This window comes from Marinobacter bryozoorum, from assembly GCF_023156245.1.
Lineage (GTDB): Bacteria > Pseudomonadota > Gammaproteobacteria > Pseudomonadales > Oleiphilaceae > Marinobacter > Marinobacter bryozoorum.
Map to the genome: position 1 here is coordinate 1 of NZ_JAKZAH010000014.1, position 99,153 is coordinate 99,153.

At 60.9% G+C, this 99,153-nt stretch carries 85 protein-coding genes and 1 pseudogene; 63 read left to right on the forward strand and 23 right to left on the reverse strand.

The features are described from left to right. Nucleotides 1–226: 226 nt before the first annotated feature. Both MLC59_RS09550 and epmB read right to left on the reverse strand, forming a co-directional pair. Complete coding sequence (locus MLC59_RS09550; RefSeq protein ID WP_248233737.1) at nt 227–2,056, reverse strand: GTPase; 1,830 nt, start codon at nt 2,054–2,056, stop codon at nt 227–229. 174 nt (nt 2,057–2,230) lie between these two features. Beyond that, nucleotides 2,231–3,310, reverse strand: coding sequence for an EF-P beta-lysylation protein EpmB (epmB, locus tag MLC59_RS09555; RefSeq protein ID WP_248233739.1), 1,080 nt, complete (start codon nt 3,308–3,310; stop codon nt 2,231–2,233). A 45-nt stretch (nt 3,311–3,355) separates the two neighbouring features. Between epmB and efp the strand changes: the two genes are divergently transcribed. Beyond that, entirely contained in the window at nt 3,356–3,928 is a 573-nt protein-coding gene (efp, locus tag MLC59_RS09560) for an elongation factor P (RefSeq protein ID WP_248233741.1), read from the forward strand. Nucleotides 3,929–3,941: 13 nt separating this feature from the next. Further along, nucleotides 3,942–4,943 (forward strand): EF-P lysine aminoacylase EpmA, encoded by a 1,002-nt coding sequence (gene epmA / locus MLC59_RS09565; RefSeq protein ID WP_248233743.1) that lies wholly within the window; start codon nt 3,942–3,944, stop codon nt 4,941–4,943. Here the strand turns inward: epmA and asd are convergent. Continuing rightward, nucleotides 4,906–5,799 carry an archaetidylserine decarboxylase gene (asd, locus tag MLC59_RS09570; protein WP_248233745.1) on the reverse strand — a complete coding sequence of 298 codons (894 nt, stop codon included), beginning with the start codon at nt 5,797–5,799 and terminating at the stop codon, nt 4,906–4,908. The two genes, epmA and asd, sit on opposite strands and share 38 nt — an antisense overlap. Nucleotides 5,800–5,986: 187 nt before the next feature. Between asd and motA the strand changes: the two genes are divergently transcribed. Beyond that, nucleotides 5,987–6,838, forward strand: a complete 852-nt coding sequence (motA, locus tag MLC59_RS09575) for a flagellar motor stator protein MotA (RefSeq protein WP_248233748.1) — start codon at nt 5,987–5,989, stop codon at nt 6,836–6,838. A gap of 36 nt (nt 6,839–6,874) precedes the next feature. Continuing rightward, nucleotides 6,875–7,834 carry a flagellar motor protein MotB gene (motB, locus tag MLC59_RS09580; protein WP_248233750.1) on the forward strand — a complete coding sequence of 320 codons (960 nt, stop codon included), beginning with the start codon at nt 6,875–6,877 and terminating at the stop codon, nt 7,832–7,834. A gap of 39 nt (nt 7,835–7,873) precedes the next feature. On the opposite strand, the gene rsgA is transcribed toward motB, so the two are convergent. Further along, nucleotides 7,874–8,926 (reverse strand): small ribosomal subunit biogenesis GTPase RsgA, encoded by a 1,053-nt coding sequence (rsgA, locus tag MLC59_RS09585; RefSeq protein WP_248233752.1) that lies wholly within the window; start codon nt 8,924–8,926, stop codon nt 7,874–7,876. An 86-nt stretch (nt 8,927–9,012) separates the two neighbouring features. On the opposite strand from rsgA, the gene orn reads away from it, so the two are divergent. The 4 genes from orn to ung all read left to right on the forward strand — a co-directional run bounded on the left by orn (nt 9,013) and on the right by ung (nt 13,366). Next, nucleotides 9,013–9,567, forward strand: coding sequence for an oligoribonuclease (gene orn / locus MLC59_RS09590; RefSeq protein ID WP_248233754.1), 555 nt, complete (start codon nt 9,013–9,015; stop codon nt 9,565–9,567). A 369-nt stretch (nt 9,568–9,936) separates the two neighbouring features. After that, nucleotides 9,937–11,032, forward strand: a protein-coding gene (prfB, locus tag MLC59_RS09595; RefSeq protein WP_248233756.1) for a peptide chain release factor 2 whose coding sequence is annotated in 2 segments (ribosomal slippage) — nt 9,937–10,008 and nt 10,010–11,032 — 1,095 coding nt in all. Because the reading frame shifts where the segments join, the coding sequence is not laid out codon by codon here. Nucleotides 11,033–11,085: 53 nt separating this feature from the next. Further along, nucleotides 11,086–12,624 (forward strand): lysine--tRNA ligase, encoded by a 1,539-nt coding sequence (gene lysS, locus MLC59_RS09600; protein WP_248233758.1) that lies wholly within the window; start codon nt 11,086–11,088, stop codon nt 12,622–12,624. A gap of 4 nt (nt 12,625–12,628) precedes the next feature. Next, nucleotides 12,629–13,366: a uracil-DNA glycosylase gene (ung, locus tag MLC59_RS09605; protein WP_248233899.1), complete on the forward strand. Its 738-nt coding sequence runs from the start codon at nt 12,629–12,631 to the stop codon at nt 13,364–13,366. Nucleotides 13,367–13,370: 4 nt separating this feature from the next. On the opposite strand, the gene MLC59_RS09610 is transcribed toward ung, so the two are convergent. The 6 genes from MLC59_RS09610 to nadB all read right to left on the reverse strand — a co-directional run bounded on the left by MLC59_RS09610 (nt 13,371) and on the right by nadB (nt 19,465). Continuing rightward, nucleotides 13,371–14,981, reverse strand: a complete 1,611-nt coding sequence (locus MLC59_RS09610) for a methyl-accepting chemotaxis protein (protein WP_248233760.1) — start codon at nt 14,979–14,981, stop codon at nt 13,371–13,373. Between the two features lie 187 nt (nt 14,982–15,168). Beyond that, the gene (locus MLC59_RS09615) at nt 15,169–16,002 is read right to left on the reverse strand and encodes an HDOD domain-containing protein (RefSeq protein ID WP_248233762.1); all 834 of its coding nucleotides are present in this window, start codon (nt 16,000–16,002) and stop codon (nt 15,169–15,171) included. A gap of 81 nt (nt 16,003–16,083) precedes the next feature. Continuing rightward, nucleotides 16,084–17,073, reverse strand: a complete 990-nt coding sequence (ygfZ, locus tag MLC59_RS09620; protein WP_248233763.1) for a CAF17-like 4Fe-4S cluster assembly/insertion protein YgfZ — start codon at nt 17,071–17,073, stop codon at nt 16,084–16,086. Beyond that, complete coding sequence (locus MLC59_RS09625; RefSeq protein ID WP_248233766.1) at nt 17,063–17,569, reverse strand: hypothetical protein; 507 nt, start codon at nt 17,567–17,569, stop codon at nt 17,063–17,065. The genes ygfZ and MLC59_RS09625 overlap by 11 nt, the downstream gene beginning before the upstream one ends. After that, nucleotides 17,553–17,813, reverse strand: a complete 261-nt coding sequence (locus MLC59_RS09630) for an FAD assembly factor SdhE (RefSeq protein ID WP_248233769.1) — start codon at nt 17,811–17,813, stop codon at nt 17,553–17,555. Before MLC59_RS09630 ends, MLC59_RS09625 begins: the two co-directional genes overlap by 17 nt. A 47-nt stretch (nt 17,814–17,860) precedes the next feature. Then, the gene (gene nadB / locus MLC59_RS09635) at nt 17,861–19,465 is read right to left on the reverse strand and encodes an L-aspartate oxidase (protein ID WP_248233771.1); all 1,605 of its coding nucleotides are present in this window, start codon (nt 19,463–19,465) and stop codon (nt 17,861–17,863) included. A gap of 201 nt (nt 19,466–19,666) precedes the next feature. Between nadB and rpoE the strand changes: the two genes are divergently transcribed. The 13 genes from rpoE (at nt 19,667) to pdxJ (ending at nt 33,391) form a co-directional block, all read left to right on the forward strand. Beyond that, entirely contained in the window at nt 19,667–20,278 is a 612-nt protein-coding gene (gene rpoE / locus MLC59_RS09640; RefSeq protein WP_248233773.1) for an RNA polymerase sigma factor RpoE, read from the forward strand. 27 nt (nt 20,279–20,305) lie between these two features. Then, nucleotides 20,306–20,866 carry a sigma-E factor negative regulatory protein gene (locus MLC59_RS09645; protein ID WP_248233775.1) on the forward strand — a complete coding sequence of 187 codons (561 nt, stop codon included), beginning with the start codon at nt 20,306–20,308 and terminating at the stop codon, nt 20,864–20,866. A 155-nt stretch (nt 20,867–21,021) separates the two neighbouring features. Continuing rightward, nucleotides 21,022–22,002 (forward strand): MucB/RseB C-terminal domain-containing protein, encoded by a 981-nt coding sequence (locus tag MLC59_RS09650; RefSeq protein ID WP_345799764.1) that lies wholly within the window; start codon nt 21,022–21,024, stop codon nt 22,000–22,002. A 14-nt stretch (nt 22,003–22,016) separates the two neighbouring features. Beyond that, entirely contained in the window at nt 22,017–22,460 is a 444-nt protein-coding gene (locus MLC59_RS09655) for a SoxR reducing system RseC family protein (protein WP_248233776.1), read from the forward strand. 141 nt (nt 22,461–22,601) lie between these two features. Beyond that, the gene (locus tag MLC59_RS09660; protein WP_248233778.1) at nt 22,602–24,047 is read left to right on the forward strand and encodes a DegQ family serine endoprotease; all 1,446 of its coding nucleotides are present in this window, start codon (nt 22,602–22,604) and stop codon (nt 24,045–24,047) included. A gap of 247 nt (nt 24,048–24,294) precedes the next feature. Further along, complete coding sequence (locus MLC59_RS09665) at nt 24,295–27,021, forward strand: bifunctional diguanylate cyclase/phosphodiesterase (RefSeq protein WP_248233780.1); 2,727 nt, start codon at nt 24,295–24,297, stop codon at nt 27,019–27,021. Nucleotides 27,022–27,225: 204 nt separating this feature from the next. Continuing rightward, nucleotides 27,226–29,028, forward strand: coding sequence for a translation elongation factor 4 (gene lepA, locus MLC59_RS09670; protein WP_248233783.1), 1,803 nt, complete (start codon nt 27,226–27,228; stop codon nt 29,026–29,028). Nucleotides 29,029–29,039: 11 nt separating this feature from the next. Beyond that, nucleotides 29,040–29,858 (forward strand): signal peptidase I, encoded by an 819-nt coding sequence (lepB, locus tag MLC59_RS09675; RefSeq protein WP_248233784.1) that lies wholly within the window; start codon nt 29,040–29,042, stop codon nt 29,856–29,858. Between the two features lie 49 nt (nt 29,859–29,907). Beyond that, the gene (locus tag MLC59_RS09680) at nt 29,908–30,282 is read left to right on the forward strand and encodes a DUF4845 domain-containing protein (RefSeq protein ID WP_248233786.1); all 375 of its coding nucleotides are present in this window, start codon (nt 29,908–29,910) and stop codon (nt 30,280–30,282) included. After that, nucleotides 30,279–30,971: a ribonuclease III gene (gene rnc / locus MLC59_RS09685; RefSeq protein WP_248233788.1), complete on the forward strand. Its 693-nt coding sequence runs from the start codon at nt 30,279–30,281 to the stop codon at nt 30,969–30,971. The genes MLC59_RS09680 and rnc overlap by 4 nt, the downstream gene beginning before the upstream one ends. Beyond that, nucleotides 30,968–31,885 carry a GTPase Era gene (gene era, locus MLC59_RS09690; protein ID WP_248233790.1) on the forward strand — a complete coding sequence of 306 codons (918 nt, stop codon included), beginning with the start codon at nt 30,968–30,970 and terminating at the stop codon, nt 31,883–31,885. Before rnc ends, era begins: the two co-directional genes overlap by 4 nt. A gap of 7 nt (nt 31,886–31,892) precedes the next feature. Then, the gene (gene recO, locus MLC59_RS09695; RefSeq protein WP_248233791.1) at nt 31,893–32,615 is read left to right on the forward strand and encodes a DNA repair protein RecO; all 723 of its coding nucleotides are present in this window, start codon (nt 31,893–31,895) and stop codon (nt 32,613–32,615) included. A 41-nt stretch (nt 32,616–32,656) separates the two neighbouring features. Next, nucleotides 32,657–33,391: a pyridoxine 5'-phosphate synthase gene (gene pdxJ, locus MLC59_RS09700; RefSeq protein ID WP_248233794.1), complete on the forward strand. Its 735-nt coding sequence runs from the start codon at nt 32,657–32,659 to the stop codon at nt 33,389–33,391. Between the two features lie 127 nt (nt 33,392–33,518). On the opposite strand, the gene MLC59_RS09705 is transcribed toward pdxJ, so the two are convergent. Continuing rightward, a complete protein-coding gene (locus tag MLC59_RS09705; protein ID WP_248233797.1) occupies nt 33,519–36,395 on the reverse strand; it encodes an ATP-binding protein in 2,877 nt (958 codons plus the stop codon). A gap of 281 nt (nt 36,396–36,676) precedes the next feature. On the opposite strand from MLC59_RS09705, the gene cysM reads away from it, so the two are divergent. From cysM to MLC59_RS09730, 5 genes are all read left to right on the forward strand, one after another. Then, a complete protein-coding gene (gene cysM / locus MLC59_RS09710; RefSeq protein ID WP_248233800.1) occupies nt 36,677–37,570 on the forward strand; it encodes a cysteine synthase CysM in 894 nt (297 codons plus the stop codon). Between the two features lie 27 nt (nt 37,571–37,597). Next, nucleotides 37,598–38,929 (forward strand): 23S rRNA (uracil(1939)-C(5))-methyltransferase RlmD, encoded by a 1,332-nt coding sequence (gene rlmD, locus MLC59_RS09715; RefSeq protein ID WP_248233802.1) that lies wholly within the window; start codon nt 37,598–37,600, stop codon nt 38,927–38,929. Between the two features lie 59 nt (nt 38,930–38,988). Continuing rightward, nucleotides 38,989–41,226: a GTP diphosphokinase gene (relA, locus tag MLC59_RS09720; protein ID WP_248233804.1), complete on the forward strand. Its 2,238-nt coding sequence runs from the start codon at nt 38,989–38,991 to the stop codon at nt 41,224–41,226. Then, entirely contained in the window at nt 41,223–42,077 is an 855-nt protein-coding gene (mazG, locus tag MLC59_RS09725) for a nucleoside triphosphate pyrophosphohydrolase (protein WP_248233807.1), read from the forward strand. Before relA ends, mazG begins: the two co-directional genes overlap by 4 nt. A gap of 176 nt (nt 42,078–42,253) precedes the next feature. Next, nucleotides 42,254–42,598, forward strand: a complete 345-nt coding sequence (locus tag MLC59_RS09730; RefSeq protein ID WP_248233809.1) for a pilin assembly protein — start codon at nt 42,254–42,256, stop codon at nt 42,596–42,598. Nucleotides 42,599–42,658: 60 nt separating this feature from the next. Here MLC59_RS09730 and MLC59_RS09735 read toward each other — a convergent pair whose 3' ends face one another. Next, entirely contained in the window at nt 42,659–42,886 is a 228-nt protein-coding gene (locus MLC59_RS09735) for a hypothetical protein (RefSeq protein ID WP_248233811.1), read from the reverse strand. Nucleotides 42,887–42,995: 109 nt separating this feature from the next. Here MLC59_RS09735 and ppc point away from each other — a divergent pair, with 109 nt between their 5' ends. The 6 genes from ppc to MLC59_RS09765 all read left to right on the forward strand — a co-directional run bounded on the left by ppc (nt 42,996) and on the right by MLC59_RS09765 (nt 50,171). Continuing rightward, nucleotides 42,996–45,668 carry a phosphoenolpyruvate carboxylase gene (ppc, locus tag MLC59_RS09740; RefSeq protein WP_248233813.1) on the forward strand — a complete coding sequence of 891 codons (2,673 nt, stop codon included), beginning with the start codon at nt 42,996–42,998 and terminating at the stop codon, nt 45,666–45,668. Between the two features lie 189 nt (nt 45,669–45,857). After that, nucleotides 45,858–47,231, forward strand: coding sequence for an HDOD domain-containing protein (locus MLC59_RS09745; protein WP_248233816.1), 1,374 nt, complete (start codon nt 45,858–45,860; stop codon nt 47,229–47,231). A 196-nt stretch (nt 47,232–47,427) separates the two neighbouring features. Then, nucleotides 47,428–48,081, forward strand: a complete 654-nt coding sequence (gene adk, locus MLC59_RS09750; protein WP_248233818.1) for an adenylate kinase — start codon at nt 47,428–47,430, stop codon at nt 48,079–48,081. Nucleotides 48,082–48,148: 67 nt separating this feature from the next. Next, nucleotides 48,149–48,844 (forward strand): tRNA (adenosine(37)-N6)-threonylcarbamoyltransferase complex dimerization subunit type 1 TsaB, encoded by a 696-nt coding sequence (gene tsaB, locus MLC59_RS09755; RefSeq protein ID WP_248233819.1) that lies wholly within the window; start codon nt 48,149–48,151, stop codon nt 48,842–48,844. Between the two features lie 24 nt (nt 48,845–48,868). Further along, nucleotides 48,869–49,240: a UDP pyrophosphate phosphatase gene (locus MLC59_RS09760; RefSeq protein ID WP_248233821.1), complete on the forward strand. Its 372-nt coding sequence runs from the start codon at nt 48,869–48,871 to the stop codon at nt 49,238–49,240. 85 nt (nt 49,241–49,325) lie between these two features. After that, nucleotides 49,326–50,171: a class I SAM-dependent methyltransferase gene (locus tag MLC59_RS09765; protein WP_427901716.1), complete on the forward strand. Its 846-nt coding sequence runs from the start codon at nt 49,326–49,328 to the stop codon at nt 50,169–50,171. Between the two features lie 290 nt (nt 50,172–50,461). On the opposite strand, the gene plsB is transcribed toward MLC59_RS09765, so the two are convergent. Beyond that, nucleotides 50,462–52,933: a glycerol-3-phosphate 1-O-acyltransferase PlsB gene (plsB, locus tag MLC59_RS09770; RefSeq protein ID WP_248233825.1), complete on the reverse strand. Its 2,472-nt coding sequence runs from the start codon at nt 52,931–52,933 to the stop codon at nt 50,462–50,464. A 113-nt stretch (nt 52,934–53,046) separates the two neighbouring features. Between plsB and nudC the strand changes: the two genes are divergently transcribed. The 9 genes from nudC to MLC59_RS09815 all read left to right on the forward strand — a co-directional run bounded on the left by nudC (nt 53,047) and on the right by MLC59_RS09815 (nt 63,414). Continuing rightward, nucleotides 53,047–53,865, forward strand: a complete 819-nt coding sequence (gene nudC, locus MLC59_RS09775) for an NAD(+) diphosphatase (protein ID WP_248233827.1) — start codon at nt 53,047–53,049, stop codon at nt 53,863–53,865. A gap of 8 nt (nt 53,866–53,873) precedes the next feature. Further along, entirely contained in the window at nt 53,874–54,665 is a 792-nt protein-coding gene (gene murI / locus MLC59_RS09780; protein ID WP_248233829.1) for a glutamate racemase, read from the forward strand. A gap of 278 nt (nt 54,666–54,943) precedes the next feature. Then, a complete protein-coding gene (locus MLC59_RS09785; protein WP_248233831.1) occupies nt 54,944–56,488 on the forward strand; it encodes a fatty acyl-CoA reductase in 1,545 nt (514 codons plus the stop codon). 240 nt (nt 56,489–56,728) lie between these two features. Next, nucleotides 56,729–58,675, forward strand: coding sequence for an acetate--CoA ligase (gene acs / locus MLC59_RS09790; protein WP_248233832.1), 1,947 nt, complete (start codon nt 56,729–56,731; stop codon nt 58,673–58,675). A 173-nt stretch (nt 58,676–58,848) separates the two neighbouring features. Then, nucleotides 58,849–59,511, forward strand: a complete 663-nt coding sequence (locus MLC59_RS09795) for a response regulator transcription factor (protein ID WP_248233834.1) — start codon at nt 58,849–58,851, stop codon at nt 59,509–59,511. A 376-nt stretch (nt 59,512–59,887) separates the two neighbouring features. Next, complete coding sequence (locus MLC59_RS09800; protein ID WP_248233837.1) at nt 59,888–60,253, forward strand: histone-like nucleoid-structuring protein, MvaT/MvaU family; 366 nt, start codon at nt 59,888–59,890, stop codon at nt 60,251–60,253. Nucleotides 60,254–60,432: 179 nt separating this feature from the next. Continuing rightward, nucleotides 60,433–61,839, forward strand: a complete 1,407-nt coding sequence (locus tag MLC59_RS09805) for a mannose-1-phosphate guanylyltransferase/mannose-6-phosphate isomerase (protein WP_248233839.1) — start codon at nt 60,433–60,435, stop codon at nt 61,837–61,839. A gap of 230 nt (nt 61,840–62,069) precedes the next feature. Continuing rightward, complete coding sequence (locus tag MLC59_RS09810; RefSeq protein WP_248233840.1) at nt 62,070–63,059, forward strand: hypothetical protein; 990 nt, start codon at nt 62,070–62,072, stop codon at nt 63,057–63,059. Continuing rightward, nucleotides 63,031–63,414: a hypothetical protein gene (locus MLC59_RS09815; RefSeq protein WP_248233843.1), complete on the forward strand. Its 384-nt coding sequence runs from the start codon at nt 63,031–63,033 to the stop codon at nt 63,412–63,414. The genes MLC59_RS09810 and MLC59_RS09815 overlap by 29 nt, the downstream gene beginning before the upstream one ends. A gap of 29 nt (nt 63,415–63,443) precedes the next feature. On the opposite strand, the gene MLC59_RS09820 is transcribed toward MLC59_RS09815, so the two are convergent. After that, entirely contained in the window at nt 63,444–63,680 is a 237-nt protein-coding gene (locus tag MLC59_RS09820; RefSeq protein WP_248233845.1) for a SlyX family protein, read from the reverse strand. 145 nt (nt 63,681–63,825) lie between these two features. Between MLC59_RS09820 and MLC59_RS19930 the strand changes: the two genes are divergently transcribed. After that, nucleotides 63,826–64,386, forward strand: a complete 561-nt coding sequence (locus MLC59_RS19930) for a cold-shock protein (RefSeq protein ID WP_282450929.1) — start codon at nt 63,826–63,828, stop codon at nt 64,384–64,386. Between the two features lie 502 nt (nt 64,387–64,888). Here the strand turns inward: MLC59_RS19930 and dapE are convergent. The 6 genes from dapE to map form a co-directional block, all read right to left on the reverse strand. Continuing rightward, a complete protein-coding gene (dapE, locus tag MLC59_RS09830; RefSeq protein ID WP_248233847.1) occupies nt 64,889–66,019 on the reverse strand; it encodes a succinyl-diaminopimelate desuccinylase in 1,131 nt (376 codons plus the stop codon). A gap of 387 nt (nt 66,020–66,406) precedes the next feature. After that, a complete protein-coding gene (gene dapD, locus MLC59_RS09835) occupies nt 66,407–67,435 on the reverse strand; it encodes a 2,3,4,5-tetrahydropyridine-2,6-dicarboxylate N-succinyltransferase (protein ID WP_248233848.1) in 1,029 nt (342 codons plus the stop codon). A gap of 377 nt (nt 67,436–67,812) precedes the next feature. Then, nucleotides 67,813–68,157, reverse strand: coding sequence for an ArsC family reductase (locus tag MLC59_RS09840; protein ID WP_248233850.1), 345 nt, complete (start codon nt 68,155–68,157; stop codon nt 67,813–67,815). 298 nt (nt 68,158–68,455) lie between these two features. Then, complete coding sequence (gene dapC / locus MLC59_RS09845) at nt 68,456–69,652, reverse strand: succinyldiaminopimelate transaminase (RefSeq protein ID WP_248233852.1); 1,197 nt, start codon at nt 69,650–69,652, stop codon at nt 68,456–68,458. Then, the gene (locus MLC59_RS09850; RefSeq protein WP_248233853.1) at nt 69,649–72,297 is read right to left on the reverse strand and encodes a [protein-PII] uridylyltransferase; all 2,649 of its coding nucleotides are present in this window, start codon (nt 72,295–72,297) and stop codon (nt 69,649–69,651) included. The genes dapC and MLC59_RS09850 overlap by 4 nt, the downstream gene beginning before the upstream one ends. Beyond that, nucleotides 72,298–73,068, reverse strand: a complete 771-nt coding sequence (gene map, locus MLC59_RS09855) for a type I methionyl aminopeptidase (protein WP_248233855.1) — start codon at nt 73,066–73,068, stop codon at nt 72,298–72,300. Between the two features lie 343 nt (nt 73,069–73,411). Here map and rpsB point away from each other — a divergent pair, with 343 nt between their 5' ends. The 15 genes from rpsB to rnhB all read left to right on the forward strand — a co-directional run bounded on the left by rpsB (nt 73,412) and on the right by rnhB (nt 88,309). Beyond that, nucleotides 73,412–74,164 carry a 30S ribosomal protein S2 gene (gene rpsB, locus MLC59_RS09860; RefSeq protein ID WP_248233858.1) on the forward strand — a complete coding sequence of 251 codons (753 nt, stop codon included), beginning with the start codon at nt 73,412–73,414 and terminating at the stop codon, nt 74,162–74,164. 132 nt (nt 74,165–74,296) lie between these two features. Further along, nucleotides 74,297–75,166, forward strand: coding sequence for a translation elongation factor Ts (gene tsf / locus MLC59_RS09865; RefSeq protein WP_248233860.1), 870 nt, complete (start codon nt 74,297–74,299; stop codon nt 75,164–75,166). Nucleotides 75,167–75,370: 204 nt separating this feature from the next. Beyond that, nucleotides 75,371–76,099, forward strand: a complete 729-nt coding sequence (gene pyrH, locus MLC59_RS09870) for a UMP kinase (protein WP_248233862.1) — start codon at nt 75,371–75,373, stop codon at nt 76,097–76,099. Nucleotides 76,100–76,212: 113 nt separating this feature from the next. After that, nucleotides 76,213–76,770, forward strand: a complete 558-nt coding sequence (gene frr, locus MLC59_RS09875) for a ribosome recycling factor (RefSeq protein WP_248233864.1) — start codon at nt 76,213–76,215, stop codon at nt 76,768–76,770. A gap of 38 nt (nt 76,771–76,808) precedes the next feature. Beyond that, nucleotides 76,809–77,582 (forward strand): polyprenyl diphosphate synthase, encoded by a 774-nt coding sequence (gene uppS / locus MLC59_RS09880; RefSeq protein ID WP_248233867.1) that lies wholly within the window; start codon nt 76,809–76,811, stop codon nt 77,580–77,582. Nucleotides 77,583–77,706: 124 nt separating this feature from the next. Then, a complete protein-coding gene (locus MLC59_RS09885; RefSeq protein ID WP_248233868.1) occupies nt 77,707–78,549 on the forward strand; it encodes a phosphatidate cytidylyltransferase in 843 nt (280 codons plus the stop codon). Continuing rightward, a complete protein-coding gene (gene ispC, locus MLC59_RS09890; protein ID WP_248233870.1) occupies nt 78,546–79,757 on the forward strand; it encodes a 1-deoxy-D-xylulose-5-phosphate reductoisomerase in 1,212 nt (403 codons plus the stop codon). Before MLC59_RS09885 ends, ispC begins: the two co-directional genes overlap by 4 nt. Before the next feature lie 33 nt (nt 79,758–79,790). After that, nucleotides 79,791–81,137 (forward strand): RIP metalloprotease RseP, encoded by a 1,347-nt coding sequence (rseP, locus tag MLC59_RS09895; protein WP_248233902.1) that lies wholly within the window; start codon nt 79,791–79,793, stop codon nt 81,135–81,137. Between the two features lie 43 nt (nt 81,138–81,180). Further along, on the forward strand, nt 81,181–83,499 hold the full coding sequence (bamA, locus tag MLC59_RS09900; RefSeq protein ID WP_248233871.1) for an outer membrane protein assembly factor BamA: 2,319 nt from the start codon (nt 81,181–81,183) through the stop codon (nt 83,497–83,499). A 96-nt stretch (nt 83,500–83,595) separates the two neighbouring features. After that, nucleotides 83,596–84,123, forward strand: coding sequence for an OmpH/Skp family outer membrane protein (locus tag MLC59_RS09905; protein ID WP_248233873.1), 528 nt, complete (start codon nt 83,596–83,598; stop codon nt 84,121–84,123). A 1-nt stretch (nt 84,124) separates the two neighbouring features. Continuing rightward, a complete protein-coding gene (gene lpxD / locus MLC59_RS09910; protein ID WP_248233874.1) occupies nt 84,125–85,150 on the forward strand; it encodes a UDP-3-O-(3-hydroxymyristoyl)glucosamine N-acyltransferase in 1,026 nt (341 codons plus the stop codon). Nucleotides 85,151–85,162: 12 nt separating this feature from the next. After that, entirely contained in the window at nt 85,163–85,600 is a 438-nt protein-coding gene (gene fabZ, locus MLC59_RS09915) for a 3-hydroxyacyl-ACP dehydratase FabZ (protein WP_248233875.1), read from the forward strand. Further along, a complete protein-coding gene (gene lpxA / locus MLC59_RS09920; RefSeq protein ID WP_248233877.1) occupies nt 85,600–86,391 on the forward strand; it encodes an acyl-ACP--UDP-N-acetylglucosamine O-acyltransferase in 792 nt (263 codons plus the stop codon). Before fabZ ends, lpxA begins: the two co-directional genes overlap by 1 nt. Before the next feature lie 59 nt (nt 86,392–86,450). Next, the gene (lpxB, locus tag MLC59_RS09925) at nt 86,451–87,611 is read left to right on the forward strand and encodes a lipid-A-disaccharide synthase (RefSeq protein WP_345799767.1); all 1,161 of its coding nucleotides are present in this window, start codon (nt 86,451–86,453) and stop codon (nt 87,609–87,611) included. Further along, a complete protein-coding gene (rnhB, locus tag MLC59_RS09930; protein WP_248233879.1) occupies nt 87,611–88,309 on the forward strand; it encodes a ribonuclease HII in 699 nt (232 codons plus the stop codon). The genes lpxB and rnhB overlap by 1 nt, the downstream gene beginning before the upstream one ends. On the opposite strand, the gene MLC59_RS09935 is transcribed toward rnhB, so the two are convergent. After that, a complete protein-coding gene (locus tag MLC59_RS09935; RefSeq protein ID WP_248233881.1) occupies nt 88,302–88,685 on the reverse strand; it encodes a PilZ domain-containing protein in 384 nt (127 codons plus the stop codon). The genes rnhB and MLC59_RS09935 overlap by 8 nt on opposite strands. 265 nt (nt 88,686–88,950) lie before the next feature. Between MLC59_RS09935 and MLC59_RS09940 the strand changes: the two genes are divergently transcribed. The 5 genes and pseudogenes from MLC59_RS09940 to MLC59_RS09960 all read left to right on the forward strand — a co-directional run. Next, nucleotides 88,951–91,527, forward strand: coding sequence for a bifunctional diguanylate cyclase/phosphodiesterase (locus MLC59_RS09940; protein WP_248233883.1), 2,577 nt, complete (start codon nt 88,951–88,953; stop codon nt 91,525–91,527). A 187-nt stretch (nt 91,528–91,714) separates the two neighbouring features. Beyond that, nucleotides 91,715–92,836: a metallophosphoesterase family protein gene (locus MLC59_RS09945; protein WP_248233885.1), complete on the forward strand. Its 1,122-nt coding sequence runs from the start codon at nt 91,715–91,717 to the stop codon at nt 92,834–92,836. Beyond that, nucleotides 92,833–95,481 carry an AAA family ATPase gene (locus MLC59_RS09950; protein WP_248233888.1) on the forward strand — a complete coding sequence of 883 codons (2,649 nt, stop codon included), beginning with the start codon at nt 92,833–92,835 and terminating at the stop codon, nt 95,479–95,481. The genes MLC59_RS09945 and MLC59_RS09950 overlap by 4 nt, the downstream gene beginning before the upstream one ends. Before the next feature lie 289 nt (nt 95,482–95,770). Next, nucleotides 95,771–96,481: a hypothetical protein gene (locus MLC59_RS09955; RefSeq protein WP_248233897.1), complete on the forward strand. Its 711-nt coding sequence runs from the start codon at nt 95,771–95,773 to the stop codon at nt 96,479–96,481. A gap of 27 nt (nt 96,482–96,508) precedes the next feature. Continuing rightward, nucleotides 96,509–96,685, forward strand: a pseudogene (locus MLC59_RS09960) (LPD1 domain-containing protein); the annotation flags it as partial. 6 nt (nt 96,686–96,691) lie between these two features. Here MLC59_RS09960 and MLC59_RS09965 read toward each other — a convergent pair. Next, nucleotides 96,692–97,957: an acyl-CoA dehydrogenase family protein gene (locus MLC59_RS09965; RefSeq protein ID WP_248233905.1), complete on the reverse strand. Its 1,266-nt coding sequence runs from the start codon at nt 97,955–97,957 to the stop codon at nt 96,692–96,694. 315 nt (nt 97,958–98,272) lie between these two features. Further along, complete coding sequence (locus MLC59_RS09970; RefSeq protein WP_345799765.1) at nt 98,273–98,434, reverse strand: hypothetical protein; 162 nt, start codon at nt 98,432–98,434, stop codon at nt 98,273–98,275. On the opposite strand from MLC59_RS09970, the gene MLC59_RS09975 reads away from it, so the two are divergent. Further along, on the forward strand, nt 98,401–99,090 hold the full coding sequence (locus MLC59_RS09975) for a transposase (protein ID WP_345799766.1): 690 nt from the start codon (nt 98,401–98,403) through the stop codon (nt 99,088–99,090). The genes MLC59_RS09970 and MLC59_RS09975 overlap by 34 nt on opposite strands. The last annotated feature ends 63 nt before the right edge of the window (nt 99,091–99,153 follow it).

Genomic DNA, 99,153 nt, shown 5'->3' on the forward strand with positions numbered 1-99,153 from the left:
TTCTCATCGGATTCTCCGGTGCTGAAGAATTTTTACGTATTATGCCAGAAGGTGGCTCCTGCCGCGCAGACTCCTAGGTCCTGGTCCACGTTGACAGGCCCTGAGTTTCGTGGGCCTTGCAATAACCCTGAATGATGCAGGGGATAACCTGCAATAACAAGCCTCGGCTGGTCATAGCGGGAGCTGGCGCGCAGTTTTGCATGCCAGGAAGGAACGGCCCGGCTGGTCAGAGGTCAGGCCAGAGGGAGTCGAAGTCGCTATCGCTGGCCCCGGGGGAGACTTGGCGGATGCCAGGGCCAGGGTCCGGCTCATCCGGACGCTTGTAGAGTCGCAGCTCAAACTGGCTGATACTGCCGGTTGCGGCGATTTTGCGCCCCAGCAGCCCCTGGGTCTGGGTATCCTGGTGCATCAGGGTGATGCGGCTGCCACTCTGGAAGGGCAGCGTGGGAGTTACCAGGTTTTCCGGCAGGTGGGCGCCGGGAATCTCCGGCAGCAGCAGCCCCCGCAGGAACTCACTGCTGTTACCGGTTTTCTGGATCAGCTGGACACCGCAGGGCGTTGCCCCGGGCGCGATCACTTCAATGCCGATGCGGGTGCCCTCGCCACGGTTCTGGCGCAGCCAGCGTACCAGCGCAATACTCCAGGGGTGGTTGCGATGCTCTCGTACCCCCAGGATTTCTCCCGCCTGCAGGGTTGGCGGCATATCGGCGCTCCAGACCACGCAATAGCCCCCGGGGCTGGTATTGACCACCCGGGTCCGGTAAGACCGTGGCTGGTTGCGGGGTTGGGGGTTGTCGCTCTCGACGCCGGCTTTCTGGTAATTGATCGGGGTGTCGGCGTGTGGCCGGATCCGTTCATCGGATATGCCGGCATCGAAGGCGTCGGACCAGGCGTCCTTGCGTACCGGTTTCATGAAACGGTTGTTTCTTTCCGGTTTGCCTGCAACGGCGCTGTCCATGACGAATTCGGCAAAGGGTTTCTGCCCGGCGAGGAAATAATGCACGGCGGTCAGGCCAGCACAGATCTCCAGCTGGCCATCTGCTTCAAGGCGGTTGAAGTTGCGTTGGGTCAGCAGCGCCAGGGCCTGTCCCAGGTGGTTGAGCAATGACTCGCTGATCCGGGGCGTCAGCGGCAGGTCGCTTGCCGGCGGGGCGGACTTGCCGCCGGCCTGCCTGGCCGTTGCGGGCTGTGGCGGCTGGCTGAGATGCTCCTGGATCTGTTCCGCGAGGGCGCCGGTATCGAACCCCCACCAGTGCTCGCTGTCAGCCGCTGGTGCCAGTGAGCGGTAGCAGGGCGGTTTGTCGCTGTCTGTATCCACCAGGAAGACAGCTGACGTGGCAAGGCCTGGCGCACACTGGACCCGGGGCGCCCAGAGCTCAAGCAGTTCGCTGACCTGTTCCAGTTCACTCTGGCGCAGTTGATTGGCGCGGGCACAGCCCAGCAATAAGGTATGACAATAGGCGTCCGCAATGCTGGACTCGGGCCTCTGGGGGCGCTGGCTGTCCTGTACCCGCTGCTCATGCAGGTTGTGGTGGCGGGCGAACCGGTACAGCTGATGGCTCTCATGCCAGCTACCGGCCGGGCTTGCCGTGTACAGCTGGAACGCCCGCAGGGTGGTTGCGCCTATCTCGGTCAGTGCCCGGTGGCAGCATTGGGCCAGGGGCTTGCGTTGCCGGTCGATGGTGCCGGCGTCGAGCATTTCCATAATGGTCAGCTTGTAGCCGGAGGCCAGGTGAAGCTGCAATGCCTGGGACAGGTTGGCGATCTTGCGCTGTTTTTCGGGCAGGGCAATGGCCATGCCCAGGTAATGGCGTGATAGCTCGGTACAGACGAAGCGAATCCGCGGCCGGATCAGCTCAAGGAACTGCAACCGCTGGGCCGGCGGGCAGAACAGCTGGTTCAGTTCGATGATGGCGTGGTAGAGCTGGCGGGACAGTTCGCCCAGGTTCGCCATGGGCAGGTGTTCCACCCAGTACCGGAACGCTTTCGGTGTCGCTTCGCAAAACGACAGGTGGGCGATCCTCGGTTCGGGGACGGTCAGGTCGGGTTTCTGCATTGGCTTACCGGTGGTACCTGTCGTTCATGCTGCGAATCCTCTCTGCAGGCCAGCAGACTATCAAAGTGATCGTGCCCGGATGAAATTTGATGGAATTACAAATTGTTATAGAAAATCCGGGTAACTTTAAAATAGCAAAAACCCGGTGGAAAGCCAGAACACCGTTAAATGACATTATTTCACAGTTGCCTGGCCCTGCCCGGTCCCGGCGCCCTCCATGCCAACATCCAGCAATGTCTTGCCGGGACGCTCGGGTACTTCCCTTACCAGTCGTGGCACCAGGTAGCCCGGTAGCCTGGCCTGCAGTTCACGTACCAGTATCCTGGCCTCATCGTCACTGACATCAAAGTGGTGGGCGCCGGCGACCGGGTCGAAGGCGTGGAGATAGTAGGGCAATACCCCGGCCTCAAAAAGGCTCTCGCTCAGCTGCGACAGGGTATCGGTATCGTCATTCACTCCCCGGAGCACAACGCTCTGGTTGAGCAGCGTCACACCGGCGTCCCTGAGCTTCGCCAGGGCGTGGCGAACGGTATCGTCGATTTCCCGCGGGTGATTCACGTGGATAACCAGGACCAGGCTCAATGGGCACTCGCTGATCCATTCCAGCAGGGCATCATCCACCCGCTGTGGAATAACAATGGGCAGCCGGCTGTGGATACGCAACCGGGTGAGGGAGGGCACAGTTGCAAGCGCACGGGCCCAGGCAGCCAGCAGGCGGTCGTTTACGGCAAGGGGGTCGCCGCCGCTGAGAATGACTTCATTGATTTCCGGGCTGGCCTTGAGGGTGGCAATCACCTGGTCCCGCTGTTCCGGCGCCAGCCGGTGGTCCGGGTAGGGGAAGTGGCGGCGGAAACAGTAACGGCAGTTAATCGCGCACTGCCCGGTGACCATCAGCAGTGCCCGGCTCCGGTATTTTCGGATCAGTCCCGGGGCGGGGATGGCGTCGCTCTCCCGTAGGGGGTCGCGCACGTAGCCAGGCTGTTCCTCGCTTTCGGCGGCCAGTGGGAGAACCTGTCGCAACAAGGGGTCGTCCGGATCGCCAGGGCGTATGCGGCTCAGCCAGGGTTCTGGCACCCGGACCGGGAACGCCTGGTGCCCGGTCTGGGCACCCTGCCCAAGTCGCAAATGGTCCAGCCCCAGGCGGCGCAGCAGCTCTTCGGGACTGGTGACCGAGCGGGCCAGCAGGCTTTGCCAGGTGGGCGGGGTGTTCTCCGGGGTGTGGGCTTCTATACGGGCGGCGGTTCGCTGTATCATAGCGGACTTTCACATTCCAACAGCGTCATTTCAGGTGAGTGTTTCATGGCTTCTTATTCTACCAACGAATTCCGCGGCGGTCTTAAGGTTTTGCTGGACGGCGACCCCTGCGTCATTCTCGAGAACGAGTTCGTCAAGCCCGGTAAGGGCCAGGCGTTCAACCGCGTCAAACTTCGTAACCTGATGTCCAACCGGGTCTGGGAGCGCACCTTCAAGTCCGGCGAAAGCCTGGAGGCCGCTGACGTCCTCGACCAGGACATGGAATACCTGTACACAGACGGTGAGTTCTGGCACTTCATGAAAACCGACGGCTCCTTCGAGCAGTTCCCGGCTGACGCCAAGGCCGTCGGTGACACCCTGAAGTGGCTCAAGGAGCAGGATGTTTACACCGTTACCCTGTACAACGGTACGCCGCTGTCGGTAACCCCGCCCAACTTTGTTGAGCTGGAAGTGGTGGAAACCGATCCGGGCATGAAGGGCGATACCGCGCAGGGTGGCTCCAAGCCAGCAACCCTGTCCACCGGGGCGGTGGTACAGGTACCGCTGTTCATTTCTATCGGTGAAGTACTGAAGGTCGATACTCGCACCGGTGAGTACGTCAACCGGGTCAAAACCTGACCCGGGGTTGATTATGGGTACGGACCAGCCGCTGCCAGGTGCAGCGCCGTCCTGGCAACCCACTGCTACCCGGCAGGCCCTTGAAAGCCGCGCACGCCAGTTGGACTGGGTGCGCGGCTTTTTTGCGCAACGGGGCGTGCTGGAGGTAGAAACCCCGGTGCTGGGGCAGTGTGGTGTCACTGACGTAAATATAGATTCTATTGGTGCCAGCCCCCGGCCCGTGGCTGGCTGGCCCCACCCGAAAGGGTGGCTGCAGTCATCACCGGAATATCACATGAAGCGCCTGCTGGCCGCCGGCAGTGGCAGCATCTACCAGGTCAGCCGGGTATTCCGGGATGGTGAGCGTGGGCGGCGCCATAATCCGGAGTTCTCCCTGCTGGAATGGTATCGCCCTGGCTGGGACGACGAGCAGCTCATGGGTGAGGTGGCAGACCTGGTTTGCGGCTGGCTGAAAACCCCCGAGCCTGAACGGGTTTCCTACCGCCAACTGGTGCAGCAGCATGGGGGCGTGGATCCCATGACTGCCAGTATCGTCGAGCTTCGACAGGCCTGCTACCCCCTCACCGGGGACCCGGGAATGGTCGACCAGCTCGACCGGGACAGCTGTCTCGACCTGGTGATGAGCTTCCGGGTCGAGCCTGCCCTGGGTTATGACCGGCCCGTCTTTGTTACCCATTATCCCGCCAGTCAGGCGGCCCTGGCTCGCACCAGTGAGGAAGATGGCCATCCGGTCGCCCATCGCTTTGAGCTGTACGTCCGGGGTGTCGAGCTATGCAATGGCTACTGGGAGCTGACCGACGCTGGCGAGCAGCGTCGCCGGTTTGAAGCAGACAACGCCCGCCGCCGGGAGCTGGGAAGGCCCGAAATGCCGCTGGATCAACGGTTGCTGGCGGCGCTGGAGTCCGGGCTGCCGGAATGTGCCGGTGTCGCCCTCGGGCTGGACCGGCTGCTGATGCTCAAGTGCGGCGTGGACGATATCAGCGAGGTTCTGGCGTTTCCGGCGGAGCGGTCGTGACCTTGCCAAAGGCTTGGCCCAGGCGCACCTTCTCTCCCGGCTGAAGGCTTTCCTGCCAGCGGGTTGCCCCTTTCGGGAACACCAGGATGACAGTGGAGCCGAGCCGGAACCGACCCATTTCGTCGCCGCGCTCGTACCGGATACCCGGGGACTGGTGACGATAGTCCGACGTGGTCACTGCTCGCCTGGCGCCACCAGGTGCCACGACCCCGCCCCAGCGGGTTTCCACGCTGCCGACGATCATGGCTCCAACCAGCACCATGGCCATGGGGCCGGCGTCGGTGTCGAACAGGGTCACTACCCGCTCGTTACGGGCAAACAGTTCCGGCACCGCCTCGGCGGTGACCGGGTTGACGGAGAACAGCCGGCCCGGTACATAAGCCATCTCCTGGAGCTTCCCCGTTAATGGCATATGAATGCGATGATAGTCATGGGGTGCCAGGTAAAGGGTGGCAAACTCACCGCCTTGGAACGGCTTTGCCCGGTCCGGGTCGCCACCGAGCAATTCGGTCAGACTGAACGATTGCCCCTTGGCCTGGAAGACCCGGTCATCGCCGACCTGGCCGACCTGGCTGATGGTGCCGTCTACGGGGCTGATCACCGTCTCGCTGCCGCCCGCAAGTGGCCGCAGGCCGGGTTTTAGCTCGCGGGTGAAGAAGGCGTTGAAGGTGGGGTAGCTGGCCGGGTTTTCGTCTGCCGCTTCGCTCATGTTTACGCCATAGCGGCCGATAAACCAGCGTATAACAGCGGTCAGAATGCCAGTCGGTGGCTGGCTGTCGGCCAGTTTTCCGGCAAGGCGGGAAATCAGTATTTGCGGCAGGGCGTATTGCGCCAGGACAAAAAGCCGGTCAAGCATAGGTCAGGGGGCCTTCGATCATCGGGCGCGTGAGTCTAGCAAATCCCGGCTTATTGGTAGAAATCATTTATTGGTTCTCCGGTTACAAAATGTCATTGCTATCATGACTGGCTAACGAATAACCTTCCAGTCTGCTCCCGGGCAGTGTCGGACACGTCTCAAATAACAGGCAGATGGTCAGGAATACATGGGTCTTATAATCGGTAGTATCATCGTTCTGGTCTGTGTGCTGGCAGGCTATGTACTTCACGGCGGCAACCTGATGGTGTTGTGGCAGCCAACAGAGGTGCTGATTATTGGCGGTGCGGCGGTTGGCTCCTTTATCATTGCCAACCCGTTCCACACCATCAAGGACGTGTTTGCAGGGGTGATGCGCCTGATTACCGGCTCGCCCTACAACAAGGCCTTCTATATGGATCTGCTGAGCCTGTTGTATGACATCTTCGACAAGTCCCGCAAGCAGGGTGTCATGGCGATCGAGGAAGATATCGACAATCCGGAACAAAGCCAGATCTTTGCCCGCTATCCGGCGGTGATGAAGTCAAAGCACCTTACCGCGTTTGTTACTGACTACCTGCGCATTATCAGTTCCGGCAACATGGCTCCCCATGAACTGGAGGGCCTGATGGACCAGGAGCTGGATACCCGCCAGCACGAACTGGAAGAACCCGCCCATGCGGTCAACAAGATCGCCGACGCCCTGCCGGGCCTGGGTATCGTGGCGGCGGTTCTGGGCATCGTCATCACCATGAATTTCATGACCGAGGGGCCGGAGAAAATTGGCCTGAGTGTCGCCGCCGCCCTGGTGGGTACCTTCCTGGGTATCTGGATGGGCTATGGCTTTGTGGGGCCCACCTCCATTGCCCTGGAGCACCACGCCAAGTACGAGTTGCGTGCCTACGAATGCGCCAAGGCTTCCATCATTGCCACGGTATCCGGCCAGGCGCCACAGATGGCCATTGAATTCGGTCGCAAGGCGTTGCCCAGTGACAAGCGACCGAGCTTCCAGGAGCTCAATGACCATGTCCGTTCCAAGTAATCCCCGGCGGATCACCGGCCTTGCGCAGGAGCTGTAGTGGCTGACGAACCCATTATCGTAAAACGCGTCAAGAAGAAGGCGGCCGCCCACCACGGCGGTTCCTGGAAAGTCGCGTTTGCCGACTTCGCCACCGCCATGATGGCCTTCTTCCTGGTGCTGTGGCTGACCACCAATGCCACGCCGGAGCAAAAACTGGCGGTAGAAGGTTATTTCAAGGATCCTGTCGGTTATACCGAGGGGGGCAGCCAGAACCCCGTGGACCTGGGTGGCAGTGCCGCTGTGGTGGAAGCCAGTGATGCGGACCAGGCCGACAGCACCATCTCGGTGGATGAACAGCGTATCGAGACCCTGGCGGATCAGCTGGAGCAGCGCCAGATGGAAGAGCTGTTCCAGGATCTCAAGGAGCAGATCGAAAGCAGCGATACACTGAGCGAGTTCAAGGATCAGTTGCTGATCGACATCACCGATGAGGGGCTTCGTATCCAGATCGTGGACCGCTCCCAGCGGCCCATGTTTGACAGCGGCAGCGCCCAGCTCAAGAACTATTCCCAGGACATTCTCTATGAGCTTGCCAAGCCCCTGGGTTCGGTAAGCAACAAGCTCTCCATTACCGGTCATACTGACGCCACACCGTTCAGTGGCCGTCCCGGTTACACCAACTGGGAGTTGTCCGCCGACCGGGCCAATACCGCCCGCCGCGCCCTTGTCACCGGTGGCGTCCGGCCCGAACAGATTGGCCGTGTCGTCGGGCTTAGTGATTCGGTGCTGTTCGACAAGGAAAACCCCGTGGCACCCGTCAACCGGCGTATTTCCATCATTGTTCTGAACAAGAAGGCGGCCGGAGAAATCGAGGGCCGGGCAGGGCAGTCCGGGGAGCCGTTGATCGACCTGACCGAGCCTTCAGAAGCCGAGCAGGAAGCCGCACGGGAGCAGCTGGAAAGTGGCGACTGGGCGGAACGGGAAGATCCCATTCGCCCGGACGAACTGAACTGGTAAGTCCGCCGGGACGGCGTGTGACAACGGCGTTGGCTTACCTCAGCTGAGCTTCAGGCCCCTTGCCTGCTGCTCTTCCATGGCTTGCAGGATACGCCGGAAGCTGTGCAGCCGCTCCGGTGTAATGTTGCCACTGGCCACTGCCGCATCCAGCGCGCAGCCTGGCTCGCCCTGATGGCGACAATCCCGGAACCGGCAGTGGCCGATCACCTCCCGGATCTCCCGGAAGCCAAACTCGATTTCTGCAGGCGTCATGTGCCACAGGCCGAATTCCCGGATACCCGGTGAGTCAATCAGGTCACCGCCGCAATCCAGGTGGAACAACCGGGCCGTCGTGGTGGTGTGAGTTCCCTTACCGGTGCTTTCCGACAGCGCGCCTACCTTCAGTTCCCGGTCCGGCACCAGGGTCTGGATAATCGACGACTTGCCCACCCCGGACTGACCTACAAACACGCTGGTCCGGTCCTTTACCAGGTGGGTGATCGCGCCACCATGGTCATCCGGATGGTGAGCGGATGCCTCCACCACCTCATACCCCAGGTTGCGATAACGGTCCAGCATGGCCTCGAGCCGGCCCCGGTTACCCTCGTTCAGCAGGTCGGCCTTGTTCAGTAACAGCACAGCAGGTATTTCCGTGTTCTCCGCTGCCACCAGGTACCGGTCAATGAGGTTGTCGTGGGGTTCGGGCTCCGGTGCGATCACCAGCACGATATGATCAATGTTCGCCGCCACCGGCTTTAGCTGCCCGAAGTTGTCCGGCCGTTGCAGCAGTGAATGCCGCTCCTGCCGGGCCACGATCACCCCGGTATTGTCCGCCCCCTCGCACCAGGTCACCCGGTCGCCGGTCACCAGGCTGTCAATATTGGCCCGAACGAAGCAACGGAACAGCCTGCCCTGGTGCTCCCCCTCCAGGGCCTCCACATCCAGCTGTTGGCCATAATGGGCAATCACCAGGCCGGACTGCTCTGATCCCAGCTCTCCGGATTCCCGCTGGGCCTCGATGGCCTGCTCCCGCTTGCCGGCACGGCGGGTGCGCTCTGCCTGGATCTTCTGGATACGGTGTTGCTGCTGCTTGCTGAGCCGGCGTTTCGCCATGGGAATCCTGATTGTTCTGGAAGTTGGGATGCTTCATCATATCAGACCTTGCCTCACACCCTGTAAAACACTGGAGACACGCTGACATGGCCGAAGAAAGCAACGACCGACTGGTCTGGATCGACCTGGAAATGACCGGCCTGGACCCGGAAAGGGAACGGATCATCGAAATCGCCACCATCGTCACCGACTCCAACCTCAAGGTCATTGCTGAGGGCCCGGTGCTGGCGATCCACCAGAGTGACGAAGTGCTCAACGCCATGGACGAGTGGTGCACCCGCACCCACGGCAACAGTGGCCTGACCCAGCGGGTAAAGGAAAGTCCCATTACCGAATCCGCCGCCGAGGAACAGACCCTGAACTTCCTCGCCCAGCACCTGGAGCCGGGCACCTCGCCGCTGTGTGGCAACAGCATCGGCCAGGACCGCCGCTTCCTGGTCAAATACATGCCCCGGCTGGAAGACTTCTTCCACTACCGCAACCTGGACGTCAGTACCGTCAAGGAACTGGCCCGCCGCTGGCGCCCGGACGTACTGGACAGCGTCCGCAAGAAAGGCTCCCACCTGGCACTGGACGACATCCGGGACTCCATCGCGGAACTGCAGCACTACCGGGAGACGTTTTTTCGATTGGAGAAGTAGATCTGTGCAGAATTAAGGTTAGGTGAACGAGTAGAGTTAGCGTTTCGGGTGTGTGGGGCGGCACGCACAACGTTTCAGCGAGCGGACGGGCAGGTCTTTCCGGGATCGTGCGTAGCCAGGGATGGCGGAGCCCGAGCGTACAGGGATGTATTCACAGCGTATCCCGGAAAGACCTGCCCGGCCGCTTGCCGGTGCAAAGAGTTTAAAGGCCTGCCTGTTTTTTCTTGAGTGCTCGCCTGCTCGCAGGCACCGCTGTTTCAGGCCTGTCCTATATTAAGTCACCTATTATGGTGGCTGAACTAAAAAAGGAATTCCGGTAGAATTCCGCCTCTGTTTTCAGCCATCGACCAACACGAGCAAAAGGGTCCCATGGAAATCAATCCCATTGTTACGAAGATCAAGGAACTTCGTGAGCGCACTGAAGCGCTCAGGGGGTATCTTTGACTACGATCAGCGCAGTGAACGCCTGACCGAAGTCGAACGCGAACTCGAACAACCCACCGTCTGGGACGACCCCGACCGGGCCCAGGCCCTGGGCAAGGAACGCGCCGACCTCGAACTGATCGTACGCACCATCGACAACCTCACCACCGGCCTCGACGACGCCGACAGCCTGCTCGAAATGGCCGCTGAGGAAGAGGACGAAGGCACCGTTGCTGACATCGAGAGCGACCTCGAAAGCCTCGACAACGAGCTCGAAAAACTCGAATTCCGCCGCATGTTCTCCGGTGAAATGGACGCCAACAACGCCTACCTGGACATCCAGGCCGGCTCCGGCGGCACCGAAGCCCAGGACTGGGCCAACATGCTCCTGCGCATGTACCTGCGCTGGGCCGAACGCCGCGGTTTCAAGACCGAGATCGTTGAGCTGCAGGAAGGGGATGTGGCGGGCGTCAAGAGTGCGACCATTCATATCCAGGGTGACCATGCCTACGGCTGGCTGCGCACCGAAACCGGCGTGCACCGCCTGGTACGTAAATCACCGTTTGACTCCGGCAACCGCCGTCACACCTCCTTTTCATCGGTGTTCGTATCACCGGAAGTGGACGACAGCTTCGAGATAGAGATCGACCCATCAGATTTGCGGGTGGACGTATACCGGGCATCCGGTGCTGGTGGTCAGCACGTTAACCGGACCGAATCGGCGGTGCGTCTGACCCACAACCCCACGGGTATCGTGGTGGCCTGCCAGGCGGGTCGCAGTCAGCACCAGAACAAGGCCCAGGCCATGAAGCAGCTCAAGGCCAAGCTGTTCGAGCGCGAGATGCAGGAACGCAACGCCGAGAAGCAGAAGCAGGAGGACGCCAAGTCCGATATCGGCTGGGGCAGCCAGATCCGCTCCTACGTACTGGATGACGGCCGCATCAAAGACCTGCGCACCAAGGTGGAAACCAGCAGTACCCAGAACGTACTGGACGGCGATATCGACAAGTTCATCGAAGCCAGTCTGAAGATGGCGCTTTAACCGGCGTCTTCTGACCGTATTAACCCGGAAACCCCGACCTATTGTGAGCCAACATGACTGATCACAACCCGAACGCCACTCATTCCGAGGACAACAAGCTGATCGCCGAGCGCCGCGCCAAACTGGCCGAACTGCGTGAGGGCGGTAACCCGTTCCCCAATGATTTCCGCCGTGATGCCACCGCCGCGGAGTTGCAGGCGAAATACGGCGACAAATCCAAGGAAGAGCTGGAGTCCATGGACATCAAGGTGGCCATTGCCGGCCGCATGATGCTCGACCGCAAGGCGTTCAAGGTTGTCCAGGACATGACTGGCCGCATACAGGTCTATGCGTCCAAGGACGTGCAGAAAGATACAAAGCACTGGGACCTGGGGGATATCATCGGCGTGCGCGGCACCCTGTCCAAGTCTGGTAAGGGCGACCTCTATGTCAGCATGGATGAGTACGTGCTGCTCACCAAGTCCTTGCGGCCGCTGCCGGAGAAGCATAAGGGCCTGACCGACACCGAGGCCCGCTACCGTCACCGGTATGTGGACCTGATGATGAATGAGGAAAGCCGTCGGGTGTTCCATGCCCGCTCGCAGATCATTAACGTCATGCGCCAGTACTTCGCCGAGCGGGATTTCATGGAAGTGGAAACCCCCATGCTGCAGGTGATCCCCGGTGGTGCCACCGCCAAGCCCTTTGTCACCCACCACAACGCCCTCGGCATCGACATGTACCTGCGCATAGCCCCGGAGCTGTTCCTCAAGCGCCTGGTGGTGGGTGGCTTTGAGCGGGTCTTCGAGATCAACCGCAACTTCCGTAACGAGGGCCTCTCGACCCGGCATAACCCCGAGTTCACCATGGTGGAGTTCTACCAGGCCTACGCGGACTACAACGACCTGATGGACCTCACCGAGGACATGCTGCGAACCATTGCGCAGAAGGTACTGGGAACCACGACGGTTACCAATACCCGCACCCTCGGTGATGGCACCGAAGAAACCATTGAATACGACTTTGGCAAGCCGTTCGAGCGCCTGACCGTGGTGGATGCGATCATTCGCCACAACCCGGATATCACCCGGGAGCAGCTGGCAGATGACAGCCAGGCCCGCCAGGTAGCCCAGGACCTGGGTATCCAGGTCAAGGCCGGCTGGGGGCTCGGCAAGGTGCAGATCGAGATCTTCGAGGCCACAGCCGAGCACCGGCTGATGCAGCCGACGTTCATCACCGAGTATCCGAAGGAAGTGTCACCCCTGGCCCGTTGCAAGGACAGTGACCCGTTTGTGACCGAGCGTTTCGAGTTCTTCGTCGGTGGCCGCGAGATTGCCAACGGCTTCTCCGAGCTCAACGATGCGGAAGACCAGGCCGAGCGCTTCCACGCCCAGGTCGCCGAGAAAGACGCCGGTGACGACGAGGCCATGTTCTTCGACGAAGACTACGTGATGGCGCTGGAATACGGCCTGCCGCCCACGGCGGGTGAGGGCATCGGTATCGACCGGCTGGCCATGCTGCTGACCGATTCCCCGTCCATCCGTGACGTTATCCTGTTCCCGGCCATGCGCCCGGAGCACCGGCATGAGCACAAGCACGACGAGGCCGAGTAACACCATGCATCCCGCCGAGATCCTGGCCCGGGAACTCAAGCCCGGGCGCGGCTGGGACCAGTGGCTGGCGGACGAGTTTCGCCAGCCCTACATGCAGCAACTGGCGGAATTCCTGGCGGCGGAGGAAGCCGCCGGCAAGGTGCTGTTCCCGGAGCGCCGCCATTGTTTCAACGCCCTGAACAGCACTCCTCTGGACCGGGTGAAGGTCGTCATCATCGGCCAGGATCCCTACCACGGCCCGGGCCAGGCCCACGGCCTCTGCTTCTCGGTGCGTCCGGGCGTTGCCGTGCCGCCATCACTGGTCAATATCTTCAAGGAAATCCGCGACGACTTGGGTATCGAGCCCCCGGACCATGGCTGCCTGCAGGCCTGGGCGGAGCAGGGTGTGTTGCTCATCAATGCGGTGCTCACGGTAGAGCAGGGAAATGCCGGCGCCCATCAGGGCAAAGGCTGGGAGCATTTTACCGACAAGGTGATCGAGGCCATCAATGAACACCGGGAAGGCGTGGTGTTCCTGCTCTGGGGCAGCTATGCCCGCAAGAAAGGCCGCATCATCGACCGCAGCCGCCACCTGGTGCTGGAAGGCCCGCACCCGTCACCCCTGAGCGCCTATCGTGGATTCTTCGGTTGCAAGCACTTCTCCAAAGCCAACCAGTGGTTGGAGGAGCATGGGCAAGCGCCTGTCGACTGGTCGCTGCCCACGAAAGACGATCTGCTGGCCCGGTATCGCGCCGGGCGCTGATCAGTCAGATCCGGAACTGGCCCACCAACCCCTGAAGCTCGTCGGAGAGACGCGCCAGCTCGCTGCTGGATTGCTTCGTCTGGTCGGCACCGGTGCTGACCTGGGCCGTGATGTCGTTGATGTTGGTGACATTGCGGTTGATTTCCTCAGCCACGGATGACTGCTCTTCTGCCGCGCTGGCTATGCTGGCGTTCATGTCGCTGATGCGGGCCACGGCATCGGTAATCTGGGTCAGGGCCTGGCGCGCCTCGGCGGCTGCGGTCACACTCTGGCTGGCCTGGTCGCGGCCCTGCTGCATGGTCGTCACGGCACGTGCAGTGCCCTCCTGCAGCCGCTCGATCATGTCGTGGATATCCTGTGTCGACTTCTGGGTGCGCTGGGCAAGGCTGCGAACCTCGTCGGCCACCACGGCAAAGCCGCGTCCCTGCTCGCCGGCCCTGGCGGCTTCGATAGCGGCGTTCAGGGCAAGCAGGTTGGTCTGTTCGGCAATGCCGCGAATAACGTCGAGTACCGTACCGATTTCGTCACTGTCGCGGCTGACGGTTTCCATCACCTCGGCGGCTTTTTCCACGTCGCCGGCCAGGGCTTCAATGCTTTGCTCGGTGTCGCCGACAATGCGGCTACCGGTCGAAGCCTGCTGATTGGCCTCGTTCGCCGCATCAGAGGCGCTCAGGGCATGCTGCGCCACCTCCTGTACTGTCGCCGTCATCTCGTTCATGGCCGTGGCGACCTGCTCGGTCTCCTGCTGCTCGTTATGGACAGCCTTGCTCGACTGTTCGGTAATGACGGCCAGCTCTTCGGCAGCGGCTGCGACCTGGTGGGTTGAGTCGCTTACCTGGCGGACCAGCTGGTGTACCCGCTCGATAAACTGGTTGATGCTGCCGGACATCTGGGCAATTTCATCCTGGCCGCTGACCTCCAGGCGCCGGGTCAGGTCGCCGTCGCCATCGGCCAGGTCTCTGACCATGGCCTGGGTGAAATTGATTTTCTTGAGGACGGTGCCGATGATGACGCCGTTGATGATCAGTGTGGCCAGCACGGCGAGTCCGCCAATAACCAGGCCGGTGGCCCAGGCCTGGCTGACTTCATCCTGTACTTGTTGCCGGGCTTGCACTGTCAGGGCGCGCTCTGCCTCCATGAGCTCTTCCAGGGATATGCGTATGCTTCGCCACGCCGGGTTTTCCGTGTTGGCCAGTATGTCGGCTGCCTGCTCGGCCTGTCCGCTATCGGCCAGTTCGAGTACCTGGCGGCGCGCACCCTGGGTGATGGCCCATTGTTGCTCTATGTCGGCCAATGTACTGCGGGCATCACCGGCTGATGATTGCTTCAGGAAGGCCAGCGCCCCGGTGACCCGCTCGTTGGTTCTCTCCACCACCTTGAAGGGCATCTCCAGGTCCGGGTTGAAGATTTTGTTGCGCGAAGCCACCCCACCCAGCAGACCCTCGCCGTACATAGTGTTGAGGGCATCGATGCGGGCCTGGTTGGTCTCCAGGTAACTGACAAACTCATTGCCCACTTTCTGTACACCGCGCAGGGTAAGCCCGAGGGCTACCAGGATAAGTACGATGGTAAGAGCGATCGAGGCGATCATTCGGGTTTTGATGGACGCGAGCATCCGTTACTTCCTGTGGTTGAAAGGATCTGACCGGGCCGGGGCCAGTTGGTGAGAAAACCTGGTGATGTCCAGTTTGTCGGCGGTCACGGGTGGAACTTGAGAAGGGGGGCGCAAAAACCTGGGGTGAGCAGGCCCCGGACGGGCCCGGATTATCGTTATTCGCGGCCATCCCTGGCCATACGAGGAGTTACTTGAGCAACGCCATCGCCGCTTCCATCTGGGCGTTGAGGTCTTCTTCATCGTTCAGGTTGGCGTTCGGGTCGATACCCAGCCGGTCAAAGGCGCTGATTGTGCCCCAGTCCATGTCGTTTTCTGGCTGGTCGGTGCCAGCGAGCAACTGCAGGTTAGCGACCATGACCAGGTCAGCGTAGTCCGCTGACGCTACCTGGCGCTTGTAGTTCTGGTATTCCAGCGGGACCATCTGGAGATCCTCCGGGAAGTCCCAGCGCCTGAGAATGCTTGCGCCGATCCGTGGGTGCAGTTCGTCGATTACGTTGTCCAGCATGATGCTGCTGACCTGAACATCCTGGTCTTCCACATAGCGCAGAATCGGCAACACACCGATCATGTGGACCAGTCCGGCCAGGGTGGCCTGGTCGGGCTTCAGGCGGGTGTACTGCTGGGCCAGTACATGGCAGATGCCGGCCACTTCGGTGCTGGTCTGCCAGTTGGCACGCAGGCGCTTGTCGATCATGTCGGACGTGGCCTGGAACATCTGCTCCATGGCCAGGCCCATGGCCAGGTTGCTGGTATAGGCCATGCCGAGGCGACTGACCGCCATGTTCAGGTTCTCGATGGCACGGCTGCCGCGGAACAGCGGACTGTTGCAGACCCGGATCAGTCGTGCGGAAAGCGCCGTATCGTTACTGATGACCTTGACCAGGTCCATGATGGACGAGTTTTCGGCCTCGGCAATGTCCCGAACCTGGAGGGCAACCTCCGGCAGGGTGGGCAGGATCAATTTGTCGCTTTCGATAGCCGACAGGATATCGTTGCGAATAGTGTCAACAAAGTTGGACATAGTGCGTTCAGGTCCCTGATCGTTAGGTTAACGTCACAGATCGCTCCGTTATAGCAGATCCGGACGTTTTTTCCTGTCACCTTATGTATCTGACGGCGCTGCTTCACGTTCCGGAACCGCGTAGGGCAGCGGCAGGGGCTGCAGGGGCTGGTCCGAGCCTGGCAGATGCAGGTGACTGTCAGCATCCCCATGGCGCAGCACCACGAGCAGCTGGACGGAACCATCCTCGAACCGCACCGCGCGCACGACCTCGCCGACCGACTTGTCCCCGGACATAACGGGGGATCCGGGTTCGGGAGCGTCAACCGATTCCGCGCCAAGCCGATAAAGGCTTTTCTTCAATTGCCCCAGGAAGTGCATGCGGGCAATCACTTCCTGCCCGGTGTAACACCCTTTCTTGAAATGGATGCCTTCCAGGTGCTGCAGGTTCAGCATCTGGGGGACCCAGGTTTCACGGGTTTCGGGTGTCAGCTCGGGAACCCCGGCCGCGATTTCGCTGGCATCCCATTCCGGTCCAGTGGCCTGGTGCAACTGCCCTATGGCGCCTTGCAGGGCGTCATCCGGTCCGGCCGGCAGCCACAGTTCAAAGCGGGGAATGCCCTCAGCGGTGGCATTGGTACGCACAAGGTAGCCATTGCCCAGCGCCAGGGTACCGTTAACGTCCTCCGGCAGCGGGTGGGTGTCCCCGGCCAGGGTGCTGGCGGCGGCTTCCCCGATCAGGCCAAGCACCTTTGCGCTGTCGAGTCTTTCCATGGAGGTGCCCCGGAACAGCATCAGGTACTTGTTCAGGTGGGCGGCGACGTCGTCTGCCAGGCTTGCCGGCATGGCAAGCAGTATGTCGTCGCCATCCCGGACCAGTCGTGTCAGCAGGTAGGCGCGCCCTTTCGGCGTGCTGGCCGCTGCCCGGGGAGAGTGGCCGTCAACAACGTCAGCCAGGTTCTGGCTCAGCTGACCCTGCAGGAAGTCATCGGTTCCGGGTCCGCTGACCCGGAACATTACCCGGTCTTCCAGCACTATGGCTGCGGGGAGCTCCGGGTTACGGCGGGCGACAGGAGGCGCATCAGTGATCATGGGTGTTGTCTCCGGACCAGGTACGTTTTAATGGGTTCTTGTTAACAGTGGGGGTTGCCGGCGGCGGCATCAACCTTAGCCAGACCCTCAGTTGCCGCAGGGCGTTGGCGGGTGCATTGCCCCTGGGCGCCGGCAACAGGATAACCGGGTAGCGGTGACCGCTGGAAAGTCCGCGCAGGCCCAGCACCGCGTAACGCCCGGCTATGCGGCTGTCGGCGCTCGCCCGTACCTCTTCCTGGTAACCACTGGCCAGTTCCGCAAACAGCCTCTGCCCGCGGGTCGTAAGCCGTACCACGGTGTTGGGTGTAGCCAGTGAGCCGTTCTGGCGCCAGCGGTGTCTGGCCATCACCAGCAAGGCCAGCGGTAAGGGCGCCAGGAACCCGTAGCCATTGACGGTTATCCACAGGGATGCAACGGCCAGGAATACCCAGGGGCCCGCGGCGAGCAGGCCGGTCAGCCCGCAGGGCCTCAGCGGGAGGTCAATCCGGTTGTACACGGTCCAGTATCATTCGGACAATGCGCTTCAGGTCCGGGTCTTCCGGCTCGCTGCGTTGCATGAACCATTCGAACATGTCCGCGTCCTCGCACTGGATCAGCTTGTGGTAGCGCTGCTGGTCTTCTTCCTGCAGCGATGGATAGGCTTCCTCCAGGAAGGGAATCAGCAGCACGTCCAGTTCCAGCATGCCGCGACGGCTGTGCCACCAGAGGCGATTGAACTCGGCTTGGGATTTTTCGGACATTGATTCAGGGCTCGCTTGAGAGTGAGGTGCCGGGGATATGCCGGCACTCAGGGTGATGCTATTCGGTACGTGGTCGGCACCAGTACGGTGTCTTCCGGGTCATTCTGCAGGCCGGGGTAGTCCAGAGTGAAGTGCAGCCCCCGGCTTTCCTTGCGCTGCAAGGCCGCGCAAATGATCAGGTCAGACACGGTGACCAGGTTGCGCAGTTCCAGCAGGTCGTTGGTGACCCGGTAGTTGCTGTAGAACTCGCTGATCTCCCGGGACAGCAGGTCTACGCGGTGCTTGGCCCGCTGCAGCCGCTTGGTGGTGCGGACAATGCCCACATAGTCCCACATGAAGTGGCGGAGTTCATCCCAGTTGTGGGAAATCACCACGTCCTCGTCCGAGTCCCGGACCTGGGATTCGTCCCAGTCAGGGGCTTGCGGCGGGGCAGGGATGTCATCCTCCCGTCGTGCAATATCCGCCGCTGCGGCCCGGCCGTAGACCAGGCACTCCAGCAATGAGTTGCTGGCCATGCGGTTGGCGCCATGGAGCCCCGTAAAGGCCGCCTCGCCCACGGCGTAGAGCTGGTTGATATCGGTACGTGCGCGATCGTCGGTGATAATGCCGCCACAGGTGTAGTGGGCTGCCGGTACCACCGGGATGGGTTCCCGGGTGATATCGATACCGAAGCCAAGGCACTTCTCATAAATGGTGGGGAAGTGCTCGCGGATAAACTCCGCTGGCTTGTGGCTGATGTCCAGGTAAAGGTGGTCAGCACCCAGGCGTTTCATCTCATGGTCGATGGCCCGGGCGACGATGTCCCGGGGTGCCAGCTCGCCCCGGCTGTCGAAGCGGTCCATGAAACGGCTGCCGTCGGGCAGTTTCAGTACGCCGCCTTCACCCCGTACCGCCTCGCTGATCAGGAACGACTTGGCATGGGGGTGGTAAAGGCAGGTGGGGTGGAACTGGTTGAATTCCATGTTGGATACCCGGCAACCGGCCCGCCAGGCCATGGCAATGCCATCCCCTGACGCCCCGTCCGGGTTGGTGGTGTAGCGGTAGGCCTTGCTGGCACCACCGGTGGCGATCACCGTAAAGCGTGCCCGGAACAGCTCCACATGGCTGGTTTCCAGGTTCAGGATATAGGCGCCCACACAGCGGTTGCCGGGAAGGGCAAGCTTGCGGTTGGTAATCAGGTCGACTGCAACCCGGTTGGATAACAGCTCAACGTTTTCCCGGCTGGCAGCCTGCTGGCTCAGGGTGGTGGAGACGGCATTGCCGGTAGCATCCGCTGCGTGGATGATACGCCGGTGGCTGTGGCCGCCTTCCCGGGTCAGGTGCAGTTGCTCGTTTTCATCGCGGGTAAACTGGACGCCGTTATCGATCAGCCAGCGGATGCTCTCGGCGGCGTTCTCCACGGTGTGGCGAACCGCATCTTCATGGCACAGGCCGCCACCGGCACTGAGGGTGTCGTTGATGTGGGCCTCGATGGAGTCATCGCTGTCCAGTACGGCGGCAATGCCACCCTGGGCCCAGAGCGTGGCGCCGCTGGTGATATCGGCCTTGCTGATCACAGCGACCCGCAGGTGGGGTGGCAGGTTCAGGGCGACCGTCAATCCGGCAGCGCCGCTGCCAATTATCAGAACATCGTATTCGTGAGACTGTGGCATGTGATCGTTATCGCGGGCCATAATGTGGCGAGTATTGAACTAAACTTTCTGCCTGCTGTCTATTTGCCCACAACGGAACGGACAGGTTACCCGGTTTCGGGTTGCCCATGCCAACATGTGGAACCAGCGCCTATGATCATGAGCGAACGACGGCAGACAGGTCCAGCGGTCCAGTTAAAGGAGGCACCCGCCGGCCCTACCATGAAACCGGACGCAGAACAGACCCGGCCCACCGCACCGGATGGCCAGACGGACCTGCAACTGGTTCGCAAGGCCCGTCAGGGTGACCGGTCCGCCTTCGACCTGCTGGTGCTCAAGTACCAGTCGAGGGTGGCCTCTATTATCAGCCGGTATATCTACGACAGCCAGGAAGTACAGGACCTGACCCAGGAAACCTTCGTAAAGGCCTACCGGGCCATCGAGCGCTTCCGGGGTGACAGTGCGTTCTACACCTGGCTGTACCGGATCGCTGTGAATACCGCCAAGAACTTCCTTGAGGCTCGCGGACGCCGCCCTCAGGGCGTGGCGGACGTGGCCGATGCGGAAGGCTATGAGGAGGGCGGGCGTCTTCGGGATGTGGCGTCGCCGGAACAGTTCCTGCAGAGGGATCAGTTGCGGGAGGCCCTGGAGAAAGCGATTGGAGCCTTGCCGGAAGAGCTGCGATCAGCCTTCCTGTTACGGGAATACGAAGGGCTTTCCTACGAGGATATCGCACGGATACTGGAGTGCCCCATTGGCACTGTCCGCTCCAGGATTTTCAGGGCCAGGGATGCCATCGACCGCCAGCTCGGACCGATGCTGGGTAACCCATGATCACTGATTATCAACGAGGTACAGGCAATGGATGATCGGCTCAGAGAAACCTTGTCGGCCATGATGGATGACCAGGCCGATGAGCTGGCTGTGCGTCGGGTCCTGTCTCACCACGACCAGCAGGCCGTGCGGGACCAGTGGCAACGCTGGCAGCGTATCCGCGACGTTATCCACGAAGCGCCCCATGGTGAGGCCGGAGTGGACGTGCGGGAGGCGGTCCGGGCCAGCCTGGACCAGTCGGCGGTGGCCGAGGTGGAGCAACGCCAGACAATGCGCCGGCGCCATGCTCCCTGGCGGTGGTCGGCGGTGGCCATGATTGCCCTGGGCGTGGCGATCGGCTTCGGTGCCGGCAGCGGATGGGATGTGATGTCGCAAGGGGCTCCGGAAAACCTGGTTCCGGTACAGGCCCGGGTTCCGGCAGTCACCAGCGGCGCCGTACCTGAGGTGGCCCTGCACGGGCTGGATGACCGGCAGAGGGAGCAGATCAGTCGTTACCTGCTCGAACATGCGCAGAATAACGGAATGGGTGCTGGCCCGGGTGCGCTCGGGTATGCCCGGGTTACCAGTGTGTCAGGTCCGGGCTATTGACCGGCACACCAGAAAGTCTGTCGTTGAACGGTCGCAGTCGACTGTGCGAGTAATACTCACGGGTTGAGGGTGTTTTGTTGATCCGATTGAACGGGGCCTTGCCAACATTGAACAGACCAGTGCCGCGATGGTGCCCCTGTAGCCACGGGTGGACGGTGGCCTGCCTGTTTGCGCTGCTGGCCCTTGCCATGGTGCCCGGGCCGGCTACGGCCCGGGAGACCGCTGAGTCCTGGCTGCTCAAGCTCGGCCCGGCACTGAATATGACCACCTACAGGGGAGTGTTTGTATACTCCCGCGGCGAGCAGGTTAACTCCATGCGGATTGCTCACCGGTATCGTGACGGCCAGGTGGATGAGCGCCTGGTGGTTCAGGACGGCGCCAATGGTGAAATCATCCGCAGGGGAAACCGTGTGGTGTGTGTGCTGCCGGAGTACGGGCGCATCCAGCTGGACCAGGTGATTCCGTCCGGCCCCTTTGCGGAGGCCTTCGCCAGCCAGCAGGTACCTGTCGGTGCCTGGTACCAGCCTGAGTTGCTTGGTGAAGACCGGATTGCTGGCTATCCGGCTGTGGTTATCGGACTGCAACCCCGGGACAAGCATCGTTACGGCTACCGCTTATGGATGGAGAAGGGTACCGGCCTGTTGCTGAAAAGCCACGTGCGCCACAGTGATGATGTGCTGGAGCGGTTCCAGTTCACCATGCTTGAGATCACCGACCAGTTGCCTGACTCGGAATTCGAGGTCAACGCCGGGGTTGAGGTGAAGGACATTACCCCGGAGTTACCCATGTCATTGGAGCCAGGCGGCATGGAGGGCTGGGACCTGGGTTGGCGCCCGGATGGCTTTATGCCGTCGGCGGCGCCCCGGGGTGGTCGCGGCCAGGCCGTCGCCTTCTCGGATGGGCTGGCCACGTTCTCGGTGTTTGTGGAGCCGGCCGGGAACCCGGAAATGCCCCAGGGTGCCTCACGTATCGGGGCTACCACCCTTTACATGCATTACACCGAAGCTGGCGAGACCGGGCAGGAGCGCTTCCTGGTGACTGTGGTGGGCGAAATACCGCCAAAAACGGCCATGCGGGTGGCCCGCTCCGTCACTGTCGATGACCGCAATGCCCTTGTGCGGGCGCTGGCTCACTGATCACAGGACCATCCATGATTCACGAAACCGGTACCGTTATCTCCGTCAGTGGTGACGATGCCTGGGTGCAGACTGTCCGGGAGAGTGCCTGCCAGTCCTGTAAGGCGCGTCACGGCTGTGGCCAGAAGGCCCTCGCCGGGCTTTCCTCTGGCCAGTCACGGCAGATCCGGGTGGCCAACACCCTGCAGGCGAGGCCAGGGGACCAGGTGACCGTTGCCATTGAAGAGTCTGCCTTGCTGAAAGCGTCGTTACTGGTCTATGCCTTGCCGTTGTTGCTGATGGTGCTGGCCACGGCCCTGGCCGGAGTCGCCATGCCCGGGGATGACCGGGTGGCGATCGTTGCCGCCGTGGCGGGGCTGGCCGGTGGCCTCTGGCTGGCAGCAAGGCGGTCCAGGGCCGGGGCTGCTTACTGGCAGCCTGTGATGGGGCGTCTGGTGCCGGAGGTCAGGCAACTCTGACGGTTCGTATCCCGATATTGAAAATGCCCTGGCGGACCACCAGATTCACAATGAATTTCCCTGCCCCTGGCCGGGCGGCAGGGCACCTGGAAAACAACAGACACGGGTTTCGTATAACGGCAAGTCACAGGGAGCACACACATGACAAGACTGTTCCAGCATACCTCTCCAGCTCAGCAAAGGCAGTTGGCCGCCTGGTCCGTACTGCTGGCCTCGCTTTTATCCTTGCTTCTGGTCCGGCCCGCCTGGGCCCAGTCATTACCTGACTTCACTGGCCTGGTGGAAGAAAACTCCGCCGCAGTGGTCAACATCAGCACCGTCACAGAGCCGGATTCGGCAACCCGGCAATCACCGTTCACAGAACGGGAGCTGGAGCAGATGCCCGACTTTTTCCGGCATTTCTTTGGCGGCCCCCAGTCGCCCTTCGGTGGAGGCCAAGCGCAGCCCCGGCGCTCCATGGGGTCGGGGTTTATCGTGTCTGAAGACGGTTATGTGTTGACCAACAACCACGTCATCGAAGGTGCCGATGAAGTGATGGTTCGCCTGAACGACCGTCGGGAACTGCAGGCAAAGGTCGTGGGCACGGATCCCCGGTCCGACATGGCGGTGCTCAAGATAGATGATGACGAGCCGCTCCCCGTGGTCAGGATTGGACGCTCATCGACCCTGAAACCCGGCCAGTGGGTGTTTGCAATCGGATCACCGTTCGGCTTTGATTACACGGTGACCTCTGGCATCGTCAGCGCCACCGGGCGTTCTCTTCCCAGCGAAAACTATGTTCCGTTTATCCAGACGGACGTAGCCATCAATCCGGGTAACTCTGGTGGCCCGCTGTTCAACCTCGATGGTGAAGTCGTAGGCATTAACTCCCAGATCTACACCCGTTCTGGTGGCTTTATGGGCGTATCGTTTGCCATTCCCATCGACGATGCCATGAACGTCTTCCGGCAGCTACGTGACGAGGGCTCCGTGGCCCGTGGCTGGCTGGGCGTGCTGATCCAGGAGGTCAACCGGGACCTGGCGGAGTCCTTTGGTCTGAGTCGTCCCCGTGGCGCCCTGGTAGCCGAGGTGATGCCGGATTCGCCGGCAGCCAAGGCGGGGCTGCAGGCTGGCGATATTGTGCTGGCCTACGAAGGTGAAGACATTGAACGCTCTGCCGACCTGCCGCCGAAAGTCGGTCGCACCCCGGTGGGCGATGAGGCGGAACTGACGGTTCTGCGCGAGGGCAGGGAGCGCACTATCGGGGTGGAAATCGGACGGCTCCCGGAAGAAGAAAGTGCTTCAGCCACCCAGGGCGGCCCCTCTGGTTCAGCCGGTGGCCCCCTGGGCATGCAGGTCGAGCCGCTGCCGGATCAGTTGGCCAACCGGCTGGATATCGCCGGTGGTGTGGTGGTCACCGAGGTTGGACGTGGTCCGGCTTTCCAGGCGGGCATTCGTCGCAATGACGTTATTACCGAGCTGAACCGCCATGCCATTACCACGGTTGACGACTTCCGGGAAGCTGTCAGTAACCTGCCGTCGGACCGGGCCGTTTCGGTTCGCATTATCCGTGAGGGCAGGGCAAGCTACCTGGTGATGAAGCCCTGACACCACTTGGTCCCGGGGGCTGTGACCGCCAACTGTGACCCGGTTGGCGGTCTGCCCATACGCTGCCCGCTATTACGGCGGGTGGCTTTCTGGTATTTTTATCTGTAGGCGAATGCGACACGCGGAGCAATGGGCCGCGTCAGTCGTCGAATTTCTGGCATTTCAGCCATCCCCTGGCCAGACTGGTGGGGTTTGGTTGGCAACACAGTAGCGGCAGGCACGGGCTTTCCAGGGAACGGACTCGGACATGATCGACAAAAAGGATATTACCCTCAGGGAGCTCCTCCGGCCCCGCTACGCCCGCATGGCCTGGCTGGTCCTGGTTATCGCCCTCTGCGCCACTGCGGCCCTGTGGGAACTTTCCCGACGCCTTGTAGAAGACCGCACTGAAAGTCGTTTCAACACCCAGTCACTGCAGCTCAAGACCGCCATTGAAGAGCGCCTGCTTAACTACGAACAGGTGCTGGCGGGCAGTGCCGGCCTGTTTTCCGTGGCAGGGGAGGTGTCACGGGAAGCGTGGCGGACCTATATCGACAAGGTCAATATTGATCGTTATTACCCGGGCATTCAGGGTATCGGCTATAGCCGTCGCATCACGATCGACGAGCTCCATGGCCACCTCCGGGAACTGCAAGCTGAAGGACTGGAAGGGTATGTGGTCCAGCCCCGGGGACTGCGGCCGGAGTTCTACCCCATCGTCTACCTGGAACCGGCCACGGAACGTAACCGCCGGGCCTTTGGCTATGACGCCTACCACGACCCCATTCACCGGCAAGCCATTCAGAGGGCCCGCGATACGGCCAGCCCCGTCGTCACCGGCAAGGTGGTGCTGGTACAGGAGGTGCTCGCCGAGGACCAGGCGGGCTTTCTCATGTACTACCCGGTCTATCACGGTGGCGTGGTGCCCCAGTCCCTGGCGGAGCGGCGCATGTTGCTCAAGGGCTTTGTGTTCAGTGCCTTTCGTACCAACAACCTGCTGGACGGAATTGTCGGGCTGATTTCCCCCTTCCTCGATGTGCGGATCTACGACGGCAGCAATATGGGGCGCGAAACCCTGATGTACGGCTCCAACCTGGGGTCCCTGGATGAGGATTTCAGCTTTGAGAAGACCCAGACGATCAAATACGGTGGTCGTACCTGGCTCATACAGACCCGCTCTACACCGGCGTTTGACTTCCTTGCATCCGACCCGCGCCCGTCCATCGTGCTGGGCTCGGGGATCCTGGTCAGCCTGCTGCTGTTTGCGTTCTCGCTGGCGCTGATCCGTTCCCGCGTACTTGCCCAGATGGGGGCTGGCCGTTATCGCGCTATTACCGAGGGGGCCAGCAATATCACGGTGGTGCTCGACCGTAAGGGCCGGGCCACGTATGTCAGCCCATCGTGTAACACCATTCTGGGCTATGAGCCGGATGAAGTCCTAGGTATGCCCTCTGAAGCCAGGGTGCACCGCGACGACTGGCCCCGGCTTCAGGATGGATTCCGGGAGGCCCTGGGGAGACCGGGCATTCAGATGCCGGTGGTGCGGGCACGTATCCGGGATACGGCCGGTGAGTGGCGTGAGATGGAAGGCTCATTTACCTCGATGCTGGACGTTCCCGGGGTTGAGGGCCTGGTGCTTAGCCTGCGCGACCTCACCCAGCTTCGTGCGGCTCAGTCAGAGTTACACCGGCTGGCCTTCTACGATCCGCTCACCGGGCTCGCCAACCGGCAGTTGTTCCGGGACCGGCTGGCCCACGTGGTCCGGCGCAGCCGTCGCAGCCAGGAGGCCGCCGCACTGATGTTCCTCGACCTGGACGGCTTCAAGCGCATCAACGATACCCTGGGGCATGATGCCGGTGATCAGTTGCTCGGGCATGTTGCCCGATGGCTCACCGGTTGCCTGCGCGAGGAGGACTCGGTGGCTCGTCTGGGGGGCGACGAATTTGTGGTGCTGCTGTCCCGCATCAGCGGGCCGCAGGCGACGGCAAAGGTGGCTGAAACCATCCTGCGGCGGCTGTGTCAGCGGGTGCGACTGAACGAACACGAAGTGGGCATCACCGTGAGTATCGGGGTGACCATGATTCCCCATGACAGCGAAGATCCCGGCGTATTGATGAAATACGCCGACCTCGCCATGTATCGTGCCAAGGAACGGGGGCGCAATAACTATCAGTTCTTCACCCCGGCCATGAACCTGCAGGCCGCCCGCCGGCTGTTGCAGCAGGAAGAGCTGGCCAATGCCCTGAACGAGGACCGGTTCGTTCTGCATTACCAGCCCAAGGTGGACCTCGATGCCCAGCAGGTTGTCGGGGTAGAGGCTTTCCTGCGCTGGCAGCACCCTGAGCGGGGGATCATCTCGGCCCAGCAGTTTATTACCCTGGCAGAAGAGTCCGGCCTGATCATCCGTCTGGGCGAGATGGCTTTGCGACAGGCCTGTATCCAGATCCAGGCCCTTGAGCGCGCCGGCTTCGAGCGCTTGCAGGTGGCGGTGAACCTGTCGGTACGGCAGGCTACCGATCCGGGGTTCCTTGACCTGTTCAGGCGCATCATCACAGAAACCGGTGTTATGCCGGACCGCCTTGAGCTGGAGTTACCGGCGGCCTTGCTGAACGAAGATCCCCGCACCCTGAGGGTGTTACTGAACGCCCTCCATGACACCGGTGCCCGGTTGATACTGGATGACTTTGGCAGTGGCGCCTGTTCACTGGCGGCCTTGCAGCAACTGCCCCTGGATGCCGTCAAGATCGATGACCGCTTTATCCGCGACATTCCCTATAACTCCAATGCCACCGATGTTGCGTCGGCGGTAGTCGCCCTTGCCCGCAAGCTGCGACTGACCGTGGTGGCTGAGGGTGTAGAAACGCCCCATCAGCTGCAGTTCCTGCAACAGGCCGGCTGTGCCCAGTGCCAGGGGAATCTGTTCAGCCACCCGCTGGACGAGGATTCCCTGATCAGTTACCTGGTCAACCAGTACGAGCGGGCGTTAATTCCGTGATCTGTGCGCATAATCCCGCAGCCGCGGGCGGCGAAGGCCGATGGTAATGAGGCCGGACAACCGGTAAAATCCCGCCTTTGCAGGCGCCGGGTAGTTTATTGACAGACCGGCCCTGAAATTCTCCATCGTGAGGGCAGCGCCTTCCAGGTGCCCATGGGTACCTGCTGCCCGGTGAACACGTCTGCTACGGGTAACCATTTGTCTGTGACTGAACTGAGCCGCATTCGTAACTTCTCGATCATCGCCCACATTGACCATGGCAAGTCCACGCTGGCGGACCGGTTTATCCAGGTTTGCGGCGGTCTGACGGACCGCGAGATGGCGGAACAGGTGCTGGACTCCATGGACCTGGAGCGGGAACGGGGCATCACCATCAAGGCCCAGAGCGTCACCCTGAACTACAAGGCGCGGGACGGTATCGAGTACAAGCTTAACTTTATCGATACCCCCGGCCACGTAGACTTCTCCTACGAAGTATCCCGCTCACTCTTCGCCTGTGAGGGCGCGCTGCTGGTGGTGGATGCTGGCCAGGGCGTGGAGGCGCAGTCCGTTGCCAACTGCTATACCGCCATTGAGCAGGGACTCGAGGTGGTGCCGGTACTGAACAAGATGGACCTGCCCCAGGCCGAGCCCGAGCGGGTCGCACAGGAAATCGAAGACATCATCGGTATCGAAGCCCAGGACGCGGTCCGCTGCAGTGCCAAGAGCGGCCTGGGTGTGGAGGATGTGCTGGAAGACCTGATCAAGCGCATACCACCTCCCGAAGGTGACGATAAGGCTCCGTTGCAGGCGCTGATCATTGACTCCTGGTTTGATAACTACCTTGGCGTGGTGTCCCTGGTGCGTATCCGCCAGGGCGTGATGCGCAAGGGCGACAAGATCCAGATCAAGTCCACCGGCAAGGCCTGGAATGCCGACCGGGTGGGCATTTTCACCCCGAAGCTCAAAGACACCGGCGAATTGAGCACCGGCGACGTGGGCTTCGTGGTGGCTGGTATCAAGGATATTCACGGCGCCCCGGTGGGTGACACCATCGTGCACCAGAAGTATGCCGAAGAAACCCCGATGATCCCTGGTTTCAAGAAGGTCAAACCCCAGGTCTACGCCGGCCTGTTCCCGGTCAGTGCCGACGACTACGAAGACTTCCGGGATGCCCTCGAGAAGCTGACCCTCAACGACGCCTCGCTGTTCTACGAACCCGAGAACTCCGATGCCCTGGGCTTCGGCTTCCGCTGTGGTTTCCTGGGCATGCTGCACATGGAAATCATCCAGGAGCGGCTGGAGCGGGAATACGACATTGACCTGATCACCACGGCACCCACGGTTATCTACGAGGTAGTGACCCGCAGTGGCGAGGTGATGGCGGTGGACAATCCCTCCCGCCTGCCGGATATCGGCTCCATCGAGGAAATGCGCGAGCCCATCGTGGAGGCCAATATCCTGGTGCCACAGGAGCACCTGGGTAACGTCATTGCCCTGTGCGAGGAAAAGCGCGGGGTACAGAAGAACATGCTGTTCCTGGCCAACCAGGTTCAGCTTTCCTATGAACTGCCGATGGCAGAGGTAGTGCTGGACTTCTTTGATCGCATCAAGTCTGCCAGCCGGGGCTTTGCTTCACTGGATTACCACTTCGTGCGCTTCCAGCCGGCCAACCTGGTGCGGCTGGATGTGATGATCAACGGCGACCGGGTCGATGCCCTGGCGTTGATCGTGCACCGCGACCAGGCCCATTATCGGGGCCGCGCGCTGATCGAGAAGATGAAGGAGCTTATCCCCCGGCAGATGTTCGATATTGCCATCCAGGCGTCTATCGGCAACCAGGTCATCGCGCGGGTCACCGTCAAGGCACTGCGCAAAAACGTCACCGCCAAGTGTTACGGTGGCGACGTCAGTCGTAAGAAGAAGCTGCTGCAGAAGCAAAAGGAAGGCAAGAAGCGGATGAAGCAGCTGGGTAATGTCGAGGTACCCCAGGAGGCCTTCCTGGCGGTGCTGAAAGTGGATAACTAGGGCTTTACTGAATGGACATCAATTTTCCGCTGATCCTGGTCGTGCTGACCTTTGCCACCGGCATTATCTGGCTGGGGGACAAGCTGTTCCTGCGGCCAAAACGGGAAGCCGCCTGGGAGGCCTCCGGGGGCGCCGCAGTCGCCAGCGGAAGTTCAGCGGACGACGCCGGGGATGACAACGCCAGGCCGCCGGAGCCCTACCTGGTCGATCTGAGTCGTTCCTTCTTCCCGGTACTGGCCATCGTGCTGGTGCTGCGCTCGTTCCTGGTCGAGCCTTTCCAGATTCCCTCCGGGTCCATGCTGCCGACCCTCGAAGTGGGTGATTTCATCCTGGTGAACAAATACGCCTACGGCCTGCGGTTGCCCGTGGCCGGCACCAAGGTCGTCGATATCGGTGACCCCGAGCGGGGCGATGTCATGGTCTTTCGTTACCCTGAAGACGGCACCACCAATTACATCAAGCGCGTGGTGGGCCTGCCAGGGGATCGGATCGGTTACCGCAACAAGGAGCTGTTTGTAAACGGCGAACGGGTGCCAACGCGGTTCGTCGCCAACCTGCCCCCCTATGAAATGCTGGAAGAGCAGCTGGGGGATGTTGAACACCTGGTTTACCGGAACCTGGGCGCCAGGTCCGGCGTGGGGGAGGGTGAATGGATTGTTCCGGATGAGCACTACTTCATGATGGGAGACAACCGGGATAACAGTAATGACAGCCGCTTCTGGGGTATGGTTCCGGATGAGATGGTGGTGGGCAAGGCATTCCTGATCTGGATGCAGTGGCCCTCCATCACCAGCCTGCCCTCGTTTGACCGGGTAGGACTCATCGACTGAGTTTGCGAACGTTTGTCGGCTTACCGCCGCTTACATGAGGTACGTGTGTATGAACCAATACTTCCAACAGCGTGGCGCTTCCACCCTGGGTATCCTGGTTGCGGTGCTGTTCTTTGCCAGCCTGCTGACACTGGTGATCAAACTGGGCCCCGCCTACCTTGATGACTACACTGTTCAGGGAGCCCTTGAAGGCCTCGACGGTGAAGAAGGGCTGTCCAAGATGACACCGGCGGATGTGCGGCGCCTGGTGACCAAGCGCCTGAGCGTCAACAATGTTGACGGCTTCAATGCCAAGGACATCCAGATTGAAAAGGATGGTGATATCGTAATCATCACCCTGGATTACGAAGTCCGCACCCATGTGGTATCCAATGTGGATGCGGTAATCAGTTTCAATCACTTCTACGAGCTGACAGGACAGTGATAAACCAACCCGACCTGGACAGACTGCAACGTCGCATAGGCTACCAGTTCAACGATCCGGAACTGCTCTTGCTGGCGATGACCCATCGCAGCTTCGGTAACCAGAATAACGAGCGGCTGGAGTTCCTTGGTGACTCGCTGGTAAACATGATCATTGCCGAGCACCTGTACCATCACTTCGAGCGGGCCCGGGAAGGGCAGCTGAGTCGCCTGCGGGCGAGGATGGTAAAGGGCGTGACCCTGGCGGAAATCGGCCGTGAGTTCGAACTGGGCCAGTACCTGCGGCTGGGATCGGGTGAAATGAAAAGTGGTGGTTTCCGCCGGGACTCGATCCTGGCCGATGCCGTTGAGTCGATTATCGGTGCCATCTACCTGGACAGCAGTTTCGATACCTGCCGGGAGCGGGTGCTGTCCTGGTTCGACAAGCGCCTGGAGCGCCTGGATATCCAGGATACCCAGAAAGACCCCAAGACCCGCCTGCAGGAATACCTGCAGTCGCGACAATTTCCGCTGCCCCGGTACGATGTGATCTCGGTCGATGGCGAAGCCCATGCCCAGACCTTCCATGTGTCCTGTGCCATGCCTTCACTTGACCGCAAGACCACCGGCGTCGGCAGCAGCCGTCGTATCGCCGAGCAGCAGGCCGCCCGTGCTGCTCTCAGGCAGCTGGGTGTGGAGACCAACGAATGAATGACATTACCCGGCCCGACAACGCCGACAGCCGCTGCGGTTTTGTGGCCATCGTAGGCCGCCCCAATGTAGGCAAGTCCACGCTGCTGAACCATATCCTGGGTCAGAAGCTCAGCATTACCTCCCGCAAGCCCCAGACCACCCGCCACCAGATCCTGGGTATCAAGACCGAGGGACCGGTCCAGGCCATCTACGTGGACACCCCGGGTATGCACGAGGAAGAGCCCCGGGCCCTGAACCGTTACATGAACCGCGCCGCCTCTGCCGCCCTCAAGCACGTGGATGTGGTGGTGTTCGTGGTGGACCGCCATCACTGGACCCCGGCGGACGAGATGGTGCTGAACAAGCTGACTCACCTGACCTGCCCGGTGATCCTGGCGGTGAACAAGGTGGACAAGCTGGAGAAGCGGGAAACCCTGCTGCCGGTACTGGAAGAGCTGGCGGCAAAGCGGGAGTTTGCCGAAATCATCCCCATGTCCGCGTTGAAGGAACAGAACATCGAACCCCTGGAAGAAGCGGTCTCCCGCTTTCTGCCGCAGAGTGTCCACTTCTACCCGGATGACCAGATCACCGACCGCAGCGAGCGCTTCGTGGCTGCCGAGATGGTACGGGAAAAGATTACCCGCCAGCTGGGGGCCGAACTGCCGTATTCAGTGGCAGTGGAAATCGAGGAATTCCGCCACGATGGCAAGACCCTGCACATCTCGGCACTGATCCTCGTTGAGCGGGAAGGGCAGAAGAAGATCGTCATCGGTGACAAGGGGGAGCGACTGCGCCGAATCGGTCAGGAGGCCCGTGCCGATATGGAGCGCATGTTTGACGGCAAGGTCATGTTGCGGCTGTGGGTCAAGGTAAAGCGTGGCTGGGCCGACAGCGACCGGGCCCTGAAAAGCCTGGGTATGCACGACAGCTGAGGGCGTGATGGCAGGGCAGGTACAACAGGAGCCCGCCTATGTGCTGCACCGGCGCCCCTTCCGCGAAACCAGTCTGCTGGTAGACCTGCTGACCCTGAACCACGGCAAGGTCGGTGTGGTGGCACGGGGCGCCAACAGCGCCCGCAGTGCCCTCAAGGCGCAGCTGCAACCCTTCCAGCCCCTGCTGGTGGACTGGACCGGCCGCGCCGATCTCAAGACCCTGACCCATACCGATACCCGCCCGGGCGCTAAGCTCGGCAATGGCACAGCATTGTACAGCGGGTTCTACCTGAACGAACTGTTGCAGAAACTGCTGTCTCCCTTTGACCCGGCCCAGGAGCTGTTTGCGGCGTACATCGAGGCCCTCGATCAACTGGCGTCAGCGGACGGCGACGTGGAACCGGTACTACGCCAGTTTGAAATGGCCCTGGCCGACAGCCTCGGATACGGCTTCACCTGGGATGAGGCCACCGATCTCGGGCAACCGGTCCAGGCCGGCCAGCGCTATTGTTACGATCCCCAGCAGGGCATACTGGCTACCCCGGTGGAGCATACCCGCTTGCGGGGACTGCCTGGCCAGGCACTATTGGCACTGGCCTCAGGCGATCTCCATAACCCCGAAGCCCGGCGGGTCGCAAAACAGGTCATGCGGTCGCTGACCGACTTTTTGTTACAGGGTAAGCCTCTGAACAGTCGTGCCCTTTTTAGCGGGCGTTCAGGCTCGGCCTGATTTCCATCCATCCCCGTATTGATCAACACAGGACGGCAGCCATGAAAGATCGTGTATTGCTCGGAGTCAACGTCGACCACGTGGCCACCCTCAGGCAGGCCCGGGGCACCCGCTTCCCGGACCCGGTCCAGGCGGCCATGGTGGCAGAGGAGGCCGGTGCCGATGGCATCACCATCCATCCCCGGGAAGACCGTCGCCACATCCAGGACCGTGACGTGCTGCTGATGCGCCAGACCCTGAATACCCGCATGAACCTGGAGATGGCGGTCACCGATGCCATGCTCAGTTTCGCCGAGAACGTACGGCCGGAATGCGTGTGCCTGGTGCCGGAAAAGCGGGAGGAACTGACCACAGAGGGCGGCCTGGATGTGGACGGCAACGAGGAACGGGTGGCCCGGGCCTGCGACCGGCTGGCTCGCATCGGAGCGGAGGTTTCCCTGTTCATCGACCCGGACCCGGTTCAGATTGACGCCGCGGTGCGTTGTGGTGCCCCGGTAATCGAGCTCCATACCGGCGAATACGCCGAGGCAGATACGCCAACAGAGCAGGCCCATACCCTTGAAAACCTCAAGCAGGCGGTGGAATACGCCCGGCGCAAGGGACTGGTGGTCAATGCTGGTCATGGGCTGAACTACCACAACACCCTTGCGGTGGCGGCCATTCCCGGCATCAATGAGCTCAATATCGGCCATGCCATCATCGCCCGGGCGGTGTTTACCGGCCTGAAAGAGGCGGTCCGGGATATGCGGGCGATTCTGGACCAGGCTCGCAGTTAGTGCGGTTTGGCCGGTGAAAGCCTGTCAGAATTCGGGAGTGGGGTACAGGAGGGGTAAGCTTTTCTTACGGGAAAAGTACCCCCATGGCCTTGGCCTCTTCACGAAAGCCCCCAGGCTGGAACAAAAGCTAAACAGGATTCACCTCATCACTACGCCGAAACAAAGCCTGCCAGTCCGTCTGATCACCCCAGATATCCAGTCGCTCCATCGCGGCCAGAAGATTATCTCGTAACGACTCCACATCCTCGTTGCGGCGTTTGAGGGCCGTTTCGAACTGCTCCGAGGCCTCCCTCAATTCCGGAACACCGCAATATCGCGTCGCACCGTGCAGTTTGTGCACGCATTCCAGGACCGCATCGTAGTCCTCCGCGGCCCAGCATTGGCGAATGGTGGCCTGGTCCGGTCGCAGTTGCTCCAGCAGCATGCTGAACAACTCCTCGGCCAGGTCTACCTTGCCGGCGGCCAGGCGAATGCTCTCCGCCACATCCACCACCGGCTTCTGCCGCCGTCGGGTAGACGGCCGCAAGGGGCGGCGAGTGTCCCGGAACTGCGCTATGTTGTCCTGGCGCCGGCTGGCCTCGGGAGGCTGGTAGCCAGTGAAGTCCGCCAGGGTATCCATCAGTTGCTGACTGTTGACCGGTTTGGCGAGGTAACCGTCGAAACCTTGCTGCATCAGCCGCTCCTGTTCGTCTGCCAGGGCGTGGGCGGTGAGGGCAATAATGGCGCTGCGGTGGTGGGAGTCATCCAGTCCCCGCAGGCGTGCCGTGGTTTCAACGCCGTCCATGCCGGGCATCTGCAGATCCATGAAAATCAGATCGAAGCCCTGGCTGCGGGCCTTGCTCAGGGCCTCAAAGCCGCTGGCGGCGCCCTCGGCGGGAATGCCGCAATCATTGAGCAGGGTAAGCACCAGTTTCAGGTTGGCTTCGTTGTCGTCCACCGCCATGACCCGGGGCTGGTTCGAAGACTGCCTCGGTGGCGGCAGTGCGGCACCGGGGCGAGCCTGGTCCACTGGTCGTTGGCGGGCATCAATACCGTGTACCAGCATTAACAGCTCATCATACAGGGGCTCACGGCAAACCGGCTTCGTCAGGTGCCCACTGGTCAGGCCGGAGAGCGCCGTATCGTGGGTTTCCAGGGTCGGTGTCAGCAACAGGGTGCGGCAGTCCCGGTCCACTTCCAGCTTGTGGATCAGTTCCCGGTACTGGCTGGAGTTGAGCAGGTTCCGGCTGATGCCAACCATGGCCAGGGCAAAGCCGGACTGGTTCTGCTGGGCTTCTTCGACCCGTTCCAGCAAGTCAGCCGGTGACCCGGCTCGCACTACCTGCATGCCCCAGTCCCGCAGTGTGTGCTCTACCGCCAGGCCACTGGTTTTCTGTTGCTCCAGGTAGATCACCCGCTCCCCTCGCAGGGCATCGTGGGGCAGTGAGGCATCGGTGCGGGTGGACAGTTCCGTCGTCAGGGTGAACCAGAAGGTGGAGCCCTTGCCCAGTTCGCTTTCCAGGCTGATGGTGCCGCCCATCTCTTCCACCAGGCGCTTGGATATGACCAGGCCGAGGCCAGTGCCGCCGTACTGGCGGGCCGTGGAGGCATCTGCCTGGCTGAACGCGTTGAACAGTGACTGCTGCTGGGCCCGGGACAGGCCCACGCCGGAGTCGGTAATACTGATGCGCAGGGTGACCTGGTTGGTTTCCGTGTCCTCGGCTTCCAGGCTCGCCCGCAGCACTACTTCGCCGGTCTGGGTGAACTTGATGGCGTTGTTGACCAGGTTGGTGATCACCTGCTTCACCCGCAGCGGATCCCCCATGATGTTGTCGGGCACGTCGGCGTAGACCAGGTGCACCAGGTCCAGGTTCTTGCTGTGTGCCGCGGGCGCCAGCATTACCATGACCTCCTCGACAATTTCCCTGAGATGGAAGGGCACCCGGTCGAGGATCAGTTTGCCGGCCTCGATCTTCGAGAAATCCAGGATGTCATTGATAATGGTCAGCAGGATTTCCGAGGACTTGCGAATGGTGTTCAGGTGCTCTGCCTGCTGTTTCTGCAACGGGCTTTTCAGCAGCAGTTCGGTGAAGCCGATAATGCCGTTGAGCGGAGTGCGGATTTCGTGGGACATGTTGGCCAGGAATTCCGACTTGATGCGGCTGGCCTCCAGGGCGTCCTTGCGGGCGAAGTCCAGCTCGATGTTCTGGATTTCGATCGTTTCCAGGGTTTCCCGCAGGTCTTCGGTGGCCTGGTCGATGTTCTGCTGCATTTCGGCCTGGGCCTTGCTGAGTTCCTCGGCCATTGCATTGAGGCCGGACTCCAGCTGCTCGAACTCGGGCCCGGCGCCCGTGTGTACCCGGGTATCCAGGTGACCTTCCTTGAGGCGCGCAACCGCGCGGTTGAGTTCGAAGACCGGTTCGGTGAACGATCGGCTAAGGCGCAGCGCAATAGCCAGGCTCAGGAGTACTCCGGCAACGATCATCAGCAGAGAAATGAACAACGCCTTCCAGGTTTCCTTTTCGGTGCGCACATGGGACATTTCCACTGCGGCCCAGCCGATGGGTTCCAGGGTATCCGGCGGTGCGCTGCGGGACTCCAGGTCCAGCAGGTTTTCCAGCATCAGGTCCTGCAGGTACACCGGGGAAATGAATACCGTGTTGCCAGCCGAGGGCCAGTGGGAAACCGCCGTCCGGGGAAATTCCTCGAGCTTTTCAAAGGTGCTGGCGGGACCGGTGTGGAGCAGGCGCTCCTGGCGGGCGTTATAGAAGGTGATGGAGCGAACGTCCTGCTCTTCCAGCAGGGCGTTGGACAGGCTGCTCAACAGGCTGCGGTTGGCGGTGAACATCCCGTATTCGGCGGCTGCTGCCAGTTGCCGGGACAGGGAGTCGCCACGGTCGTCCAGCAACTGGTTGATGTTCTGCACCCAGCTCCAGGTAAAGAAGAGCCCCAGCAATACCGTTGTGATCAGCGTGGGAACCAGGGTGACCAGCAGGACTTTTTTTCGAATACCCCAACGACGCATACGGATTTTCTACCTCTTGCCCGATCCCTGGTTGGCTTCCCTGGTGTGGCCTGGCACTCGAAGCTGGCCTTATAGCCGCCTGGCATGGCCATAGCGGCATCCTCTATTGGGCGAGCCGCCCGGATGCGGGTATGATGCGCATCCTGTGTCCTGAACGGCCTTCCAGTACCTGCTTCAGAAGCGCCATAAGTGTAACATAGGCGTGCAGAAAAGCTGTGAAGGAGTCTTGGATGGCACGGACTCCTGAAGGGCAGCCCATATCGACGAGGAGCGCGAACGCCATGCATTTCCCTACCATCGAGGATTATGTCGGTCATACCCCACTGGTTCGCCTGCAGCGAATGCCCGGCGATACCAGCAACGTTGTCCTGGCCAAGCTGGAAGGCAACAACCCTGCCGGCTCGGTGAAGGACCGGCCAGCCATCAGCATGATCCAGGAGGCGGAAAAGCGCGGCGAAATCCGTCCGGGCGACACCATCATTGAAGCCACCAGCGGCAACACCGGTATCGCCCTGGCGATGGCGGCGGCGATCAAGGGTTACCGCATGAAGCTGATCATGCCGGCCAACATGAGCGAAGAGCGCCGGGCCTCCATGCGAGCCTATGGCGCCGAAATCATTACCGTCAGCAAGGAAGAGGGCATGGAAGGCGCCCGGGACCTGGCGACCCGCATGCAGGAGGAGGGCGAGGGTACCGTGCTGGACCAGTTCGCCAACCCGGATAATCCGCTGGCCCATTACCGCACCACCGGCCCGGAAATCTGGGAGCAGACCAAGGGCAGGGTGACGCACTTTGTCAGCTCCATGGGCACCACCGGCACCATTATGGGTGTGTCCCGCTATCTCAAGGAGCGCAACCCGGATGTGCAGATTATCGGGTTACAGCCGAGGGAAGGTTCTTCCATTCCGGGCATCCGCCGCTGGCCCGAGGAGTACCTGCCCAGAATCTACGATGCCACCCGCGTTGACCAGGTTCTGGACGTAGGCCAGGACGAAGCCGAGGAAACCATGCGGGCGCTGGCCCGTGAAGAAGGTATTTTCTGCGGGGTTTCGTCCGGCGGCTCCATCGCCGCTGCCCTCAAGCTGTCACAGCAGGTTGAAAACGCTGTCATTGTCGCCATTATCTGTGACCGCGGCGACCGCTACCTGTCTACCGGCGTATTTCCCGGCGCCTGATACTTACCGATTTCCAGAGACCTTTATATGAGCCGCAGACGCAGGAAACCTCTGCCGAAAGAGCCATTGCCGTGCACCATTGAAACCCTGAGCCACGACGGCCGGGGCATCGCCCGGGAAGAGGGCAAGACCCGTTTCGTGGACGGCGCGCTGCCCGGTGAGCGGGTAATGGCCAGGATGATCTCCACCCGCAGCAAGTTCGATGAGCTGCGCACCGAAGAAGTGCTGGAGGCGTCACCGGAGCGCGCTACGCCGCCCTGTGAATATGCCGATCTGTGTGGCGGTTGCAGCCTTCAACATATGGCTCCCGACGCCCAGATCCGGTTCAAGGAGAACACCCTGCGGGAGCACTTTGCCCATTTCGGGGGCATTGAGCCGGAGCAGTGGATCGAGCCCATGCGTTCGCCGCCGCTGGGTTACCGGCGCAAGGCGCGCCTTGGGGTGCGCTTCGTCAGCAAGCGGGATTCGGTACTGGTGGGCTTCCGGGAGAAGCGCAACAGCTTCCTGGCAGATATTGACCGTTGCGTGGTGCTCGATCCCCGCATTGGCGAGCGCATCGATGATTTGAGAAAGCTGATTTATCGGATGGAGGCTTTCCAGAACATCGCCCAGGTAGAAGTGGCCTGTGGCGATGACGTGGCCACCATGATCTTCCGTAACATGGTACCCCTGAGTGACGCTGATCGCGCGGCCCTGGTGGCCTTCGGCCAGGCCCATGACTTGCATATCTACCTGCAGCCCAAGGGGCCGGATACCGTGCACCGCATCTGGCCGGAAACCGGCGAGGAGCGGCTCAGCTATCAGCTACCGGAATTTGACCTGACCATGAAGTTCCATCCCATGGACTTCACCCAGGTTAACGCCGACATTAACCAGCGCATGGTACACCGTGCCATCGACTGGCTGGATGTGCAGCCCGGTGACCGGGTGCTGGATTTGTTCTGCGGCCTTGGCAACTTTACCCTGCCACTGGCTCGCAAGGCGGGCCAGGTGGTTGGCGTGGAAGGTGACGATGCCATGGTTGTGCGCGGGCGTGAGAATGCCGAACTTAACGGCCTTTCCAATGTCACGTTCCACGGCGCCAACCTGCAGGGCGACTTCACCGGTGAAAGCTGGGCCACCGAAGGCTTCGACCGGATTCTGATAGATCCGCCGCGGTCGGGTGCCCAGGAAATCTGTGAGCATCTCACAGCGTTTGGCGCAAAGCGCATTGTGTATGTTTCCTGCAACCCGGCCACCCTGGCGCGGGATGCGGGTGTAATTGTCAGTAAGGGGTATCGCCTGGTACAGGCGGGCGTGATGGACATGTTCCCTCACACCACCCACGTGGAATCCATCGCCCTGTTCGAAAAAATCTGAGAGCGAACTGAGCATGGCAAGGGCATGGCCCGGTAAAGGACACTAACGGCAGCAAAAGCATGGTAAAGGTACGGGAAGACTACGCGGTTACCGCAGATGGACAGGTGGATATCGAAGGCTGGGTAAGGCAGATCGAAGCCCAGACCCGCCTTGAGAATCCGGACCAGTTTCGCCGGGCCTGTGAGCTCAGCGCGGAAATCGATCGCCGGGCCGTGGAAGAGGACCGACTGTGGGCACCGGGTGCCAGCAGCTTCCACACCGGTATTGAAATGGCCCAGGTGCTGGTGGAGTTGCACCTGGACCAGGCCAGCTTGGTGGCGGCCATCCTTTACCGTGCCGTGCGCGAAGGCCGTATAGAGCTGGACGAAATCCGGAAGGAATTCGGTGACGAAGTGGCCGGCCTGATCCAGGGTGTGGTGCAGATGGCGGCAATCTCCGCTATCCATCACCCCCTGAAAGGGACCGTACTGGGCCAGACGGAAGGCCAGCTGGATAATGTCCGCAAGATGCTGGTCACCATGATCGACGATGTCCGGGTGGCCCTGATCAAGCTCGCAGAGCGGACCTGTGCCCTGCGGGCCGTCAAGAACGCTGTCTACGAAAAGCGCATGCGGGTCGCCCGGGAAGTCTTCGATATCTACGCGCCCCTGGCCCACCGCCTGGGTATCGGGCATATCAAGTGGGAGCTGGAAGACCTGTCCTTCCGCTACCTGCACGAGACCGCGTACAAGAAGATCGCCCGCCAGCTGGACGAGAAGCGCCTGGACCGGGAAGGCTATATCCAGAAGGTGCTCAAGGACCTGGGCGATGAATTGCGCCGTTCCGGTATCCAGGCGGAACTGGCCGGCCGGGCCAAGCACATCTACAGCATCTGGCGGAAAATGCGCCGCAAGGGCATCGACTTCTCCCAGGTTTATGACGTGCGGGCCGTACGCCTGCTGGTGCCGGAGGTACGGGACTGCTACGGGGCGCTGGGCATCGTCCACAGCCTGTGGCGCCATATTCCCAACGAGTTCGACGACTACATTGCCAACCCCAAGGAGAACGGCTACCAGTCTCTCCACACCGCCGTCATCGGGCCCGAGGGTAAGGTGATGGAGGTGCAGATTCGTACCCACAAGATGCATGAAGAGGCAGAGCTTGGGGTTTGTGCCCACTGGCTCTATAAAGGTACGGATACCGGCAACCGCTCCACCGGCTATGAGGCCAAGATCAACTGGCTGCGTCAGGTGCTGGAATGGCAGGAGGAGCTGGGTGACCTGTCTGGCCTGGCGGATCACCTTACCGGTGATATTGCGTCAGACCGTGTCTATGTCTTTACGCCGGAAGGCCATGTGGTGGACTTGCCCCAGGGCGCCACACCGGTGGACTTTGCCTACCGTGTGCACACGGAGGTGGGGCATGCCTGTCGGGGCGCGCGGGTGAATGGCCGCATCGTACCGTTGACCTACCCGCTGAAAACCGGCGACCAGGTCTATATCCTTACGTCAAACAACCAGGCTCCGAGCCGGGACTGGCTGAACCCCAGCCTGGGTTATATCCAGACCTCCCGTGCCCGCGCCAAGGTCACCCACTGGTTCAAGCAGCAGCACCGGGACCAGAACATTGCCGACGGCCGGGCCATCCTGGAAGACGAATTCAAGCGCTTGTCCCTCTACGACGTGAGCCTGGACGAGCTGGCCCGCAAAGTGAACTATCCGGGCGCCGCGGACATGTTTGCCGCTGTCGGTGCCGGTGACCTGCGTCCTACCCATGTGGCCCACGTGGCCCAGGAGATGCTTGAGCCCCGGGAACAGCAGCTTGACCTGAAACTGCTGGGCAGCCGCAAAGGTCAGTACGAGACCGATTCGGATATCCAGATTCGTGGCGTGGGCAAGCTCAAGACCCAGGTCGCCAAGTGTTGCAAGCCGTTGCCGGGTGACGCCATCGGCGGTTATATCACCGTTGGCCGTGGCGTAACGGTGCACCGCCAGGACTGCCTGACGTTCCTGCACCACAAGGAATTCGAGCCCAACCGCATTATCGAGGTCAGTTGGGGCGGCCGCCCGGAAGCCACCTACCCGGTGGACATCGAGATCGAGGCCTATGACCGCTATTGTCTGCTGCGGGATATTACCCAGGTGCTGACAGCCTCGCGCAGTAATGTGCTGTCCCTGAACACCTTGTCGAATATCGATGAGAACACGGCAACCATGCTGGTCACAGTGGAAATCCGAACCCTGGAACAGCTGGCCCGGCTGCTCGCCCAGATCCGGAACCTGCCCAACATCATTGAGGTGAGGCGCAAGCGATCATGAGCTACACCGTCGACGACCTGAAAACCCTGATGGCCCGGCTGCGGGACCCGGAGACCGGTTGCCCCTGGGATACGAAGCAGACCTTCCGCACCATCGTGCCCCATACCCTGGAGGAAGCCCACGAAGTGGCGGACACCATTGAGCGGGAAGATTACAGGCACCTGAAGGAAGAGCTGGGTGACCTGTTGTTCCAGGTAATCTTCTATGCACAGATGGGCCAGGAGCAGGATCTGTTCGGCTTCGACGACGTTGTCGATACCCTGGTGCGGAAGCTGTTGCGTCGCCACCCCCATGTGTTCCCCGAGGGCACCCTGGAAAGTCGTGTCGATCCGGAGAACCGCCCCACGGATGAATGGATTGCGGCCAGCTGGGAGCGTATCAAGGCCGAGGAGCGCGCGGAAAAGGGGGAGAATGCGAACCGGGAACCCTCCAGTCGCCTGGAAGACATACCCGCGTCCCTGCCGGCGCTGACCCGTGCCGACAAGTTGCAACGGCGTGCCGCCCGCTATGGCTTCGACTGGCCGGACATCGGCCCGGTGTTCGACAAGCTGGAAGAGGAAATCGGTGAGCTGCGGGAAGCCTGGGAGAACGCCCAGGAGGACCCGGCGGCCCGGGATGACGTGGAGGACGAACTCGGTGACCTGATGTTTGTCTGCGTCAACCTTGCGCGGTTTATGAAAGTAAACCCGGACCAGGCCCTGCGGCGTACCAATCGCAAGTTCGAGGCACGCTTTCGCGCCATCGAGCAGGTGCTGGCGGAACAGGGCAGGGTGATGGAAGATGAGTCCCTTGAGAATCTGGATGCGATCTGGAACAGCGTCAAGGGTGTGGAACGCTCAACAGGCAACTGAGCACTGCGTCAGCAAAAACAACAAATAAGTACAAATCGTTACCGATTTCCCGGCTTGCATTCTGCACGATTCAACTAAACTGCGGGTTGAAGGGAGAGGCCGATGGCGTCTTCTCCGGCAATAGCCCTCAGAATCCAGAACAATCGGGCAGCAGTTGAAGGCAGGAGTAATTACGCATGAAGATCCGTGACCTGGTCGCACACTGGGACAAGCACGCAAAAGGGCGGCTGACCCGTGACCCTTACTATGTCAAACTGGCAGACGCACACCACGAGGAGCTGTCGCGCCTGGCGGCACTGTACCCCATGAAGTCCCCCCAGGACCTGATGCGGGACCTGCTTTCAGCCGCCCTGGATGAGCTCGAGACTTCGTTCCCCTACGAACAGGGTGAGAAAGTCGTTGCCCATGATGAGGAAGGCTACGAAATCTACGAAGACGTGGGGCTGACTCCTCGCTTTGTGGCCCTGAGCCAGAAGCATATGGAAGAGCTCAAGAAGCGTCAGTTGGTGTCGGTCGCCTGATCATTTAGTAGGCGAGTCAGGTGGAAGGCACTCCCGGCTACCGGGAGGCCTTTCATTGCTTTAGCCTTTCTGCAACTTATCCTTCAACGGCGTACTCTCCGCCAGGTCATCCAGCGCCGCCGCAATCATATCGTTGAGAATATCCGTCTCACTTCTTCCCGGGTACATCTCCGCCAGCGCTGCGACCCTGGCCGCATCCTCCAGCGGCAGGCGCAGGTTGTAGTCATGGGTCCGCTCGGCAGGCTTGCTGTCTTCCTGCCAGTGTTTGGGTAAGTCAGTAACTTTCATGGTATCTCCTGTGTGATCACCCTTGCGATTGGGCCGCGACCTCGTTATTAGTATCAGTGTAGCGTTCAAGTTTCGTCAATTGTCATCCCATCATTAAAAGGAAGAGCCTGTGGCCGAACTGCATCCCGAATTGCGAGAAAATGTCCGTCTGCTGGGAGAGTTGCTGGGTGAGAATATCCGTAACTATCCCGGCGAGGAGATTTATCAGCTGATCGAGGAAATCCGCGCCGCAGCCAAGGTAGACCGGCGCCAGGAAAGTGGCTCGGAGCAGAGGCTGGTGCGCCTGTTGAGCAACCTTCGTGATGACCAGTTGCTTCCGGTGACCCGGGCCTTCAACCAGTTCCTCAACCTCGCCAACCTGGCGGAGCAGTATCACGGCGTCCGTCGCAAGCGGGGACACCAGTCCGACCTGATGGTGGAGTCCCTTGGCGAGGTATTCGAGCGACTGCAAAGCGGCGGCGTGGATGCGCAGGAGTTGCACCGCAAGGTCTCACAACTGCGCCTGGAGTTCGTGCTGACGGCCCACCCCACCGAAGTGGCCCGCCGCACCCTGATCATGAAGTACGACGAAATGTCCGCCTGCCTGGCCGCCCTTGACCATGACGACTTGTTGCCGGCGGAAAGGGATGAGGTCCTGGATCGCCTGCGGCTGCTGGTGGCGGAAGCCTGGCACACGGACGAGATCCGCCATGAGCGGCCGACCGCCGTGGACGAGGCCAAGTGGGGGTTTGCGGTAATCGAGAACAGCCTCTGGGAGGCGGTGCCGCGGTTCCTGCGCAGCCTGGACCAGGCGCTGGACGGCGCTACCGGCTCCGGCCTGCCACTGGATGCCACACCAATCCGTATCGCGTCCTGGATGGGCGGCGACCGGGATGGCAACCCCAACGTTACCCATGAGGTTACCCGTACCGTGTTCCTGCTGGGCCGCTGGATGGCGGCGGACCTGTACCTGCGGGATATCCAGTCCCTGCGGGCAGAGCTGTCCATGTGGCAGGCCAGCGATGAACTGAAAGCCCAGGCCGGGGACAGCCGTGAACCTTACCGGGTTATTCTGGGGCGGCTGCGTGAGCGCCTGATTCGCACCCGGGACTGGGCGGAGGCCAGGGTCAACGGCGAGCCGGCGGACGATACCGATATCCTGTTCGAGAACGAAGACCTTACCGGGCCGCTGGAGTTGTGCTACCGATCCCTGATCGAGTGTGGCCTGGATACCATCGCCAATGGCCCGCTACTGGATACCCTGCGCCGGGCGCACACCTTCGGCCTGCCACTGATCCGGCTGGATATCCGCCAGGAAGCCACCCGCCATGCGGAAGCGGTCGCGGAGATGGTGGAGTACCTGGGCCTGGGCAACTACCTGGAGTGGAGCGAGGAGCAGCGCCAGCAATTCCTGGTAAAGGAGCTGCGCGGCCGTCGCCCGCTGGTGCCCCGTAACTGGGAGCCCTCGGAACCGGTGCGTGAGGTGCTGGCAACCTGCGAAGTGGTGGCCGGGCAGACCCCGCAAGCACTGGGCTCCTATGTGATCTCCATGGCCAGCACGCCGTCGGATGTGCTCAGTGTGATCCTGCTGCTGCGGGAAGCCGGCATGAAATTTCCCATGCGGATCGTGCCTCTGTTCGAAACCCTGGACGACCTGCAGGGAGCGCCGGCCGCCATGGAGGCGCTCTACTCGGTGGACTGGTACCGGGACTATTGCAGCGGCGAGCAGGAGGTGATGATCGGCTATTCCGATTCCTCCAAGGACGCGGGGCAGATGATGGCGGCCTGGGCCCAGTACCAGGCCCAGGAGAAACTCACCGAGGTCGCCAACCGCTTCGATATGCACCTGACCCTGTTCCACGGCCGGGGCGGTACCGTTGGCCGGGGTGGCGGTCCGGCCAACCGGGCAATCCTCTCCCAGCCACCGGGATCGGTAAACGGCAGTTTCCGGATTACCGAGCAGGGGGAGATGATCCGCTTCAAGTTCGGCCTGCCGAGACTGGCGGAACAGAGCCTGACGCTGTATGCCACCGCCGTGGTCGAGGCTACCCTGGCGCCACCACGGGCACCGGAGCCGGAATGGCGGGAAGCCATGGACTGGCTCACCGAGCGGTCGTTGAAGGCCTATCGCGAGGTGGTGCGGGAGAATCCGGACTTCGTGCCCTATTTCCGCCAGGCCACCCCGGAGCAGGCCCTGGGCAAGCTCGCCCTGGGCAGCCGCCCCGCCAAGCGCAAGCCCAGCGGCGGGGTGGAAAGCCTGCGGGCAATTCCGTGGATCTTTGCCTGGACCCAGATGCGCCTGATGCTGCCAAGCTGGCTGGGCAGTGACGTGGCCCTGTCCGAGGCGGAAGAGGCCGGCAAGATGCCGCTGCTGCAGGCCATGCGCCAGGACTGGCCGTTCTTCCGGACCTATGTCGACATGCTGGAAATGGTGCTGGCCAAGTCGGACCTGCGCATCGCAGGCTACTACGACCAGATTCTGGTTGAACCGGCGTTGCGCCCGCTGGGGGAGCAGTTAAGGGCCCGACTTGCCCGGTGCATTGACCAGGTGCTGGCCCTGAAGGAGCAGGGGACGCTGCTCCAGGACGAGCCGGTGTTCGCCCACTCAATGAAGGTGCGGAACCCCTACACGGACCCGCTGCATTACCTGCAGGCGGAATTGCTGCGCCGTAACCGGGAAGCCGACCAGAACGTGGCAGCTGAGGGATCTGACGCCGAGGTAATGCCCATGCCGGAGCTGGTGGAGCAGGCCCTCAAGGTCACGATGGCAGGTATTGCCGCAGGCATGCGAAACACCGGCTGATACCGGTCATTATGTGAGGCCATTCACAGGGCCGGTGGAATTGCCCGAGCGCTTCGCCGTTGGCCTGTGACGGCACCGGACGGAACCCCCGGGATATGGTAATGTCTGCGCACCCCCCGGTGGTTTGCCAGGCCGTGGTAACACCGCATCGCGGGCTGGCATAGTGACAGTATCAGGAAGGAGACGCACGTGGCAGCGGCCGCCAGAGTCGAGCAGTTTCTTAACCGCAAAGGTATTGCCCAGGAGCTGATACCGGTTACCGCCGATCCGCGTGGTGGCCTTGAAGCCGCGGTTCTCGATGCAGACGTGGAACGCCGGCAGGTCATTCGCAGTACGGCGTTGATCGACGTGAAAGGCGTGTTGCTGGTGGTGCATCCGTTCGACAGCTCACCGGACCTGGATGCCATTGAGGCCCGCACTGGCCGGCGCATGCAGCCGCTTACAGCCAGCCAGGCCGGGAAGGTCTTCAGTGATTGCGCACCGGGGTTCGTGCCACCCTTTGGTTCAGCCTATGGCGTGCCAGTGCTGGCGGAGGAGTCTCTCTACCAGGCCGACCGGTTAATCATGGCCTGTGGCTCATCATCCCGTTTGCTGGTCATGGCGGGCCGGGACTTCCGGCTGGCCATGACCGGTGCGGAAAAGGGGCATGTCACCCTGCGTCACAGTGGCCAGGCGGCCAGCAGTATTACCCTGGATGAAGTGGCGGACAAACTGCAGAAGCTGTACCGACTGCCTCCCATGCCTGCCCAGGCACTGAGAATACTCCGCCTGACCAGTGACCCGGAGGCATCGGCCCGGGAACTCGCCGACCTGATCGAGTACGACCCAAGCCTCACCGCGCAGATCATCCGCTATGCCCGCTCGGCCCTGTTCAATTATCCGGGGCAGATCAAATCGGTCCAGGAGGCCGTCACCCGGGTGCTCGGTTTCGAGCGTGTCGCCCATGTTGCACTGGGTATTGCATCGGTGCGGGCCTTCGATATTCCACGGCAGGGACCGCTGGGCATGGACCAGTTCTGGCGTCATTCCCTTTACTGCGCGTTTGTTTGCCAGCGGTTAGCCCCCCAGTGTGGTGCAGATGCCTCTCTGGCCTATCTCTGTGGACTGCTGCACAACTTCGGCCTGTTGCTGGTGGGGCACCTGTTTCCAGCCGAGTTCGAGGAACTGAACCGCCTGCGTGCAGCGAATCCCGAAGCCAGCATGAAATCGCTGGAACAGCAGGTGTTCGGGGCCGGCGGTGAGCAGGAAATGCTGACCGTAGGCCACGGTGTCATCGGAGGCATCCTGCACAAGCTATGGCAGCTCCCGGAGGCCGTGATCAAATCGGCTGGTGTCCATCAGTTGCCCCATTACCAGGGCGAATACAAAACCTACGTGACCCTGGTGCAGCTTGCCAACGGGCTGCTCAAGGAGAAGGGCGTAGGGGATGAGTTCAACCCGGACGATACCGGGGCGCTGGCCTCGGAGCTTGGCTTGTCGGCGTCTCAAATAGATCATTTGCGGGACGATGTGGAGCAGGTTGCCGACGATCTGGACAGCCTTGCCCACTCTCTGTCATCCTGACCGGCTCGGCCACTACTTATTGACTGCGACTGACGTCGACTTTCTCTGACGGGCCCGACTTCGTATAATGCCCGCTCTCCGTGTCCCTGCCAGGGCTGAGAGAGGCTGTTGCCAAGCCTTGCAGTAACCCCTCCAGGGTTTGGCAACCGCTTTTCAAATCAAAGACTTAATTATCCAGGAAATGGGAGCACAACGTATGCGTATTATCATGTTGGGGGCGCCGGGCGCCGGCAAGGGGACCCAGGCCCAGTTCATTACTGAACGGTTTGATATTCCCCAGATCTCTACCGGCGACATGCTCCGTGCAGCCGTCAAGTCAGGCTCCGAGCTGGGCAACAAGGTCAAGGCCGTTATGGATTCCGGTTCGCTGGTGTCTGATGACATCATTATCGCCCTGATCGAAGAGCGGGTGCAGCAGGAAGACTGTCGTAATGGCTTCCTGCTGGACGGTTTCCCCCGCACCATCCCCCAGGCCGAAGCGCTGAAGGACCAGGGCATCAGTATCGATTACGTGGTTGAGATTGCCGTAGACGACGAGGAAATCGTACAGCGCCTGGCGGGTCGCCGTGTGCACCCGGCCAGCGGTCGCATCTACCACGTAAAGTATGATCCGCCCAGGGAAGACGGCAAGGACGACGAGACCGGCGAGCCGCTGGTACAGCGCGAAGACGACCAGGAAGAAACCATTCGCCATCGCCTGGAGGTCTACCACGAGCAGACTGAGCCGCTGGTCGGTTATTACCAGGACTGGGCGAAGGACGAGCCGGCCCAGGCACCGAAATACGTTCGCGTTGACGGCGTCGGTTCGCTGGACGATATCCGCGAACAGATCCTCTCAAAGCTGGGTTAAAAAGCGTCCCGTCTGGCTATGGACCAGGCCTCGATGGGGCTCAGCCAAACCACACGGGATAACAACCTTGAAGTTACTGGCACTTGATACTTCCTCCGATGCCTGCTCTGTGGCGCTGCTTGACGGCAGCGACCTGGGCGGGCATTTCCGTGTTGAGCCCCGGGGTCACACCCGTCTGATCATGCCCATGGTTCGCCAGTTGCTCGAAGAGCAGGGCGTCGCCATGGCAGACCTCGATGCCCTGGCCTTCGCCGCCGGGCCTGGTTCCTTCACCGGACTGCGTATCGCCACCGGTGTCATTCAGGGGCTCGCCTGGGGGCTGGATATTCCCGTAGTGCCGGTGTCTTCATTGCAGGCTGTGGCCCTTGCCGTGGCTGAAGGGCAGGATGCCCGGGAGGGCGACGGTATTGCCGTGGCTTTCGATGCGCGGATGGACGAGGTTTACTGGGGCTGTTATCGCATGGCCAGCGGCCTGCCGGTGCTCCTGGCCACAGAGCGTGTCTGTCCTCCGGAACAGGTCAGCCTGCCGGAGGGGCCGGCACGATGGTTGGCAGGGGGCGGTGGATGGCGCTATGCTGAGCGTATGCCTGAAAGTGTGACGGCAGTGGTGGCCACGCCATCGCTGGACTCTGTCCCCGATGCCCGCTTTGTGGCCCGCCTTGCCGCTGAAGCCTGGAAAGCGGGGAACGCCGTACCCGCCGCCGAGGCACAGCCTGTTTACCTGCGGGACGAAGTGACCTGGAAGAAACTTCCAGGGCGTTAATCAGATACGGTCCGGAACCCAGCCATGATTGGTGGACTTAACCCCAACAATCCGTACATCGGTAACAACGTTGCCCGCGAGCGCAGCGATGGTGCCCGTGCGCCGGCAGCCCGCCCGGACGTCCTGACGGATGAGCGCCAGCAGTCCCGTCCGGCACCTGCGGGTAACAGCACGGGTGACAACCCGGCAGCGTCCGGTGCGGAAGACACCGAGGGCTACCTGCGCCGGGTCCAGGCCCGGGCTGCGGCTGAAGACACCCGCCTGGAGCCATTCCGGTCTGATGACATTCCGGCTGCCAACCAGCGTGCCCTGCAAACGTTCGCCACCGTGGCCAGCCAGAGGGAAGGGATGGATGGCTATGACGCGGAGCTGGCCGGTATCGATATCCGGGTGTGACTGCGCGGATACGCTTAAGCCCCGGTGAGCCAACCCCACACGCTCGCTCAACCAACATGTCCCGCCAAAGAGCCGGCCCGGCCGGATAACGTTCCCGATGAACCAGCCCACTGATCCGGATAGCAAAGACACCGAGCACCTGCCCCCGGTTGGCTGCTCTGAAGAAGGGTTGTCTGAACAGGCAAAGGCACTCGCGACACGCCTGGGAGCCCCCTGGTTGGGCGTGGTTTCACCCAGACACATCGACGACTGTCCCGCGATATTATGGCTGGACGACAATGGCCTTTGCCTCCAGGCCACTGGTCGCAAGGCACCGGGCCCGGTGCGAGCTGAATTCGTCGCCGGCAAGGCGGGCTATCGGCTGGCCCACGGCGGCGGCACTGGCCAGCTTATCGCCCGGGCTGTTGGCCTGAAACGCACCCACCAGACCCTGCATATCCTCGACGCCACCGCCGGCCTTGGCCAGGATGCCTTCGTACTGGCCGGCCTCGGCCACCGGGTCACAATGCTGGAACGATCCCCGGTCATCCATGCCCTGCTCGAAGACGGCCTGGCCCGCGCGGCCGGCGACGAAACCACCGCTCCGGTCGTCGCCCGCATGGCCCTCATCCACGCCGACAGCATCTCGTGGTTACAGCAAAGGGCAGGGCAGGAGCCTGTCGCCGACGTCATCCACCTGGACCCCATGTTTCCGCACCGGGACAAGTCCGCCGCCGTCAAAAAGGAAATGCAGCTCTTCCGCCCCATCGTTGGTGATGACCCGGATGCAGCCGACCTCCTGGCTGCGGCGCTCGATTGCGCCCGCTACCGGGTGGTCGTCAAACGCTCAAGGAGAGCCCCGGCCATCCCCGGCCCGGCCCCGGCCCTCAAGCTGGACGGTAAAAGTAGCCGGTATGATGTTTATCCGCTGCGGGCCTTACCATCCGATTGATCTTGGTGCCGCCGAAGTTCGCTTTTAAGCGGGCCTGAACAGGGACTGGGAAAGGGGGCGGGGAGGGCTTTGATGAAATCGTGCGGAGCCAGGGGTGAGGCGCGAAAGCGCTTCACGGGCAGTCCATGGATGGACTGCCCTGGACCCTCAGCGCGACGCAGGAAGCAATAAGCGCTGAGGGGCGGAGCCCGAGCCTACAGGGATGTATTTACCGGCGTATTTCAGCAAAGCCCTCCCCGCCCCCTTTATGGCACGTACTTGAAAAGCAATATTCAGGTCATCAAAAAATGTTACTGTGAGCGACTCAGTTGAGTTACCTGCGCAATGGCCTGCCGCTTCTCCACGCTCAGCACCAGCCGCGCATCCTCGGAAACCAGTTCCAGCTCCCGGGTATAACCCAGTCGCTCATCCTCTCCGGCAACGATGACTCCGTTTTTCGAAAGCTCACCGATAAAGTTCCGGAACAGGGCCTTGTCAAAGAACTCCGGTGCATTGAGCCCGAACAGCAGCGACATACGCTCCGCCATCAACGCGCTTTCTTCCTCCAGCTCCTTCGCTGTCAGCGCTCCCGGACCGTGCTTGCGCAGGGTCGCAATCACAATGTAGTAACGTTCCAGGGTCTGGATAATGAACCGCGACAGGGTATGTAACTCAAGGCGTTCACTGGTGCCTTCTTCCGGCCCCATTACCCGGTCGCCTTCGGCACGCAGAATGCCGTGATCGGCCAGTGTGCTGATCCAGAGGTCTACCTCCACGGCCACGGACTCTGCGTCATAGCGGATGAACAGCTCCGATTGCAGGTATGGATAGATCGCACCGGCCAGGAAAATGACCTTGTCACGGGCCATGGAGGTGCAGTTTTCGAACAGGCAGGCAATCAGGGCCGGCAGGGCGAACAGGTGCTGGATATTGTTGCGGTAATAGGTCATCAGGGTGGCGTTGGTGCCATCCAGTCCGATGATATCTCCCAGCTTCTGGGGGTAACGGCCCACCAGTCCCATGGTTTCACAGTAGTGGATCCACTCCTGGCCATTGCCCTCGGGGAGGGTGACCGTTTCGGCGTAGGGGTGTGATTTCAGCAGGGCAAGGTAGCCATCCATCATCGTTGCCAGCTGCTGCTCATCCATGGCCAGGCGTTCTGTCGCCAGGAGCAGGGTCGCAACCAGGTTGACCGGGTTTACGGCCGCAGCCGAGTTGATGCCGGTTGTCACCCGTCGGGCCAGGTGATCCACCGCATCCGGTAACCACCGTGGCCGGCCCTCTGCGCCCACCGCTTCATGCTTCCAGCCCGGCCGGGCCTGTTCCAGCGCCTCGTTCAGGTAGATGGCCTCGCCAAAGTTCACCGACACCTTGCCAAACGAGCTGCGCAGTTTGCGAGCGGTCTTGGCAAGGCCGACCACACTTTCCTGTTTTTTCTTCTTGCCCCGGAGTTCACCCAGGTACGATCGCCCCTCCATTACCTTCTCATAACCGATGTACACCGGCACCAGCACAATGGGCTTCTGGTGATCCCTCAGGAAACTGCGTACCGTCATGGACAGCATGCCCGGCCGGGGCTGGAGGGTTCGCCCGGTTCGGCTGCGGCCGCCTTCGACGAAGTATTCCACCGAGTAGCCCCGGGTGAACATTACATGCATGTACTCGTTGAACACGGCGGAGTAGAGCGGGTTATCCCGGAAGCTGCGGCGCATGAAAAACGCGCCACCCCGGCGCAGGATTGGCCCCACAACGGGCATGTTCAGGTTAATGCCCGCTGCAATATGAGGTGGGATCAGGCCATTGCGGTAGAGCACGTAGGACAGTAGCAGGTAGTCAATATGGGAACGGTGGCAGGGCACATACACCACCGCATTTTCTTCCGCGACTTCCTGGACCGCCCGGATATTGTTTATGCGGATGCCGTTGTAGATCCGGTTCCACAGCCAGCTCAGCAAAACCTCCAGGATCCGGATGGTGGCAATGGACATGCTGGAGGCGATTTCATTGGCGTATTCGTAGGCCTGTGCCCGAACCTTGTCCGGGTGCTCGTCTTCGCGACGCGCGGTCTCCCGGATGGCTTCACGAACGGCCGGGGTGCGGATCAGGTCCGTGACCAGGGTACGACGGTGCGACAGATCCGGCCCCAACACGGCCTGGCGAACCCGGCGGAAGTGAGTGCGTAACAGGCGTGCGGCCTTGCGGTTGGCGCGGGCCTTGCTGCGATGGTGCTCCCGCACGATATCGGCCAGTGACATGGGCTCACCGAAGCGCACCAACGTGTTGCGGCCGTGTAGCAGGATAATCAGGAATTTCTGGAAACGCCCGGCAACCGACCAGGTATCAGACAGCAGCAACTTGAGGACAGACTTTTCCTTGTCCGGCGACCGGCCCCAGAACAGGGACACCGGTACCAGCTGGACATCCAGGGTCGGGTCCTCGACCGAAAGGTTCACCAGGTGTTCTATCTGCGGCGTCATGACTGGCGTCAGGCGGGGGCTGAAGCTGCTTCGCGCCCGGCGGTACAGAAAACAGAAGGAATGGTCAGGGCCGCGGTGTAGCGCCATCGCCGCGCCCGCAGGGGGCAGGCCTGCCCGCATGACTTCCTGCTCCAGCACCAGGCGACTTGAGAGAGAGCTGTACTGCATGACGTAGCAAACGGGCCGGTCAGGATCCAGCCTCAGCTCGTCCTTGTCCGCTCCCAGCACATCGGTGCGAACCCACAGAAACAGGATCTTGCGCAGCAGTGTCGTGATAGCACCGGAAACAGCCGGGAACAATCGCATTCAGTCAGACTCCGGACAGGGCGAACGGGGCCACAAGTTTACTTGGTCGGGGGCGCGGGACAAAGGCGAGAATATGGTACATTTCTGGTTTTGAGACGACACTGGAGTACCTGATGGAAAACTGGAACGCAGGCTGGTCCCGCAAGCCCCCGGAGGCAGATGACCTCGTCATTGCCATGAACGGCCCCGAAATCTGGTGTCCGGAGGATGACTGGTACCACCGCTGGGGCAGTGTTGACGGTGCCCTGGACGAGGGGACCGAGCCGGTCTACGTGGGCGAGCTGGATGGCCGTAGCGTGTATGTGGCCAGCGTAGACCCGGGTATGTTGCTCTATCTGACCCGGCCGGTCCACCTTCGGGAGGCCTTGCTTTCCATGCCGGATGCGCCGGCCGATGTGCTGGGTACAGCATCCCAGGTCCAGCAGTGGTTCGGCGACCATCGCTACTGTGGCCGTTGTGGCACCGAAACCGGCTTTCACCCCAATGAGCGTGCCCGCTGGTGTGAGCCCTGCGGTATTCCCTTCTATCCACGCCTGGCCCCATGTGTGATCGTGGTGATTCGCCGGGGCGACCGTTTCCTGCTGGCCCGCTCCACCCGGGCAAAGAATTACTTTTTCAGCCTGATTGCCGGGTTTGTCGAGCCGGGAGAGAGCGCCGAAGAGGCGGTTGTCCGGGAGACCCTGGAGGAAACCGGGCTGACCGTGACCAATGTCCGTTACTGGACCTCCCAGCCCTGGCCCTTCCCCCACCAGCTGATGCTGGGGTTCTTCGCGGACTATGAGTCCGGGGACCTGGTGTTGCAGGAGGACGAAATCGTCGAAGCCGACTGGTTTACCCCGGACGAACATCCCCCCATACCGCCGGAAACCACCATTGCGGGCCGGTTGATTACCCGGATGAAAGAGGAAATGCGGGGGGAGCACGGAGCTTGAACCCGGTCGTGTCGCCTAGGGCACCCGAAATACTGGTGTTTGATTCCGGTATCGGCGGGCTGAGCATAGCCCGTTGCCTGCATCGGCAGGTTCCGGCGGCCAGGTTGACCCACCTGGCCGACAATGCTGGTTTCCCATACGGAAACCAGGCTGAGGAAACGGTGATCGAGCGCACCGTGGGACTGGTAACGGAGCAGCTGCGTCAGCGCCCGGTCGATGTCATTGTGCTGGCCTGCAACACCGCCAGTACCGTTGCCTTGCCGGCACTGCGGGCTGCCACTGATATCCCGGTGGTGGGTGTGGTACCCGCCATCAAACCGGCCGCCGCCCTGTCAGGGAACCGCCGCATCGGGTTGCTGGCGACCCCGGCCACGGTGCGCCGACCCTACCTGGAAGGCCTGATTGGTGAGTTCGCCGGTGATTGCCGGATTGTACGGGTAGGGCACCCGGACCTGGTCACCTGGATCGAGGAGTGGGCCAGGGGGCGGCCAATGCCTGAGCCAGCCCTCTCGGTGGCTTTACAGCCCTTCCGGGAGGCAGCCGTGGACACCATGGTGCTGGGGTGCACCCATTACCCCCTGATTACCGGGGTACTGCAGAGACTGTTGCCCGATGTCCGCTTCTGGGTGGATTCCGGCGAGGCCATAGCCCGGCGCACCCTGCACCTTCTGGAGGTGGCCGGGTTTGATCGGGAAGAAATGCAACGCTACCCGGGTTCAGGGCACCGGTGCCTGTTTTCCGGTCCGGTGATGGACGATATTGACCATTTCCTGGATGCCCTTGGTTTCGTTCGGGAGTAATCTGTCAAGGGCTGACCTGTCCCGCCCGGGCGACTTGCCTGCCTCATCATTGCGCCCTGCCTGGCGTTTTTGCACACAGGCAGTGCAGGTCAGCCTTCCCCATGTCGGGCGGGTTATGAATACGTAATGGACAGTTTAATTCTCCCGCACTGACTCCATACTGTCATTGACCCTGTGACACACTGGGTCCCGAAGTTTGCCTATACCACCCCCCGATTCTGAACTGGCCCGCATTATGCAAAGCTTCCGGACAGCAGACGAGAAGGAGTTCAACCGACATGACCCATCTGTTTCCTGAATCAGACGATACCGATTCCTCGGTCCGCCGCGCCCTCAAGGGTAAACATGTCCTGATTACCGGTACCACGGGTTTCCTGGGCAAGGCTGTACTGGAAAAACTGATCCGCGCAGTGCCGGAGGTCGGGGGCGTGCATGTCCTGGTGCGGGGGAACGCACGTCACCCGGATGCCCGTGAACGCTTTTTCAGTGAAATCGCCAGTGCCAGTGTGTTCGAACGGCTTCGCAATGAGGACAATGACGCCTTCGAGGCTTTCCTCGAGGACAAGGTTCACTGTGTTCAGGGCGAACTGACCCGGCCCCGCTTTGGCCTGGCGGAGGCCGACCATGAACGCCTTGCCAGCAGGGTTGACCTGGTCATCAACTCCGCCGCCAGCGTCAATTTCAGGGAAGAACTGGACAAGGCCCTCAGCATTAATACGCTCTGCCTGGACAACGTGGCCGCGTTTGCCATGGCCGGTGGGGGCACGCCGGTGGTTCAGGTGTCTACCTGCTACGTGAACGGTATGAACAGCGGGGCTATCGGTGAGGACATCATCAAACCGGCGGGGGCGCCTGTTCCCCGGAGCGATCATGGCTACTACCGCACCGAGGCCCTGGTGCGCCTGCTCCATGACAAAATCATGGATGTGCGTTCCCGCTATGCCGGCAAACAGCTGGAAAAGAAACTGGTGGAGCTGGGTATTCGGGAAGCCAACCACTATGGCTGGAGCGACACCTACACCTTCACCAAGTGGCTCGGCGAACAGCGCCTGATGGAAGCCCTGTCAGACCAGTCGCTGACAATCGTGCGCCCATCGATTATCGAAAGCGCCCTCAAGGAGCCCATGCCGGGCTGGATTGAAGGGGTCAAGGTGGCGGATGCCATTATCCTGGCCTACGCCCGGGAGAAGGTTACAGTTTTTCCGGGCAACCGTGGAAGTGTGATTGACGTGATCCCGGTGGACCTGGTGGCGAACAGCATCCTTCTGGCCGGCGCCGAAGCGCTTGTGGAGGAGCCCGCAAGGCGTATCTACCAGTGCTGCAGTGGATCCATGAACCCCATCTCCCTCGGTGAGTTCATCGACCACCTGATGGCCGAGGCGAAGGAAAACTACGCCGCCTACGACAAACTGTTCTGCCGCCAACCCAGCAAGCCCTTTATGGCGGTAAACCGGACCCTGTTCGACACCGCAGTGACCGGCATCCGCGTACCCCTTTCCCTGGCGAGCAAGGCCCTGAAAATGGCCGGCCACAGCCGGGAGCTGAAGCTGCTCCGTAACCTGGACACCACCCGGGCCCTGGCCACCATTTTCGGTTTCTATACCGCCCCGGACTACGTGTTCCACAACGAGAAGCTGATGGACCTGGCGGAGCGCATGGGCGATGCCGACCGTGAGCTGTTCTCGGTAGACCCGCGTCGTATCGGCTGGGAAACCTACCTCCGCAAGACCCACCTGGGAGGGCTCAATCGCTATGCCCTGGGTGAACGTCGCATCTACAGCCTGCGTGCCCGTCGCCAGCGTCGGGCGGCAGCTGCTGCCTGAATACCCTCCCTCCTGCGGCCCCGGTGCTTTTCACAAGGCCCGGGGCGAACTATCCTGTCATGTATCTGGATACGGGCACGCAGTCAGTGCCAACCGGCACGCCTTTTACTTCAACGATCCCCGGTAGTACGTTGGTCTAATTCAACGGGTAGTCCTGACATGGTCAGATAGGGCTAACCAGTTCTGTTCCAACAATTCCGACAACTCAGAAACAGACTCTGTAAAGCAAAGGGGGAAACAATGACCGACAAGAAGCTATACCCGGTACCCGACCATTTCGCGAAACGGGCGCTGCTCGATCGTGAAAAGTATGAACAGATGTATAAACAGTCCATCGATGACCCGGATACCTTCTGGGGGGAGCACGGCAAGCGCCTGGACTGGATCAAGCCCTACAGCAAGGTCAAGAACACCACCTACGACTACAACAACCTGTCCATCAAGTGGTTTGAGGATGGCGTGCTGAACGCCTCCGCCAACTGCCTGGATCGTCACCTGGAAACACGCGGCGACCAGACCGCGATCATCTTTGAAGGCGACGACCCTGCGGAATCCCGCAACGTTACCTACCGTGAACTGCACGCGGAAACGGCCAAGTTTGCCAACGTGCTGAAAACCCTGGGTGTCAAGAAAGGTGATGTGGTCACGATCTATATGCCCATGATCGTGGAAACCGCCGTGGCCATGCTGGCCTGTGCCCGTATTGGTGCCATTCACTCGGTCGTGTTCGGCGGCTTTTCACCGGAGGCGCTGGGTGCCCGTGTTGAAAACGGCAAATCCCGGTTTATCGTTACTGCCGATGAAGGGCTCCGCGGCGGCCGCAAGATTCCCCTCAAGAAAAACGTGGATGCGGCACTGCAGGGCGAATCCGTGCCGGATGTGGAAAAGGTGGTTGTAGTATCCCGCACCGGTGGCGACGTGCCCTGGGATGCCAGCCGTGACGTGAGCTACGAGGACCTGATGAAGGATGCCTCCGCCGAGTGCCCACCGGAACCCATGGGGGCGGAAGATCCGCTGTTCATGCTTTATACCTCCGGCTCCACCGGCGCGCCCAAGGGCGTACTGCACACCACCGGTGGTTATCTGACGTACGCGTCCATGACCCATGAGTATGTCTTCGATTACCAGGACGGCGACGTCTACTGGTGTACCGCGGACTTCGGCTGGGTTACCGGCCACAGCTATATCCTGTACGGGCCGCTGGCCAATGGTGCCATCACCGTACTGTTCGAAGGCGTGCCCAATTACCCGGACAGCTCCCGTATGGGGCAGGTCGTGGACAAGCACAAGATCAATGTGCTCTATACGGCGCCTACCGCGATCCGTGCCCTTATGGCCGAGGGTGAGGGCTGCATGAGCGGAACCACCCGTGACAGCCTGCGCCTGCTGGGCTCGGTGGGTGAGCCCATCAACCCGGAGGCCTGGGAGTGGTACCACCGGGTGATCGGTAACGGCAAGTGCCCGATCGTGGATACCTGGTGGCAGACCGAGACTGGCGGCATCCTGATTTCACCGCTGCCCGGTGCGGTAGACCTCAAGCCGGGCTCCGCCACCGTACCGTTCTTCGGTGTACTGCCGGCGCTGGTGGACAGCAACGGTAACATCCTGGATGGCGCCGCCGAAGGTAACCTGGTTATCCTCGACAGCTGGCCGGGTCAGATGCGCACCATCTACGGTGACCATGACCGCTTCAAGCAGACCTACTTCAGCGCCTATCCGGGCATGTACTTTACCGGTGACGGCGCCCGTCGCGATGAAGACGGCTACTACTGGATCACCGGCCGGGTGGATGACGTACTGAACGTCTCCGGCCACCGCCTGGGTACCGCCGAGGTGGAAAGTGCCCTGGTAGCCCACGACAAGGTTGCCGAGGCCGCCGTGGTGGGCTTCCCCCACGACATCAAGGGGCAGGGCATCTACGTCTACGTCACCCTGGTGCAGGGCGTCGAAGCCACCGAGGAGCTGCGCAAGGAACTGGTGCAGTGGGTGCGCAAGGAGATCGGCCCCATCGCCTCGCCGGATGTGATCCAGTGGGCACCAGGCCTGCCCAAAACCCGCTCCGGCAAGATCATGCGCCGCATCCTGCGCAAGATTGCGGCCAATGAGCATGATCAGCTGGGTGACACCTCCACCCTGGCGGATCCGGGCGTGGTGGATGACCTTATCAGCGAACGCGCTTTCAAGTAGACTTCCTTCGTAACTGCCCGAAACGATGCCCGCAGGGATCTCCCCTGCGGGCATCGTTGCTTTTGGGGTAGAATAGGCGGCGGTCCTGATGGATGGGTTGCCGGGAAGCCTGCGCGCTGAGCCAGGCCCCGGAACCAGGATACGAAGTCGGTCTAACAAGAGGATGCCCGTGGATGTCTCAACACATAATCATCGCTGATGATCACCCGCTGTTCCGTGCGGCACTGCGCCAGGCCGTAAGCCAGGCGGTTCCAGACGCCGAGGTGGCCGAGGTTGAGAGCATCAAGGCGCTCCAGGCCGCCGTGGAACAGAAACCGGATGCGGACCTGGTGCTGCTGGACCTCAATATGCCCGGTGCCCATGGTTTTTCCGGCCTGGTATTCCTGCGTGGCCAGTACCCGGGTTTGCCGGTGGTGGTGGTCTCAGGGTCCGAGGATCTCCAGGTCATGCGCCGCTCTATCGACTATGGTGCGTCCGGTTTTATCCCCAAGTCTGCACCGCTGCCGGAAATCACCGATGCAATCCAGGCGGTACTGGAAGGGGATATGTGGCTGCCGGAAGGGGTTGCCGAAAAACTGGAACAGACCCAGGCGGAAAGCACGGACTTCTCTGAAAAACTTGCCTCACTGACCCCGCAACAATTCCGCGTACTGGGTATGTTGGCTGAAGGCATGCTCAACAAACAGATTGCCTACGACCTGGATGTCTCCGAAGCTACCATCAAGGCCCACATTACCGCTGTGTTTCGCAAGCTGGGCGTACGTAACCGCACCCAGGCCGTGATTGCTATCCAGCAGATGGAGCTGGACCCCTCCGAAACGTCGTTATCCGGCTGACAGCCGGGGTGTTCGGGCTATATTCGTTAACCTTCAGTGCTGTCCTGTGGGGTTGTATCAGGCCATGGATCTATGCCTGCCTTTTGCTGTCATGGCGCGGTCAGTCTGTATTATGTGCACACAATATCGAAGGTATGAATGGCGATTGTACAGGATATGATGCCCAGTACATCTGCTGAAATTGTCCCGATACATTTGATGCACTACACCCGATCGCTGTAATAACGTTTCAGGAATTGCACGTATATATTATCAAATGTTCACCTGTAATCTTCTGGAAAGGACTTCATTAGTTGACATTCTTCTTATATGATTGGTGCCTGAATCAGGGATTGAATCTTGTTGTTTACCGAAATCCAACAGAAAGGTTTCTTACATGCCCAATATCAACGATTATTATCAGAAGAAGCAGTTGCTTGAAAAGCTTTCCAAAGAACTGAACAAAATGGAACAGGACCAGGCGCTCAAAAGTGACCTGGAGTTTGAAGAGAAGATCAAGGGACTCATGGATGAGCACAAGAAATCTCCCAAGGATGTTCTTCAGATTCTTGGTGCTATTGATCCCTCGGTTGCTTCTGCAAAAACCGAGGGTGGTGGCGTTCGTGCCAAGCGCCCGATGAAGACATACAAGAATCCTCATTCTGGTGAGGTCGTCAAGACTCGTGGTGGTAATCACAAGACCCTGAACGAGTGGCGCCAGAAATACGGTAAGGAAGCGGTTCGGAGCTGGCAGCAGGACTAACCGCCCCTTTCATCCGGGCAGCGCCTGGCTGCCCGGAAACATACCACGTATTGTTGATCTCCCTCCTCCCTTCCCGCCAGTGAAAGTTACAGGCTGTTAAAAGTGAGTGCCTTCCTTTGAGCTGCCCGGCCAATTGCGAGAGAATTGCCTCAATCATCACACGTTCATAAGGATCCGTTATGCTCGCGATTATTCTGTCAGGTGGTTCCGGAACCCGCCTTTGGCCACTGTCCCGTGAGGCCTATCCGAAGCAGTTCATTCCCGTTGTTTCCGAGGAATCTCTGCTTTCTGAAACCATATCCAGGGGTCTGCGTGCGGCTGCCAATGTTCGTGTAATGGCGATCACCAATGAAGAGCATCGCTTTGTCGTAGCGGCCAACCTTCACCAGCTTGCCGGAGACAGCACGGCTGGCATTATCCTGGAACCGGTCGGGCGAAACACGGCGCCGGCGATTGCACTGGCCGCACTGGCCATGGCGGAGCAGAACCCGGATGAATTGATGCTGGTGATGCCTTCGGACCAGGTCCTGAAAGATGAGGCCGCATTTGCCCGGGCCGTGGCGGATGGCGCCGAGGCTGCGAAGCAGGGCAAGCTGGTCACCTTCGGCATCGTGCCGAACTCTCCCCACACAGGTTATGGTTACATCCGTGCCGGGGCCAACCACGGTGCCTGGTCGCCGGTGGATGCCTTTGTAGAAAAGCCGGATGCGGACACGGCGCAGCGGTACCTGGATGAGGGCGGCTATTACTGGAACAGCGGTATGTTCCTGTTCTCGGCGAGTCGTTACCTGGAAGAACTCGAGCGTTACCAGCCGGCCATCCTGGACGCCTGCCGCAAGGCCTACAACGCCCGTCAGGGGGACCTGGACTTTACCCGTGTGGACCGGGAGGCGTTTGCTGCCTGCCCCGACGATTCCATTGACTACGCGGTGATGGAGCACACCCGGGATGCGGTGGTTGTGCCCCTGGATGCCGGCTGGAGTGACGTCGGTTCCTGGTCGACCCTGTGGGAGATACAGCCCCAGGATGAACATGGTAACGCCTGCCATGGCGACGTCATCCTTGAGGACGTCTCTGGCTCGTATGTGCATTCAGAAGGGCGGCTTATCGCAGCGCTGGGCGTCAGCGACCACGTGATTGTCGAGACGGATGACGTGGTATTGGTGGCAGACCGCAACCGTGTGCAGGACGTAAAGAAACTGGTCAACCGCCTGAAAGAGCAGGGCAGGCCTGAGTACAAGCTCCATAAAAAGGTTCATCGCCCCTGGGGGACCTATGAGGGCGTGGCCAATGGCGAACGCTTCCAGGTGAAGCGCATTACCGTTAATCCGGGGGCCTCCCTGTCGTTGCAGAAGCATCACCATCGGGCCGAGCACTGGGTAGTGGTCAAGGGTACTGCCAATGTGCAGCGGGGCGATGACGAGATTATGCTGACGGAAGATCAGTCCACCTATATCCCCCTCGGCGTCACCCATCGCCTGACCAACCCCGGTGTTATCCCGCTGGAATTGATTGAAGTACAAACCGGCAGCTATCTTGGGGAAGATGACATAGTTCGCTTTGAAGATACCTACAACCGGGTCTAAACTGCTTCTTGAGTCAATCCGGTGCCTGGTCTCAGATTCCAGGTCGCATTTGCAACGGGATAAGTGAGATCTGGTTCCTGAAGTGGATACCTGAACGACTTGAAAAGCGCGCTATTTGCCGTAAGTGTGATCAATCCGAAGGACAGATACAGGCAGGGCCGGTAAGCTCTTCCCTTATCTTGGGCAGGGAGCTTTCCGACTCCCGCAAGTCGTGAGCAGGAGTGGGTTATATGCGACTGGGTCAGGCACCGGCAACCGGGCGTGCTTCCAATCCGGTAGTCATTACGGATGCAACCTGGTACCGGTTGGCAGACGACCTGGCTGTCGCCCTCGCATCGTCGCCCCGGGGACTGATCTGGGTGACCGCTGATCGCGGGGCTGGCAAGACCGCCTGGCTACAAGCCCTGATGCCTGCCATGCGCACAGACTTCTATCTGATGGACCTGCGCGATGAAGCGAAAACCGCCGCGGTGCTGGAGCAGATGCAGGGTTACTCCAATCACTTGCAGGGCACCCTGCCTGCGTTACTGCTGGATAACCTTTCTCCCGGGGACCTGATGGCGCTGCTGGCGGAGCCGGGGCACCCCGCCCGACAGCTGATCCCGAACCATAACGGCCCGTTGATGTTGCTGAGCCCGGAGCAGGACGATGACGCCGTGGCCGCCCGTCGCATGGAACGGGTGATGGGGCGTACGATGGTGCGCCATGACCTGCCAGCCAGCACTCGCTCCCAGAACCAGGCGGTGCTGGTTGCTCACCGGCCAGTGATTGAAGCCCGCTGGAATGTTCGGGTGACCGATGCAGCCATGGGGCTGGCGGTATCCGGCCTGCATTACCGGGCGACCCCGGGGCAGGTCGTCGAGTGGCTGGAGCGAGCCGCTGCACGGGTTGCCATCGTCGCCGAGGAAGGCCCGGCCGAGTGTCGTCGCCTCAGGGCGGAGCTCGAAACCCTCGCGCGGCGAATCGAGGCGAACCAGGAAACCGGCGAGCCCATCGAGCAACTGCAGCAGCAGTACGAACAGTGCTCCCTCGAGCTGACGGCGGCGGAGGTGGACTGGTTCGAACGGCAGTCCCAGGGAACCTTGTGGCATGTTTTTCCGGAAGATGTTCGTGCCGAACTTGAATCCCTGACCGGCAGCAGCGATCATCCTGACTTGCATGTACCCACTGATGTCGCCGGAGGCGCCCGCCGTGCAGGACCTGGAAATCTACGTTCGTGACCTTGACCCCGCCCGCCTGACCGCGTGGCTGGAAGCCAACTTCGATCAGCTTCTGGTACCCCTCACCCCGTTCGGCAACAAGCCCGGCCTGTATAAGGGCGAAGGCCGCTATGACGATGGCCTGGTGCGCATTACGGTGTACGCCGAGGCTTTCGGCAAACGTTTCAGCTCCGTGGTGCTGGAAAGCGAGAACCTGCCCTGGAACACGGACCTGGACTGTGCCCGCAGTGCCTGGCGTGTGCTGGAAACAGAAATTCGCTGCAGCCAGGGTGAGTGGCAGGAAGGCGACCCCGTGGAAGAAGAAAAGTGGTGGCGGCTGGATGGGCGGGGCGAGAACCTCGTCGTCTGGAACTGACTCCCACGCTGGGTCGGTGTGCGGTTAATTCAGTAATGGGGCGGGGGTGTTTCCTCGTGCTCTCCCTTGATATTCGATGGTGAGATCTCCGACAGCTGCTTTTTCAAGTGTTGCTTTGCCTCCCAAAGCTTGCGGATGTCCAGCTCCTGTTGCGCCACCTGGTCGGACAGGGTGTTGATCAGTTCATCCTGAAAGGCCAGTCGGGTTTCCAGTTCATCCATTCTTTCCAGAAGTTTTTCTGTCGTGTTTGTGTCGGTATTCGCCATTATGTGGAACGCTTTGGTCAGGTTTGTAGGGAATCTGGTATTATGCCCGCTTTATTTGCCGGGGTGTCGGGTTTTGGCACGTGTCCGGTGAATAATGGTTATTTCCACAAACGTTATCAATGATTCTACGGAGCCCGTTGTATCCATGCGTAATCCAACAAGAGCAATTCTGTCAGCGGTATTGGTCGCTATCCTCGCCCCGCTGGTTCTTGGATTTATCCTCGTAAACACCGCGCCGGAAGTCCTCTATATCCTTTCCGCAGCCGGCAGTAGTGCCGTTGCAGACAGCCCGCAGTTTGTTCTGGGCAGTGCCCAGGGTATTGCGGCCTACATCATCACCTTTGTGTTGTTCGCCATTGTCGGTGTACTGACAGTTGTCATCAATGAGCGCAAGCCCGCCGAGGGATCCCGCCCGGCCACCAGCCAGGGTCAGCAGCGTTCACACCCGCAGGCCCAGGACGACAACGACGAAGACGATGATGAAGACTACGGACCTGAAGGCGGCGAAGAAGGCACCGTCAAATGGTTCAATGTGAAGAAAGGCTTTGGCTTTATTGTCCGCGAAAGCGGTGATGAAGTGTTCGTCCACTTCCGCGCCATCCGCGGCCGCGGCCGCCGTGTCCTGCGCCAGGGCCAGGCTGTGCGGTTTGATGTGGTCGAAGCGTCCAAGGGACTGCAGGCGGATAACGTCTCAACCCTGGACTAACAGCTTTGCCGTGGTAAGAGCGAACAGAGTTAGTTGCCACGGAAAGCACGGCCCTTCGACGGCACCTGTCGACTGGCGCCCTTCGGCAGGCTCAGGGCGAACGTAATACGGAGTAACACGGGAAAAGCAAAGAGGAAAAGACGGTTTCGCCACGGAATCCACCGCCCTTCGACAAGCTCCCTTCGACAAGCTCAGGGCGAACGTAGGACGGAGATATACGGAAAAAGATAAAGAAAAGCTATTCGCCACGAAATCCACGAAACCCACGAAAGTTAAAACAGAAACCTCTCTAGAATCTGTTCATTTTTTCGTGCAGTTTCGTGGATTTCGTGGCCAAAAAATCGTTCCATCTTTCCCGTTGTTCCGCCCACCCTGAGCCCGTCGAAGGGTGCCGTCGAAGGGTGCCGTCGAAGGGTGCCGTCGAAGGGTGCCGTCGAAGGGTGCCGTCGAAGGGCCGTGGATTCCGTAGCTAATCAGTTTTTATCCCGGACCTCAGACCCAGTCAGGCCAGCAATTCCACCAACACCTGCTCGTAAATCTCGGACAGTGTGTCCAGATCCTCCACTTTCACGCACTCATCCACCTTGTGAATCGTCGCATTCAGCGGCCCCAGCTCGACCACCTGTGCGCCAGTCGGGGCGATAAAGCGCCCGTCGGAGGTGCCGCCGGAGGTGGACAGTTCTGTCTCCCGGCCGGTGACCTGGCGGATGGCGTTCTGGGTGGCTGTTACCAGGGCGCCTTTGTCCGTCAGGAAGGGGCGGCCGCTCAGGTGCCATTGCAGGTCGTATTTGAGCTTGTGCCGGTCCAGGATGGCGACCACCCGCTCTTCCAGGCTTTCCGCTGTGTTTTCCGTGCAGTAGCGGAAATTGAAGTGGACCAGTAGTTCGCCGGGAATGACGTTGCTTCCCGTACCCGCCTCGATTTTGGTGATCTGGAAGGTGGTGGGCGGGAAGAAGTCGTTACCGTTGTCCCAGAACTCATTGGCCAGTGCGTCCAGCGCCGGGGCGGCCAGGTGAACCGGGTTTTCTGCCAGGTGCGGGTAGGCCACGTGGCCCTGAACCCCGTGAACGGTCAGGTAACCGTGCAGGGAGCCGCGGCGACCATTCTTGATGATGTCCCCCACCTGGTGGGTGCTGGAGGGCTCTCCGATCAGGCACCAGTCGATCTCCTCGTTACGCTTCTCGAGGGTATCCACCACTTTCACTGTGCCGTCCTGGGCGGGGCCTTCCTCGTCACTGGTGATGAGCAGGGCAATGGAGCCTCGGTGTTCCGGGTTCTTCGTCACGAAGCGCTCGCAGGCAGTCACGAAGGCGGCCAGGCTGCCTTTCATATCGGCGGCACCGCGGCCATACAGGTAGCCGTCGCGGATCACCGGATCAAACGGCGCATGGGCCCAGTTCTTCTCGGGGCCGGTCGGTACTACATCGGTATGGCCAGCAAAGGCCAGCAGCGGCCCCTCAGAGCCCTTGCGGGCCCAGAGGTTATCGGTCTCGCCAAAGCGCAGGTTCTCACCGGCAAAGCCCAACGGGGCCAGGCGGGACATCATCAGCTCCTGGCAGCCTGCGTCGTCGGGTGTGACCGACTGACGGCGGATAAGGTCGATGGCGAGTTCGAGGGTGGGTGACAGAGTCATGTGGGCCTCTTTGTGAGCCGGGGGGGAGAGACATAGAAGATTTAGCCACGGAATCCACGGCCCTTCGACAGGCGCCCTTCGACAGGCTCAGGGCGAACGTAGGACGGAGATGTACGGAAAAAGATAAAGAAAAGCTATTTGCCACGAAATCCACGAAAATGAAAAAAGGGGTTACCTTAAAGGCGGTTCACTTTTTCGTGTAGTTTCGTGGATTTCGTGGCCAACAAATCGTTTCATCTTTTCCGGTATTTCGCACACCCTGAGCCTGTCGAAGGGCCGTGGATCCCGTGGCTAAAAATCATTTCATCTTTCCCGAATTTACGTTCGCCCTGAGCTTGTCGAAGGGCGCCTGTCGAAGGGCCGTGAATTCCGTGGCCAATCAGTCCTTTAGTTATTCGCGTGCAACGCTTCGTTCAGTTCAATGGCAGTCTTGTTGGTCTTGCACTCCACCGCACCAGTCTGGCTATTGCGGCGGAACAGCAAATCCGGCTTGCCGGCCAGGTCGCGGGCCTTGATGACTTCTACCAGGTTGTTCTGGTCATCCAGCAGGGCCACCTTGGTGCCGGCGGTGATGTACAGACCAGCTTCCACGGTGCAGCGGTCGCCCAGGGGGATGCCGATACCTGCGTTAGCGCCCAGCAGGCAGTTTTCGCCCACGGAGATGATGATGTTGCCGCCACCGGAGAGGGTACCCATGGTGGAGCAGCTGCCCCCCAGGTCCGAGCCCTTGCCGATCATGACGCCGGCGGAGACACGGCCTTCGATCATGCTGGTGCCTTCGGTGCCGGCGTTGAAGTTGATGAAGCCTTCGTGCATCACGGTGGTGCCTTCACCCACATAGGCACCCAGGCGGACCCGTGCGGTATCGGCGATGCGCACGCCACGGGGGACCACGTAGTCGGTCATCTGCGGGAACTTGTCCACGGACTTCACTTCCAGGATGCGGCCTTGCAGGCGGGCCTGAAGCTGGCGCTCGGGCAGCTCATCCAGGTCAACGGCACCCTCATTGGTCCAGGCAAGGTTGGGCAGCAGGCCGAAGATGCCATCCAGCTTTACGCCGTGAGGTTTCACCAGGCGATGTGACAGCAGGTGAAGCTTGAGGTACACCTCGGGGGTGCTGCTGGCGGTGTCATCGGTTTCCAGGATGGTGACCGCCACAGGCATGCTGCTCTCGGCCGCTTTCTGCGCCAGTTCCGCCTGGGCGGTGTGGGCCGTGGAGCCCAGTGCATCGGCAAAGGCCTTGAGCTGCTCTGCCGTGGCTTCAATAGCCTGGTTGCCGCCCTGATAGCCCAGGGTGTTGCCGGCAATTTCCATCAGGTCGTTGTCCGGCATCAGCACCGGCTGCTGATAAAAGACCTCCAGCCATTCACTTTTCTGGTTCTGGCTGCCGATGCCAATTCCGAATGCAAAACTCATCTGATGCTCCTCTTTTCAGGAATTTGGATTTCAAGAATTTGGGCCACAGAACCCACGGCCCTTCGACAGGCTCAGGGCGAACGTAAATCCGGAAAAGATGAAACGATTTTTTGGCCACGAAATCCGCGAAATCCACGAAAAAATGAACGGCCTTTAACGGCTTTCCTGTTTTTTCTTTCGTGTTCTTTCGTGGGTTTCGTGGCGAAACCGTCTTTTTCTCTTTGCTTTTTCCGTGTTCCGTTCACCCTGAGCTTGTCGAAGGCCGTGGATTCCTTGCGAAACCGTCCTTTCCTCTTTGTTTTTCCCGTGTCACTCCATATTACGTTCGCCCTGAGCCTGTCGAAGGGCGCTTGTCGAAGGGCTGTGGGTTCCGAAACTTATACGTTAAACCGTGAAGCCCACGCGTCCGCGTTGAAACCAACGCTCACCTGATCACCACTCTCTACCACCGGTCGTTTAATAATCGACGGGTTGTCGAGCATGATCTCGTGGGCAGTCTGGGGGCCAATGGTATCACGAAGCTCCTCCGGCAGCTTTCGCCAGGTGGTGCCCCGTTTATTAATTAACGCTTCCCAGCCGATGGCCTGTTCCCAGCGGGAGAGCAGGGTTTCATCAAGGCCGTCTTTCTTGAAGTCGTGGAAGTCATAAGCGATGCCGTTGTCGTCCAACCATTTGCGGGCCTTCTTGACGGTATCGCAGTTCTTGATGCCGTAGAGTTTCATGGTAAAACACCTTTTTGGCCACGGAATCCACGGCCCTTCGACAGGCTCCCTTCGACAGGCTCCCTTCGACAGGCTCCCTTCGACAGGTTCCCTTCGACAGGCTCAGGGTGAGCGGAACACTGGGAAAGGTGAAACGATTTTTTGGCCACGAAAACCACGAAACTGCACGAAAAAGTGAACCGCCTTTAAGGTAATCCCTTTTTTCATTTTCGTGGGTTTCGTGGCAAATAGCTTTTCTTTTTCCGTGTTCCGTTCGCCCTGAGCCCGTCGAAGGGCCGCGGGTTCCGTGGCAAATCAATCAGTAATCATTAACAAAGCGCACGATCCGCTCAGCCGCCTCCACACACTCCTCCAGCGGCGCCACCAGCGCCATGCGCACGCGGTTTTCGCCGGGGTTGTAACCGTCCACGGTGCGGGACAGATAACGACCTGGCAGCACATGCACGTTCTGTTCGGCGGAAAGATCACGGGCGAAGGTCTCGTCGCTCATGGGGGTTTCCGGCCATAGATAGAACCCGGCGTCCGGGAAATCCACCTTCATGACCTGCTGCAGCATAGGCACCACCGCCTCGAACTTGGCCCGGTAGGCGGCGCGGTTTTCCTTTACGTGGTCTTCATCCTGCCAGGCGGCGATGCTGGCCAACTGGTTGTGGATGGGCATGGCGCAGCCGTGATAGGTGCGATAGCGCAGGTAGTCTTTCAGGATGCTGGCATCGCCGGCCACGAAGCCGGAGCGCAGGCCGGGCAGGTTGCTGCGCTTGGACAGGCTGTGGAACACCACGCAGCGGGCATAGTCGTCCCGGCCGATGGCGGCGCAGGTCTGCAACAGGCCTTCCGGCGGGTTGGACTCGTCCGGATAGAGCTCGGAGTAGCACTCATCGGAGGCGATGATGAAGTCGTGCTGGTCGGCCAGTTCGATCACCCGCACGAGGGTCTCCCGTGGAATCACGGCACCGCTGGGGTTGCCCGGCGAGCACAGGAACAGGATCTGGCAGTCTTTCCACACACTCTCGGGTACGGCATCAAAATCCGGTATGAAGCCGTTGTTGCCATCACAGGGCAGGTATACGGGCGTGGCACCGGCCAGCAGGGCGGCCCCCTCATAGATCTGGTAGAAGGGATTCGGGCTGACCACGGTGGCCGGGCGGCTGGCGTCGATGGCCGCCTGCACAAACGAGAAGATGCCTTCCCGTGTGCCATTAACCGGTACCACATTGCCATCGGCCTTCAGCGTGCCCGGGTTCAGGTGAAACCGTCGAGTTGCCCAGTCCGCAATGGCCTGGCGCAGCTCCGGCATGCCACCGGTGGTGGGGTAGTTGGCCAGTCGGTCCAGGTTGTCGGCGATGACCCGTTTCACGAATTCCGGCGAGGGGTGTTTCGGTTCGCCAATGCCCAGGGAAATCGGGGTGATGTCTGCGGGGGGCACCACGTCGGCCTTCAGCCTGGCCAGTTTTTCGAACGGGTAGGGGTGTAATCGGGACAGGTTGGGATTCATTGAATGTTATCCAGCATGGTGCGCAGGTCTTCCTGCAGGGCCTGGCAAACCTCCGGGTCGCGGATCGGCCAGCCGTGCTCGTCGGTGACAAAGAAGGCGTCTTCCACCCGCTCGCCCAGGGTGGCGATCTTGGCGTTGGTCAGCCGTACCCGGTGGTCCAGCAGGACCTGGCCAACCCGGGCCAGCAGGCCGGGGCGGTCCGGGGTGATCACTTCTATAACCGTGCGCTGGTTGTAGGTGTCGTTGGAGAGGGTGATCTCCGTGGGAAATGAAAAGTGCTTGAGCTGCCGGGGCGTGCGTCGCTGAATGATTTCCGGGTAGTCGTCCGGTGCAGCCAGCTCGTCCTCCAGCCGTTTGCGGACGCGCTCCTTGCGGGCCGGGTCCTTGCCCAGGGGTTGGCCCTGGTCATCCAGTACCACATAGGAGCTGATGGACCAGGGGCCTTCGTTGGCCACGCTGATACGGGCATCCACGATGTTCAGGTTAAGCTGCTCAAGGATCGCCGTCGTGGCGGCAAACAGGGCGACCCGGTCCTTCACGTAGATCACGATATGGGAGTAGCCATCCGTGGGGCCGCCGCGGGTATCGCGGATCAGGACCAGTGGCTCCGGGTCGTTCCCATGGCGGATGATGGCGGCGGTTTGCCAGGCGATATCCACCGTGGAGTCCTGCAGGAAGTATTCTTCGTCCAGGGTGTCCCAGATGCGGTCGATCTGTTCATCGGTGACACCCTGGGCGCTCAGGATGCCCCGGGCTTCTGCCTGGGTGGCCCGCACCCATTCCTCCCGGTTGAACGGGGTTTCAGTACCGCGGCGCAGGGCTCGCTTGGTTTCCACATATAACTGGCGCAACAGGGATGCCCGCCAGGTATTCCAGAGCTTGGGGTTGGTCGCACTGATATCGCAGACCGTCAGTATGTACAGGTAGTCCAGGTGGACCTGGCTGGGCACGGCCCGGGCAAATTCGTTGATGATGTCCGGGTCGGAGATGTCCTTGCGCTGGGCGGTCATGGACATGAGCAGGTGGTTTTCCACCAGCCAGGCGATCAGCTGGGTGTCCCGTTCGCTCAGGTGGTGTCGCTGGCAGAAGGCTTCCGCGTCTTCCGCGCCCAGCTCGGAATGATCTCCGCCCCTGCCCTTGGCCACGTCATGGTAGAGGCCGGCCAGGTAAAGCAGTTCCGGTTTGGGCAGCTGATGCACCAGTCGTGACGCCAGCGGGAACTCGGTGCGACTCTCCGGGTGGTTCATCCGCACCATGTTGCGGATCACCCGCAGGGTGTGGGTGTCCACGGTATAGATATGAAACAGGTCGTACTGCATCTGGCCGATGATCTGGCCGAACTCCGGCAGGTAGCGCCCCAGCACATTGTACTTCTTCATGTGGGCCAGGGTTTCGTCCAGGGCGTGGGGTGTCTTCACCAGTTCCATGAACAGGGACGTCACCGCCAGGTCGTTGCGGAACTGGTCATCAATCAGGTGCCGGTGGGCCCGCAGGGCACGGATGGTGGACGCCCGGATGCCCTTGATGGACGGGTGCTGTGCCATCAGCAGGAAGATTTCCATAATGGCGTAGGGGGCATAGGCGAACACCTGGGTGTTGATGGCCTCGATATACTGGTCGCGAATACGGAAGCGACGGTTCAGGGGCTGGATCTTTGCTTCCTGGTCCCGCTGCAGGATGGCCTCGTCGTAGTACTGGAGGATGACGTCGGTCAGCTCCGACAGGGCCAGCACGGTGCGGTAATACACCTGCATCATCTGCTCGACGCCCAGCTTGCGGCCCTTGTCCCTGTAGCCCAGCATGTCCGCCAGGGCCCTCTGGTGATCGAACAGCAGCCTGTTCTCGTTGCGGTCGGCGATAAGCTGCAGGCCGTAGCGCAGGCGCCAGAGAAAGGTCTCACCCTTGAGCAGGATGTCGTGTTCTTCCTGGGTGAGAATGCTGAAGCTGGTCAGGTCGGCAATGCTGTCGAGGCCGAAGTGGCGCTTGGTAATCCAGCCGATGTTCTGTATGTCCCGCAAGCCACCGGGCGCGCCCTTGAGGTTGGGCTCCAGGTTGTAATCGGTGTTGCTGTACTTGCGATGGCGGGCCAGCTGCTCTTCCCGCTTGGCAATGAAATAGCTGCGATCGCTGCAGACTTCGTCCGAGTAAACCGCCTGGGTCAGCTCCGTGCGCAGTTCTTCCGGCCCCGCGATCATGCGGGTTTCCAGCAAGTTGGTCAGTACCGTGACGTCGTCACGGGCGGCCTGGCGGGATTCGTCCAGGCTGCGCACGCTATGGCCGATATCCAGCTTCAGGTCCCAAAGCAGGGTAACAAAGGCGCCAAGATCGTCGTGCCAGCTGTCTGCAATGCCGTCACGGGTCAGGATCAGCAGGTCGATGTCGGAATGGGGGTGCAGCTCCCCGCGGCCATAACCGCCTACGGCCAGCAGGGCAATGTCGGAGGAGCGGGCAAAGTCGTAGCGGTTCCAGATTGTTCTCAGTACCCGGTCAACGGTATCGGCCCGGGACTTCACCAGCTCGCGAACATCGGCGCCATTGCGAAAGGCATGGGCGTCAGCCTCATAGGCCTCCCGCAACAGCTCCCGTGCCGCCCTTACCGGGGACGGGTCGTTAGCGATCTGATAGGTGAGAACCGTGGTGTCCACTCAGAAAGACTCTTCCTTGCGCCTGGTAAGGACTTCATACCCGTCAGCGGTAACCAGGATGGTGTGCTCCCACTGTGCGGAGAGTTTGTGGTCCTTGGTCACGGCGGTCCAGCCGTCCCCGAGCACCTTGGTGTGATACTTGCCCTGGTTGATCATGGGTTCGATGGTGAAGGTCATGCCTTCCTTTAACTCCATGCCGGTGCCGGGCTTGCCATAGTGCATGACCTGGGGCTCTTCGTGGAAGACCTTGCCGATGCCATGACCACAGAAGTCCCGCACCACGGAGTAGCGGTGTTTCTCCGCGTGCTCCTGGATTACATGGCCGATGTCGCCAAGGCGGGTGCCGGGCTTGACCAGTTCCATGCCCTTGTACAGGCACTCCTGGGTAATGCGGATCAGGCGCTCGGTGCCCGGCTTAGGGTTGCCGGCAATCCACATCTTGCTGGTGTCGCCGTGGTAGCCGTCCTTAATCACGGTAACGTCGATATTGATGATGTCACCGTCCTTGAGCACCTTTTTCTCTGTCGGAATACCGTGGCAGACCACGTGGTTGACGGAGGTGCAGATGGACTTGGGGAATCCCTTGTAGTTCAGGGGCGCCGGAATGGCCTGCTGCTCGTTGACGATGTAGTCATGGGCCAGGCGGTCGAGCTCCTCGGTGGTCACGCCGGGCTTTACGTGCTCGTTGAGCATTTCCAGCACCTCGGCCGCCAGGCGACCAGCCACACGCATCTTCTCGATTTCTTCCGGAGTCTTGATGGATACAGTCATTGGAATTCCTGCTGAATGAATGGCGTCGCCTGGTGGAGCCGCGCTTGGCCGGCTTGTGCTGCCGGCGCGGTCTCTGCCGCTGAGTGCAGGCGGGGCGAAGACCCTATTTTAAGGGGCTGCCACGACAGGTACAAGGAAGCACGAAAGACTGGTCCCGGAGGGGCAGTTTATGGTATAAACGCGCCGCCGAAATGCGAACCCGGGGTCAGCCCCGGCGTTGCCGGCAAAAACACACACGCGTCAGCACGTTGTTCCAGGGTGCCTGTTTCATGGCCTGAAGGCCGCTCAGGTTGGAGCAATCGGACGTGTGGAGGACTAACCCGAAGCTAAAAAGGTAACTATCATGGCTCAGGTAAATATGCGTGACCTGCTCAAGGCAGGTGCTCACTTCGGTCACCAGACTCGCTACTGGAACCCGAAAATGTCGAAGTTCATCTTCGGCGCCCGCAACAAGATTCATATCATCAACCTGGAACAGACTGTTCCTGCCATGAACGACGCGCTGCAGTTCGTTCAGCAGCTGGCAGAGAACAAGAACAAGATCATGTTCGTCGGCACCAAGCGCGCCGCCGCCAAGATCATCAAGGAAGAAGCCGAGCGTGCTGGCCAGCCGTTCGTCAACCACCGCTGGCTCGGCGGTATGCTGACCAACTACAAGACCATTCGTCAGTCCATCCGTCGCTACCGTGACCTGGAAGCCCAGAGCCAGGACGGTACCTTCGACAAGCTGACCAAGAAAGAAGCCCTGGACCGTACCCGTGAGATGGACCGCCTTGAGCGTTCTATCGGTGGTATCAAGGACATGGGCGGCCTGCCGGACGCCATGTTCGTGATCGACGTTGACCACGAGCGCATCGCCATCAAGGAAGCCAACAAGCTGGGCATTCCCGTTATCGGCGTTGTCGACACCAACAGCGATCCGGACGGCGTTGACTATGTCATTCCGGGCAACGATGACGCCATCCGCGCCATCCAGATCTACGTGAAGGCCGTTGCCGACACCTGCATCGAAGCCGCCCAGGCTGGTGGTGCTGCTGACGAGTTTGTTGAAGTCAGCGAAGAGCCCGCAGCCGGCGAAGCCCCTGCAGCCGAGTAACGCTGCTGGTCATACGGCTATCACGTTGACCCGATTGAATGGGGGGCGAGGGTGACCCGCCTCCCTTTCGCTGGATTCAACCGCCGGGCCCTATGCAGGCCCGGCCGGTTCTAACTGTTAAGAGGATTGAACATGGCTGCTATTACCGCTGCAATGGTCAAAGAGCTCCGTGAGCGCACCGGCCTTGGCATGATGGAGTGCAAGAAGGCACTGGTTGAAGCTGACGGCAGTGTTGACGCTGCAATCGAAGAGCTGCGCAAGTCGTCCGGCCTGAAGGCCGCCAAGAAAGCTGGCCGTACCGCCGCTGAAGGCGTGTCCCTGGTCAAGATCTCCGACGACAACACCGTGGCCTACATCCTGGAAGTGAACTCCGAAACTGACTTCGTGGCCCGTGACGATAACTTCGTCAACTTCGCCAACGACGTTCTGGACGTTGCTTTCGAGCGTGGCGAGACCGACGTTGCCAAGCTGATGGAAGGTGACCTGGAAGCCAAGCGCGAAGCGCTGGTACAGAAGATCGGTGAGAACATCACTGTTCGTCGTATCGTGAAGGTGGAAGGCCCGGTTGTAGGCGGTTACGTGCACAACACCAACAAGATTGCCGCTGTTGTGGCCATGACCGCTGGTGACCCGGAAACTGCCCGTGACATTGCCATGCACGCTGCTGCCGTCAACCCCCGCGTAGGCAAGCCGGAAGACATGCCCGCCGAGGAAGTGGAAAAAGAGAAAGACATCATCAAGGCCCAGCCGGACATGGAAGGCAAGCCTGCCGAGATCGTTGAAAAGATGATGGGCGGACGCATCAAGAAGTTCCTCAAGGAAAACAGCCTTGTGGAGCAGCCTTTCGTGAAGAATCCGGACCAGACTGTTGGCGAACTGCTCAAGGCCAACGGTGCTGAGCTGGTTGGCTTCACTCGCCTGGAAGTGGGCGAGGGCATCGAAAAGGAAGAAGTGGACTTCGCTGCCGAGGTAGCTGCCGCTGCCGGTACCGGCAAGGCCTGAGTCTGCTGACCCCCGGGGTGGTATCCGCCATCCCGACGGGGTCTCCGGAACCTGCCGGAGCCCCCTCAGTCTGCCACGCCAGTGCGGGTTCGCCCGGGCTGCCGTGGCGGGCTTGTATCTGAGATGCCCCTTTTGCCACGGCATGAGGGGTATGTCAGATACGGGTCCATAGTATCCAGAAACTCCAGCGACGAGGGGAACAGCATGCCAGCATCATCCAAAACCCAGCCCAGATACAAGCGCGTTCTGCTCAAGCTCAGTGGCGAGGCCCTGATGGGTGAGCACGAGTTCGGGATTGATCCCAAGGTCCTTGACCGGATGGCGCTGGAAATCGGTGCCCTGATCGGTATTGGTGTCCAGGTGGGGCTGGTGATTGGTGGTGGTAACCTGTTCCGGGGTGCGGCCCTGAACGCGGCCGGTATGGACCGGGTGACGGGTGACCACATGGGCATGCTGGCCACCGTTATGAATGGCCTGGCCATGCGTGATGCCCTGGAGCGGTCCAATATCCGCACCCGGGTCATGTCGGCGATCCCGATGAGTGGTATCGTGGAACACTATGATCGTCGCCGCGCGGTCAGGGACCTCAAGGACGGCGACGTGGTGATCTTCTGTGCCGGTACCGGTAACCCGTTCTTCACCACCGATTCCGCCGCCTGCCTGCGGGGCATCGAGATTGAGGCAGATGCGGTGCTCAAGGCCACCAAGGTGGACGGCGTCTACTCCGCCGATCCCATGACAGATCCTTCAGCGGTGAAATACGACCGTCTGACCTATGATGAAGTGCTGGACAAGAAACTGGGCGTCATGGACCTGACCGCCATCTGCCTGGCCCGGGACCATGGCATGCCGCTGCGGGTGTTCAATATGAGCGCCCCTGGCGTGCTCACCCGTATCGTAACCGGCGAGCCGGAAGGTACCCTCGTCGAGTAACTGCCCGGTACCGGAGCAGAAAGCGGGCTGAGCCAGTCGCTCCGGCAAACGAATTCATGCTCCGCGTCGGACCGGCGCGGGCAGAGACATACAGACAAGCGAGGACGCGCAAAGTGATTGACGAAATCAAATCCGATGCTGAAAAGCGCATGAAGAAGAGCCTGGAGGCCCTTTCATCCGCCTTCAACAAGATCCGTACAGGCCGCGCCCATCCGGCGATCCTGGACAGCGTATACGTTAACTATTACGGCCAGGAGACACCGCTGAAACAGGTGGCCAGCGTAAACGTCGAAGATAACCGTACCCTGGCGGTATCCCCCTGGGAAAAGAGCCTGATTCCCACCATCGAGAAGGCGATCATGTCTTCCGACCTGGGCCTGAATCCCGCAACCAGCGGTGACCTGATCCGCGTGCCCATGCCCATGCTGACCGAGGAAACCCGCCGGGAAATGGTCAAGCAGGCCAAGCACGACGCTGAGAACGCCCGCGTAGGCATCCGCAATGCCCGCCGCGACGCCAATAACGACCTGAAAGAACTGGTCAAGGAAAAGGAAATCACCGAAGACGACCAGCGTCGTGGTGAAGACATGATCCAGAAGCTGACCGACCAGTATATCGCCGAGGTCGACAAGTCGCTCAAGTCCAAGGAAGATGACCTGATGGCGGTATAACCGCCGGAAGGAATACCCGCTCGGTATCAGGGGACTGCATGACGGATTCAGTAACAGCGGACATACCGGTGGAAGCCGGCAAGGTTCCGCGCCACGTCGCCATCATCATGGACGGCAATAACCGCTGGGCCAAGGCCCGGCGGCTCAATGGAGTGGCTGGCCACAAGGCGGGCGTGAACTCGGTGCGATCGGTCGTAGAGACCTGTGCACGGGAAGGGGTTGACGTGCTGACCCTGTTCGCCTTTTCCAGCGAAAACTGGCGACGTCCCGAGGATGAAGTCTCTGCCCTGATGCGCCTGTTCCTGTTTGCGCTGGAGCGGGAGGTGAAAAAGCTTCACCGTAACAACATCCGTCTGCGCATTATCGGTGACCGAAGTGCGTTCAGCTCGTTGTTGCAGGAGCACATGGCACGGGCGGAAGAGCTGACCCGTGACAATACCCTGATGACCCTGGTGATTGCCGCCAATTACGGTGGTCACTGGGACATCACCCAGGCCACCCGCAAGGTGGCTGCCCGGGTCGCCGCGGGTGAGCTGGCGCCGTCGGACATCACCGACGACACCATCCAGCAGTACCTGTCCATCGGTGATCTGCCGATGCCGGATCTGATGATCCGCACGGCCGGTGAGCAACGCATCAGCAACTTCCTGCTGTGGCACCTGGCCTATACCGAGTTCTATTTCTCCGACGTGTTCTGGCCGGACTTTCGCAGTGAAGAAATGCGCAAGGCCCTGGAAGCCTATGCCCGGCGTAAACGCCGGTTTGGCCAGACTGACGACCAGGTGGACCAGCGTCTGGCTGCCCAGCAATAATTACTCAGTAACAAGGCATTCCAGGTGGTTCCCGAGGGCGGGAAAGCTACCCGTGACCCAGGCAACCACCCGCGCCAACAGAACAATAAACTGAACTGAGTCAAGGACAAGAGCGAATAGCGACGTGCTCAAAACCCGAATTCTGACGGCGCTGATCCTGGCGCCCATTGCCATCATCGGCATCTTCTTCCTGCCGCCGTTGGGCTTTGCCGTGTTTACCGCCGTGGCGATTACCCTGGGTGCCTGGGAGTGGGCCAATATGGCCGGCTACACCAGTGGTCCCGCCCGGGCAGGTTACGGTGCCCTGGTGGCCCTTATCCTGGTACTGGTCTATAACCTGCCCACCTTGCCGGTGTTGTGGCTGGGCCTGGCGTGGTGGCTGGTGGCACTGCAAATGGTGCGTGTGTATCCGCAGGCCAGCGCCCTGTGGAGCAACCCGGTTATCCGGGGCGTGATGGGCCTGCTGGTTCTCGTGCCGGCCTGGGTCGGGCTGAACCATATGCGTACCGGTACCCTGGTGTTCGGTAAACTGGACAGTGGCCTGCTGGCGATTCTCTATGTCTTCCTGGTGGTCTGGGTTGCCGATATCGGTGCCTACTTTTCCGGCAAGGCATTCGGCAAGGCCAAGCTTGCGCCGAGGGTCAGCCCGGGCAAGTCCTGGGCCGGGGTCTGGGGCGGCCTGGCGGCGGTTGCATTGCTGGCCATCGCGGCAGGTATGGTAGCCGCTGCCGGCGTTGTCGATACCCTGATGCTGTTGGTCGCCAGCGTCGTGGTGGCAGCGGTTTCCGTTGTCGGAGACCTGCTTGAGAGCATGCTCAAGCGTTTCCGGGGCATCAAGGACAGCAGCCAGTTACTGCCCGGCCACGGTGGCATCATGGATCGTATTGACAGCCTGACGGCGGCTATTCCGGTCTTTGCCCTTATCATTACCCTGATCAGTTGGCTGTCTCCGGGAGCAATTCTGTGACTGTTAGCAACGGCAAGCGTCATATCACCGTACTGGGTGCGACCGGGTCTATCGGCTTGAGCACCCTGGACGTGGTGCGACGGCATCCGGAGCGATTCTCGGTCTATGCCCTGACCGCGTCCACCAATGTGGACGAAATGGCGTCCCTGTGCCGGGAGTTCCGGCCGGCAGTCGCGGTAATGGCGGATGCGGATGCGGCAGAACAGCTGGACAAGGCGCTGGCGACGCTCCCGGATACCCGTGTGCTGGCCGGTGAAGCCGGGCTGGTCGAGGTGGCTGTGGCAGGCGAGGCCGACACCATCATGGCCGCCATTGTCGGTGCGGCCGGCCTGTCGCCCACGCTGGCAGCGGTCAAGGCCGGCAAGCGGGTGCTGCTGGCCAACAAGGAAGCCCTGGTGATGTCCGGGCAGCTGTTTATGGACGCCGTGGCCAGTTCCGGCGCCCTGTTGCTGCCCATCGATTCCGAGCACAATGCGATCTTCCAGTGCCTGCCGGCGGAGCGTGTAAGGGACCTGCCCGGTGCAGGGGTACGGCGCATCCTGCTGACCGCCTCCGGCGGGCCGTTCCGCAATCACACCCCGGACATGCTCCGTGAGGTGACCCCGGCGCAGGCCTGCAAGCACCCCAACTGGTCCATGGGTCAGAAAATCTCTGTCGATTCCGCCACGTTGATGAACAAAGGGCTGGAACTGATCGAGGCCTGCTGGCTGTTCAACACACATCCGGACCAGATTGAAGTGCATGTGCACCCCGAGAGTATTATTCATTCGATGGTGGAGTATGTGGACGGGTCGGTGCTGGCCCAGCTGGGCAGCCCGGACATGCGCACACCCATCGCCAACGGCCTTGCCTGGCCGGAGCGGGTGGATGCCGGTGTTGCACCGCTGGACCTGTTTGCCCTGGGGCGCTTTCACTTTGAGCGGCCGGATGTCGACCGCTTCCCCTGTCTGCGCCTGGCTGCGGAGGCGTTCGAAGCTGGTGGGACGGCCCCTGCGGTACTGAATGCGGCCAATGAGCAGGCGGTAGCCGCCTTCCTGGCCGGGGAGCTTTGCTTTGCCGATATCCCGGTTATCATAGAGCGTACCCTGGTCAGGGTGCCGTCACAGCCGGCGGATGATTTCGACGCCATCATGGCGGCCGACCAGGACGGACGGGCACAGGCCCGGGCCGAAATCGAGCGCCTGGCCAGGCGCACCCTGGCGCACTGATGCTTTAACGGCCGGAGGCCACTGGATCGTATGTTGGACATTCTGCAAACAGTACTGGCGCTGATTGTCACCCTCGGCATCCTGGTGACCATCCACGAGTTTGGTCACTTCTGGGTGGCCCGCAAGTGTGGTGTGCGGGTACTGCGGTTCTCCGTGGGCTTTGGTAATCCGATCTGGTCCCGCTACGACCGCCATGGCACCGAGTTTGCCGTAGCGGCCATTCCCCTGGGCGGCTACGTCAAGATGCTGGACGAGCGGGAAGGTCCGGTGCCGGAAGAACAGCGCCACGAGGCGTTTACCTCCAAGCCCCCGGGGCAGCGCATCGCCATTGCCGCCGCGGGCCCGGCAGCCAACTTCATCTTTGCCATTGCCGCCTACTGGCTGCTGAGCGTGGTGGGCTTCACCACCGTTGCACCGGTGACCGGGGACATTGCCGAAGGCTCCATTGCCGACCGTATGGGGCTCCAGTCGGGCATGGAAATCCACCAGGTGGACGGCCGCAACGTGACCTCCTGGCGGGACATTAACATGCGCCTGCTGGAGCGTGCCGGTGAGCAGGATGAGGTCCGCTTTACCATCAGCGATGGCCAGGGTGAGCGTACACTGACCACCACGCTGAACGGCTGGAAGCTGCCGGATGAGAACCCGGACCCCCTCGGCCAGTTCGGCCTGAGCCCGTTACGACCTGACGTGCCGGCGCAGATCGGCCAGGTGGTCAGTGGTGGCCGTGCCGAGGCAGCGGGTTTGCAGCAGGGCGACCGGGTGGTTTCGGCCAACGGAGAGCCGGTGGCGGACTGGTTCGCCCTGGTGGAAATCATCCAGCAGTCGGCGGAGCAGACCCTCGCGCTCGAGGTAGAGCGAAATGGTGAAACCGTTAACCTGCAGGTTACTCCCGACACCCGAGAGGTGGACGGCGCCGAGCAGGGCTACGTGGGCGCCGGCGTGGCGCAGGTCAGCTGGCCGGACGACATGCTGCGGGAGGTCCGGTACGGTCCCCTGGCTGCCATTCCCAACGCATTTTCGGAAACCTGGTCCGATACCCGGTTGACCCTGGTAGCGATACAAAAGATGATTACCGGCCTGCTGTCGCCAACCAACCTCAGCGGGCCGATCACCATAGCCCGGGTGGCGGAGGCCAGTGTCAGCTCCGGGTTTGAGGATTTCGTCCGTTTCCTGGCCTACCTGAGTGTCAGTCTGGGCATCCTTAACCTGCTGCCCATACCGGTACTGGATGGCGGCCATATTGTTTATTACACCATCGAGGCCATCCGCCGGCGCCCGCTCTCTGAACAGGTACAGGCGCTGGGATTGCGAATCGGCATGGCCATGATTCTGACTTTAATGGTGTTTGCTCTTTACAACGACCTGATGCGGTTGTGAGAATTGCGAGCTCCTTACGCGCATAAACAGGCGATTTGACTGAATGAGACGTTCATTACTGGGTGCAGCGATTGGTCTAGCCCTTGCGGGCATGGCCAGCCAGCCGGCTACGGCACAGGAATTCACGGTGGCGGATATCGAAGTCGAAGGCCTGCAGCGGGTCTCGGCGGGTAACGTGTTCTCGGCGTTTCCTGTGGATATCGGCGAATCCCTCAGTGAGCAGGAGCTGGCTGAGTCCATTCGCACCCTGTTCAAGACCGGCCTGTTTACCGATATCGAGGCCTATCGCGACAATGGCACCCTGATCCTCGAGGTAAGGGAGCGCCCCGCTATCGCTTCCATCGACATCGAGGGCAACAAGAACATCGAAACCGATGTGCTGATGGATGCCCTGTCGGGCGCCGGCCTGCAGGAAGGCCAGGTGTTCCGCCGGGCTACCCTTGAACGCCTTGAGCTTGAAATACTGCGCTCCTACGTGGGCCAGGGCCGTTACAATGCCCGGGTCAAGGCCATAGCGGAAGACCTGCCACGTAACCGTGTGGCCGTTCGCCTGGACATCAACGAAGGCGACGTGGCGGCGATCCAGCACATCAATATCGTTGGTAATGAAGCCTTCTCCGACGACGAACTCCTGGACCTGTTTGAGCTGCGCACCAGTAGCTGGTGGAACTCCCTTACCAGTAAGGACAAGTACGCCCGCGAACGCCTGAGCGGCGACCTGGAATCCCTGCGTTCCCATTACCTGGACCAGGGCTACCTGGACTTCAATATCGAGTCCAGCCAGGTGTCCATCTCGCCGGACAAGCAGGATGTGTTTGTGGCGGTCTCTGTCGATGAGGGCCGCCAGTACACCATTTCCGACATTCAGTTGCGTGGTGAACTGATTGTCGGCGAGGACGAGCTGCGTGAGCTTGTCGAACTGGAGCCTGGTGACGTGCTGTCGCGCTCCGAACTGACCGCCACGTCCGAGCGCCTGTCCCGCCGCCTGGGCCGTGAGGGCTATACCTTCGCCAACGTCAACGCGATCCCGGAATCGGATTCTGAAAACACCGCTGCCGTTACCTTCTTCGTTGAGCCGGGCAAGCGGACCTATGTCCGGCGCATCAACTTCTCCGGTAACGTCACCACCAAGGACGAAGTACTGCGTCAGGAAATGACCCAGATGGAAGGCGGCGTGGCCTCCACCGACCGCATTGAGTTTTCCAAGGACCAGCTGGAGCGGCTCGGGTTTTTCCGGTCTGTTTCCGTAGACACCGTGCCGGTGCCCGGCTCGGATGACCTGGTGGATGTTAACTACAGCGTGGAAGAGCAGCCCACCGGCAGTCTGTCCGCGTCCATCGGCTTCTCGCAGGTGTCTGGTGTCATTCTCGGGGCCAATATTTCCGAGAACAACTTCTTTGGCACCGGCAAGCGGGTGTCTATTGGCGCCAATGTGAGTGACTCCATCAAGAGCGCCAATTTCTCCTACGAAGATCCCTACTACACCGTGGACGGCGTCAGCCGTGGCTTCAGCCTGTTCGCCCGTGAGACAGACTTCGAGGAGCAGGATATTTCCTCATACCTGCTGGATGAATACGGCGGGCGAGTGACCTTCGGTTACCCCATTGACCGCTTTACCCGGCTGAATTTCGGCGTGGGCTATACCCTGTCGAAGATCAAGCCCGGTGATTACACGGCCGATGAGGTGCTGGAGTTCATCGATGACGAAGGCAACGACTTCAACAACTATTTCCTGACCGGCTCCTGGCGCCGCAGCACCCTGAACCGGGGCATGCTGCCGACCGATGGTTACAGCCATACCCTGTCTGCCGATATCGCCGTACCGGGCAGTGACCTGACCTTCTACAAGTTGCGCTATCGCGGTGACAGCTTCTGGCCGCTGAACGAGCAGGAAACCTGGGCCATCCGTGCCCGGGGTGAGCTGGGCTATGGTGATGGCTATGGCGACCGCTCCCAGATGCCCTTCTACGAGCATTTCTACGCTGGCGGTTACGGCTCCGTAAGGGGCTACGAGGCCAACTCGCTGGGTAACCGGGTCGAGACCAACAAGACCTGGACGGACGATGATGACCCCTTCGGTGGTAACGTCCTCACCGAAGGCAGCCTGGAGCTGATCGTGCCTACGCCCTTTGCCGGCGATACCCGCAGCATGCGTACGGCGTTCTTCCTGGACGCCGGCCAGGTGTTTGATACTGCCCGTGGCTTTGACCCGGAGCTCAGTGAACTGCGGGCCTCGGTGGGTATTGGCTTCCAGTGGGTCACCGTGGTTGGCCCGCTGGCGTTCAGCCTGGCGCAGCCGATTACCGACAAGAGCGGTGACGAAACCCAGGTGTTCCAGTTCTCCCTGGGGCAGAGTTTCTGACGACCGCGCGCCATGGGGCGATGGCGGTCACAGCAAAGAGGTGGCCTTTCAGGCAAAACGAGCCTGGAAGCCGCATGGCAGACAGGAGGCAACACAATGACAGGATTCAGGGAACTCGTGAAGCACGCTGCGGGCGTGCGCGTTGTCATGGCCGCTGCGGCGCTGGCGATGACTATGCCGGCACTGGCTGAGACCCGTATCGGGGTGGTGGATCTGCGCCAGGCGCTGTTTTCATCGGATGATGCCCAGGTGTTCAGTGATCAGCTGGAAGAGGAATTCTCCGGCACAGAGGCCCAGGTCCGCGAGGCTCAGCAGGAGGCCCGCCAGCTCCAGGAACGCCTCCAGAAAGACGGTGCCATGATGAACGAGAGTGAGCGCCAGCAATTGACGGCTGAGTTCCAGCAAAAGGCGCAGGCCTTTGCCCGCCAGAAGCAGCAACTCGACCAGACGCTGAACAGCCGCAAGCAGGCATTCCTGGAAGAGGCCCGGCCGGAAGTAGACGCGGCGGTGAAGGCACTGATGGAAGAGCATGGCCTGGATATCATCCTGCCCTCGGAGGCGGTAGTCTCCGTCAAGCCCGAGCTGAACCTGACCGACGAACTGCTGGAAAAGCTGAATCAGTAATATGCCCACCAGAACTATGACCCTCGGGAAAATCGCCAGCGCACTGGGTGCCGAACTCAGGGGCGACCCGCAGCTGGAGATCACCGGGCTGGCAACCCTGGAGGCAGCGCAGGCGGATCAGCTGAGTTTCCTGGCCAATCCGTCCTACAGCCGTCACCTGGAGGCTACCCGGGCAGGCGCGGTGCTGGTGTCGCCGGCCATGGCAGACAAGGCTCCGACCAATGTCCTCTTACTGGACGACCCCTATCTTGGCTATGCTCGCATCAGCCATGAGTTTGACACCTCCCCGACACCGGTGGCGGGTGTGCATGCCACGGCGATTGTGGATGAGTCGGTGACGGTTCCGGCGAGTGCCAGCGTTGGCGCCTACGTGGTTATCGAAGCCGGGGTTTCCCTGGGCGAGGGCGTGGTGATCGGTGCGCATTCCATTGTCGGTGCCAATTGTGTGATTGGTGACCAGAGCGTCCTGCGGCCGCGGGTTACCCTGGCCCATGGCGTAATCATGGGCAAGCGTTGCCATATTCTCTCAGGGGCCGTCATTGGCTCTGACGGGTTCGGCTTTGCCGTTCACAAGGGCGCCTGGCACCGAATTGCCCAGATTGGCGGCGTGACCCTTGGCGATGACGTTGAAGTAGGCGCCAACACGGCCATTGACCGTGGCGCCCTGGACGACACCCGGCTGGGCAATGGCGTAAAACTCGACAACCTGGTGCAGATTGCCCACAACGTCCAGATCGGCGATCACAGTGCCATGGCGGGCAAGGTGGGCATTGCCGGCAGTACCCGTATCGGCAGCCACTGCATGTTTGGTGGCGCGGCGGGAATCAGCGGCCACCTGACCATTGCCGATGGCGTGCAGGTGACCGGCATGTCACTGGTTACCGGAGATATCCGTGAGCCGGGGGTATATTCCTCCGGTACCGGTCATATGACCAATCGCGAATGGCGCAAGAACGCTGCTCGCTTCAGACAGCTGGACGCCATGGCGCGCCGGTTGAAGGAACTGGAAAAGAAAATTGAGGGCTGAGGCCAATACCCGATGATGCAAATTGATGAAATAATGAACTTTCTGCCGCACCGATACCCCTTCCTGCTGGTGGATCGCGTGGTGGAAGTGGAAGCCGGTAAATCCATAGTCGGCTACAAGAATGTGACCTACAATGAGCCGTTCTTTACCGGCCATTTCCCGGGCAAGCCCATTATGCCCGGCGTGCTGATCATCGAAGCCATGGCCCAGGTCTCGGGTATCCTCGGCTATGTCACCGCTGGTCGCTCTGCTGCCGATGGCTCTATCCACCTGCTGGCGGGCTCCAACAAGGCCCGTTTCAAGCGCCCGGTAGTGCCGGGAGACCAACTGCGGCTGGAGTCCACCCTGTTGTCCAACAAGCATGGCATCTGGAAATTCGACTGTCGCGCGCTGGTGGATGGCGAGGTAGTCTGTGTTGCTGAAGTCATGTCGGCCGAGAGAGACGCTTGATGTCTGAAAAGCACTGGAACGGTGTCCATCCCCAGGCAATCGTTGACCCCTCGGCCAGGCTGGCTGACGGGGTCAGTGTGGGGCCATGGAGCTACATCGGACCGGGGGTCGAGATCGGTGAAGGCACGGAAGTGCACTCCCATGTGGTGATCAAGGGCCCGACCGTGATCGGTCGCAACAACCGCATCTTTCAGTTTGCCAGCGTGGGCGAGGAATGCCAGGACAAGAAGTACGCCGGCGAGCCGACCACCCTGGTTATTGGCGACAACAATGTTATCCGTGAGAGCTGCACCATCCATCGTGGCACCGTGCAGGACCGGGGTGAAACCCGTATCGGCAGCGATAACCTGCTGATGGCCTATGTCCACGTTGCCCACGACTGTGTGATTGGTGATAACACCATCCTGGCGAACTGCGCGACCCTCGCGGGCCACGTAACCATTGGTGACTGGGCCATCCTTGGTGGTGGCACCATGGTGCACCAGTTCTGTCACATTGGCCCTCACAGCATGAGCGGCGGCGGCAGTATCGTCCTCAAGGACATCCCTGCCTATGTGATGGCGAGTGGCCAGTCCGCCAGCCCCCACGGCATCAATGTGGAAGGCCTGCGTCGCCGGGGCTTCAGCAAGGAAGTCCTGGCCGAACTGCGCCGCGCCTACAAGGTGATTTACCGTCAGGGCCTGACCACCGCCCAGGCGTTGGAAGAGCTTGAGACGGCCTGGCCCTCCCTGCAGGAAATGCAGCCCCTGATGGAGTCCCTGCGGATCGCCGACCGGGGCATTGTCCGCTAGGTCATCTGGTGACTTCCTCCGAAGTTTCCCTCACTGAGCCGCCGTCGCCCGCCCCCGGAATCGTTAGCCGGGCACCGGTCACCATTGCCATGGTGGCCGGCGAGGCATCCGGCGACATCCTCGGCTCCGGCCTGATCCGTTCCTTGCGCAAGCGCTACCCCAATGCCCGTTTCGTTGGCATTGGTGGCGAGGAGATGATCGCCGAAGGCTTTCATTCCCTGGTGCCCATGGAGCGCCTTTCCGTAATGGGGCTGGTAGAGGTGCTGGGCCGCCTGCGGGAGCTGTTCGCCATCCGCGCCCGCCTGATGGACTACCTGCTGGCTACGCCACCGAACGTGGTTATTGGTATCGACTCCCCGGACTTTACCCTGGGTGTCGAAGAGCGCTGCCGCAAGGCGGGCATTCCCACTGCGCACTATGTGAGCCCCTCGGTCTGGGCCTGGCGCCAGAAGCGTATCTTCCGTATTGCCCGTTCCGTCGACCTGATGCTGACCTTGCTGCCGTTTGAAGCCCGTTTTTACGAGGAGCACCAGGTACCGGTGGCCTTTGTGGGCCACCCGCTGGCGGAGCGTGTACCCATGGACGTTGACACGGCCGGTGCCCGGGACGCCCTTGGCCTGGACCAGGACACGCCCGTGCTCGCCATACTGCCGGGCAGCCGAGCAGGGGAGGTGGAGCGACTGGGCGGACTGTTCCTGGAAACCGCCCGCAAGCTGCAGGAGGTGCATCCTGACTTGCAGCTGGTGGTGCCCTGTGTGAACCGTGAAAGGGAAGTACAGGTCAGGGAGCTGGCGGAGTCACTGGCGGTAAAGCTGCCGCTGACCGTGGTCAGGGGGCGTTCCCGTGAAGTCATGGCCGCCGCTGATGTGGTCCTGCTCGCCTCCGGTACCGCCACCCTGGAAGCCATGCTGCTGAAAAAGCCCATGGTGGTGGGCTATCGCCTGAGTAATCTCAGCTATGCGTTAGTCTCTCGCCTGGTCAAGGTGCCCTGGGTGTCCCTGCCTAACCTGCTTGCGCAGGAGGAACTGGTTCCGGAATTGTTGCAGGACAACGCCAAGCCGGAAAAGCTGGCCGCAGCGGTATTGGAGCGACTGGACAACCCACAGGAGCGGGAGCGGCTGCACGAAGCCTTCACCCGCCTGCACCACCTTTTGCGGTGCAACGCCGACGAGCGCGCCGCCGAGGCGGTGTCCGCACTGATTGAAAAGGATCGAAACTGATGGCTGGTAAGGTAGTACTGCCACCGTTCGAGTGCCAATACCAGGGCTGGAAGCTGGCCGGGGTCGATGAAGTCGGCCGTGGCCCCCTGGCCGGGCCGGTAGTGACGGCCGCCGTTATCCTGCATCCGGATCGGCCCATTGAAGGCCTGGCAGACTCCAAGAAACTCACCGAAAAGCGCCGGGAGGCTCTGTACGACGAGATCATCGACAAAGCCGCCGCCTGGAGCCTTGGCCGCTGCGAAGCCGATGAAATTGACCGCCTCAACATCTACCAGGCCACCCTGCTGGCCATGGAGCGGGCGGTAGCCGGGCTGGGCATAGCGCCGGAATACGTACTGGTGGACGGCAACCGCTGCCCCCGCTGGCACTGGCCATCCGAACCCGTCATCAAGGGCGATGGCCGAGTCGCCGCCATCAGCGCCGCCTCGATTCTTGCCAAGGTCACCCGTGACCGGGAAATGGTCGCCCTCGAAGACACCTACCCCGGTTATGGACTTGCCGCCCACAAGGGCTACCCTACGCCTGTGCACCTGGAAGCACTGCAAAGGCAGGGCGTTACACCTGTCCACCGGCGTTCCTTCCGGCCGGTTCAGGAGGCGTTACAAGCGTGCGGGGTCTGGCAGGGTGGGCTGGTGGATCAGGCAGGTAAACCGGATGATAAGCTACACTGGCCTGAGGATCTGTTTGACGTCAGCTAGTGAGGGCTGGTCCCCCGGTGAGCGCCAGCAGTTCCGGGGTGTTAACATATTCGCCGTCGAAGCTCACACCAAGCCGGGTGAATCGCTCAGTCACTTCAATCCTGGCGACACGGCCTGTTACGCCCCTTAGCGTATGCTGGGCGTCGCGAATGTTGAGCAGGATGCGATCACCCGTGGACAGGTGGGGTAAATCGCAAATCAGGGCGATGCCATGCCGGCTGAGATTGAGACAATGGCACTCAGCGGGACGGTCAGACCACCCGGTATAAATCTCGACATGCAGGTCAGACGGCGTGTATCTGGGGGACTTCCGCAGGTCGGGTCGGGTATCCACGCCAATCAGGTCTGGCCTCAGATAGTCGGTGTTCTCTTTCAAGCTGGCTCACCCCTTTGCTGATGCTGCGGAGTTCTATGCTGTGATAAACGTCACAGTCTATACGTGAAGCAGCTACCGGGAGTTCTCCAAATGTAAATGTTTGTAAAATGTTTATGCGGGTATGCTGTCTCAAGGCCACGGTAAAAGCATTTGTTGTGTTTTGCAGCTAACGTTTCATTGTTGCGGGGTGGGTCAGCACTGATACCTGGTGCGTAGCGGCAGGTGCAATGCGCCCGATCCTGATGTGGTTACAAGGATTACTCCATTGAATAATGCCCTGTCACTGCTGGAAGGCCAGCAAGCCATTCACGAACTGATCGCAAGGCAACGACCATTGCCGGAAACCCTGAATGCGATCACCGACTGGGTGAGTCAGATGATGCCCGGCGCGCTGGTGTCCATCATGCGCTACGAACCGGATCGCCACACCCTTAGCCTGGTTCCCAGCAGCCAGTTCTCGGCGGCGTATACAGCGCTCATGCAGGAGCAGCCGGTCGCCCCGGGTATTGGCACCTGTGGCACCGCCGCCCATGACAGGGAAATGGTCATTACCGAAGACATTCACCAGGATCCAAAGTGGGAGGCGTTTCGTGACGCCGCCGACCGGGAGCAGCTCAGGGCGTGCTGGTCGGTACCCATCCTTGCCGGAGATGGCGAGCTGTTGGGCACCTTTGCCACCTATTACCGGACGCCCACCTACCCCACACAAACCGCTATCCGCAGCCTGGAGCGCGCCGCCGGACTGACCGCGCTGGCGTTACTTCGCTACCGGGATGTCAATCAGCATACGGCCTTGTCCGAATGGCACCGAACCCTGTTCGAGAACCAGCCCGATGGCGTCTACACCTTCGACCTGCAGGGCCGGTTCCAGAGTTGTAACCCGGCACTGAAGCACATTACCGGCTATACGGAAGAGCAGCTTATCGGTTTTCACTTTAACGACTCGGTGGAGCCTGGCTACCGGCAGCTGACCCAGGCGTACTTCGACCGGGCCTGTGCCGGTGAGTCGGTAACCTACGAGACCATGGGGACCCACGCCGACGGCCACCCCTACCACCTGGAGATCACCAACTTCCCGGTCATCCTGGGTGGCGAGATAGTGGGGGTCTACGGTGTTTGCCGGGAGATTACCGGGCGCAAACAGCAGGACGCCGAGCTACGTCTGCTCCAGCGGGGTATTGAAGCCAGTCCGAACGGCATCCTCATGGCCGATGCGCTCACCCCGGGCTTGCCGGTCGTCTATGCCAACGCTGCGTTTACCGAAATCACCGGTTACCAGCACCATGAGATTATCGGGCACAATTGCCGTTTCCTGCAGGGTCCGGACACCGATCCGGCCAGCATTGAGCGGATTCGCGCCGGCATCAAAAACCAGTCCGACGTGGACGTGGTACTTCGTAACTATCGTAAGGACGGCACGCCATTCTGGAACCAGCTTCGTATCAGCCCGGTTTTTAATGAGGCTGGCACCTGCACCCATTTCATCGGTATCCAGCAGGATATTTCCCACCAGAAGGAACAAGAGGCGCGCATTGCCTACCAGGCCACCCATGACCTGCTCACCGGCTTGCCCAACCAGGCGCTATTCGCGGAGCACCTGGGTGAAGCCCTGAACGGGCCGGAGGCCCATAAGCGCCTGGTGGTGGCCCTCTACCTGGACCTGGACGGCTTCAAGCCTATCAACGAAGGCCTTGGCCATGAGGTTGGCGACCAGGTACTGGCCACCGTCGCCGAACGCCTGAGAACCGTATCGCCGCCAGGAGCCCTGCTGGCCCGCCTGGTGGGGGACGAGTTTGGCGTCCTGTTGGGCGGCGTTGACAATGAGCAGCAAGTAACCGAGCTGGCAGAGCGGATCCTTGAGGCGCTCTCGGCACCCATCGATGTGCAGGGGCACAAGATTCACCTGAGCACCAGCATCGGCATTGCCAGTAACCAGCTTGCCCTGGATATGCCCTACGAGCTCATGCAGTATGCCGACCTGGCGCTTGATAAGGCGAAACGCCAGGGCCGCAATACCTGGCAATGGTTCCGGGGCGCCCAGCCAGCTGATACCCGCCACAGCGTCGCCCTGCGCCACGACTTGCATAACGCCCTGAAAGAAGGTCAGTTCGAGTTGTACTACCAACCCCTGGTGGATGCTGACAGCGGTCGCATTCGTAGCGTCGAGGCCCTGGTGCGCTGGCACCACCCAACGCAGGGCATGGTGTCGCCCGGTGAGTTTATCCCCCTGGCCGAACAGACGGGCCAGATCGTGCCCCTGGGACGGTGGATTCTCACCCAGGCCTGCCAGGATATGGTCCGGTTCAACGCCAGCCGGGAACATGGGCTGCCGGTAGCCGTCAATATATCCTCGCTGCAGTTTCACCGGGACGGCTTCCTTGAGGATATTCGTCATATCCTGACGCAAACCGGCATGCCGCCAGGGCTGCTGGAGCTGGAAGTCACCGAGAGCGTACTGCTCGACGGGACCGGTCCGGTCATGGAACTGATGGAAACCCTCAAGGAAATGGGTATCCGGGTGGCCCTGGATGACTTCGGTACCGGGTTCTCCAGTCTGAGCTACCTGAGAGACCTGCCCACCCACAAGGTCAAGCTTGATCGGAGCTTTATCAAGGATGTCGGCAATGACCGGCGCATTGCGGCCATTGTGCAGGGGGTGATCACAATGGCCCACCATATGGATATGTGCGTGGTAGCCGAGGGTATAGAAACCCGGGAGCAACACGACGACCTGGCCAGGCGGCACTGTGACCTGCTGCAGGGCTACTACTTTGCCCGCCCCATGCCCCTGTCGGCGCTGCAGGCATTGCCTGAGCGGCTGCCTGTCCCCCGGGATACCTGAACGCCCCTGTCAATTCCGGGGCGCGGTTCCTGGCTGCAATCACTATCCCTGTCGTTTCCTCGCCAGGTGCATCTCGTAAGGTATCGGTCAGGACCGGAAATGAAGTAATCTTCCCGGCGAGCGACGGTGGTTGTCGTCTTGCAACGTCACGATACCGCTTCCAGGAAAACAGGGTACAGGAGAGGGCATGCCGAAGTTTTTGCACACCGCAGACTGGCAAATGGGTCGAACATACAGCCGCTTTGATATGGAAGATGGCGCCGCACTTGTCGAGGCCCGGTTTGAAGTCATTGAGACCCTTGCAAGGCTGGCCTCTGACCATCAATGCGATGCCGTCCTGGTTGCCGGCGATGTGTTCGACGCACAAACGGTCTCGGATCGCACGATTCGTCGCGTTTTCAATGCCACGGCCAGTTTCTCCGGCCCCTGGGTCATGCTTCCGGGCAATCACGATGCAGCCCTTGTGGAGAGCGTCTGGAGTCGTGCGCAACGCCTGGACGCGGTACCCGGGAACGTTCACCTGGCGTTGGAGCCCGGTGTTATTACCCTCGACGAACAACGGCTGGCGGTGCTGTGCGCTCCGTTGACCCAGCGCCATACCTACGACGACCTGACCGGGGCTTTCAGTGACTACGAAACCCCCGAGGCGCTCGTCCGGGTCGGGTTAGCCCACGGCAGTGTGCAGGGCCTTCTCTCAGAAGACATCGATGCAACCAATCCCATCGCCCAGGACCGGGCCCAGGCCAGCCGGCTGGATTACCTGGCGCTGGGGGACTGGCATGGCACCAAGCAGGTCAATGAACGGACCTGGTACAGCGGCACCCCGGAGCCGGAGCGTTTTCGCAACAACGACGCCGGGCAGGCGCTTATCGTGACGATCGATGAGCCGGGCTCGACACCCGCGGTCCAGGCTGTCACCACCGCCCGTTACCAGTGGCACCAGTGGCGGGAAACCTTATCGGTGGACTCCGACCTTGATCAGCTGCTTGAGCGCTTGCAGGCCTTGCCGCAGGCGAGCGTATTGGACCTGCGCCTGGAGGGGCAGGTTACCCTGGCGGGGGAGGAGCGGCTCAATCGCGCCCTGTCCGAGGCGGAGGCCCGGTTCCGCAGCCTGCTGAGTGACCGCAGCGCCCTGAAGCTGACACCGACGGATGAGGATATAGCGGCGCTGCGGGCAGACGGTTACCTGGGGGACGTGATCGAGGAATTAAGGGAGCAGCAGTCCGGCGAGGACGGTGAGCTGGCCCGGGACGCACTGGCCATTCTGGCGTCTGTGCTGAAGGGGCAAACGCAGGAGGCGGCGGAATGAAACTCCAGAAGCTGCAAGTCGAACAGCTGCGACAGTTTCAGCAGCCCCTCGTGCTGGACAACCTGCAACCCGGGCTTAACCTGATCCACGGGCCCAACGAATCCGGCAAGAGCACACTGGTGCGGGCGATTCGTGCCGCCTTCTTTGAACGTTACAGATCAAAGTCGGTGGATGACCTGAGCCCTTGGGGCGATTCGGGGGCATCTCCGACCATCCGCCTGGAATTTGAGCACCAGGGAACCCCCTGGCGATTGACCAAGAGCTTCCTCAAGCGTGCCCGGTGTGACCTGAGTATCGGCACAGAAACCTACAGCGGCGACCAGGCCGAAGAACGGGTGGCCGAACTGCTGGGTTATGAATACTCGAAGAAAGGCAGCAGCAAGGCTGAGCACTGGGGCATACCCGGCTTGCTTTGGGTAGAGCAGGGCACCGGCCAGGAAGTCCAGAAAGCCATTGAACACGCCGGAGACCATCTGCAATCGGCGCTGAATGCGCTGGTCGGCGAAGTGGCGAGCAGCGGCGGTGATGCCGTTATTGAAACCCTCAGCGCTGAACGGAACAAGTTACTCACTCGTACCGGCCAGCCCACCGGTGACTTCAAGCAACTGGTTGAACAACGCCAGGAGCTGCAGCAACGGAAAGCAGACCTGCAGGAGCGGGTTTCCCGATACCAGGACTATGTTGACCGGCTGCAGTCCGTCACCCGGGAGTATCAGCATGACCAGCAAACGCGACCGTGGGAGGCTGCACAACAGCAACTGACCGAGGCCCGGGCCCGGCTGGACAAGCTCGAACAACTGGAGCAGCAACAACAGCAGGAAACGCAGACGCTGAGCCATATCGACCAGCAACGGAAACTCACTGAACAACGCCTTGATGACCTGCGGCGAATCGACCAGCAGAAAGCGGATCGCCAGGCCGGGCTGGAAAAGGCGGAACAAAGCCTGCGGGACGCCAAGGCCCGGGGACCGGCGCTGGCGGAGCAGCTGCGGATTGCCCGTGACGATTACGAGACCTCACAAAGCCGCCTGAAAACGGCCCGCTTGCTGGCGGAGCGGCAACGGATCGGCAAGGAGATTGAACGGCTCACCCAGCGCAAGGCCCTGTTGGCAGGCAATCGCGACAAGGCCCGCAAGCATCAGGGGCAGGTGGCCGAGGCCCGGCAGCAGGCACGGGACAACCGTATTGACGCCGGGGCCGTGCAAGACCTGAAAAAAACCGAGCAGGCCCTGGGCCATGAACGGATCCGCTCACAGGCCATTGCGACACGGCTGAGCTGGAAGCTGGCGCCGGAGTCCGGCGCCAGGCTCGGTGACAGCGGGCTGTCGGAGCAGGGCGAGCAACAGTTGCTGGAGGCGTCCAGGCTGACGATTCCGGGTGTGGGTCATTTCGACATCACACCGGGCGGAGAGCAACTGGCCGAGACCCGCCGCAAGCTGGAGAGCCTGGAGCAGGCCTGTGCCGATCAGTTAGCCCAGCTGGCCGTGACCTCGGTAGAGGAAGCCGAGCAACGCAAACTGGCCTATGAAAAGGCGGATCAGCAACGCCGGCACGCGGAAGAGTTGCTGCACTCAGTGGCACCGGCCGGCGTTGAGGCGCTGGATGCGGAGCTGTCTGAAGTCGAACTGGAACTCAAAAACCATCATCAGCGGTTACAGGCGAACCCACTGCCTGCAGACGCGGACGATGGGTTGTCGTTGTCAGAGGCCGAGGCCGTCAATGATCGCGCCGAAAGCCACCTGAAAACCTGTGAGCACCAGCAAAGGGAGCTCGAAGCATTGACCATGAGCCGGCAGCAGGCACGTGACAATGCGTTTGCAGAATGGCAACGGCTCGACCAGGAAACCGGAAGCCAGGCGCACCAGCAACAGCTGGCGGACCTGAAACAACGCCTGGAGGCACTAACCGGCGAGCGTGACCAGGCCCGCACCAACCTGGAGCAGCGGGCCAGGGAAATCCAGCAGGCCCACCCCGACATCCTGCGGCAGGACATCGAACGATACCAGATCACCATCGACAACCTGCGCAACCGACAGCAAGGGCGAGACCGGGAAATCCGCGAAATTCGGGCCCGGCTGGATGCTTGGGGCGCAGAAGGCCTGGAAGAGACGCTGCAGGAAGTGGCCGCGGACTGCGAGCGGTGTGAGCGACGTTACCGGGAGCTATCCCGGCGGGCAGACGCACTGGAGCGACTGGTCAGCCTGCTCAACGAAAAGCGGCAGGCATTGACCCGGCGCCTGCAGGCGCCACTGCAAAGGCACCTTGATCACTATGTCTCGCTGTTGTTTCCGCAGGCCAGGCTGGCGCTGGATGACCAGCTGCAGCCGGACACCTTCACCCGCGGCAGCGAGTTGGGGCCAGTGAAGGACCTGAGTTTCGGCGCCCGTGAACAGATGGGGCTGATCAGCCGGCTGGCCTATGCAGACCTTCTGAAAGAGGCTGACCGGCCAACCCTGGTCATACTGGATGACACACTGGTCCACAGCGATCAAAGCCGCCTGGACGACATGAAGCGAATACTGTTCGACGCCGCCCGGCGGCACCAGGTCCTGTTATTCACCTGTCATCCCGAGAAGTGGCAGGACCTTGGTGTATTGCCAACCGACCTTGAGCAGTTAAAGAGTGCACCGGCGCCGGCGAGTTAAATACTGGGCACCGCCTATTTACTTGTCACCCCCGGAAGCCGGCAAAGGGGGCTTGAGCAAACCCGGCGAGGCGGGTAAATTCTCGCCACGAATCCATACCCAGTTGGAAACAGGGTGGCAGGAACGGGTTGCAATCTTGTTGTGCAGCCCTCATTGAACTACCACGCATCGATCCCTGGCAGGCACTGCCTGAACCCGTGACCCGACACCCACGGGTCCTGTCCATCGGTGTATCCATTGACCTGTAGTTGCTTTGTTACCTCACCACAAAAGGATGATTCAGCCACCTATGGCGATTCAGTTCTATGACAAGGGCGAACTTTCGTCCGGCTTTTACGGTTGGCGTGTCGCTGCGATGATTCGCGGCAAGCGCTATCAGAAGTACTTCAGCCTGCGCCGTCCCAGTGAGGCCGTGCCCGAAGCTCTCTGGCACCGCTACCAGGAAACCCGCGCTGAGTACTACGAAACCCGCTGGGCCATGCGGGCCGCGGCCATTAAGTACCTGGACTTCATTCGTACCGAGCACCCGCGGGTAAAACCCTTTCGGGGTGTTGGCTTCCAGGGCATCACCCTGGGCATCGGAACCATCGGTGGTAATCCGGCGGAACAGTGCTACTTCCAGGTGAACGCGCCGGGCAACCCCATGCGCATTGCCATCACCGAGCAGCAGACTATTTCCAGAGCCTGGGATCGCGCCGTCGCTCTGTGGGGCGAGGCGTTCGGTATCCGTCAGAAGGACATCGACGCAAAACGCCAGGCCCCGCCCACGCCGGAACAGTTCAAGCGGCTGCGCAAGCACATGAACGATGAAGAAAGTGCCAGCCTTGGGGTGGGTGTGCTGCACCACGTCTATGCAGAACAGCGTGCTGAGTTTGAACGTCAGAAATCCCGCACTCGCCTTAAAGAGCGGCCTGTAGACCAGGATGACCTGCTGGATGTGCATGCCCGCCTGGAGCGGGAGATCAGTGAGTTTATGGAAAAGTCCGGGGCACGGGCCTGAACCCGGCGCTACGGCGCCCGGGCATTTGCCGCCATTGTAGAAGACCGCGAGCCTGGCAACCGGTTTCTGGTCAGTGGCACGGTTCACTCGGATGAAGCCCGGTCGGGGCTGTATCCCCAGGGTGTCCAGCGTCAACGAATCAATGCGGCCTTTGATGTCATGCAGGAAGGGCCGTCCCCGGCGATCACATCCGGGGACGGCTGAGAGGTGTTACTCCTGTCGGCGGTAGGGGTCCTGGTTATACGCCTTGACCTCGGCCCGGGCGACCACGTTGTGGTGAACCTCGTCCGGCCCGTCTGCCAGTCTCAGGGTACGCTGCTTGGTATACATGTCGGGCAGCTCTGACCACTGGCTGACGCCGGTGGCACCGTGGATCTGGATCGCTTCGTCGATAATCTTGCAGACCTTCTCTGGTACCATGGCCTTGACCATGGAGACCCAGACGCGGGCTTCCTTGTTGCCAAGCACATCCATCGCCTTGGCGGCCTTTAGGACCATCATGCGCATGGCTTCAATTTCGATCCGCGCGCGGGAAATGGTTTCCATGTTCTTGCCCAGATCCAGGATCGGGCGACCGAAGGCTTCACGACCCTGGCCGCGTTCGATCATCAGGTCCAGTGCTTTCTCGGCGGCGCCGATGGAGCGCATGCAATGGTGGATGCGGCCCGGGCCCAGTCGCAACTGTGAAATCTCGAAGCCGCGGCCTTCACCCCACAGTATGTTCTCTTTCGGGACCCGCACATTCTCGAGTGTGATATGCATGTGGCCATGGGGGGCGTCATCGTGGCCGAACACGTGCATGGGGCCGACCACTGTCAGGCCCGGCGCATCCATGGGTACCAGGATCTGGGACTGTTGGCGCCAGGCCTCGGCATCCGGGCTTGTCTTGACCATGCAGATCATGATCTTGCAGCGGGGATCGCCGGCGCCGGAAATGTAGTACTTTTCGCCGTTGATGACCCACTCGTCGCCTTCCAGCACCGCGCTGGTTTCAATATTGCGAGCATCTGAAGAAGCCACATGGGGCTCGGTCATACCGAAGCAGGAGCGGATCTCGCCTTCCAGCAATGGCTTCAGCCACTGCTCTTTCTGCTCGGGGGTACCAACCCGTTCCAGTACCTCCATGTTGCCGGTGTCCGGCGCGGAGCAGTTGAGGGTCTCCGAGGCCAGGGGGTTCTTGCCCAGTTCCACCGCCAGGTAGGCGTAATCGAGGTTCGACAGACCTTCACCGGTTTCGGCGTTGGGCAGGAAGAAGTTCCACAACCCGGCCTCCTTGGCTTTCTGCTTCGCGCCTTCAAGCAGCTCGAGCTGGCCGGGAGCGTAGCTGAACCGGTCTGCGCGGCCCTGGCCCAGGCGTTCGAATTCCTCCAGGATGGGGTCGACATTGTCACGGATATGTTGCTTGACCGCCTCAAGCAGTGGCCGGGACTTTTCCGACATGGTGAGATCGTTCATTTCTGCTGGCGTGGTAGTCATGTCCACGAGGGCTTCTCCTTGTTGTAGTGAGCTTTCCAGACTCGGGGTTGAGGGGGCTTTCCGACAGTCGACGGATTGCCTTCTGTTATTCTTCGTCCAGGTTCCGGCGGAACCGCTGCAGACGCCTGCGGCCCCTGATACAGGTCAGGCCGGAGGTGGGTCAGCTAACGTTAGAGTGCAGACCAGGTAGAGTCAATCATAAAACGAGCGGGCGCTCTATTGCTATTGTTTAGTGCTTTGCTGGGGAATCACTCCAGCTAGAAACAAGAGAGGGAGGTCCGTAAATAGCTGATATTAATTGATGTTATATGGCTGCTAGCGTCGTGGCTCAACCTTGTGGGCATCAGAGATTCTTGCCCAGTGCGTAATTCGACCTTTCATACCATCCCAAAAATACTTGAGGTGTTCTGATTGCACCGGCGCTTTCAATGCCACGGGCTTGAATGCGGCAATGCACTCGTATCCTGGTCGCCGCACAGATTGATAGAGCAGGCCGCAAGCAGCTGCGCCTGAGCTGGACTGCCATCGACAACATCATGGAGCGGGCTGTGCGCCGGGGCCTTGCCAATGCGCCTGACCGAGATACGACCCAGCTGGCTGTCGATGAGACCGCATTTCGCAAAGGGCACGATTACGTAACGATCGTCTCCAACGGCCATGGGCAAGTTCTGTCCGTGGAAGACGGCAGGTCTGCACACAGCCTTGGCCGCTTTTACGCCAGCCTGGATGAGCCTCATAAGCAAGAGATCATCTCAATCTCCATGGATATGAGTCCGGCTTATCAGAAAGCGACGTTCGACCATATCGAGAAGGCCCATCGGAAGATCGCGTTCGATCATTTCCATGTCGCGCAGATGCTGACCCGAACGCTTGATGCCACTCGCAAGGCTGATATGAAACGAGCGGATAGCTCTATGCGGCAGGAGATTCATCGAAGTCGATACACTTGGCTACGACACCGTAAGGGCCTCGAAGGGCAGCAGATTCAGCAAATCAGGCAGTTGTCGGATGTACTCAAAGACACCGGTCTGGTGTGGTACCTCAAGGAGAAGGCGCGAGATATCTGGCGCGGCTACCGGGTTAAAGGCGCTCGTGCGGCGTGGCAAGAATGGATTCAAAGTAAGCGCCAATAAACCAGCACCTACTTTCGGTTACCAAGATTGCCCACACTGATTTCCTCGTCAACCCAGGAGGAA

Coding starts and splice junctions, on each gene's coding strand:
- MLC59_RS09645 (WP_248233775.1), top strand. CDS start 20,306: ATGGATGATCGGCTCAGAGAAACCTTGTCGGCCATGATGGATGACCAG.
- MLC59_RS09800 (WP_248233837.1), top strand. CDS start 59,888: ATGCCCAATATCAACGATTATTATCAGAAGAAGCAGTTGCTTGAAAAG.
- efp (WP_248233741.1), top strand. CDS start 3,356: ATGGCTTCTTATTCTACCAACGAATTCCGCGGCGGTCTTAAGGTTTTG.
- MLC59_RS09975 (WP_345799766.1), top strand. CDS start 98,401: ATGCGGCAATGCACTCGTATCCTGGTCGCCGCACAGATTGATAGAGCA.
- map (WP_248233855.1), bottom strand. CDS start 73,068: ATGACTGTATCCATCAAGACTCCGGAAGAAATCGAGAAGATGCGTGTG.
- MLC59_RS09705 (WP_248233797.1), bottom strand. CDS start 36,395: ATGCGTCGTTGGGGTATTCGAAAAAAAGTCCTGCTGGTCACCCTGGTT.
- MLC59_RS19930 (WP_282450929.1), top strand. CDS start 63,826: ATGCGTAATCCAACAAGAGCAATTCTGTCAGCGGTATTGGTCGCTATC.
- MLC59_RS09550 (WP_248233737.1), bottom strand. CDS start 2,056: ATGCAGAAACCCGACCTGACCGTCCCCGAACCGAGGATCGCCCACCTG.
- MLC59_RS09955 (WP_248233897.1), top strand. CDS start 95,771: ATGGCGATTCAGTTCTATGACAAGGGCGAACTTTCGTCCGGCTTTTAC.
- MLC59_RS09840 (WP_248233850.1), bottom strand. CDS start 68,157: ATGAAACTCTACGGCATCAAGAACTGCGATACCGTCAAGAAGGCCCGC.
- MLC59_RS09735 (WP_248233811.1), bottom strand. CDS start 42,886: ATGAAAGTTACTGACTTACCCAAACACTGGCAGGAAGACAGCAAGCCT.
- lpxD (WP_248233874.1), top strand. CDS start 84,125: ATGCCCACCAGAACTATGACCCTCGGGAAAATCGCCAGCGCACTGGGT.
- nudC (WP_248233827.1), top strand. CDS start 53,047: ATGGAAAACTGGAACGCAGGCTGGTCCCGCAAGCCCCCGGAGGCAGAT.
- MLC59_RS09950 (WP_248233888.1), top strand. CDS start 92,833: ATGAAACTCCAGAAGCTGCAAGTCGAACAGCTGCGACAGTTTCAGCAG.
- MLC59_RS09795 (WP_248233834.1), top strand. CDS start 58,849: ATGTCTCAACACATAATCATCGCTGATGATCACCCGCTGTTCCGTGCG.
- nadB (WP_248233771.1), bottom strand. CDS start 19,465: ATGCCACAGTCTCACGAATACGATGTTCTGATAATTGGCAGCGGCGCT.
- rpsB (WP_248233858.1), top strand. CDS start 73,412: ATGGCTCAGGTAAATATGCGTGACCTGCTCAAGGCAGGTGCTCACTTC.
- lepB (WP_248233784.1), top strand. CDS start 29,040: ATGGACATCAATTTTCCGCTGATCCTGGTCGTGCTGACCTTTGCCACC.
- MLC59_RS09680 (WP_248233786.1), top strand. CDS start 29,908: ATGAACCAATACTTCCAACAGCGTGGCGCTTCCACCCTGGGTATCCTG.
- adk (WP_248233818.1), top strand. CDS start 47,428: ATGCGTATTATCATGTTGGGGGCGCCGGGCGCCGGCAAGGGGACCCAG.
- fabZ (WP_248233875.1), top strand. CDS start 85,163: ATGATGCAAATTGATGAAATAATGAACTTTCTGCCGCACCGATACCCC.
- MLC59_RS09665 (WP_248233780.1), top strand. CDS start 24,295: ATGATCGACAAAAAGGATATTACCCTCAGGGAGCTCCTCCGGCCCCGC.
- rlmD (WP_248233802.1), top strand. CDS start 37,598: ATGAGCCGCAGACGCAGGAAACCTCTGCCGAAAGAGCCATTGCCGTGC.
- dapC (WP_248233852.1), bottom strand. CDS start 69,652: ATGAATCCCAACCTGTCCCGATTACACCCCTACCCGTTCGAAAAACTG.
- MLC59_RS09905 (WP_248233873.1), top strand. CDS start 83,596: ATGACAGGATTCAGGGAACTCGTGAAGCACGCTGCGGGCGTGCGCGTT.
- MLC59_RS09615 (WP_248233762.1), bottom strand. CDS start 16,002: ATGTCCAACTTTGTTGACACTATTCGCAACGATATCCTGTCGGCTATC.
- MLC59_RS09760 (WP_248233821.1), top strand. CDS start 48,869: ATGATTGGTGGACTTAACCCCAACAATCCGTACATCGGTAACAACGTT.
- motA (WP_248233748.1), top strand. CDS start 5,987: ATGGGTCTTATAATCGGTAGTATCATCGTTCTGGTCTGTGTGCTGGCA.
- MLC59_RS09945 (WP_248233885.1), top strand. CDS start 91,715: ATGCCGAAGTTTTTGCACACCGCAGACTGGCAAATGGGTCGAACATAC.
- dapE (WP_248233847.1), bottom strand. CDS start 66,019: ATGACTCTGTCACCCACCCTCGAACTCGCCATCGACCTTATCCGCCGT.
- mazG (WP_248233807.1), top strand. CDS start 41,223: ATGAGCTACACCGTCGACGACCTGAAAACCCTGATGGCCCGGCTGCGG.
- epmA (WP_248233743.1), top strand. CDS start 3,942: ATGGGTACGGACCAGCCGCTGCCAGGTGCAGCGCCGTCCTGGCAACCC.
- asd (WP_248233745.1), bottom strand. CDS start 5,799: ATGCTTGACCGGCTTTTTGTCCTGGCGCAATACGCCCTGCCGCAAATA.
- recO (WP_248233791.1), top strand. CDS start 31,893: ATGGCAGGGCAGGTACAACAGGAGCCCGCCTATGTGCTGCACCGGCGC.
- tsf (WP_248233860.1), top strand. CDS start 74,297: ATGGCTGCTATTACCGCTGCAATGGTCAAAGAGCTCCGTGAGCGCACC.
- MLC59_RS09820 (WP_248233845.1), bottom strand. CDS start 63,680: ATGGCGAATACCGACACAAACACGACAGAAAAACTTCTGGAAAGAATG.
- MLC59_RS09660 (WP_248233778.1), top strand. CDS start 22,602: ATGACAAGACTGTTCCAGCATACCTCTCCAGCTCAGCAAAGGCAGTTG.
- MLC59_RS09785 (WP_248233831.1), top strand. CDS start 54,944: ATGACCCATCTGTTTCCTGAATCAGACGATACCGATTCCTCGGTCCGC.
- rpoE (WP_248233773.1), top strand. CDS start 19,667: ATGAAACCGGACGCAGAACAGACCCGGCCCACCGCACCGGATGGCCAG.
- lpxA (WP_248233877.1), top strand. CDS start 85,600: ATGTCTGAAAAGCACTGGAACGGTGTCCATCCCCAGGCAATCGTTGAC.
- MLC59_RS09810 (WP_248233840.1), top strand. CDS start 62,070: ATGCGACTGGGTCAGGCACCGGCAACCGGGCGTGCTTCCAATCCGGTA.
- cysM (WP_248233800.1), top strand. CDS start 36,677: ATGCATTTCCCTACCATCGAGGATTATGTCGGTCATACCCCACTGGTT.
- ung (WP_248233899.1), top strand. CDS start 12,629: ATGCATCCCGCCGAGATCCTGGCCCGGGAACTCAAGCCCGGGCGCGGC.
- plsB (WP_248233825.1), bottom strand. CDS start 52,933: ATGCGATTGTTCCCGGCTGTTTCCGGTGCTATCACGACACTGCTGCGC.
- relA (WP_248233804.1), top strand. CDS start 38,989: ATGGTAAAGGTACGGGAAGACTACGCGGTTACCGCAGATGGACAGGTG.
- MLC59_RS09730 (WP_248233809.1), top strand. CDS start 42,254: ATGAAGATCCGTGACCTGGTCGCACACTGGGACAAGCACGCAAAAGGG.
- MLC59_RS09630 (WP_248233769.1), bottom strand. CDS start 17,813: ATGTCCGAAAAATCCCAAGCCGAGTTCAATCGCCTCTGGTGGCACAGC.
- MLC59_RS09610 (WP_248233760.1), bottom strand. CDS start 14,981: ATGCTCGCGTCCATCAAAACCCGAATGATCGCCTCGATCGCTCTTACC.
- ygfZ (WP_248233763.1), bottom strand. CDS start 17,073: ATGATCACTGATGCGCCTCCTGTCGCCCGCCGTAACCCGGAGCTCCCC.
- MLC59_RS09805 (WP_248233839.1), top strand. CDS start 60,433: ATGCTCGCGATTATTCTGTCAGGTGGTTCCGGAACCCGCCTTTGGCCA.
- epmB (WP_248233739.1), bottom strand. CDS start 3,310: ATGATACAGCGAACCGCCGCCCGTATAGAAGCCCACACCCCGGAGAAC.
- bamA (WP_248233871.1), top strand. CDS start 81,181: ATGAGACGTTCATTACTGGGTGCAGCGATTGGTCTAGCCCTTGCGGGC.
- rnhB (WP_248233879.1), top strand. CDS start 87,611: ATGGCTGGTAAGGTAGTACTGCCACCGTTCGAGTGCCAATACCAGGGC.
- acs (WP_248233832.1), top strand. CDS start 56,729: ATGACCGACAAGAAGCTATACCCGGTACCCGACCATTTCGCGAAACGG.
- rsgA (WP_248233752.1), bottom strand. CDS start 8,926: ATGGCGAAACGCCGGCTCAGCAAGCAGCAGCAACACCGTATCCAGAAG.
- era (WP_248233790.1), top strand. CDS start 30,968: ATGAATGACATTACCCGGCCCGACAACGCCGACAGCCGCTGCGGTTTT.
- lysS (WP_248233758.1), top strand. CDS start 11,086: ATGACTGATCACAACCCGAACGCCACTCATTCCGAGGACAACAAGCTG.
- pyrH (WP_248233862.1), top strand. CDS start 75,371: ATGCCAGCATCATCCAAAACCCAGCCCAGATACAAGCGCGTTCTGCTC.
- pdxJ (WP_248233794.1), top strand. CDS start 32,657: ATGAAAGATCGTGTATTGCTCGGAGTCAACGTCGACCACGTGGCCACC.
- MLC59_RS09965 (WP_248233905.1), bottom strand. CDS start 97,957: ATGACTACCACGCCAGCAGAAATGAACGATCTCACCATGTCGGAAAAG.
- orn (WP_248233754.1), top strand. CDS start 9,013: ATGGCCGAAGAAAGCAACGACCGACTGGTCTGGATCGACCTGGAAATG.
- MLC59_RS09655 (WP_248233776.1), top strand. CDS start 22,017: ATGATTCACGAAACCGGTACCGTTATCTCCGTCAGTGGTGACGATGCC.
- uppS (WP_248233867.1), top strand. CDS start 76,809: ATGACGGATTCAGTAACAGCGGACATACCGGTGGAAGCCGGCAAGGTT.
- dapD (WP_248233848.1), bottom strand. CDS start 67,435: ATGAGTTTTGCATTCGGAATTGGCATCGGCAGCCAGAACCAGAAAAGT.